Here is a 115,343-nt window from a genome sequence, read left to right as displayed (position 1 = left end):
GGGATTACAGTGGCGACTTTATATCAACATAAAATTCAAGAGCAATTGTATATGATAGGAAAAACAGCTAGTCAACCGTTTTTTAGTTGGAGCCAAGAAATAGACGACGTAGATCCTTTTCATTTTTTTGCCTTAGGGGAAACGTGTTCTTTTCGTCAACGGTTTTATTGGTCCGATCGATCCAATGAAACGGTTTATGTTGGACTTGGCTGTACATACTCGATCGAGACAACAGGAAATGAGCATCGCTTTCATATGGTTGAATCGGAATGGAAGCGTTTTACGGAGAAGGTAATGACTCACCATAATGGAACGGAAGCCGCTCCTTTACTATTTGGTGGGTTTTCGTTTGACCCATTAAAGCGAAAAACAGAGCGGTGGGCTCACTTTCCTGATGCGAAGTTAATCGTTCCGGCGGTATTGCTATCGGTAAAAAAAGGACGTATGACATTAACAATTACAGTACCTTCTCAAAATCATGAACAAATTATTGAAAAGATCGGTCAACTACTTACTTTGTTATATAATGGACAAGATTCGTTAATGGCTCTTTCAGCTTCATGTCAAACATACGAAGAAATGGCGAAACATGAATGGATTTCTGCCGTGCAAAAAGCCATTCATGATATTCGTGAAGGCGAGTTGGATAAAGTTGTGTTGGCAAGGGAAGCTCGTTTATGGTTTGACGATAGAATCGAGCCGAGCGTTGTCTTGCAACGACTGCGGGAGCAACAGCCATTAAGTTATCTTTTTGCCTTTGAGGATAAAGGAAACTGTTTTGTAGGAGCGTCACCTGAGCAGCTTGTAAAAAGAGAAGGAATGACATGTTATTCAACATGTTTAGCTGGTTCGATTCGCAGAGGAAAAACGGTAAAGGAAGATGAGCAACTCGGACGGTGGCTATTACAAGATGAGAAAAATCTTCGTGAGCATCGTTTCGTGGTTGATATGATTAAAGAAGCAATGATGGAAGTGTGCGAGAATGTGCGGATTCCGTCCGAACCGCAATTGTTAAAAATGCGAGATATTCAACATTTATATACCCCTGTTATCGGTGAAAGTCGTCATGCTGTTTCGCTGTTTTCGCTTGTGGAACGGCTGCATCCAACCCCCGCCTTAGGAGGGACACCACGTGAGAAAGCGCTCAAAGAAATTCGCGAAATCGAGCCGCTAGATCGAGGATGGTATGCGGCTCCGATCGGCTGGATCGACACAGCAGGAAACGGTGAGTTTGCTGTCGCCATTCGTTCCGGTCTGTTGCAGGGAAAAGAAGTTTCGATTTTTGCTGGATGCGGGATTGTTGGCGATTCTGAACCGCTCAGCGAATATGAAGAAACGAGAGTAAAATTCAAACCAATGTTGTCCGCGTTAGGAGTGGAACAAGATGAATGAAGATTTAACACTATATGTAGCAGCATTCGTTGATGAAATGGTGAAAGTGGGAGTGAAAGACGTTGTTGTGAGTCCGGGGTCACGCTCGACCCCTTTTGCCATTGTCATGGCCGAACACCCGAAAATGCGTGTACATATGAACATTGATGAAAGATCAGCAGCTTTTTTTGCGCTTGGAATGGCAAAAACAAAACGGAAACCTGTAGCGCTTCTTTGTACGTCAGGAACAGCTGTGGCGAACTATTTACCAGCTGTTGTCGAGGCGTACTATTCACGGGTACCGCTCATTGTATTAACGGCGGATCGTCCACATGAACTTCGCGACGTTGGTGCTCCGCAGGCGATTGACCAGATTCATATTTATGGAAAGCATGCGAAATGGTTTGTTGAAATGGCACTTCCAGAAAAATCAGTGGAGATGTTGCGCTATGCGCGTACTATGGCGGCGAGAGCAGCGGCGGTAGCGATGAGCGCGCCTTCGGGTCCCGTTCATCTTAATTTTCCTTTTCGAGAACCGCTTGTGCCGACGATTACCGAACAGACGTGGGAACAAATCGAGGCGAAAGAGTCTTCTTATATCGATGTTTCTATTGGAAAAAGAACGCTTGAGAATGAACAGTTTCAACAGCTGTATGAGCAACTGGCTCGCGTTGAAAAAGGAATAATTATTTGTGGAGAGATGGACAAGCCTGGATTTGCCGAGGCAGTTACAATGCTTGCAAAAACACTGGATTATCCGATTTTAGCTGATCCGCTTTCCCAGCTTCGCAACGGAATGCATTCGAAAGAGTATATTATTGACAGCTATGATGCCATTTTAAAGGATGAGAAAATCGCTTCATCGCTGTTGCCGGATGTGGTAATCCGTTTTGGTGCTATGCCGGTTTCAAAGTCGCTGTTTCTCCTGTTAAAATATCATCCAGCGATTACGCAAATTGTCGTTGATGGAGAAGGCGGCTGGCGTGACCCGACGCTGATGGCTTCTCAAATGGTATATTGTGATGAGATCGAATTTTGCAACCGATTAGTAGAATTAGGTGCTCAAAAGAGAAGAGGAAGCGAATGGGCGACGACATGGCAAACTGTAAACAAAATCGCGAAGGAAACACTTCTTGAAGCTGGAAAAGAAGAACAGCTATTTGAAGGAAAAGTATTTATTGAGCTTTCTGAATTACTTCCGGAGCATTCGGTTTTATTTGTCGGCAACAGTATGCCAATACGTGATGCCGATACGTTTTTTATGACGAGTGATAAGCAAATTCGTGTGATAGCGAATCGAGGTGTGAATGGAATTGATGGTGTTGTATCCAGCGCGTTAGGTGCAAGCACTGTGACCGAGCCTCTTGTACTCGTTATTGGTGATCTTTCGTTTTATCACGATTTAAATGGATTATTAGCGGCCAAGTTGCATCGTTTGAATGCTACTATTATTGTCGTTAACAATAATGGGGGAGGCATTTTCTCATTTTTACCGCAAGCAACACAAGAAAAACATTTTGAAACATTGTTCGGTACGCCAACCGATTTACAGTTTGAACATGTTGTACGGATGTACGAGGGAGATTATCGAAAAGTTGAAACATGGGATGAATTTCGTCATCATGTAAAACATTCTATCGAAACGAACGGATTGCACGTTATCGAGTTATGCACATCTCGACAAGACAATGTCATGAAACATCGTCTTTTGTGGGAAAGTGTTTCCCGGGAAATAGGAGAATTTCTCGAAAAAAGGGGAAAATCATGAATATTTTAGTAAACGGTGTTTCTTATCATGTTGAAGTGTACGGAGAAGGAGAACCACTTTTATTGTTGCATGGATTTACGGGAAGTACAGAAACGTGGAAACCTTTCCTTTCGCAATGGAAACAGTGGCAGCTAATTTTAGTTGATATTGTTGGTCACGGTTTGACCGATTCTCCGAATGAAGTGGAACGTTACGAAATCGATCGGGTGGCTGCCGATCTTGATGTAATATTGCAGCATTTATATGTTCAAGCAACCAATGTATTAGGCTATTCAATGGGCGGGCGGCTTGCTCTTACGTTTGCGGTTCTTTATCCTCATCGCGTGAAGAAATTAATTTTAGAAAGTAGCTCACCCGGACTGAGAACCTTGGAAGAAAGACTTGTGCGTGTAAAAAGTGATGAAGCGTTAGCGAGAGACATTGAGCAGTATGGTATTGAACAATTTGTTGAAAAATGGGAAAGCATCCCGCTTTTTGCCTCACAAAAACGGTTGTCACCTGAAGTGCAGCAACAACTTCGCGCTGAACGGTTAAAAAATAATGCTAAAGGCTTGGCAAATAGTTTACGTGGTATGGGAACAGGGAAGCAGCCTTCATGGTGGGAACATCTGTCAGAAGTAAAGGTACCAACATTGCTTATTTGCGGCGAATTAGATAGAAAGTTTTGTGAAATTGCTATGGAAATGGCTCAACTTCTCCCCCATTCCTATATTGCGAAAATTTCCGGAGCAGGCCATGCAATTCATGTGGAACAACGGCAGATTTTTGCTAAAATAGTAAATGAGTTTATCGAAAAAGGAGGAAGAGCTTGATGGCGATTGAGTGGGTAGCGGAACGTCAGTACGAAGACATTTTGTACGAGACATACAACGGCATTGCGAAAATTACAATTAACCGCCCGGAAGTACATAATGCGTTCCGTCCGAAAACAGTAGCAGAATTAATTGACGCGTTTTCATACGCGCGCGATGATTCTAAAATTGGGGTTATCATTTTAACGGGAGCAGGTGGAAAAGCATTCTGCTCTGGCGGTGACCAAAAAGTACGCGGTCATGGTGGATATGTTGGAGAAGATCAAATTCCGCGTTTAAATGTGTTAGACTTGCAACGTTTAATCCGCGTTATTCCAAAGCCTGTTATTGCGATGGTAGCAGGTTATGCCATTGGCGGTGGTCACGTTTTACACGTTGTGTGTGATTTAACGATTGCTGCTGACAACGCCATTTTTGGACAAACTGGCCCAAAAGTGGGCAGCTTCGACGGCGGATATGGTGCAGGGTATTTAGCTCGCATTGTTGGTCATAAAAAAGCGCGCGAAATTTGGTATTTATGCCGTCAATACAACGCACAAGAAGCGTTGGAAATGGGACTTGTCAACAAAGTCGTGCCGTTAGAGCAATTAGAAGAAGAAACGGTAAAATGGGCGGAAGAAATTTTAGAGAAAAGCCCAACGGCAATTCGATTCTTAAAAGCGGCATTTAATGCGGATTCCGACGGTTTAGCAGGTATCCAGCAACTCGCTGGCGATGCGACATTGCTTTTCTATACAACAGACGAAGCGAAAGAAGGAAGAGACGCGTTCAAAGAAAAGCGCAAGCCAGACTTCAAACAATTCCCGCGTTTCCCATAAGAAAAACGGGAGCAGACGCGTTTCATTGTCTCTTAGTTGTATTTGGAGTTCGTTTATGCTGATAAGACAGCTTGATGATTTTCATCAAGCTGTTTCTTTGTATCGAAAAAGGAGAGGTTTTTTATGCAGACATCGATTCCGAACTGGTTAATGCAACGGGCGTTTTTAACTCCTGAGCGCATCGCCGTCCAAGATGAACGAGGACAAAAGACGTTTGCAGAGCTTCATGAAGCTGTGGTAACAAGGGCTCGCCAATTGGCAAGTCTAGGAGTTCGTAAAGGTGATATCGTTGCATTATTAATGAAAAATAGCATTGCCATGATTGAAACGATTCATGCTCTTCACTATATTGGAGCGACTGTGTTACTACAAAATACAAGGTTAACTTCTCATGAACTACTGTGGCAATTGGAAGATAGCGGGGCGAAATTTTGGTTTTTTGATGATGAATTCGAGAAGTGTGCGAATGAAATATCGACGATTCAAATGATGAAAACGAGCGAGCTGTCTATGTTGCCGGAGCAGGAATGCGAATTTCAACACGAATATCATTTCGATGATGTGGCAACGATTATGTATACCTCAGGAACGACAGGAACACCAAAAGGAGTGCTGCAAACATACGGAAACCATTGGTGGAGTGCCATTGGCTCAGTTCTGAATTTAGGGCTTTACGAAAACGATTGCTGGCTGGCTGCTGTTCCATTTTTCCATATTAGTGGACTGTCAATTATTATGCGAAGTGTCATTTACGGGATGAGCATGTATGTAATGAATCGATTTGATGCAGGCAAAGCAAATGACATCATTATGAATGGAAATATCACAGTTATGTCCGTCGTTAGCTCCATGTTACAACAAATGATTGCTGAGCTTGGCGATCGGACATACCCGAACACGTTTCGCTGCATGTTGCTCGGAGGAGGACCTGCTCCTCAACCGCTGTTAGAGGCATGTCGTGATAAAGGCATTCCTGTTTATCAAACATATGGAATGACCGAAACGGCATCGCAAATTGTTACACTTGCCCCAGAATATAGCATTACAAAGCTTGGATCTGCTGGAAAACCGCTGTTTCCAGCACAAATTCGTATCGAAAACGAGGGACAAATCGTCCGTCCGTATGAGCCAGGAGAAATTGTTGTGAAAGGACCAAATGTTACAAAAGGATATTTACATCGTCCAGAAGCAACAAAAAGAGCAATTCGTGACGGATGGTTTTATACAGGTGATATCGGTTACGTCGATGACGAAGGGTTTCTTTATGTATTAGACCGCCGTTCAGATTTAATTATTTCTGGCGGGGAGAACGTGTATCCGGCAGAAATCGAGGCGGTGCTGCTTTCTCATGAAGCTGTTGAAGAAGCGGGAGTAACGGGAATTTCAGACGAAAAATGGGGACAAGTGCCATGTGCGTTTATTAAGTTAAAAGAGGGATATTCAGTCAACGTCTCACAAGTAAAAGCGTTTTGCCAAGAGCGGTTAGCGAAATATAAAGTGCCAAAACACATTTACTTTGTTGATGAATTGCCACGAAATGCTGCAAAGAAACTATTGCGGCGCCAGCTATTACAACTTATTCCAAAGAGTGAGGAGACATGATGAACATTAAAAGAGTAACATTGTACCATGTGTCGATGAATTTATTGTCTCCTTTTGTGACGAGTCTAGAGACGGTGCAACAACGAGAAACGATCATTGTCGAAGTCGAAGATAATGATGGAGCAACTGGTTGGGGTGAGGTGGTTGCCTTTTCTTCCCCTTGGTATACAGAAGAAACAGTCAAAACAAGCTGGCATATGCTCGAGGATTTTTTGATTCCGAAAGTACTCGCCAAAGAAATTCATCATCCAAGCGATGTGACCACCTTATGCTCAAGTATTAAACGCAACTATATGGCGAAAGCCGGACTGGAAACAGCGATATGGGATCTTTTTGCCAAAAAACAGGGCGTTTCACTTTCTCAACTCATTGGCGGTACCCGTTCAACGATTGAGGTAGGGGTTGCTGTCGGAGCAAGAAGCATAGACGACTGTTTACGGCAGATCGAGCGTTATGTACAAGAGGGGTATCGACGAATCAAAATAAAAATCAAACCGGAAAACGACTACGAATGGTTAAAAGAAATCCGGCGCCATTTTCCAACTATTTCACTAATGGTTGATGCCAATTCTGCTTATACATTGAACGATTTGCAACAATTACAAGCACTTGATGAATTTCAATTGCTTATGATTGAACAGCCGCTTGCTGCCGATGATATCGTTGATCATGCCGTGCTGCAAAAACAAATGACCACGCCGATTTGTTTAGATGAAAGCATTGTAACGTGTGAAGATGCGCGCAAAGCGATCGAACTTGGGAGCTGCAAGGTCATTAATATTAAAATTGGACGTGTCGGCGGTATGAATGAAGCGAAAAAGATTCATGATTTATGTCAAGCGAAAGGAATCGCAGTTTGGTGCGGAGGAATGCTTGAGATGGGAATTTCACGTGCGCATAATATCGCTCTTGCCTCCTTGCCTCATTTTACGATTCCGGGAGATATTTCTGCTTCGTCACGTTACTGGGAGGAAGATATTATTATTCCAGAAGTCGTTGTAAAAAACGGAATGGTCGAAGTTCCAAAGCAAGCAGGAATTGGTGTTTCCATTCATCGAAAACGCTTAGAGGAAATCACACTCTATAAACGAACGTATACGGCATCATGAGGCTGCTTCCAATAAAAGGAACAGCCTCGTGGTTTTTGGAAAGGGACTTTTTATTCCATCAATCCTAATTCAATTGCCCGGTGAGCAATGAGCTTTTCTACTTCTTTTGGTAAGTCGTCCAATGTTCCAAATTCATATTGCCACAGGTTTGTAAATGAGTCGACGCAGATAGGAAATGTCATCTGATTGGTACGTTTTACTTCCTCTTTAAACGCATTAATTAAGCTTTCTTTTTTCATCATTGTACGTCGCCTCTCTTTTGCAACTTTATGTAAAAAGGCGCCTTTAACCATGAAATGGTTAAAGGCCATTGTTCATGACTACGCTTCATTAGCAGGAATGAAGGTTTTACAGTCTGTTTCGGTAGAGTCGGAAGCCATTGTTCCAACGTGGCTAACGACATAAATCGATTCAGCACTGCACTTATTTCCTTGTGCCCAATATTGACAATTTTTTACTTCACAGAGAACATCTTTTGCCATGCTTTATTCCCTCCATTGATAAGTAAAATCATGATTAGTTTGCATGTTTTAAAAAAAGTTATAACGGAAACAATAAGTAATTTTATTGAGAATGTTTATCATTATGATTGACATAGATAATCATTCTCAATTAGAATAAAAGTAACGATGAAATAGATGGAGGGACATAGCGATGTCATCTTTACTAGTGGTAGGAGCAGATCACTTAGGAACGATTACAGATAAATTAATGAGTTCAGGATTTAACGAGATCATTCATCTTGATGGACGAAAGGTAAATATGGTGAAAAGAGGCATCCCAGAACATATTGATCTGATTTTAGTAATGACAGACTATGTGAATCATAATTTAGCGAAAGTGATTAAGCAAAAAGCGAAAAACCAAGAAAAGCCGATTTATTTTGTCAAACGTTCATGGAGCTCAATTCATCCTGTGATTCAAAAAATGAAAGTAAGGAAGGCAAATTAAATAAATGCGCGTGGAGGTACATAAAATGAGGGCGGTAAGCTATCACCTTCATAAGGAATGGCAACAAGTTGTCGAAAGAGCCGTTCAAAACATCATTATTCAATATTATCAAGCAGCTCCTTCATTACGTTCTGTGTCATTCATTTTAACGCTTGTAGAAAAACAGTGGAAGCATATTAAGCAAAATGTATTTGATTCTCCCCTTCATTACTATACAGTGCTCGCTAAAACAACGGATCATCTTTTGCAATTTTTACACCCGCTTTTTGAGAAGCAATGTTCTCCATTGCTTTTATTTGAAAGAATCAAATGTAAGTCCAAATGGAGGAAAACGTATGTAGATATTGATATGGCGTACATTGATAACGGAGAATGGATCATTCGCAAATTCCTGTTAGAAGAGGATGAAACATTTTGCCGTCACTATAAACAAATGATATTAACAGCATGTCCACAAAAATTTGGCTTCCTTCCTAGAAAAATTGAATTTTGTTCGCTTCTTAACGGTACAAGACATATTGAATGCTTATCGTCTTTGAGTGCTTTTCATCGTGTGTCAAAAATAAAGTTATTTACGTGTGGCAGGGATTTTGATTAAAATAAATAAATGAGAATGAAAATCGTTTTTTATCATATAGGGGGAGTCATTATGAAACAGAAACCGTGGAAGGTAATGACAGCAACGGCGCTCATGTCTTCCTTATTGCTTACCTCTGCTTGTACGTCCGACCACGAATCAACAGGAAGCAATAAAAAAGAAAAGGGAACGACGGCGAATATCGAAGTGCCAGTGACAGATTATACGTTTGATACGGCCGGTAATATGTTTGCTTATTCGGAATTTGAGCTATCGGGAGAACCACTAGCGGAAGGGTTAGGACTTGATTTAGATGTATTGGATGCTCGAAAATTAGACAAACCTACAAAGTTTGACTATACGGCTGGCATTGAATCGTACGAATATTCGGAGGAAGCGATGTATGAGGTCACGGAAAAGTCAGGGTTAGGGCTTCATTTAATTCATGGTCCGGTAACCGAACAGTGGGCGAAAAAAGTACATAAATGGAATGACGAAGCATTAGCTGATCGGTTTTACGAGTTAGCCGATAGCGTCGGTTATCCGCGCGAGGAGATTTTTCGAAATATGTTTCCGACGATGATTGAGTATGCGAGCGGCGACCCTCACTACGCTCAGAAAGTGGATACAGAGGTATACTCGGAAAACGATGATAAAACGTACGTACCAGTTTACCAAGTAGATTTTCAATCGTTGCGCTGGAATCGCGATAAAATGGACAAAATATTAACTCCATCTGCCTACGGGGCCGTATTTTTAAAACAAGCGCTCTGGGCAGGAGATTTTTTAGGCGGATTTCATACGGTTGACAAAGATGAAGAGCTGGAAGCAAAGACACCGAACGATGACAAAGATAAGAATATTGCGCTAGGGGTCAGTTCCGCCGATGGTATGCAAGGAATGATTTTGACCGAAGAGATTTGGAACAAATTAAACTTTGTGCGTGATCATTTATTTTACAATGCGAAACAACAAACACTAACGAAAGCAACTGGAAGCCACTACGATCCTGCAAAAGGATTCGTCTATTTGCCGCATAGAATTCAAGTTGTTGAGGACGGAAACGAGTTAGCGCCAAATGTCAAACAATTGGTCGTGGAAGATCAGCGAAGCTTGCTTCAAGACCAATGGCTCATGCTTTGGCCGGCCTCTGAATTTTACGGCATAACAGATCAACGACCAGAAAATAAAAACCAAAATCCAGCCTTTTTAGCGGTATTTGATGGAGCGCCATATCCAAGCGCAGCGAAAGAAAATCTTGATAACAATCCATCCAATGATGTTGTGTCTACCGACCCTTATTCTGTGAATCGCGATGTATTATTACAAGTGTTTAAAAATATTGATATGATGCATTTTAATCCAGAAGTAGGAGCGTTTGTCGAAGAGAATAACGGAAATGAACAAGGGAAGCGAATCGACACATTCCAAGCGGGCTATACGATGGAAGCATTGCGCATTTTTGAACGTGCGATCGACGGTCTTCCGGTTGGATATGCAAGCGGAGAAGATGCAAAAGGACTCGGTACAGCGGAAGGGAAACGCGCATTAGAATTGATAAAAAAACAAGCTGACTTTATTGTGACGAAACTGATGAGAAAAGATGGACTAGTTGCTAACGGTTTTGTTATTGGCGAAGGCGTGGAGCAGTCAGAACCTACCTTGCTTGCGCAACTTGGGGCAATACGCGGATTGACAGCGGCCTTTTTAGCGACAAAAGACGAACAATATCGCGATGCGGCACGCACGATTTATGAAGCGATGGATAACCATTTCTGGGACAAACAGCTACATGTTTATAAAACAGGAAAAGACGAAATGAAATATAATCCGTTTGTCGCTGGAGCGCTATCAGGGGTACTCCGCGTGGCGTTAAACAACTTAAATAACACAGAAGCCGATAAACCAATTAAGTCATTAGAAAGGGAAACGATCATTTCACGGTATGTTGATTTTTATGATCGAATTATCGACGGTCCGAGCGTGAAAGAAGGAATGCAAGCAAGCGAATTTTGGGATACTGGCGATGTATATATCAAAGGGGATAAATCCGGGAATACAGATGGTGACCACGTGCCACAAGTACAGGCTGGGCATGGAAAATACGGAATCGCCCCGATTTTACTAAACGTGGAAGTCAAGGAAAAACATTAAAAATAAATGAAAGTTGAGCGGCAATCATTGAGATTTGCCGCTTTTCTTTATATAATGATAATGATTTTCATTTTTTGTTAATTAAAAACGGGGGAGCATGAATTAGGATGAAACGATATTTATTCATTGGGATATTGCTGCTTCTATGGTTAACAGGTTGTCAGGCAAGCCCGGTGTTTGAATCAGAAAAAAAAGTCGTTCGCCATTATCCGGTTCATAGCGATAATATTGCTATGAACCAAAAAGGAGATACGTTATATATAGCTAACATTGATGTCAATTCAGTGACGATTCTTAATACGAAGACGAAAAAGAAGGAAGCTGAAATTCCAGTTGGGAAGGAGCCAAGACAACTTGCATTAAGTCCTGATGAACAATGGCTATACGTCTCATGTATGCATGATGACCGAGTTGATGTCATTTCCCTTAAGGAAAAAAAAGTCGTCGATCACTTAAAAACCGGGATCGAGCCGTTCGGGCTTGTTACAAGCCAAGATGGAAAAACGCTCTATGTCGCCAATTATCGTTCCGGTACGCTATCCGTATTTGATTTAGCAGCAGGAAAAGAGAAAAAAGAAATCAGCATCGGCGATCGTCCGCGCGCGCTAGCGCTGACGGCAGACGGGAAAAAGTTATATGTTACCGAGTATTTAGACGCGAAAATTAGTGTGATTGATACGAAAACAAACCGTGTGATAAAAGAAATTGCGCTTGCTCCATCACCAGATCAAGCTGATCGTAAAAAAAGCCAAGGCATTCCAAATACGCTCGAGCAAATTGTTATTGCTCCGGACGGAAAAAAAGCATATGTGCCTCATTTATTAACGAACATTGACACACCCATTAATTTTGAAGAAACCGTTTTTCCAGCTATCTCTGTCATCGATCTTGAAAAAGACGAAGAGCTAACGGACGAACGTAAGGAATTATTTGCAGAAATCAATGTATCAGATGTAAAAAATGAAACGATCATTGTCTCTAATCCATACGATATCGCTTTTCAACCAGATGGAAGTAAGGCGTATGCGATTATGTCAGGGAGTGAAGATTTAGTTGTATTTGATTTACAACGAGGTGGGAACGCGACACAAATTTTGCGCCGCATTGAAGGGAACAACCCGCGCGGGATTGTCATTTCGCCAGATGGAAAGACGTTGTTTGTGCATAATGCGATGAGCCATGACCTTGCAATAATTCAGACGGGAGGAAAAAGCCCGTATGCAAAAGTGAAAGCGATAAAAGGCACGATCCGTTTAATTGCGAAAGATTCGCTTTCGCCGCTTGTACGTGAAGGAAAAACGATATTTTACAGCGCCAATAGCGATGAATTTGCGACTAATATCACAGGAAATAACTGGATGAGTTGCGCTTCTTGCCACAGCGATGGGGACATTAATAAGTTAACGCTGTTAACACCGAAAGGACCACGAAATGTGCCAAGCAACATTTTAGCGACAAAAACAGGATTGTTTATGTGGGATGGCTCCCGTGATGATTTCACCGACTACATTCATACGGTGCAAAACGAAATGGGAGGAATGATGAATCTCGATCCAGGAAAACCGCTGCCTCCGAAGGTACAACATATGTATGACGCGATACTGGCCTACTTAAATGATCCGAATTCATTTCCTGTTCCGAAAAGTCCGTATCGGAATCGAGATGGCAGTTTGACTGCCAAAGCAAAAGAAGGGGAGAAATTGTTTAACGGAAAAGGGAATTGCCTAAGCTGCCATGGCGGCGAATATTTTACAGACAGTACGAAAGCTGTCGATGCAAAGGGAAATTTAACGACAGCGAATACTGACTATTTACATGATATCGGTACTGCTAATCCACAAGACAAGTCTTCTAAGGGGGATGCACGGGCTCATTTTACGAATCCGCGCACACCAAAACAATGGGATACACCGACATTGCGCGGCGTCTGGGCAACGGCTCCTTACTTGCATGACGGCAGTGCGAAAACGATTGAAGAAGCCATTGAGCGCCATCAAACAAAAGAGGTTGAGACATTGACTCCGGGAGAAATTGCGGCGATTGCCGAATATGTGCGTTCGATTGAGTAGCCACTCTGTCAACCATGCCTAATCGAATTAAGAGAGCGGTTTCCGAAGAAAACGGAGCCGCTTTTTCTATCCTTCGTTTTTTTGTCGGACATAACGTTGGTCTTTCATAAATAAGCGCCAGAAATACACAAAACCTGGAAACAGTATAAGGAATCCAACGATATAAGAAGCAAAAAGAGCGCGAAATGTATTTGGATGAGTAAACCCAGATTGAATCGTGACATCGGGGTAGATCATATATGGTAAATGCGCTTTTCCGTATGCATAGCTCGCTAGAAAGTATTGAATGACAATCGCTACAACGGCAAGGCGTGGACGACCACGCATCTCTTTATGCTTTGTTGATGGTAAAAATAGGGCAATCCCAGCGACAAAAAACATAAGTACCGAGCCGATCAGCCAAGGTAAGTAATTCATCATTTTCTCATACAACCATGTCGTTTCTCTTTGCATCGTAAGCATAATAAACAGTGCCATTAACAATGATATTGGTCCAAGGATAAGAGCATCGCGACGATAAATACGATAGGCATCGTTCTCATCAGCGACGTTCGAATAATCCGCTAGCAATAACGAAGAAAGAAAAAGCGTACTCGAAATCGCGAATCCGATAAACGCGTACTCGTGCGGACTCGTTAATAATCGACTTATATTTAATGCCGGGGTTCCGTTTTTCATTTCGATAAATTCCCCATGTGTAATCGGCAATACGCTAATGAGTAGTGCCGGAATAATAATGCCTGTAATTCCAGAAATGTAGGTAAGTGCTTTTTCATACTCTTTTGTAATATGAGCAAACACGAGAAAAGCACTGCGAATCGCAAGAAGAAGCAAAATAATGCTGCCAGGGACCAGCAATACTGTTCCTAATAAAAATGTGGCCCCCGGAAAAAAGCTGACAAGGGCGACGACAATCGCAACGATAAAGACATTTGTGACTTCCCATGTCGGAGATAAATAACGGTTTGCGATGTTGGTAGCTTTTGTTTTTTCTTGATTGATATACACCATCGACCAAAACCCAGCGCCAAAGTCCATTGTCGCCATTACCGCATAGATGAAAATAAATCCCCATATTAAAGTAATCGCAATAAGCTCGTTTGTCATTGATCTTTCTCTCCTTCCTACATTTGAAGGGAGCCTTCATTCGGCTTTTCTTCTAAATCATTTGCCACAGGATGTCGGCGGAAGTAATAGCGTAACACGAGAACGACAGCAATGCTTAAGATGATATAAACGGCAACGAAAAGGACAAATAATGTGGCTAAGTTTCCGGTTTGCGTCACGGCATTTTCTGTTTTCATCATCCGATAAATAACCCACGGTTGTCTTCCTGTACAAGCGAAAATCCATCCAAACTCAATGCCGAGTACAGAAAGCGGGCCGGCTGCAATAAAACACCACATTAGCCAGTGCGGAAATGTAGGCCGTTTCATGATTTTATTCCATCCAAAACCAATAATAGAAAGAAGGATGAGCAGAAATCCAATCCCGACCATTGCATTAAATAATGTATGAACGAATAGAGGAGGCCACCATTCCTTTGGAAAGTCGTTCAACCCCCTGACAACCGTATCAAAGCTGTTGCCAGCTAAAAAACTTAATGCCCATGGAATTTCAATCGCCCATTTGACCGACTCTGTCTCTCGATCTGTATAGCCGCCGATGGCAAGAGGAGCATGGGACTGTGTCTCAAATAGTCCTTCTGCAGCCGCTAGTTTCTCTGGTTGATATTTGTGGAGTAGCTGCGCAGACTCGTGACCGTTTAACGCGGTCAACAAAGAGAAAATACCACCAACAGTTAAGGATAGCATTAACGCTTTACGATGAAATCGATATACTCTTTCATGATGTTTCGTTCGTAACATGTGATAGGCGGCGATCGAGGCAAGAACGAATGCCCCCGTCATAAAAGCGGAAAGCACAACATGCCCCGCGGTGACAAAAAAGCTTGGATTAAAAAAAGCAACCCAAGGATCGACGTCGACGATTTCCCCATTTTCAATCCGGAATCCTGCGGGTGTTCCTTCGAACGCGTGCACGTTTGTAATTAAAATCGCAGAGGCGCTGGCGCCAATCGCAATAAGTGTAACACTCAAAATCCTCATAGCTGGTGAAATGCGATCAGCTGCATATACGTAAATTGACATAAATAGCGCTTCGATGAAAAAGGCATAAATTTCAATTTGAAACGGAAGAGACATCACTTTCCCGATAACTTCCATAAATCCGGGCCATAACAGCGATAATTGGACACCGGCAATAGTTCCAGACGGGATGGCTACTCCCAGCAACACAGCCAGTCCCTTCGTCCACCGTTTTGCCATTACTGCATAGTCGCGGTCCTTCGTTTTTTGATAAAGAAGTTCGGCAAATAAAATCATAAGTGGAATCCCCACACCGAGCGTAGCAAAAATAATATGAAACGCCATTGTTGTTCCGAACAAGCTTCGTGCGATGACTAAATCATCCATTGAGAAGACATTCCTTTCCTTAATTTGATGATTAATCCCTATTGTCCACATTTTTCTAAAAAATATTCTCAATGCAGTCTAAATTACAGGATGTATATTGCTTGCTAAAATACTTTTCCAAAAGCGTACCCATTATGATTTGAGTTTTTAAGGAGGATCAAGTGTGCAACAGGGGGATGAGCAGCATTTTCAAGAGGATTATGTCAAAATTTATGAATACTGGAATGATGAACACGCTGTAGAAGAGCTAGAGAAAATTGATTATTGGTTTTGCACCCGACAAAAAATTATTGGACTTATGTTACGGCGAAGGAAGACATAGCAGATGGTTTGCCAAAAAAGGACTACACGTTGTCGGTGTTGATTTGTCGCAAACATTGCTTCGTATTGCCAAAAGCAAGCCGATGGATCATATTCGATGTCGGGAAGATTTTGTTATGTTGTTACTCTTTTTTTGCAAGTTTTAGTTATTTTGATAAAGATGAGGAAAATGAACTTGTGATTCGCAATATAAGCAATGCATGAAAAAGAGGAGGCATTTTTCATTCGATCATTTGAATCCCGGCTATCTCAAGAAGAATTTAATTCTATTTTCCTGTGAACAAAGAGAAGGATTAGATATTACGCAGTATCGAAAAATCAACAAAAACGTCGTCATAAAAACATTATTGTGAAGGACATCAAAGGCGAAAGGACATATCAAGAAAAGGTAAAAATGTATAAAATGGCTGAGATGTTTGCTAAGTATGTTTTTCATATTTTACATGTTTTTGGCGACTATGGCGGTCAAACATAAAAGAAATCTGAGTCACCACGGATGATTTTTGTGTGTCAGAAGCGTTGACAGGTGATTTGAATTTCATGTAGAATAAATTTGTTCGGTAAATCGTAATCATTACGATTAATTATAGAGATTGAGGAGGAGCACGAGAAAATGAAACCGGGCATTCACCCTAATTATCAAAAAGTTGTATTTATGGATGTAAACAGCGGTTATAAATTTTTAAGCGGTTCGACAAAAACGTCGAATGAAACCATCGAATGGGAAGACGGGAATACATATCCGCTTATCAAAGTAGAAATAAGCTCTGATACGCATCCGTTCTACACAGGTAAGCAAAAATTTGCTGAGCGCGGCGGCCGTGCAGAACGTTTTATGCAAAAATACAATATGAAACAAAAATGACGAAAAAGCTGTTGACGTTGTTTCAACAGCTTTTTTTATCTTAAAGTATATAGAGGGAGAGAGAAGGATGGCTACATGGGATTTTTCGAAAATGAAGCATCATATTTTCATTTGCAATGGCTCGAGCTGCATGAGAAGCGGCGGAGAAGAAGTGACGCAAGCTATACGCAATGAAATTTCCATGCAAGGTGCTGATGATTTGATTCACACAACGCGAACAGGATGTAACGGGAGATGCCAAGATGCTTGTGTCGTTATTGTCTATCCAGATGGAACATAGTACAAGAATATGGATGAACAAACAGCAAAAGAACTCGTTCGAGGCTTAGCAGATGGCCGTGTCTACAATAAGCATGTTTCTCATTATTACAAGAACGGAGTATTCCAGAGAACAGAAGGTACTGTGAGCGGAAAAAGAAAACATGTACAATAAAAACAGACTAAATGGATTATTAAGACCTAAAAATCTTAAAGGTAAGCAAGTCATATTTAATATGTTTGCTTACCTTTTATTTTTGTCAAACGCTATGAAGAAACTTTATTTCTTATACATTAGGCTCTGTTAAAGAACATGGTCGATTCTTATTGAACGATCCTGAAAATTAGTATTTTCATTCTTCTGATGGTGCCGCATCAATGCGGCATGGTTGTCTTCCATGGAAGAACGAATTACCTTTCCTCATCTGTGGTGCCGCGAAGTGATGCATGAGTGGCTAACGAAGCAGTTTAGTTGAACAAGATAGAAGGTAATATCGGACTTATGCAGAAAAGGGATTATATAAATTATCTATTAAGTGGTGATCTCGATGAAAAGTAATATAAATAAAATACATATTATTGGCTCGGTGGGAAGCGGGAAAACAACATTAGCAAGAACTCTATCGTCTAAGCTAAATATTCCGTTCTACGAATTAGATAACGTTGTTTGGAAAAGGTGTAAATCTGGGGATATAAGAAGAAGTGAAGAAGAAAGAGACGAATGTTTGAATCATATAATTCATTCTGCTGCTTGGATTGTAGAAGGTGTTCATCATAAATGGGTACTTCCAAGTTTTCAGAATGCAGAATTGATTATATTTTTAGATACAGACTACTCTAAAAGGACATTTAGAATTATAAAGAGATTTATTTTACAAAAAATTGGGCTTGAAAAAGCAAACTATAAACCCACTTTTAAAATATTTATGAAGATGTTTGAGTGGAATTATTATTTTGAGAACGAAAGCAAACCAGAAATATTAAACATGTTAAGCCAATACAATGACAAGTTGATCATTCTAAAGGATAACACCGAGATTAAAAAATATTTTGCCTCCTTTGGAAGAATGAATTAACTTCCATCATCTGTGATGAAGCTCGCTTCAAGGATGGCTGACGGAACCTTTACTTCAAGAAGAAGTAAGGCCATTTTATTGTACTAACCGAGGTGAGTTAGTTTAAGAAAGAATAAGTAAGTATAAGAGTAAAGCTTTATGGGAGGTTACAATGAAAGAACCTTTCTTATTTGTAATTCTTTTGGTTTCAATTTTGGTCGGATGTAGTGATAAACACATTTTTCTTTCCGGGGAAAGTGAGAACTGGAAAGGAGAATACTCTGCAAACATTAGTGGTAATAGGGAAGATGGAAATTACCTTTTTGGTTATAAAAATGGAGAAAAGGATACTAAATTTAAGAACCTAGAGATTGTCATTAATGACGGTAACGGCGAAACTGTTCGAAAGGAAGATATACATAAAGGAGCAACCATTCGAATATCCTCTTCTTGTTCTGGGTGTGCAGTAACTAGGGAAGATGAACCTATAAAAGTTACTATAAAGTGGGATGACAAAAATGAAGAAACTTTTTATGTAAAATGAGTTAAGTCCTATTATTCAACTAAAGGTGCGATAGTTAACGAAGAGACGATTTTATTGTTCTCTGGGACATTGGGGTATTGAATTCAAAAATTAAACAACTCATGTTTTTAACGCCGTTCGAAAATTGAACGGTGTTTTGCATTTTGGGGTAAATGACTTTTTTGCTCATGAACATTTAACAGAGCTATATTAACAAAGTAAAAGTTTTGCTTTGATCTCGAATTTTTTAATCCTTAATCTAGATATATTCACTAACATGGCATCTTTTGCTGTTATTCTCGAAAAGAACCTCTTGCACCCTCATAGGTCTTCACCATCTAAAGTCTTTTTAGAGACCTCGCTACGCTACCAGCTATGGGCTATGTTTTTCCCCTTTTAAGAGTTATTTAATATCTACATTCTCAATCTAATATGTATGAAAAAAGAGGATATATGCTCTTATATTGAACATATTATCCTCTAATCATTATAGTATAGTTAATCGTGATAGGCTGGTTTAGTGTAATGCTTTTTTCAACACTTCCAAGTTTTCTTTCATAATCGTGATATAGTCCTTATTTTTCTTAATATCTTCATTTGTTAATGCTTCTAAGTTATGGAGGTGGAGAGCTTCTGCGCCAATTTCGTTTTTAACGACTTCCGCTACTTTCGGAGTTACGTTTTGCTCAAAGAGAATATATTTAATGTCATGTTGTTTGGCTGTTTTAATAATGTTCGCCAGTTCTTTTTGCGAAGGTTCGTTTGTCGGTGAAAGACCAGCAACGCTTAATTGTTCAATGCCATATCTTTTTTCCCAATAACCGTAGGCTGCATGGGAAACGAGAATTTCTTTTTTCGGTGACTCTTTTACTACCGCTTGGAATTGTTGGTCAAGATCTTCTAATTGTTGTTTTAAGGACGCGAAGTTTTTCTCAAATGTGTCCTTTGCTTCCGGTTTTAATTCTACTAGCGCATTTTTAATATTTTCTGCAATCGTAATGCAAAGCACAGGGTCTAGCCAAACATGCGGATCTTTATCACCGTGATGATGTTCATCGTTGTGTTCGTCTTCAGCTTCGACGTCATGTTCGTGAGTGGAATCGAGAAACTTGATTCCTTTCGCGGCCTCAACTAATTTTACATCTTCATTTTTTAATGTTTTCGTCGTTTGATCGACAAATCCTTCCATTCCTTGGCCGATATAAATGAATGCATCGGCATCAGCAAGGTCTTTCATCGTTTTTGTTGTTGGCTCAAACGTATGCGCTTCGACTCCCGGAGGGTATACGCTTTGTGCTTTTACATATTTGCCTCCGATTTTCTCTGCAAAGTCCTTCAATGGATAAACGGTTGTATAAATCGTTAAAACATCTTTTGCTTTTTCCGTTGTCTGTTCTTGATTGTTTTCAGCATTGCAACCATACAAAAAAGCGGAGACAACAAGTAAAAGGGATAAAATAAATGCTTTTGTTTTCATGTTAAGCCCCTTTCTCTATAATTGGTTTGACAAGCAAATTCCTTTGCTATTATATCGTAACAATTACGATTTGAGAACTAGAATCATTTATTGGGAAACAGTAAATTCAGGAAGCGGATCCAGAAATGTTGCCCAATTTTGATTCATTTCCTCCTCTGTCAGCAAACACTCATCTAAAGACGTTTCAATTTCTTGGAGATTCATGTCGATACCGATAAAGACGAGTTCCGTCATGCGATCCCCATATGTTTCATCCCACTTAGCGAGCAACTCAGGGTCCTCTTTAAGAATTTGTTGGCGTTCCGTTTCTGGATAAACCGCGACCCATTCACCAGCTCCCTGAATCATGATGGATGTTCCCGCTTGTGATAAAAGACAGCACATGTTATTTCTTGAAGCAAGCCAGAAAAAGCCTTTTGCGCGGACAACTTCAACTGGCCAATTTTCGAGCCAATTCATGAAACGTTCTGGATGGAACGGACGTCTTCTGCGATAAACAAATGAAGAGATGCCATACTCTTCTGTTTCTGGAGTATGTTCTTCATTCAATTCTTTCATCCAGCCTGCAGCTTGACTAGCTTTTTCAAAATCGAATAAATGGGTATTTAAAATTTCGTCCAGTGGTACTTGACCGAATGTCGTTTGTATAATTTTCGCTTCCGGGTTGAGCTTTTTTAACACGCATTCAAGTTCTTTCGCCTCTTCAGGACGAATAAGGTCGACTTTATTTAGTAAAATCACATTGGCAAATTCGATTTGATCAATCAGCAAGTCCGCTACTTCACGTGTATCCGTTTCATCAACAGCTTGTTTTCGATCAAGCAAGCTTTCGCCTGATGCAAAATCAGCCCAAAAGCGGTTGGCGTCGACTACGGTTACCATCGTATCCAAGCGACATTTTTTTGTTAAGTCAATTCCTAGATTTTCGTCAATGTATGTAAATGTTTGTGCTACTGGAATTGGCTCACTAATTCCTGAAGATTCGATGACAATGTAATCAATCCCGCCGGCATCAACTAATCTTTCAACTTCTTTCATTAAATCATCGCGCAATGTACAACAAATACAGCCGTTTTGTATTTGCACGAGTTTTTCTTCCGTGCGGGAAAAACCGCCTTGTTTAACGAGCTCCGCATCAATGTTTACCTCGCTCATATCGTTAACAATGACAGCGATTTTCTTTCCTTCACGATTGTGTAATATGTGATTTAATAATGTTGTTTTTCCAGAGCCTAAATAACCGCTTAATACAGTAATAGGAATTTTGTTCATTTTAGTTTCCTCCTCTCTTTATAAATCGTAATTATTACGATTTAATAGTATCAATCATACAAGAAAATTAGGAAAATGACAACAGCTATGCTATATTATTTTTAAAGCAAGTTCTAGGAGGAGAGGAACAATGAATCTGCTAACAGAAATTCTTGAATACAATAAAAAGTTTGTTGAGAATAGAGAATATAAGAAATATGAAACAACAAAATATCCTGATAAACGGCTTGTTATTTTAACATGTATGGATACAAGACTTGTGGAGCTCTTGCCGCAGGCAATGAACGTGAAAAATGGGGATGTAAAGATTGTAAAGACAGCGGGGGCCATTCTTTCTCATCCGTTTGGCAGTATTATGCGCAGCTTGCTTGTTGCTATTTATGAATTAAAGGCTGATGAAGTCTGTGTAATTGGCCATTATGATTGCGGTATGGGAGCAATTAAAGCGGAAGCGATGCTGGAGAAAATGGTCGCAAGAGGCATTCCTAAAGAGAGACTTGAGATGTTAAAATACTCAGGTGTTGATCTTGAAAATTGGTTGAAAGGCTTTGACTCTGTAGAAGAGAGCGTAAAACATAGCGTGAATATGTTAAAAAATCACCCGCTTTTACCGCCAAATGTCCCTGTGCACGGATTAATTATTGACCCGCATACAGGGAGATTAGATTTAGTTGTTAATGGATACGAACAATAATTTATTTCCGTTTTTCCACCTTTTCAGGAACGGGATCAAACCCGCCTGGATGAAACGGATGGCATTTTAAAATGCGTTTGATTGTCAGCCATCCCCCTTTGATAGCGCCGAATCGTTTCACCGCTTCTAGTCCATAATGAGAGCAGGTTGGATAAAATCGGCATGTTGGTGGTTTTAACGGAGAAATAAAAATTTGGTAAAAGCGTATGAGAGCGATAAATAATTTTTTTAACATTCGCACCACATCCAATAAATAAAATATACTATAAACAATGTATCATAAATGAGAGACAGACATCACATTTGTTGCATTTTAACAATTCATACAAGATAGATGAAAAAAATCGGATTTCAGTGTATGATAATAACCAGAAAATGATTTTAGGAGTGATAATATGCCTTCAGTAGAAAGCTTTGAACTAGACCATTGCGCGGTAAAAGCGCCATATGTTAGACACTGCGGTGTTCATAAAGTGGGCAGCGATGGCGTTGTGAATAAATTTGATATTCGTTTTTGCCAGCCAAATAAACAAGCGATGAAGCCGGATGCGATTCATACGCTCGAGCATTTGCTCGCGTTCAATATTCGCAAGCATGCGGAAAAATATGATCACTTTGATATTATTGATATTTCTCCAATGGGATGCCAAACAGGTTATTACTTAGTCGTAAGCGGTTCTCCTACAGTGGATGAAATTATCGATTTGCTTGAAGATACGATGAAAGACGCATTAAATGCAACAGAAGTTCCGGCGGCAACGGAAAGACAATGCGGTCAAGCAAAACTTCATGACTTAGAAGGCGCTAAACGTCTTATGCGTTTCTGGTTAGAGCAAGATAAAGAGGAATTAAAGAAAGTATTTGGTTAAGAAAAACAGAGGCTACCCACAGGGTAGCCTCTGTTTGTTTGAGAAGAAAATTTACTTTTTGTTGCATCTATATATATGTATATGAGAAGCAACGTTTTGTTAGACATGTGACAAAACGTTGCTCCTTTCATTTTTGATCTATTCTATTGAGTACGCCTTTACTTATTTTTAGTCATATTTTCTCGGACAACCTATATATATGGGAATAGGAAACATTACGATTTATATCTAAAAATTTATGAAATGAATGGGAAAAACACTAATGGAGGAGAGAGTGTGTGAAAAGAGCGATTTCTAATGCGGCAAATGATTTTTTTGCGTTTGTTCTTCTATTGCTATTTTTGTATTTATTCTTTTTTTACGGAATGAGCAACATAAAATTTACGCTGCCAAAAGAGTGGGCGATTGTTAATACGATGTTTTTAAGCATTATTTTAGAAGCGATTCCGTTTATCTTAGTTGGCGTTTTTGTTTCTGCCATCATTCAAACGTTTATTTCAGAAGATACGCTGCGGCGCTGGCTTCCGAAAAATCCATATGTGGCGATTGTCTCCGCTGCTTTTTTCGGCATCATTTTCCCAGTCTGTGAATGCGCGATTATTCCAATTGTGAGAAGGTTGATTAAAAAAGGAATGCCACCGGCAGCTGGCATGACCTTTTTAATCAGTGCACCGATTATAAACCCTGTTGTCTTTGCTTCCACTTACTATGCGTTTCAGCAAAAAAATGAAATTGCTTTTGCCCGCATCGGGCTTGCCTTTTTAGTCGCCGTTTTAGTTGGATTGATCATGTATCGTCTTTTTCAACAAAAAAATCCCCTCAAAACAAAGATTTCTTCCTCGCATGAGCATGTACATACAACGAATAAATGGAAGGAAACATTATATCATGCAAGCGACGAATTTTTTGATACGGGCAAATATTTGCTGATTGGCGCGTTTTTCACAAGTTTGCTGCAAACGTTTCTTAACAGAAATGAACTTTTGCAAATCGGGACAAATGAGCTTGTCTCTCCTCTAGTAATGATGGGCTTCGCTTATATGTTATCACTCTGTTCAGAAGCAGATGCTTTTGTTGCTGCTTCGTTTGGACATGCTTTTTCCGCAGGAGCGATTTTAGCCTTTCTTGTTTATGGTGCCATGCTTGACTTGAAAAACACGATGATGTTGTTCGCCTATTTCCGAGCGAGATTTGTTGTTGCTTTTATACTTGTTCTTACATGTGCGGTTTATTTTGTCATTTTGTTGTATCAAACCATTTTTGTGTCATTGTAAGGGGGTGACAATGAATGAGCAATAATCTTTTTTTGCGGGGAGTTCTTTTATTGGGCTTTGCCTTATTAATGTTTAAATTAATCGTAACCGGACAAATTCAGCAATTGATTGCACCAAAGATGTTTCCGTTTATTTATTTTGCGATGAGCGTATTGTTTATTCTCGGCATTATCCAAATTTGGCGAAGTGATCATAAAGAGAATGCCGTTTATTGCGAATGCGGTCATCATGAGAAGAAACATCCTTTTCAATCACTTATTGTTTCCGTCTTATTTATCGTTCCGGTCATCACAGGATTGATGTTCTCCAGTCAAGTGCTTGACAGTTCGGTCGCTGCTAAGCGAGGTGTGCAAATCGGAAGACAGCCTGAAAATAATGTATCTTCTGATGATGGAACGCAATATTTAACAGAATTGTCTCAAAATGAAACGGAAAAAAATCCGATAGAAAAAAGCATGAACAAGAAGCAACTGACAGAAGCATTGACATCTACTAAGAAGGTAGTGTTTACGAACGAAAACTACTTGGCAATTTTAGAAATTATTCATAACAATGTAAAACGGTTTACCGGTAAAGAAATTGAACTTGTAGGGTTTGTATATCGCGAGCCCGACTTTGTAAAAGAGAAAGCTGTGATTGCCAGGTTCGTCGTTACATGCTGCGTTGCCGATGCTTCTGTCTATGGGATGTTAGCGAGCGGGGAGCAACTTAAGCAGCTTAATAATGATGAATGGGTAAAAGTGACGGGGATTATCGATAAAACGAACTATAAAGGAAATATTCTTCCTTGCATAAAAATTAAAACCGTGAAAAAAGTCAAGCAGCCAAATGAACCTTACATTCACGACACTGCTCTGTAATTATGATTCATGACTAAAAGACATGTTTTCGTTTTATTGATTTGCGCCATTTTCTTGATTATCGGCTTTTTCACTTTGCACATAAGGATTGTTCTCGAGCGGATCAACAGTATGTTTGTACTGGTAGGCTTTTGAAGTTGTCGCCACGCTTAATGCTAAAACAAGAGCGACGATAATAAGCGAAATAATCAAAACGGTATACACAGTGCTTTATGTCCCCCTTCGTTGTATATGTTTTTATATTACCATAATAGGACGGAAAACGTAGAGCAATCAATGAGCTATGTTACAAGATGATGAATAAAACGAAAACGGCGTGGAAAAGCAAATACAATATGTAGCCAAGTTTTCGTTAAGGGTTGTACATGCGAAGCGGACTTTACCGAACTCACGCAAATAGTTTATAATGCATAAAAAGGGATGTTTTAGGGAACAAAAAGAGGGATAAACATATAAAGTAGGAGGGGATTGTATGAAAACAGAAGCAAAACAATTAACGGAAATCGTGAATAAACAAATTGCCAATTGGAGCGTTTTGTACATTAAGCTGCATAATTATCATTGGTTTGTCAAAGGTTCGCAGTTTTTCACATTGCACGAAAAATTCGAACAACTGTACAACGAGGCGGCACTACATATTGATGAGTTAGCTGAGCGTCTTCTTGCGTTGGGAGGAGCTCCTGTCGCTACGATGAAAGAATGCTTGGAAAAGGCTTCTGTGAAAGAAGCGACCGGACAGGAAACGGCAGAAGAAATGGTTGGTACGCTCGTAAATGACTTTGAGATAATGATTCAAGAACTCAAAGAGGGTATGCAAGTAGCGGATGAAGTTGGCGATGAAACGACAGGAGATATGTTGTTAGGAATTCATCAAAGTTTAGAAAAACATGTATGGATGTTGAAATCGTTTCTTGGAAAATAATGAATAAAAAACAATCACTCTCCTTTCATAGCGAGGGTGATTGTTTTTTTATTGCGTGGAAAAATGTCTATACTCCCCAGTTTCTTTTTACATAAAATATATCATCAACCTCAGAAGGAAGGGGAGAAGTGTGCATAAATACCCTACTGTGCTCGGAGTATCCTTGCTTGGCTCAATGGTGGTATCGATGTTCGGAAGCTTGGATTTATTAGTAATTATCCTCATTTGCTTCGTAGTCATTGATTATATAACAGGGGTTATCGCCAGTGCGATAGAAGGAAAATTATCGAGCGCAGTTGGATTCCGAGGCATTGCACGCAAATTGATTATTTTTATATTAGTGGGTGTGTCTCATTTACTTGATATGGCGATCGGCTGGAATAACCATTTTATTCGTGATGCAACGATTTTTTTCTATATACTCAATGAATTCATTTCCATCATTGAAAACGCAGGGCGCGCAGGGGTTCCGATTCCTGAATTTCTTGCAAAAGTTATTGAATTGTTGCGGGAACGCCCTTAGTAAATTTGTAAGCATAATTTCTGTATGTTCACCCACACTAATCAATAAACAAGGCGATGAGAAGGAGATGACAAGTGTGGTGGAACAAAAGAGAAAAACGTATTATGTGTCAATGGCAACAGGTGAGATTTCTCAATTGAGAACAGCTTCTCCGTGGGATTTTCAAATTGAAGCGACCGATGAGGAAATCATTCAGTTGCGTGAATATTTTGATCAAAACTATTCAACCGATTGGCAAGCGTTCTGGCGTTCACACGTTCCGTATGTCCAATATCATTATGACCGTGAAAATGACGCCTACGATGAGACATTGAAAAAAATTTATCAGCTGATTTATAAGCTTGGCAATGAGGAAGCGAAACAGCATGTTCGTTCTCTCGGGTTTATTCAGGAGGAAAAGATGGAACAATAAGTCACCGGTTTCGGTGGCTTTTTTGTATAATAAAGAAATAAATAATAGCACAATCAAGATGAGGTTGGAGAAATATGTTCATCTTTTCAGATTATTACGGAAATTGCGTTTCATTGTCATTTGCTGACCATCCGTTTTCGAAAAAGCCTGGTCATGTCTGGATAGTGTGCCGCTACAAACAGAAATGGCTTTTGACAGATCATCCTAAGCGTGGTCTTGAGTTTCCCGGGGGAAAAGTAGAACCACAAGAGACAGCGGAACAAGCAGCGATTCGTGAAGTAAAAGAGGAAACGGGAGGAATCGTCGAGCGTTTAACGTATATTGGGCAGTATAAGGTGGGAGGCTTCATCGTTAAAAATATTTATTTCGCGGAAATTAAAGAATTGTGTCAACAGTCTACGTATTTGGAGACGAACGGTCCCGTGTTGCTTGATGAATTACCAGATTATCTTCTGGCTGATGAGCGATTTAGTTTTATTATGAAAGATCAAGTATGGGCTTGTACACTCGAAGAAATAAAGAGACGTTCGCTACTATGAGAACGTCTCTAGCGGTTTTTGATTAATTTTCGTTCTATCCATCCAACGATTTGATACATAATGGTCGCTAAAAAAGCAATGACAAGTAAACTTAATAGCACAAGTGTAAAGTTAAACACTTGAAAACCATAAATAATCATATATCCGAGCCCTTGTTTCGAGACAAGAAATTCACCGACAACGACTCCGACCCATGATAAGCCTACATTTACTTTCAAGGTGGAGATAATTGTTGGGAAAGATGACGGTAAAACGGCTTCTTTAAAGCATTGAAAGCGGCTCGCACCAAATGTTTTTAATACTTTAATATAGTTTGGATCAACTTCTTTGAATGATGTGTACACAACAATTGTAGTGATTATAAGGGAGATAATCGTCCCCATCGCAATAATCGAAGTGAATCCCGGACCCAGTGCGACAATGAAAATCGGACCAAGTGCTACCTTTGGCATCGCGTTCAAGATGACTAAATAAGGATCGACGATTTTCGATAGACGTGGAAACCACCAAAGTAATGCTGCAAAAAATGTTCCCGCGAATGTTGCTAACATAAAGCCGATGATGGTTTCTCCTAGAGTTATACCTGTATGTGAAACAAGGGAGCCATCAGCGATTTTTTGTACGAATAGCTTCCAAATAGTTGATGGAGAGCTGAATAAAAGAGGGTCAATCCAATGGTTTCGGCTAGCGATTTCCCACAGTGAGAAAAACGCAACGAAAATAAGGAGCTGAAAAAAGCGAACCCATCGTTTTTCTTGTTTTAGACGTATTACGTATTGTTCATGAAGGACTTGAATCTGGTTATTCGTTTGCTTCAAGGGAATCAAGCTCCTTCCAAATAAATTGAAATAGCTCTGAAAATGTGGTATGGTTGCGAGAATGAAATGGAGACAAGTTGCGTAATTCTTTTGGAACTATAAACGTACGAACGAGCCGGCCCGGTTTTGCGGAAAATAAGAAAATGCGATCGCTCATGGCGATGGCTTCACCAATATCGTGGGTAACGAGTAAGGCGGTTTTTTTGTATTCTTTTAATGTTTTCCATACTAGCTCTTCTAGCTTTAGTTTTGTTTGATAATCTAAAGCGGAAAATGGCTCGTCAAGCAAAAGAATTTTTGGATCCGTCGCGAGTGTTCTCACGAGGGCAGCGCGCTGTCGCATGCCACCGGATAGTTGGTTTGGATAATATGTTTCTACACCTTTTAAGCCGATACGGGATAGTAAATCAAGAGCTCGTTGTTTTGCTTCATTTGAGTTCATCCCCATGATCGTTAATCCTAATAAAATGTTTTCTTCAATGGTTTTCCATGGAAACAAATAGTCTTGCTGTAGCATATAACCAACGGATGGATGGATCGAATGAACTTTTTCTCCTTCCAAAATGACGCTTCCTTTTGTTGGTTGAATTAATGCAGCAATAATCGAAAGTAATGTCGTTTTTCCACAGCCGCTAGGACCAAGAAAGGAGACAAATTCCCCTTTCTCAATCTCAAGAGACACATTTTCTAACGCAGTGACTGCTGCTTTTTCCGTAAAATACGTATGGGAGACATGGTCAACGACTAAAAAGTTCATGTTTTTCACCTGCCAAGATTATTTGTCGATTACGTTTTCTGCAAAGGAATTATCAACAAGCGTCTGATGGTCGATGTGTTTTGGCAATTCGCCTGCTTCATTCATAATGTTTTGTAAGTTGTTCCATTCTTCTTCATCAAGAATCGGACTCGTTGCGTAGGAACCTTGGCTTTTGTAGCGGTCGACGACTTTTTCAATCAATTGAATGTCCGTATCCTTGAAGTAGGGCTGAATCGCTTTTGCAATATCGGCTGTACTATGGGTTTCGACCCATTGCTGTGCCTTGTAGAGAGCCCGCGTGAATTTTTTGATCGTGTCTTTGTTATTTTTGATAAAACTTTGTTTCGCCATGAAGGTTGTATACGGAACATGACCAGATTCCGTTCCAAATGAAGCGACGATGTAGCCTTTCCCTTGTTGTTCAAAAATGCTCGCTGTTGGTTCAAATAATTGAACGTAGTCACCTGTGCCGCTCGCGAACGCGTTCGCGATATTAGCAAAATCAACATTTTGAATTAAATGTAAATCTTTATGCGGATCAATGCTGTGTTGTTTCAGTACGAATTCACCGACCATTTGCGGCATACCGCCTTTGCGCTGACCGAGGAACGTACTTCCTTTGAGTTGATCCCATGAAAAGTTGTCGATTTTTTTACGGGAGACAAGGAACGTTCCATCTGTTTGAGTTAATTGGGCGAAATTAATAACGGGGTCATTTGTCCCTTGACTGTAGACATAAATCGATGTTTCCGAGCCGACTAAAGCGATGTCTGCTCCGTCGGAAAGAAGGGTCGTCATTGTTTTATCTCCGCCCCATGTCGTTGTTAATTCGATGTTTAACCCTTCCTTTTTAAAAAATCCTTTTGATAGTGCAACATATTGTGGAGCATAAAAAATGGAGCGAGTCACTTCAGCAACACGTACAGTTTTCACCGTTTTCTTTTCTTGCTGGGTACAAGCGGTTATTGGAATGATAAGAAAAACGATAAGAAGAGACATCATAGCGATTCGAAACCATTTTTTCACCGGTACGGACCTCCTTATGGTGGAATGAAAATCTATCTTATCGTATGCATGTGACAAAAATGTGTGAATGCCTAGAAAGGAAGAGAGATATGGATGGACAAATAATCGAAAAGCATCGCTTCCCATCGCCGAACCCGCATATTGACGTGTCTCTTGTCACGTATATGTGCCAAGGATTAAAAATAAAGGGGTTTTTAGCCGAGCCAAAAGCGGCTGGTGTGTATGATGGCTTTCTTTATTTACGCGGCGGTATTAAAAATGTCGGTAAGGTGCGCCTGTCACGAATTACTCAGTTTGCTGCGGAAGGATTTGTCGTAATGGCTCCGTTTTACCGAGGTAATCAAGGGGGCGAAGGGAATGAAGACTTCGCTGGTGAAGACCGTTATGATGCGTTAGCAGCCTTCCGCATTTTAGAAGCCCATCCAAAGGTCCATCATGAACGGATTCATGTATTTGGCTTTTCACGCGGTGGAGCAATGGCACTTCATACGGCGATTCTTGAGCCGCGTGTTTGCTCTGTTGTTGTTTGGGGTGGGGTTTCCGATGTAGAATTAACGTATTGGGAGCGACCGGATTTGCGCAGAATGATGAAACGGGTCATAGGGGGGACGCCTTCTAAATATCCGGAACGATATAAATGGCGTACTCCACTTTATGAAGTCGAGCGGATTCACGCCCCAGTTTTAATCATTCACGGGGAAAAAGATGAAAATGTATCGATTGAACATGCATATCGGCTAGAGCGGCGATTAAAAGAGATGAACAAGCAAGTGACGACGTGGTATTTTCCGAAGTTTACACATTATTTTCCGCCGCAACATAACCGTGAAACGGTTCGACGATTAACGGAATGGATGAAACAACAGTCGCGTTCGTGATACTATGGAAAGAGAAGAAGGGAAGAAAAGGGGTGCATTTTCATGGGCATGCCGTTAGAGTTTCAAACGCTCATTGTGACAAAAGGAAACGAAAAGCGAATCGAAGACAATTTGTTTATTCTTGAAAAAGAAGGATACCGCATTTATCCATTGGACATTCCGATTGAGGTAAAGCGGACACTTCAAAGTGAAGCAAGCGGACAAGCGGTGGTGAAAAAAATCGAGCTAGCCGATCATCGTACCGTGATTACGTATGAATTGATTTCATTACATTCGATTAACTAGCATATAAATAACAAGGGATATCTTCTTTCAAAAGAAGATATCCCTTGTGTCTTTAAATGATTGGGCCACCGAGTTTTTCAATTTCCGGATCGATGTGTTTGAACTTTTTAAAGTTTTCCCGGAACTTTTCGGCAAGTTCCTTTGCTTTTTGTTCATATGCTTGCTTATCAGCCCATGTGTTTTGTGGATGCAATACTTCATCTGGTACGCCTGGAACGTGCGCTGGGATTTCTAAGCCGAAAATTGGGTCTTTCATTGTTTCTACGTTTGCTAATTCTCCTTCGACAGCAGCTTGCACCATCGCGCGCGTATATTGAAGTTTCATGCGGCTACCAACCCCATATTCTCCTCCTGTCCATCCGGTGTTCACTAGAAATACTTGCACGTTATGTTCAGCAATTTTTTTACCGAGCATCTCTGCATAGCGAGTGGCCGGGAGCGGCAAAAATGGTGCGCCAAAGCAAGTGGAGAATGTCGCTTGCGGAGATGTAATTCCGCGTTCTGTGCCTGCTAATTTGCTTGTATAGCCGCTTAGGAAATGATACATTGCTTGCTCTCGCGTTAATTTGCTAATCGGCGGCAAGACACCAAAGGCGTCAGCGGTTAAGAAAATAATTGTTGTTGGGTGACCGGCGATGCTCGGGTCAACGATGTTATCAATCGCTTGAATTGGGTAAGCTGCACGTGTGTTTTCCGTCAATGTAGCATCCTCATAGTTAGGAATGCGAGTCTGTTCGTCAACAATGACGTTTTCTAATACTGAGCCAAATCGGATGGCATCAAAAATTTGTGGCTCTTTTTCCCGCGATAAGTTAATGCATTTCGCATAGCAGCCGCCTTCGATATTAAAGATGCCGCGATTTGACCAACCATGTTCATCGTCTCCGATGAGACGGCGTTTTGGATCAGCGGAAAGTGTTGTTTTCCCGGTGCCGGAAAGACCAAAAAATAAAGCGACATCGCCTTCTTGTCCGACATTAGCTGAGCAATGCATCGGTAAAATTCCTTGTTCTGGGAGAAGATAATTCATAACCGAGAAAATCGATTTTTTCATTTCTCCAGCATATTCAGTCCCGCCGATTAATACTGTCCGGCGCTCAAATGAAATGATAATAAAAGTTTCCGATTTCGTTCCATCCACAGCAGGATCCGCTTTAAAATTCGGCGCGGAAATGACAGTGAATTCAGCTTCATGTGTTTGTAGTTCTTCCTGTGTCGGGCGAATGAATAATTGATGAGCAAACAAATTATGCCAAGCAAATTCGTTAACCACTTGAATCGGTAGGCGGTATTTCGGATCGGCTCCAGCAAACCCTTTGAATACAAATACTTCATCTTTTTCCATTAGATAGTCGATAACTTTGTTATATAATTTTTCAAACGTTTCCTCAGAAATCGGCTGATTGACAGTTCCCCAATCAATTTTTGCCTTTGTTGATGCTTCTTCGACGATATATTTATCTTTTGGCGAACGTCCTGTATATTTTCCTGTTGTTGTCGCAACAGCACCCGTTAGTGTTAACATTCCTTCTTTTCGCTTGAGAACCTTTTCAACTAATTGCGGTACGGATAGATTTTTAAGTACGTTTGGTTGTTGTAACAATACAGCCAATTTATTTGTCACGTCAACAGTGTTCATGTACAAAACCTGCCTTTTTGTGAATTTAATATTCTTGGAAATAGTATAACACATTTATATTATTAGTCCATACTATTTATCATAATTTCTTTTTATTTATTTTCCCCATTTTTTTGATAAAAACTTTATATAAAAATTTATTGACTTTCTTTATCTAGTTACGATATGATAAGTCATTGAACGGATACTCTTATCCCGAGTTGGTGGAGGGACAGGCCCGATGAAACCCAGCAACCGTCACAACAATGGAACATGTGAAATGGTGCTAACCTGTGGCAAGGGAAAGCCCTTGAACGATAAGAGTGAAAGGCGCGATATAAGAGCAATCACCTTTCCTCGAAGTTGAAGGAAAGGTTTTTTATATGCCCCTTGTTTGGCTATAAATCACAAAATTGAATTATACTAAGTAGGGAATGAGTACCGTATCATCTACGTAATGCGTAGAATGCAACTGTGTGTTCTAAAAGCTCACAACAGAAAAGAGGAGGAAATTGACGAAATGTCAACAAAACGCCGTTTGTTTACTTCTGAATCTGTAACAGAAGGGCATCCTGATAAAATTTGTGACCAAATTTCTGATGCGATTTTAGATGCGATTTTAGCAAAAGACCCAAATGCTCGCGTTGCTTGCGAAACGAGTGTAACGACGGGATTAGTGTTAGTCAGCGGTGAGATTACAACATCTACGTATGTGGATATTCCAAAAATCGTTCGTGACACGATTCGGGAAATCGGTTACACTCGCGCTAAATTCGGATTTGACGCTGATACGTGCGCTGTATTAACGTCGATTGACGAGCAGTCTCCTGATATCGCAATGGGCGTAGATAAAGCGTTAGAAGCACGCGAAGGTCAGATGACTGACGAGGAAATTGAAGCAATCGGTGCTGGGGACCAAGGATTAATGTTCGGATTTGCGTGCAATGAAACGAAAGAGTTAATGCCGCTTCCGATTTCATTAGCTCATAGATTGGCACGCCGTTTAGCAGAAGTTCGTAAGGAAGACATTTTACCTTACTTACGTCCAGATGGAAAAACACAAGTAACAGTAGAATACGATGAAAATGGAAAACCTGTTCGTGTGGATACAATTGTCGTATCTACGCAGCATCATCCAGAAATTACTCAAGAGCAAATTGAGCGCAACATTAAAGAACATGTGATTAAACCAGTTGTACCAGCTGAACTAATCGACGAAAACACAAAATACTTCATTAACCCAACTGGTCGCTTTGTCATTGGCGGACCTCAAGGTGACGCTGGATTAACGGGACGGAAAATCATCGTTGACACGTACGGTGGTTACGCTCGTCACGGCGGCGGTGCCTTCTCTGGTAAAGACCCTACAAAAGTAGACCGTTCTGCTGCGTATGCGGCGCGCTATGTGGCAAAAAACATTGTCGCAGCTGGGCTTGCTGATAAATGCGAAGTGCAATTAGCGTATGCGATTGGGGTAGCAAAACCTGTTTCCATCTCTATCGATACATTCGGTACGGGCAAAGTATCGGAAGACATCTTAATTGAAGTAGTACGCAACAATTTTGATCTTCGCCCTGCCGGCATTATTAAAATGTTAGATTTGCGCCGCCCGATTTATAAACAAACAGCGGCTTACGGTCATTTCGGTCGCACGGATATTGATCTTCCATGGGAGCGTACCGACAAAGCTGAAGCATTGAAAGAACAAGCCCTTGCATTAGCAGCTAAGCAATGAATGAAAAAAAGAGAGTTACATTATCATATGTAGCTCTCTTTTTTTGCGAAACAAATATGTGTGCAACAAAAAGAGCCTTTTTTGCGACTTATTAGAAAAAAACTTTGTTACGAATCTGTTTCCATCGGGTAAACTAAATGTAATAGTTCAACTGTCCAAATATGTGGTATAATCTACGAGTTGAATATGAAGAAGTAGGTGAATAACAACATGTGCGGGTTTATTGGTTGCATTCATGACCATCCAAAAACAATGGACGAACAATGGAAAAAAACATTTGAAGAAATGAACGATATGATTACACACCGCGGTCCAGACGATGATGGGTATTTTTTCGATGATTATGTCAATTTTGGGTTTCGTCGGTTAAGCATTATCGATTTGGAAGCGGGGCATCAACCGTTATCGTACGAAAATGAACGATATTGGATTATTTTTAATGGAGAGATTTATAACTACATTGAACTGCGCGAAGAGTTGCTTGCAAAGGGATACGAATTTGCCACACATTCCGATACAGAAGTAATTGTTGCGCTATATAGTCATGAAAAAGAAAAAGCGGTCGAGAAACTTCGCGGCATGTTTGCTTTTATCATTTGGGATAAAGAGGAGAAAACGATCTTTGCTGCGCGTGACCCGTTTGGCATTAAACCGTTTTTCTATATGGAACAAGATGGGCGGACGTTTTTTGCTTCTGAGAAGAAAAGCATTTTACATGCGCTCGAAAATGATTTATTAGATTATGAGGCGCTACAACATTACTTAACGTTTCAATATGTGCCTGAGCCAATGACGATGTCTGTCGGCATTAAAAAGCTGGAGCCAGGCCATTACATTAAAAAGAAAGTTGGCGAGAAATTAACAATTCATCGTTATTGGAAAGCACGGTTCCAGCCGGTTTTTCAATCTGAAGAGGAGCTTGTCAAACAAATTCGCGAGGTGCTGTTTGATTCTGTCAAAGTGCATATGCGCAGCGATGTGCCGGTCGGCTCATTTTTATCAGGAGGAATTGACTCCTCGCTCATTGCTTCCATTGCGAAACAATTCCATCCGAACATTAAGACATTCTCTGTCGGTTTTGAACGGGAAGGTTTCAGCGAAATTGACGTCGCAAAAGAAACAGCGGAAAAACTCGGTGTCGAGAATATTAGCTATGTCATCTCGCCGCAAGAGTATATGGATGAATTTCCAAAAATTATGTGGCATATGGATGATCCGCTTGCCGATCCAGCAGCAGTACCGCTTTATTTCGTTGCCCGTGAGGCACGAAAGCATGTGACCGTTGTCCTTTCAGGTGAAGGGGCGGACGAGCTGTTCGGTGGTTATAACATTTATCGCGAGCCGCAATCGTTAGAAGTATTCGAACGGATGCCGAACGCGGTGAAATCGGCATTAAGTGTGATTGCTCGCATGCTTCCAGAAGGAGTGAAAGGAAAAAGCTTTATCGAACGCGGAATCACGCCAATGGAAGAACGCTACATCGGCAACGCCAAAATGTATAGCGAAGAAGAAAAACAAGAGCTGTTAAAAGGATATAAAAGCGGTTTAGAGTATACAAATATTACTGCGCCGCTTTATAACGAAACGACGCACTATCCTCCAGTAAACCGCATGCAATATATTGATATTCATACATGGTTGCGCGGTGATATTTTATTAAAAGCAGATAAAATGACAATGGCTCATTCTTTAGAATTGCGCGTGCCGTTTTTAGATAAAGCGGTATTTGAAGTGGCGGCAAAGATTGCGCCGGAAATGAAAACCGCGAATAACACAACGAAATACATTTTGCGCAAAGCGGCAGAAGGCATTGTTCCTGATCATGTGCTACACCGCAAAAAACTTGGATTTCCAGTCCCGATTCGCCATTGGTTAAAAAATGAAATGTATGACTGGGCGAAGAATATTATCAAAGAGAGCGCAACTGATCATTTATTGAACAAAGACGTATTATATCGTTTGCTTGATGAGCATTGCAGCAATAAAGCAGATCATAGCCGCAAAATTTGGACGGTGCTTGCATTCATGGTTTGGCATCAAGTATATGTCGAAAAAAAATACGATTTTTCCCATTTATATAAAAAAGACAAACAACCACTATCAATCTAATTCGATTGATACGTGATTGCTTGTCTTCCCATTTGCACCCAAGCTTCTAAAAATTCCGCTTTGGGTGCTTTTTTATTTTTTTCGCCAGAGAGGGGATCATTAAAATAAATATAGTCTTGATCATATCCTGTGATGACGACAGAATGCTCGTAATACGTAATTTGAATCGGTCCGCTTGGGGTGTCCCACTCGCGAAATGCTGATGCCGGGAGTTTTTTAAAGGTGCTATTTGTAATAATCCAAATCGGCGAACCTTTCGAGAGATATTTTTGCAATTCACTGAAGTCGCTTCCCGTTAAATCAATGATTTGGTTCGGCAAATAGGTTTCCGCCAGCTGTTGAATCGGTTTATGGTAAACGCCTAATCCCGGTTTTGTGAGCGAGTACATATCCCCAACAAAGCCGTCATTGGGATTTCCAAAATACACTTTTCCATTGCGGCGTTGAAACGGTGTCGGGTCCTTTTTAATTTGTTTGGCGAGCGTCATTTTATCCACTTGAACCCCTGCATCTTGAAGAAGCATTGCCAAACTCGTCACCTCACAGCCGCGCGGTAATTCAGGGAGCTGACGAACAAGAGGGACATCCAGCAGTACAAGCGGCTTGATTTCTTCATGGACAAACGAAGAAATCACTTTTCGCACGGCTGCTTCTTCTTTTGCTAGATTAGATTGTTTGAATTTCTCAATGACCGTTTGCATTTCCTGGTGACGGAATAACGGAATGGCAAGGAAAAATAGACAAAAGAATACGAGCGCTGTTTTCCATAATGATTTAAGTAAGTAGATAGCCATGCAAAGAGCGATTAAAATAAAAAGAAAAAAGGCAATAGACGACATGCTTTTACTCCTTATTTTCTAAATTCCAATGACTATCATAACATAACATATTGTTCAATTCTATCGTCCAATAATTTGCATGTGATCGATTACCGCTGTTGTAATGATTTATAATATTGACCCTTTTCGACATATTCGCGGCGAATTCGTTCCATTTCGCGTATATCTTCTTCTGTTAATTCACGAATGATTTTAGCGGGGCGGCCGAATGCAAGGGTGTGAGGAGGAATCTTTTTTCCCTGTGGGACAAGGCTTCCTGCGCCGATAAATGCCCCTTCTCCAATTTCAGCGCCATCTAAAATAATTGATCCCATTCCGATTAATGCGTTTTTTCGAATAATGGAACTATGTAAAATCACTTGGTGACCGATGGTGACATCATCTTCAATAATAAGCGGATTGTTTGGACTTTGATGTAAAATAGAGTTATCTTGAATATTGACGCGGTTGCCAATAATGGTTGGGGCGACATCACCGCGAATGACGGTGTTAAACCAAATGCTTGTTTCTTCGCCGATGACGACATCGCCGGTAATCGTCACATAATCAGCGATAAACGCGGATTCAGCAATTTTCGGAAATTTCCCTTTGTAAGGATAAATCATTCGCTTTCGTTCCTTTCGTTATAAATTTGCTTGTATGCTCATTGTACAAATGTTTTAACGATTCGTAAATGGAGGGATGTTTATGTGGAAATGGGAAGCGGATCAAGCCAAAGGAACGATTGTCCTCGTTCATGGGGCAGCAGAACATCACGGCCGTTATCAATGGCTAATTAAAAAATGGTGTGAAAACGGCTATCACGTCGTAGCAGGAGATTTGCCGGGACAGGGGACGACGACAAGAAGAAAGCGCGGACATATTCAATCTTTTGATGAATATATTAATGAAGTAGCTGATTGGGTGGAAGCGGCGAAGGAATTTCATTTGCCGATTTTTCTGCTTGGGCATAGTATGGGGGGACTTGTCGTCATTCGTACATTACAGGAAAAGCGTCTTCCGATTAAAGGGGTTATTCTTTCTTCACCATGCTTAGGACTTGTCACGTACCCATCTAAAGGGCTTGATTTGTTGTCAAGAGTGCTCAATTATGTCATGCCTTCCATGCTGTTTGACTCGGGACTGTCTGTTGAAATGGCAACAAGAAATACAGAAGTGCATGAAACGGATAAAAACGATACCCTTTACTTTACAAAAGTATCTGTTCGTTGGTATCGGGAACTGATTAAAGCAATGCAATTGGCTTATCGCAATATTGACAAATTCCCGGATATTCCACTATTGCTCATGCAAGGCGGAGACGATAAAATTGTTGATAAAGTGGCTGTAAAAGAATGGTTTGCCAAATTGCTAATATCAGAAAAAGTATATAAAGAATGGAATAAATTATATCATGAAATCTTTAACGAACCAGAACGTGACGATGTCTTTTTATATGCCAAGACATTTTTAGATACGCAATGTCAACTGCATCGATGAACAATGTAAAGCTTGTTGTAACAAATGTAGCTGAGGTGAGCTTGTTGAAAATTCCTACACATCCTGTTAGTTTAATGAAAAAAGTATATCGCGATGTGTTTCCTTCTGTACATCGTGAATTAGCTTATTGGAAGCAAAAAGCCGATTCCATTCCGGATCCAGAATTACGAAAACAGGCATTAGCCAGCATTCAAACAAAAACATTTCACTGTGAAGGCGGAGCGATTTTGGCACTGCTGGCGGAAGCGAATATGGAAGCATGCATTCGCTTTATCGTGGCTTATCAGACGATTAGCGACTACCTTGATAATTTATGCGACCGAAGCACATCGCTTGACCCTCTTGATTTTCGTGCCTTGCATGAGTCGATGCCTGATGCATTGTCTATCGATGCTGATGTTTCTAATTATTATCGCCATCGTAATGAACAAGACGATGGCGGCTATCTTCACGAGCTTGTTCGAACATGCCAAGGTGTGCTTAAACAGGTGAAGCATTATGAAAAAATTGTTCCATTTTTACAGGAGTTAGCAGGGTATTACTGCGATTTGCAAGTCCATAAGCATGTGCGAATCGATGAGCGCGTACCCCGTCTTGAGCAATGGTTTAAGCAATATAAAAATGAACTTCCACCAATGGAATGGTACGAGTTTTCCGCATGTTCCGGTTCAACGTTAGGCATTTTTTGTTTAGTGGCCTATGCCTTTACCGAAACGTTTAATGAAGAAATGGCAAGACAAGTGCGCAACGGATATTTTCCATACATTCAAGGGTTACATATTTTGCTTGATTATTTCATTGATCAAGAAGAGGATCGCTTAGGTGGGGACTTAAACTTTTGTTTTTACTATCCAAATCAATCGATGTTAATCGAACGGTTATGTCATTTTATTGAAGAAGCGGATCGCCATGTGGGCAAATTGCCGCACGGGTCGTTCCATCGTCTCATTCATCGCGGATTATTAGGGTTATATTTATCTGACGAAAAAGTAAAAAAGCAGAAAGAGATTGAACGACTTGCTAAACAGCTCGTTCAATATGGAGGAATGGTTTCGCGGTTCTTTTATTGGAACGGAAAAGCGTATCGAATGTGGCAAAAAATGTCCCCTCTTATTGCAAAATAAATGAGGCTGTCTCCATGTAAGAGACGGCCTCATTTATCTTTTTTCAATGGCAATAATAAATGGTGGATGATTGATTTGATTGATAAACTCGTAACGTAAGACATGCGCTCGCTGTTGCTCGAGAGTTTGTACATACTTAAGCAACGCATCGCGTTCTATGGCTCCCTCTGGATGTCCATGATAAATAACAAGAACAATGATCCCTTCAGGAGCCATGATGTCTAACAGCTGTTCAATGGCCCGGATTGTCGAATCGGGCTTTGTGACGACGTGTTTATCACCACCCGGCAAATAGCCGAGATTAAATATCGCCCCGGTAATACGGCCATGGTAGGCAGCTGGGATTTGATGGATGAGTTCGTCATGACTAGCCTGAAACAGCGTGACTTGGTCGAGAACACCATGTTCTTTTAACCGGGCTGTCGTATTTTCAATCGCTTGTGCTTGAATGTCAAACCCAAACACGCGCCCTGTTGTTCCAACTCGTCTTGCTAAATAAAGCGTATCATGACCGTTTCCGACCGTTGCATCAACGGCAATATCACCTTCTTGTACTGCGATATCCATCAGCGCGTGAGCAAACGGAAGAATGCGGATTAATTTCATTGTTTGACCACTTCTTTTTTGTAATATTTTCCTTGATAGCTGTTGCGACGCTCTAGTTCGGCATCAATAGCATTTAACACTTCCCATTTATTAACGCTCCACATTGGTCCGATCATTAAATCGATTGGACCATCTCCTGTAATGCGGTGGACGATCATTTCCGGCGGAAGAATTTCTAGTTGATCGCATACGAGGTTGACATATTCGTCGAACGATAAAAATTTAAGCATTCCTTTTTCATATTGCTTTACCATTGGCGTTCCTTTTAGCAAATGCAGTAAATGAATTTTAATCCCTTGTACGTCAAGATTGGCGACTGTCCTTGCCGTTTCCATCATCATATCATAGTCCTCAAGAGGCAGGCCGTTGATGATGTGCGAACAAACGCGAATCCCATGTTTGCGAAGTTTATTCACTCCTTCGACATAACATTCAAAATCATGGGCGCGGTTAATTAATAACGCTGTTCGCTCGTGTACAGTTTGTAGTCCGAGTTCGACCCATAAATACGTCCGTTCATTCAATTCTGCTAAATATTCAACGACATCATCTGGAAGGCAGTCAGGTCGGGTAGCGATCGACAAGCCGACAACGCCTTCAAGGTTTAAGACTGTTTCATATTTCTCGCGCAACACCTCAACCGGAGCGTGCGTGTTCGTGAACGCTTGGAAATATGCTAAATATTTTCCGTCTTTCCATTTAGCGTGCATTTTTTCTTTAATTGCATTGAACTGTGTCACTAAATCATCAGCGCGATTGCCGGCAAAATCGCCGGAACCGGCAGCGCTGCAAAACGTGCAACCGCCGTAAGCAACCGTACCGTCGCGGTTCGGACAATCAAATCCACCATCTAGCGCCACTTTAAATACTTTATGACCAAATGTTTGCCGTAAATGATAATTCCATGTGTGATAACGTTTATTGTCATTCGCATATGGAAATGGATTGGACTGTTTCACCACAGGCCCCTCCCTTAGCTTGCAAATCGTATCATTTTAGCATTGTAACATGATTCATAAGAAAAATCGATATTTGCCAATCATTAACGTCATAACCGCAAAAAGAAATGTGCACATTAATCGTGAGAAAGACCATTTTTTTCGTTGGAGGGAAAGAATATGGCGACGCGGCAGTCAGTCGATGAGTTTTTACAACGTTGTGAAGACGTCATTCGCTATGTAAAGGACCAATATACCGAAGCAAAAAAACAAGAGCACTATAATGACACAGAATATACAAAGGCGCAACAAATGTTGGAAGATACGGTGAACGACTTAGCTCATTTGGCGTTAAGCTGCAACGCTCAGCAGCGCGAACAATTGCATCGCATGCGCTTGCAATTAGAGCAACTGCAAAATGAAATGATTTTGTTAGATCATTAGGGAGGACAGTCATGAAAAAGCGTTCCAAGCAAAACAATCCAGAGCAAAAAAAAAGAAATAGCATAAATAATAACGATATCGAGTTAGGCAATGATTTTGCCCCTGTTAAACAAGCCAAAAAGGCGTACCAGCAAACAGGCGGACAGCCACAAAAATCAAAGCAGCATGTGGAAGAGTAACCATATTAATTTTTAGGGGCTGACCTAGTAAAGGGGACAGCCCTATTTTTACAATAAAGTATAGGAGAAATGGTATGGAAATCGTCTCCTTTTTTCATTGCGTTCACTGGCAAAAATGAATACAATGATTTTGAAACTCGAAATATTTCTAGGAGGAATTTTGTATGCCCCGTGCTCTTTATATATTGATTATTGGAATGGCCATGAATGTAACAGGGGCCTCTTTTTTATGGCCAATGAATGCCATCTACGTTCATGAGCATCTTGGAAAATCGCTGTCTATTGCCGGGATTGTGTTAATGATAAATTCAGGGGCAAGCGTGGTTGGCAATTTAGTCGGTGGAATGTGGTTCGATAAAATCGGCGGCTTCAAGTCGATTATGCTCGGAATTGTAATCACATTAACAGCATTAATCGGGCTTGTCTTTTTTCATGGGTGGCCTCACTATGCTATCTTTTTAGCGATTATTGGCTTTGGAACTGGTATTGTATTCCCTGTTGCCTATGCTTATGCAGGTGCGATTTGGCCGGAGGGGGGAAGGCGCGCGTTTAATGCTTTATATGTCGCGCAAAACATCGGCGTCGCCATCGGTTCCGCGCTTGGAGGGCTTGTTGCGTCTTATTCGTTTGCGTTCATTTTTATAGCGAATGCACTGTTATATGTTGGTTTTTTCTTAATGATATCGATCGGTTTAAAAAACGTCCGCGTTGCCAAGAGAATTGAAAAGCAAAACGAAAGGCCAGGAACAGCTTCTATTGGAAGTCGCGCAAGCTGGAATGCGCTGGTGACGCTATGCGTCGGGTATTTTTTATGTTGGGTAAGCTATGTGCAATGGTCGACAACGATTGCGACGTATACGCAGGAGTTGACCATGACGCTCAAGCAGTACAGCCTCCTTTGGACGATTAACGGAGCGCTTATTGTTCTTGCCCAGCCGCTGTTATCGGCGATTGTTCAGCGCTGGATGCAGAAAGTAAAGAGGCAAATGCTTATTGGCTTTGCCATTTTCATCGTTTCCTTTTCCATTTTGCTGAAAGCAACGTCATTTTTCGACTTCGTTTTGGCCATGATTGTATTGACGATTGCCGAAATGCTTGTATGGCCGGCGATTCCGACAGTAGCAAACCGCTTAGCACCGGAAGGGAAAGAGGGCTTTTACCAAGGGTTTGTCAACAGCACAGCGACCGCCGGAAGAATGGTCGGCCCTGTTCTCGGTGGCTTTATCGTTGACACCGCTGGCATAAAGCCATTGTTTGTTGCACTCATCATCTTTTCTTCTCTTTCATTTATAACCACTCTTTTATATGATCGAAAATTGAACAAATGTGTAAACAAAGAAAAACAAACAGTTACGATGGGCTAAACACACTCGGGTCAACCGGGTGTGTTTTTTATTGACAAATGAACCGAAATTAGATAAATATCTAATTAGATGATTATCTAATATCGAGGTGGGGTTATGCAGCTCAATCGGTTAGTGATCTTTTATAAAACGATCGGAGATCCAACGCGTCTTCGCATTATGAAAATGCTTTCTGAAGGTCCGCTGCACGGTCAGGCGATTGCAGGAAAACTTGGTCTTACTCCAGCGACAATTACACATCATCTTAAAAGATTGCGTGAAGTCAATGCTGTTTACGAACGGCGCGACGGGAATACGATTTATTTTTATCTCAATGGATCCGTGATCAAGCATTATGCGAAATCATTAATAAATTTGGCTGAACAAGATGAGGTGAAAAAAGACATGACAGATGTGATGGCAGAACGGCAAAAAGTGATTGAAAACTTTTTTACAACTGACGGGCGTTTGAAAAATATCCCAGCTCAACGAAAGAAAAAGCTTATCGTGCTGGAGCATATGTTAAAAGGATTACAAAAGGGGAAAAAATACGAAGAGAAAGAATTAAATGAGTACATTAAAAAATTTCATGATGATTATGCGACCATTCGCCGCGAATTTATCATCAATAACTATATGTATCGTGAAAACGGCATTTATGAATTAAATCCAGAAGAAATGTGGACGAAAATCGAATAGCTAATTTATTTCTTACTATAAATAATAAACTAACGAGCTAGTATTGATGAATATTAATAACAGGCAAAACAAGCATATTAGTTTTGACAAAAAATGATTTTTCTCTCCCCCCACTTGCAACGAGGCGACAAATTTTTTAAAATATTAGATATAAAAATATTGGAAAATAACGGTGAAAAGGAGTAGTAGTGGACAAAACGGACTGCAGAGAGTTGACGGTCGGTGCAAGTCAACCGAAGTTTGTTCACGAACTCGCCTTGGAGTTGCGAACATAAACAGCTTCTGTAGCCTAGTAATGTTCGCCGTGAATCTGCGTTAACGATTGAAGCGAGCACGCTTATTGCGTGCTAATAAGGGTGGTACCGCGGGAAATTCAACCTCTCGTCCCTTTTTCAGGGGCGGGAGGTTTTTTCCATCGCCTTTTTGTTAACAATGGTCAAATAAGAAAGAGATAGATAGGAGGAAACAAGATGAGTTTTAACCATCGTGAAATCGAAAAGAAGTGGCAAACATATTGGGAAAAAAATAAAACGTTTAAGACAATAGACAATGACGATAAGCGAAAATTTTATGTGCTTGATATGTTCCCGTATCCATCTGGTGCCGGTCTCCACGTTGGCCACCCAGAAGGCTATACGGCGACGGATATTTTAGCGCGCATGAAGCGAATGCAAGGTTACAACGTGCTTCATCCGATGGGATGGGACGCGTTTGGTTTGCCGGCTGAGCAATATGCACTAGACACAGGTAACGATCCCGCGGAATTTACGGAGAAAAACATTAATAACTTTCGTCGGCAAATTAAAGCATTAGGATTTTCGTACGATTGGGATCGTGAAGTCAATACGACTGATCCGAATTATTACAAATGGACGCAATGGATTTTCTTAAAATTGTATGAAAAAGGTTTAGCTTACATGGATGAAGTGCCTGTCAACTGGTGCCCGGCGTTAGGAACAGTGTTGGCGAACGAGGAAGTTATTGACGGAAAAAGTGAACGCGGCGGCCATCCGGTCATTCGGAAGCCGATGAAACAGTGGATGCTTCGCATTACGGCATATGCTGACCGTTTGCTTGAAGATTTAGAGGAGCTTGACTGGCCGGAAAGTATTAAAGAAATGCAGCGCAACTGGATCGGCCGTTCAGAAGGAGCGCACATTCATTTTGAAGTCGATGGTCATAATGAAACATTTACTGTCTTTACGACTCGTCCAGATACATTGTTTGGTGCAACGTATACAGTGTTAGCTCCTGAGCATCCGCTTGTCGAAAAAATTACGACACCGGAGCAAAAGGCAGCAGTGGAGGCGTATTTAGACCAAATTAAAAGCAAAAGTGACCTTGAGCGGACAGATTTAGCGAAAGAAAAAACAGGGGTTTTCACGGGAGCGTATGCGATTAACCCTGTAAATGGGGAGAAGCTGCCAATTTGGATTGCCGATTATGTTTTAATGAGCTACGGTACAGGTGCAATTATGGCGGTACCAGCCCACGATGAGCGTGACTATGAGTTTGCGAAAAAATTCAATTTGCCAATCAAAGAAGTTGTCGCTGGAGGCGATATTTCGAAAGAAGCATACACAGGCGATGGCGAGCATATTAACTCCGACTTTTTAAACGGTCTCAATAAAGAAGAAGCGATTCAAAAAATGATTGAATGGTTGGAGGCAAATGGAAAAGGAGAAAAGAAAGTATCATATCGTCTTCGCGACTGGTTATTCAGCCGTCAACGTTACTGGGGCGAGCCAATTCCGATTATTCATTGGGAAGACGGCACGATGACACCTGTTCCTGAAGAAGAACTTCCGCTTATGCTTCCAAAAACCGATCAAATTAAACCGTCAGGCACAGGGGAGTCACCGCTTGCGAATATTGAGGATTGGGTCAATGTCGTCGATCCGAAGACGGGCAGAAAAGGCCGTCGTGAAACAAATACGATGCCGCAATGGGCAGGAAGCTGCTGGTATTATTTGCGCTACATTGATCCGCACAATCCTGACCAGCTAGCCGACCCTGAAAAATTAAAAAAATGGCTTCCGGTTGATGTGTACATCGGCGGCGCCGAACATGCCGTTCTTCACTTGTTATACGCGCGCTTCTGGCATAAATTCTTATATGACATCGGCGTTGTACCAACAAAAGAGCCATTCCAAAAACTCTTTAACCAAGGTATGATTCTTGGCGAAAACAATGAAAAAATGAGCAAATCGAAAGGCAATGTCGTCAATCCGGATGACATTATTGAAAGCCACGGTGCTGACACGTTGCGTCTTTATGAAATGTTTATGGGGCCGCTTGAAGCATCGATCGCATGGTCGACAAAAGGATTGGATGGAGCACGTCGCTTCTTAGACCGCGTCTGGCGCTTGTTTGTCGAAGAAAATGGCGAGTTAAATCCGAACATCGTCGACAATCCTGAAACAGATACGCTTGAACGTGTGTACCATCAAACAGTGAAAAAAGTAACGGAAGATTATGAAGCACTTCGCTTTAATACAGCAATTTCTCAGTTAATGGTATTCATTAACGAGGCGTACAAAGCACCGGTATTGCCAAAAGCGTATATGGAAGGATTCGTGAAATTGTTATCACCGGTTTGCCCGCATATTGCTGAAGAATTATGGGAAAAACTTGGTCATAACAGTACGATCGCATACGAATCATGGCCAGCGTACGATGAAGCAAAATTAGTAGAAGACGAAGTGGAGATTGTTGTCCAAATAAACGGCAAAGTGCGTGCGAAATTGCATGTACCGGCGGATGCTTCCAAAGAACAGCTAGAACAACTCGCAATGGAAGATACGAAAATTAAAGAACAAATCGAAGGAAAAACAGTGCGAAAAGTGATTACCGTACCTGGTAAATTAGTGAATATTGTCGCAAATTAAAATTAAGCCCCTCACTTTTTCTGTGAGGGGCCATAAATTGAAAGGGGATTTGACGATGGAAGGGATTAAAGAAATTACGGCGGAAGAATTGAAAGAAAAACTGGAGTGCGGTGAAAAACTGAACTTAGTTGATGTGCGCGAAGACGAGGAAGTTGCATTCGGGATGATTCCGGGAGCAAAGCATATTAAAATGGGCGATATTCCCCATCGTTTAGACGAGTTTAACAAAGACGAAGAATACATCTTTATCTGTCGTTCCGGCGCCCGCAGTGAAAACGTCTGCCGCTACTTACAAGACATGGGATACAAAGTCCGCAATATGGTCGGTGGTATGCTGGCGTGGGACGGAGAGACTGTTTCAAAGGCGTGACAGCTTTGGCATTAACAGAACAGGAACAGCGACTCATTACGATGGGTTTTAGTCGAGAAAGTCCCTACGCTTATTACTTGCTTGGTTCATAATCAAAAGGGAAAGTGCAATGACAAAGCGAGATGGACATTGCCTATGACAATGGAAATAGCTTGAACTACTGTTAGCATAACAATTAGCCTCATTGCTTCACCGTGATGTTGATTTCTCTGGCATCAACCGTATTGCAAGTACAAATTATTTTTTATGGAACTGTATCAACGATGTAAAGAAAGATCAATTTAAGATGAAAAGTACCCAAAGATAAACGAAGAACGCTGTGAAATCTTGACGGAGAGTGGATACGATCATAAACATGCAAATGTCATTGAGCGTTGCATTAAACGGATTAAAGAGGAATATGCTAACAATTATACGGAGCAAGATTCTATCATTATTAAATATTCAACGTGCCTGTGAGGCAATTATTGATAATTATTGATATTGCATGCATATTGCTAGGCATTCCCCAATCAAGCCGTGATGCGTTCGATTTACTTCAGAAGATGTCATTGATGAATCGTTATGTTCCATGATAACAAAAATCTCAACATCGCCATTGTGCAGGCGATTATCGAAAGCCATTTAGAAGATTCCCGTGAATTTGTGAAACAAATTTTAGCTTATCAACCGAGATAAAATAGAGTAACCTTCATCGATTCGATGAAGGTTTTTTTGCGTTGACCGATAAAAAATTTTCCCAAGTTGGGTCATTTCACATTGAATAAGTGATTGGAATTTATGCCAATTTTCCCAATAATACAACGGAAAGCAGACTATATAATAGTCATATAAGCGATACGGTCTTCAGACATTTCTATTCCTATAGCCCAAATGAGTAGTTCCTTTTGGAGGAGGAAATGTGTATAATTTTTAGTAAATTTATATTAGTAAAAAATTAAGAAGGAGTAGGTATTATTTGAAGATTGGTGATCGCTTAAAATTTTCCCGTATCAAACATAAGTTAACGCAAGAGGAAGTGGCTGACGGAATTATTTCCGTATCATATTTATCAAAAATTGAAAACAATCAAGTGGTTCCAAGTGAAGAAGTGCTTCGCCTCCTTTGTCAACGGTTGGGAATCAACAATATCCTGAAAAATAGACAAGATGAATTAACAAGTAAATTGTTATTATGGTACAAAACGATTACGGATAAAAACCGACAGGAAGCAGCCCGGATGTACGAGGAAATCAAACGAACTTTCGATGACGTTCAGGGAGCGGAATCCATCGCTTACTTTCTGTTGTTTGAAATGCGCTATCACTTGTTATTAAAAGATATTCATACTGTCGAAGCATTGTTGATCAAATTAAGGGAATTGTATGACACCTTTGATGATGTGATGAAATATTATTATTATAAATTTTTAGGTCTACTTTACTATTGCAAGGAAAAATATGAAGATGCTTTGGAATATTATAAAAAGGCGGAGCAGCGATTTCGAAGCCAATCATTTGAAAAATGGGAAGAAGCTGATTTGCATTATTTACTAGCGCTTGTTTATAGCCGGCTCTGGAGAATATTAGGCTGTATTAACTATGCGCAGCATGCTTTAGCGATTTACCAATCCGAATACGATTTAAAGCGAAGCGCTGAATGCCATATTTTACTTGGTATTTGTTACAGAAGGTACGGAGAAGTAGATCAAGCGATCGAATGCTATTCATTGGCCCATAAAATTGCCCAAATCATTAATGATACCGAATTATTAGGTACGATTGAGCATAACCTAGGCTACTTAATGTCAATGAAACATGAGCATTATGAAGCCATTCAGCATTATAAGAAGAGTTTGCTGTATAAGCGAAACTCTTCATTACAAGCTAGATTTATTACGTTGTTTTCTCTCATCAAAGAATATTATGTTTCCAAAAACTATAAAAAAGCATTAGCCAATGTAGAGGAAAGTTTGCAGCTTCTCAAGAGGGAAAAAGATGGGATGACAACGTATTATGAATATTATCTTCATTTCACAGTTTATCAATATTTACTATCAGAAGATATTTCGGAAAATGAATTTGAAACATTTATGAAAGATCGAGTGCTCCCTTATTTTCAAAGGTTTAAAAAATATGAAGATGTTGCACAATACGCTGAATACTTGGCAATCTATTACGAGAAACGTCATAAGTATAAACTAGCAAGCAAATTCTATAAAATGAGTTATCAATTTCTAAAAAATATGATAAATATTTAGGAGGGATTTTTTTGAAAAAGCTTTTATTAGGAATCATGACGTTTGGTATTATGAGTTTACTTGTTCTCATTGGTAGTGACCAAGAACCAAAATATGTGGCAAAAGACGAACATCCGCCTCCAACCATCATCATTGCAGCGAAAGATGAACATCCACCAGCAACGATTATTTGAAGAGGAATAAGCAAAAAGACAGCTAGTTTTCTAGCTGTCTTTTTTCATGCATAGGAAAATGTGAAAAAAACGTAGGGAATTATCAACTATATCAGACTCTATTTTTCCCAATACAAATACTGTAAATATTGTGTTAATATTCTAAATACAAAGAATAAAGGAGGATGAAAAATGAAAAGGAAAATGAAATTAGCATCGTTTGGTCTTGCAGCAGGACTAGCGGCCCAAGTATTTTTACCTTACAATGCGCTGGCTTCAACGGAACACGTTACATGGAACCAACAATTTCAAACCCCTCAATTCATCTCCGGTGATCTGCTGAAAGTGAATGGCACATCCCCAGAAGAACTCGTCTATCAATATGTTGAAAAAAACGAAAACAAGTTTAAATTTCATGAAAACGCTAAAGATAATCTACAATTGAAAGAAAAGAAAAATGATAACCTTGGTTTTACGTTTATGCGCTTCCAACAAACGTATAAAGGGATTCCTGTGTTTGGAGCAGTAGTAACTGCGCACGTGAAAGATGGCACGCTGACGGCGCTATCAGGGACACTGATTCCGAATTTGGACACGAAAGGATCCTTAAAAAGCGGGAAGAAATTGAGTGAGAAACAAGCGCGTGACATTGCTGAAAAAGATTTAGTGGCAAATGTAACAAAGGAAGTACCGGAATATGAACAGGGAAAAGACACCGAGTTTGTTGTTTATGTCAATGGGGACGAGGCTTCTTTAGCGTACGTTGTCAATTTAAACTTTTTAACTCCTGAACCAGGAAACTGGCTGTATATCATTGATGCCGTAGACGGAAAAATTTTAAATAAATTTAACCAACTTGACGCCGCAAAACCAGGTGATGTGAAGTCGATAACAGGAACATCAACTGTCGGAGTGGGAAGAGGAGTACTTGGTGATCAAAAAAATATTAATACAACCTACTCTACGTACTACTATTTACAAGATAATACGCGTGGAAATGGGATTTTCACATATGATGCGAAATACCGTACGACATTGCCGGGAAGCTTATGGGCAGATGCAGATAACCAATTTTTTGCGAGCTATGATGCTCCAGCGGTTGATGCTCATTATTACGCTGGTGTGACATATGACTACTATAAAAATGTTCATAACCGTCTCAGTTACGACGGAAATAATGCAGCTATTAGATCATCCGTTCATTATAGCCAAGGCTATAATAACGCATTTTGGAACGGTTCGCAAATGGTGTATGGCGATGGTGATGGTCAAACATTTATTCCACTTTCTGGTGGTATTGATGTGGTCGCACATGAGTTAACGCATGCGGTAACCGATTATACAGCCGGACTCATTTATCAAAACGAATCTGGTGCAATTAATGAGGCAATATCTGATATTTTTGGAACGTTAGTCGAATTTTACGCTAACAAAAATCCAGATTGGGAAATTGGAGAGGATGTGTATACACCTGGTATTTCAGGGGATTCGCTCCGTTCGATGTCCGATCCGGCAAAGTATGGTGATCCAGATCACTATTCAAAGCGCTATACAGGCACGCAAGATAATGGCGGGGTTCATATCAATAGCGGAATTATCAACAAAGCCGCTTATTTGCTTAGCCAAGGCGGTACGCATTACGGTGTGAGTGTTGTCGGAATCGGACGCGATAAATTGGGGAAAATTTTCTATCGTGCATTAACGCAATATTTAACACCAACGTCCAACTTTAGCCAACTTCGTGCTGCCGCTGTTCAATCAGCCACTGACTTGTACGGTTCGACAAGCCAGGAAGTCGCTTCTGTGAAGCAGGCCTTTGATGCGGTAGGGGTGAAATAAAGTGGTATCTCATCAGTGGGGGATTTTTTTCCTCCACTGATGTTTTGTTTGTGATCAATGATGTCAGGGGAGATAGTTTAAAACAGAATTGTCATAAATGGCTCATACGAAGCCATTTCCAGATTAGTAAGCAAGATGGAGAATTTGGTTCAAAAAGTTGCATGCTTGCATGACAAAAGAGGACCACTCCATATGAAATCGAAATCATTTTTGAAAGAAAGCGTTTTATCTGGTTTTACTATCCATTCTTTCTCTCTTCCTCGCAAATTCTCTTTCTTTTGCTTTGTCTATTTTGCCTCTTGTCATTGTGCTAGCTTTGCTTGTTGCGGAGGTAACGGAATTGAATGAAAATGGGATATACGCATCTCTTGAATTGTCATACTATCCCTCTTTTTTTGTTGTTTCCATCTGTGTGGATGATGTAGGGTACTGTGAAGGAAAAGTTTCAGCCCAAGTCAATCTGTTTCCATTCGTTCAAGAATGTCTAAGATTTATGCAATTGATTGATAGTCTTTGGTTCGAATTATTGTTTGCTAAATAACACGTTTCTATTACTCTGAATGGCATTAGTTATTTCTTCATACATACATGAAACCGAGCTAAGGTTCATCATATTAATGAAGAGGAAAAGGCTTAAATACGCTTGAGAACTGGGATTTCAGACTCTAAGAATTGAAAAACTTCCTAAATTGAAGTGATTGTAGATTCTCTAAACCGTCTTTTTTATATAAATTAACGGCCTGTTTATACATATGAAGGTTATATGGCAGCTTCCTGATGTACCGAATTAGTAAAAAGAAAGTGAAGTTTGGAAGAAATCGCCTCTCGATGATTGTTCTTTTGAAACAATATTGTAGTATACGTTGTCTATTTCGGCTTATTAACTTCATTGATTTTTATTTTTTATTAAATCTATAAAGGAGTTTTGGAGAGAGAGGAAAAAGATTTTTAATAGGGGGATAAAAATGGAAAAGAATGATGCTTTATTATTGTTTTTAAAAATCTCTCTTCATCGTATGTATGAACATTATTTACCCAAGCTATTGCAGGCTCTTCAAGTTTTGAGCAGAGAGGAACTTTGGATGCGTGAAGCGGAAGGGATGAATGCCATAGGGGGAATTGTTCTTCATATATGTGAACATATTCGAAGAAATACGTTACAGTCGAAAAATCTGACAATCACATTTTCAAAAGGGATCGAAGAATATTTTCCGGATTTTGATTGGACATCGGATAAATTATGTGAATATGTTCAAAAAACATTCGATGAATGGCAAGATGAAATGATCGCATGTATTGCCAATTTTCATCATAGGAAAATCGATGTACATCGCTTATATCATCTTGTCGAACACACCGCTTATCATCTTGGGCAAGTTATTGATCGTGTGAAACGAATAAAGGAGATTTCTTTTCATTTTTGTCAAAAAGGATTAAATGAACAAGTATTAAGGGAGATGATTGAAAAAAATTAAATCAAACCATATGTCTTGCTTCGGGTAGAGGAGGAGTGGGCAATGTACAAAGTGAAAGTATTCGATGAAGAGCATGAAAAAGATTTGGAACGCGCGGTGAATGCATTTTTGGCAGGGTTAAAAGAGGGACAGCTGATTGATATTAAATACGAAGTGGCGTTGATGGAATCAGAGGGGGAGCAAATTTATTGCTTTTCGGCAATGGTCATTTATCGAGCCTAACCGAAATACGGTTAGGCCCTGTTCGTTAGCGCATGTTTGGCTGCGTTCATTCCGGCAAGTCTTCCAGTGACGAGGGCGGCAGTGATGTTATACCCACCAGTGTAGCCGTGAATGTCTAAAATTTCTCCACAAAAATAAAGCCCCTCCATCAATTTGGATGACATTTCTTTCGGATGAATTTCTTTTACAGACACGCCGCCACCGGTGACGAATGCTTTTTCAATTGGCAATGTGCCATGCACGTGGAATTGAAATTGCTTGCAGTCGCGTACGAATAAGCGCACCTTTTCGTGTGACAGCGTACCTGCCAGTGTTTGCGGGTCGATTTCGTTTTTCTCTAACAAAAATAGCAAATACCGCTCTGGTAGAATCCCTTTTACAACATTTTTTACCGCTTTTTTTGGCTCGGCTTTGAGCCTGCTTACGATGGACTGAAATATTTCTTCAGCGTTTTTGTCGGGTATGGCATCAATACTCATTGTGACGTAGCCAGTTTGATATTTTTTTAACGCCTTCACGACAAATTGGCTGCAACGAAGTGCTGCAGGACCAGAAATGCCGAAATGAGTAAAAATCATATCCATCCGATGAGTAATGATTGGTTTCCCTTTCGGATCTAACACGCTTAACGCCACATCTCGGAGCGAAAGACCTTGTAATGTTCTTTGTTGAATAAACGGTTCTTTTGATGTAATAGGAACTTCAGTTGGAAATAACTCTGTTACAGTATGTCCTGCTTTTTCTGCCCAGGCGTAGCCGTCCCCGGTTGAGCCTGTCTGTGGAACGGATTTGCCGCCAACAGCCACGACGACACATTTGGCAGAAATAAATTCTCCTGTTTTTAACGTAATGCCAACGGTTTTTCCATTTTCGTATTCGACGTCTGCCACCGGTGTGTTCACTCGAATGTCTACGTTTAATTTTTTTAGTTGATTGATAAGCGCGTTTACTACCGACTGCGCGTTATCCGTTACAGGAAACATCCGACCGTGGTCCTCTTCTTTTAAACGAATGCCAAGACGTTCAAAAAAGCGAATAATGTCCTCATTGTTAAACACAGAAAACGCGCTGTATAAAAACCGGCCGTTTCCGGGAATATGTTTGATGATTTCGTCGACAGGCAAACGATTTGTCACATTGCACCGTCCACCCCCGGAAATGGCGAGTTTGCGCCCAAGCTTGTCTCCTTTATCGACGAGAAGCACCTTTGCTCCTTGCTCTGCTGCGGCAATCCCTGCCATTAATCCAGACGGGCCGCCGCCGATAACAATAACATCATATGTCACTTGCTTCACCAGCCTTTCTTTCTCTATTATAGTCAAGAGAAGAAAATTTCTCGACTAGATAACGATTATGATAAAATACAGTAGTTATCGTTTTAAAAGCTGTCATACTAGGGAAGGGATATTATGTCATCTTCAAAATTGCTGCGTGGAACGTTTATTTTGACGTTAGGTGTAATGTTGTCGCGCATTCTCGGGTTAGTGTATGTAATTCCGTTTCATCCGCTCGTTGGAGAGCGAGGTGGAGCACTTTATTCGTATGGATACGTGCCTTACCAAATTTTTATTAGCCTTGCTACGGCGGGGGTGCCGCTTGCTGTTTCGAAATTTGTGTCGAAATATAACGCATTAGGGGAGTATCGCACCGGCTATCGGTTATTCCGTTCCGGACTATTATTAATGACGATAACGGGTATCGTAGCGTGTATTGTTCTCTATATGATCGCTCCTTGGATTGCACCATTCGTGATTGAGGAGCAAGTGAAAGGGAATTCCGTTCACGATGTTGTCACTGTTATTCGCGCAGTTAGTTTCGCTCTTATCATTGTGCCTGTGATGAGTTTAATACGCGGCTTTTTCCAAGGTCATGAATCGATGGGCCCGACTGCTTTATCGCAAGTCGTTGAACAGCTTGTCCGCATTATTTTTTTGCTTGCCAGCTGTTATATTGTGCTGCGTGTGATGCACGGATCGCTAGTGACGGCAATTAGTTTAGCTACATTTGCGGCATTTGTTGGCGCTTTGGGAGGACTTGCGGTCTTAATTTGGTATTGGTGGAAACGGAAAGCACATCTAAACGAGCTGCTGGCGCAAGATCGCGGACAGCTTCATCCTCCTTTAAAAGAGATGTATAAGGAATTAATCATGTACGCAGCTCCATTTGTGTTTGTAGGGCTAGCTACTCCGCTTTATCAGCTCATTGACCAGTTTACGTTTAACCGGGCGATGGCGAGCATAGGGCTTGCGAAAATTTCCGAAGAAGCGTATTCCATTTTTAATTTATGGGCGCAAAAACTTGTCATTATTCCGGTGACGCTTGCGACATCATTTGGGCTAACACTCATTCCAACGATTACGAAAGCGTATGTTGCCGACGACCGGAAATCGTTGCGGAAATATTTGAACCAAACATTCCAAGTTGTCATGTTTTTAACAGTGCCTGCGGTGGTAGGAATGGCAATCTTGGCAGAGCCGGTGTATGCGGCGTTTTACAGCTATGATCCGCTCGGCGAGCAGGTGCTGCGCTGGTATGCGCCGACGGCAATTTTATTTGCCATGTTTTCTGTCACAGCGGCGGTATTGCAAGGAATCAACCAGCAGCGCTTTACTGTCATTAGCTTGACGCTTGGGTTATTGATAAAGCTTTTGCTAAACACGTTCCTTATTACAAAGTTTGCGACAATTGGAGCGGTTTTAGCGACGACATTGGGCTATTTTGTTTCCGTTCTGTTTAATTTATGGATTATTAAAAAATACACCAATTATCGATACGGATTTGTGTTTCGGCGAACGGTGTTAATCGGTATTTTTACAACGATTATGTCTATTTTCGTTGCACTTGCGTTACCTTTATTAGAAGCGTTGTTGCATTATAAAGGTGGAAGATTTGATTCGATGGTCATCGTAGTGGTGGGTGCGCTCATTGGAGCGGGAGTTTATTTCTTTATTAGCGAACGCTCAGGGCTGCTTACATCTTTGTTTGGAAATCGCTTCGCGTTTTTACAACGAAAAAAAGCAAAGAAGGCTGTTTCGTAACAGCCTTCTTTGCACATTAAAAGCTGCCGCCTGTGTACGGAAGACCAAGTTGACGTTCTACTCGCTGCAAGCGTTGATTTAAGCGATTTAAGCGCTCCGTATGACGCTCAAGTGTTCTTTCGATGCGGTTTAAGCGCTGTTCGAGGTTTCCTGGATAGGATGGATAACCAGGAGTACCACCAGGATAGCCGCCAGGGGTACCGCCAGGATAGCCTGGAACCCCTCCGGGATATTGGGAAGGACTTGGTTGTTGACGATAGTCTGTCATCTGCAAAGCTCCTTTCTGTTTTTTCTTAAGTAGTGTATGCCATAGGGATAAAAGCGGATTAGACGAATGCCTAACAAGGAAAAAATTTTATGAGAGGATGGAAGAATCATTGAGTCTGCGAATTGATAAGCTTTTGGCAAATATGGGATATGGGACGCGTAAAGAAGTAAAAAAATTATTGAAATCAGGAGTTGTTAAAGTTGATGACATAATCGTGAAAGATCCGAAGACACAAGTGAATCCGAAAGAGCAAGTCGTTACGGTATGGGGCGAAGAGGTGGAGTATAAAGAGTTTATTTATTTAATGATGAATAAACCGCCGGGAGTGATTTCAGCGACGGAGGATATGGTGGAAGAAACGGTAGTGGATTTGTTGGAGGAAGAGGATCGGGTGTTTGCGCCGTTTCCTGTGGGACGCTTAGATAAAGATACGGAAGGCTTATTGTTGTTAACAAATGACGGGCAACTGGCACATCAGCTGCTGTCGCCGAAAAAACATGTGCCGAAAACGTATTTTGCTGTCATTGACGGGGAAGTGACAGAGGAAGACGTAGCTGCATTTCGTCGAGGGATCGTTCTTGATGACGGGTATGAGACGAAACCAGCTGAATTAGTTATTTTAAAAGCGGGACTTCGTTCGGATGTGGAAGTCACGATTACAGAAGGAAAGTTTCATCAAGTGAAGCGAATGTTTCAAGCGGTGGGAAAACGTGTTGTATACTTAAAACGGATTCAAATGGGGCCGCTTTCCCTTGATCCGTCCCTAGAGCCCGGTGAATATCGCGAATTGACGGAAGAAGAAATTGATATGTTAAAGCAACCACAAACATATTAACAAAAAAAGGGAACCTTTCCAAAAAAGGTTCCTTTTTATATCAAATGCTTATAATCTGCTTTTTTATGGAGTATTGAGGCTAACCATGTTTGTTTCAATAACCTCTCACCTTTCTCTCTCTCATACCAGCTAAGAGGACATTCTCACCTTCTTATTGGTCGTCGTCCATTTGCCTTTGCTAGGGCTGCGAACTAGGTCGTTGTACGCTAACACGTTTAAATCACGCTGAATGGTTCTTGGAGTGATACCAAATTCATCGACGAGTTCCTGGGTTGTGACAGTCCCTCTCTCGTTAATGAACATGTAGACAGATTTAATACGCGTTAGCATGCGATGAGTTGAAGGTTTCAAGAGACCACTCCCTATCATTACTTAATTCGCATGGCACAACATTGCTGCTTCTAAGATGAGAGATTATTTCTAGATGTCTGTTTCTTCTGTCTATTGTATATTGTACACGAATATAAGAGAAAAATGCTACCTATTTGCTGATATTCACAAAATATTTAAATATCTTTTTATATTCCCTTAATGTTATTGTAATGAAAGAAAAAGCAACGAAAACTTTTTACCAAGCTTTGACTTTTTTTATTGTTTTATGATACGTTGGCGAGGAAGGGAATTGAAAAAGAGGAAGGGGTTTATGATGAAAGTCAACTGGATGGAAGAAGTGGAAAAACGAAAAGATGATTTGATTCGTGATACCCAAACATTGTTGCGCATTCCGAGCGTGCTCGATGAAGAACGTGCGACAGCAGAAGCACCGCTTGGACAAGGAGTGTATGAAGCGTTGCAATTTTTGCTGAAACGCGGGCAAGAAGAAGGATTCATTGCCAAAAATGTCGATGGCTTAGCAGGGCATCTAGAAATGGGGCAAGGAGATGAACTGATCGGCGTTTTATGCCATGTTGACGTTGTTCCCCCAGGAGATGGATGGACGAGCGATCCGTTTGCGGCTGAAATTCGGGATGGAAAAATATATGCTCGTGGTGCGATTGACGATAAAGGGCCAACGATGGCAGCATTTTACGCGATGAAAATTGTTAAAGAGCTTAACTTGCCATTGAGTAAGCGAGTGCGTATGATTATTGGCACTGATGAAGAAAGCAAGTGGCGCTGTGTTGATCATTATTTTAAGCATGAAGAAATGCCAACGATGGGATTTGCACCAGATGCTGATTTTCCGATTATTTATGCGGAAAAAGGAATTGTAGATGTTGATTTGCAGCAAAAACTGACCGCAACGAACGAAGGTGGAGAAATTCAGCTTCAATCATTAAGCGCCGGAAGACGATATAATATGGTACCTGATTTTGCAGAGGCAGTGTTGTTGGTGGAAGGGGAACGTGGCGCTGAGATTGAGCAACGTTTTCGTCAATTTCTCGATGAAACTGGTTTAAACGGAAACGTTTTATTGAATGAGCATACGGTAACGCTCCAGCTTAAGGGAGTTTCTGCCCATGCGATGGAACCGGATAACGGGAAAAATGCAGGGCTATTGCTCGTGAGCTTTTTAGCGAAAATGTCGCTCGATAAACATGCCCAATCATTTATTCGCTTTCTCAATGAATATTTTGTCGGTGATTCTCGCGGCAAAACGATTGGAATTTCATATTCAGATGACATTACAGGTGATTTAACCGTCAATGTCGGGATTCTGGCTTATAATCAAGAGTCAGGTGGAAAAATCGGCATTAACTTACGTTATCCAGTCACAAATGATATCGAAAAGACGAAGCGCACGATGGAACAGTTGGCGGCAGAACACGGATTTGCGCTTGAAAACTTTAGTGATTCAAAGCCGCATCACGTTGACCAAAATCATGTTCTTGTTCAAACACTGCAGCGGGTGTACGAGGAACAAACGGGAGAACAAGCTACACTCCTTTCGATCGGAGGGGGCACGTACGCTCGCTCGCTTCAGGCTGGAGTGGCATTTGGACCACTTTTCCCAGGAAGACAAGATGTAGCGCATCAAAAAGATGAATATATTATCATTGATGATTTGCTAAAAGCCACGGCGATTTATGCGCAGGCGATTTATGAACTAGCGAAGTGAAAAAGTTCCTAAAATATGTTATGATAAAGAAAAAAAGTGATGAGTACCGCTCCATGTAGAGCGGTGCTTTTTCTGAGAATGAAGGGATGCAGAGCAACATGGAGGTAGCATTAAAACGAGGGGAATCATCGAACAAAACAACTTTTCAATTATTTTATTTTTTAATATTTTTTGGATTTGGATCGCTGTTTCCGCTTTTGTCCGTGTATTTGCAAGAAGATGTTGGACTTTCAGGGACGGAAATCGGTGCAATCATGTCGATTAGCCCAATTGTGATGATTTTTGTACAGCCTGTTTGGGGAATGATTAGCGATTATACGCGCAAACCGGTTGCTGTGTTAGTAATTTCCTTACTCAGTACCGCTTTGATTGGTTTTCTCTATTCTTCTGTTCATCAGTATGGTTGGCTTCTTATTGTGGCGGCTTTGTTAGCGTTTACGCAAAGCGCGATCGTTCCGATTTCTGACAGTATTACATTAAATTATGTGCAAAAAATAGAAGGAAGCTACGGTTCGATTCGTTTATGGGGTTCAATTGGATTTGCGCTGGCTGTCCTTATAGGAGGTTGGTTGTCAGATCGGTTTTCACTTGTTGCGATTTTCTATATATTTGCTTTCATCTTATTATTGTCTGCTATGCTTGCTTGGAGATTACCGCGCGAGAGCCAAGCGATGAAAGTGGAAATTGGCCGCGGAATGGTACAGTTGTTTCGAATTCCGAGATTTGTTTTATTTTTAGTGACGACGTTTCTTGTATTCGGTCCGATTTATGCCAACAATTTTTATTTTGGTGTGTTTATAAAGGAAATCGGAGGAACATTGACAGGAATCGGATTCGCATTTTTACTTGCGGCGGGAAGCGAGGCGCCGTTTATGAAAATCACCGATGGCCTCATTCGCCGTTATGGAACAGTAGCGATTTTAATTTTTGCTGCCACGATTTCTGCGTTACGCTGGATGTTTTATTTTTTTGAACCATCTCTTACTCTTGTGTATATGACAACGATTGTTCAAGGATTTTCTGTTGGTTTGTTCATTCCGGCTGCGTTACAATATGTGCGTGAGCTTGCTCCCGATCACGTCAGGGTAACAGCGGTTTCACTATATTCTGCTGTTGGAAATGGATTAGGAAGCTGGTTTTGTACGTTTGCAGGCGGTTATATTCTTGACTATTATCATATTGGATACGTCTATTTATTCTTTAGCGTGTTAACGTTTATCGGCTTGGTCATATTAGGCATGATGATGATGAAAGAACGAAGAAATGTACCGGATGTCTCGTAAAGAGATGTCCTTTTTTCATAGGAGAAAATTTGATAAAATTGAGGAAATTATCTTAGAGAGAAGGAGACGTATGGGAAACACGCATTATTTTCTGGCTGTACCTTTAACGAGTGAGGTCAAGGAACAGCTAGCCAAATGGCAAAAGACGGTCGCATTACATTTTCCGTTTCGTACATGGGTACATCAGGAAGATTATCATATTACATTAGCCTTTTTAGGAGCCGTTTCGCCCAAGCAGCTAGAAGCGGTTCGTGAGGCAATATGCAAAGTAGCCAATACGCATGCCCCGTTTACGCTATCGCTTGCAACGCTCAGGACATTTGGAAATCCCATTGCGCCCCGCATTTTATGGCAAGGGGTAGAAAAAGAGGAGAAGTTAATGGTGCTGCAACGCGATGTATATACGGCATGTGTTGAAATTGGTTTTTCGCTAGACAAACGACCATTTACTCCACATATTACCGTTGCGCGCAAATGGAGAGGAGACGATGAGTTTCGTTTAGAGGAGATGAGAAAGATGGGGGAAAGCCGAGGGAGTTTTGAGGTTCGGCATGTTGTTCTTTATCAAACGCACTTAGACCGAACGCCGAAGTACGAAGCAATTGCTTTGTTTCCTCTTTTAGATGAGAAAGGAGAAAGATGATGAAACGAGCTATTGTTGTTATCTTGCAAATTGCTGGTTTATACGGGTTTTATCTTATCGGCACATGGATACAACACTTGTTTCATCTTCTGATTCCCGGCAGCATTATTGGAATGATACTATTGTTTCTTCTTCTTATCACCAACATTATAAAAGAAGAATGGCTTGGACAAGGAGGAAAGTTTTTATTAGCCCATTTGCCGTTGTTATTTGTACCGGCTACTGTCGGCGTTATTGAGTATATTTCGTTATTTCAAGGACAAGGGGTGCTGTCTATTGTTGATGTCATCGTCAGTACGATAATCGTAATGGTATTGTCAGGAGCGATTGGGCAATGGAGGGCGAGAAAAGAAACAGCTTCTCCATTAGGCAATAAAGTGTCAAGGGGGATGGAAGGATAATGGGAAATGCGCTGTTGTTTATTTTCGTAACAGTTGTCATTTATTATATGATGAAAAAAGTATATGCCCGTTTTTATACTCCCCTTCTTTCGCCGATTGTAACGACAACATTGATAATTGTAGTCATTCTTTTGACAGTTCATCTTCCGTATGAAGTATACATGGAAGGGGGAAAATGGATTGGTGGATTGCTTGGACCAGCGGTTGTGGCACTCGCGTTTCCCCTCTATCAATATCGCCAAACTTTGAAACGATTTTTTTGGCCTGTTGTTCAAGCCGTTTTGGCAGGAACAGTAGTCGGCATATTAAGCGGTGCATTGTTTGCATATGTTTTCCACCTTAATCAAAAGCTCTTTTTATCCCTTCTTCCAAAATCGGTTACTTCGCCAGTAGCGATGGATATTGCGAAAGCGATTGGCGGCATTCCAACATTAGCGGCGGTATATGTGATGATTGCGGGGATATTTGGAGCGATTTTTGGTCCTTCGTTGCTACGCATGTTCAACATTACACATCCGCTTGGTGTCGGAATCGGATTAGGGAGCGCTTCGCATGGAATCGGTACGGTGAAAGCATTGGAAATAGGAAAAGAAGAGGCAGCGATTAGCTCAATTGCGATGACATTAAGCGCGGTTTTTGCTGCTTTACTTTGCCCGTTTTTTGTTGCTGTTTTATTATAAAAAGTAGTAAAAAGTTCATCGGGGGTTGCTTGTGTGGGACAATTAATCAAGCTTCAAGATTATATTTCTAGATATGAAACGGATGTATATCGCTATGCTAGCGAGTTTATTCGGTTAAAGAAAAAACATTGGAAGAACGTAAAAGAAGCGTGGGAAAGAGGGGAGGTCAATCATTACACTCCTTCCTTACCTGATTCAACGTGGGATTGGATTGAAGAAAAACCATCATTTTTTGAGAGAATGAAAAATTGGTTCCAACGGCGTTCACCGGAAGAAAAAGAGGAGTCGATTGAGAAGGAACAGGATCAAGAGGAAGAATTATTTTTGTCATTTACAACAGAGCCGAGAACGCTCGATGAGTTAAAAATATTATTTTTAGAAAAAGTGTTTCAGCTGCAAATGAAATGGGCGAGTTCCACCTTAAAGCATGAGTCGATTGTTGACAAAAAATTTTATTACGAGGAGCCGCTCCAATATTTTCTACAACGCTTTCCAGATACGTATTTATGTTTATATAAGCCTGTATTTTTGGTGAAAAATGCTCCTGTCGAGGGAGAAATCATTTTATTAAGTCCGACGATGACGTGGTGCATGACATTTGCTGAGGGAGAAAAAGATAACATTATCATCGGTTCTCCTGAGCGCTTCTGGACAGAAGTAACGAATAGAGGAGAAAAGCGAATGCTTAATCCATTAATGGGATTACAACGAATGGAGAAAATTGTGAGAAGTATATATGAACGGCATCAGATTGAGTTGCCAATTAAAAAAGTTATCCTCAATCGTTATGGGTATATTGATTACCGTTATGCGCCAAGCGATGTTCAATTGATTGACAAGCGCCACTATGAACAATGGTTCTCCTCGCTAAGAAATTTAACCGCACCATTAAAGCATGTGCAATTAAAGGCTGCGTCATATTTGTTGCGTCATTGTTATAGTCATTATTATGAGCGTGTCGAGTGGCACGAAGAGGAGGAAAAGGTGTGAGCAATCACACCTTTTCCATCGATGAAGGACGGGAAGGCGGTTTTCCGAGGAAATAGAGTTGTGAGAAATGAATGAAGACGGGGCGGCAATTTTAATATTGCTTCTTCCTTTAAGTTAAAGAGGGATAACGTTGGAATAATTCCTGCTTTTATTCATAGCGAATCCGTGATTTCGTCTCCATCGACTTGGATATTCCCCTTTTTCGGTAATCATAATTCAGGTGTTTGTTGTCGGTTTAGCTAGAGCACGATGTGAGTCTAGGAGGTGAAAATTTTGCTTAACGTACATCGAACATTCGAAGCGTATATAGATAGGATGAACACGATTACGATTTTAGTGCCCAAATCGTATCATCAAGGAAAGTTGAAAGCGTTTACGATTGAAAACCCGAATCACGAACGGTGTGCTTTGCGCATTCATAAAGAGACAGATTTATCGACGAGGATGAAATATGAATGTCGCATTGATGTTCCGATCGAAATCGGACAACATTATCTCATTTATGATGAATACGGAGCATTTACCGACCTACAAATTGGTGCTGTCATCCGAACGAAAGAGTTTGATGAACAATTTTTTTACAATGGAAATGATCTTGGAGTCATCTATACACGACAACAAACGACCTTTAAGCTATGGGCACCGACAGCAACAGAAGTAAAGTTAAAACTGCTTGAACCAAAGACGGGAAAGGAAGAACATATTCCGCTTGAACGCACGGAAAAAGGAGTGTGGACCGTTACTGTTTTTCGCGATATAGAAGGAATGCATTACAATTATTTAGTGTGTGTAAACCTTGTTTGGCGTGAAGCAGTCGATCCGTATGCGGTCGCTGTTTCGATGAACGGGGAATACGGAGTAATTGTCGATTTAACAAAGACTCATACCCCTAAGCCTTCGTTGCCACCGTTATTGTCGCCGACTGATGCGATCATTTACGAGGCCCATATTCGCGATTTTACGATTCATCCCGATAGCGGTATTGTCCATAAAGGAATGTATTTAGGCTTGACCGAGCTCGGAACAACGGGGCCAAACAATACTGTTACAGGTCTTTCGTATATAAAAGAACTCGGGATTACTCATGTGGAACTGCTTCCGTTCAATGACTTTGCCGGAGTGGACGAAGGTCAGCCAAATCAACAATATAATTGGGGATATAATCCTCTTCATTACAACGTTCCTGAAGGAAGCTATGCAACTGACCCTGCTGATCCGTACGCTCGGATTTACGAACTAAAAAAAGCGATCCGAACGCTGCAAGAAAACGGAATTCGTGTCATTATGGACGTCGTCTATAATCATGTATATATTCGTGAACAATCGTCGTTTGAAAAAATTGTTCCCGGTTATTATTTTCGGCATGATGAACACGGTTTTCCATCAAATGGAACAGGTGTCGGAAACGATATTGCCTCAGAGCGAAAGATGGTGCGGAAATTTATTGTCGATTCCATACGGTTTTGGATGGAAGAATATCATGTTGATGGATTTCGCTTTGATTTAATGGGGATTCTAGATATCGAAACGATGAAAGAAATTTGCAGCGTCGTCCATTCGATTGACCCGTCTGCCCTTTTATTAGGAGAAGGCTGGGATTTACCAACCCCGCTTCCTTCTGAACAAAAGGCAACGTTGCAAAACGCTGACAAACTTCCAGACATTGCTTACTTTAATGATCGATTTCGCGATAGCGTAAAAGGCAGTGCGTTTTCCGTTGCGGATCAAGGTTTTGTCCTTGGCAATTGCGCGTATCGGGAGAGAATAAAAGAGATGATTGCCGGAAGTGTGCGTACTGGAACAGGTCAAGGATTGTTTTTCGCTCCAACACAAACGATTAATTATGTGGAGTCGCACGACAACCATACGTTTTGGGACAAAATGATGATAGCGAATGGTCACGAAAGCGAAGCGGTGAGAAAAAAACGACAAAAACTAGCGACTGCAATGGTCCTGTTATCGCAGGGAATTCCGTTTTTGCATAGCGGACAAGAATTTTATCGGACAAAACAGGGGATCGAAAATAGCTATAATGCCCCAGATGAGATTAATCAGCTGGATTGGAAGCGAAAAAGCGAGCATGAAGAGGATGTTCGCTACATTCAAGGATTGATCCGATTGCGGAATGAGCATCGCGCCTTCCGATTGGCAACTGCTGCTGAGATCCGTACTCACCTTCTGTTTTTAGAGCCGATGCCTCCCTCCATCATTGCTTATCAACTTCATCATGTGCAAGCATATGGACGATGGAGCGATATTATCGTAATTCATCATAATCAAGAAACGAAGGAGCGTGTGTTCCTGCCGGACGAAGATGAATGGCATGTCGTATGTGACGGAAAACGCAGCGGCATTGATCCATTGTTTTCTGTTCAAAAGGAAATGGAGATCGATGGAATTGCGACATTTGTCCTTGTTAAAACAGGATCGTAGGACTTTTACTTGACGAGAAAAGCAAATCGCATATAAAATCTAGTAAGACAGCTATTGTCTGAAAACAAGAAATCAGGTGATTGCTGTCTTTTATTTTTTATAAGTTGAAGGTGAACTTGCTTTGGAACAGTTACTAGGAAAGGAGTGGGAAATCACTCCTGCTGGCGGGGCTACTGGAGATGCATATTTTGCGCAATATGAGGGACGAAAGCTGTTTTTAAAACGCAATTCTTCGCCGTTTCTTGCCGTTTTGTCAGCAGAGGGAATCGTCCCAAAGCTTGTCTGGACGAAGCGGATGGAAAATGGCGATGTCATTACAGCTCAACAGTGGCTGAATGGAAGAGAATTAAAACCGCATGACATGGGAAGTGAACAAGTCGCAAGTTTATTGCGAAAAATTCATCGTTCCCAAGACTTAGTGGCGATGCTCAAACGGTTAGGAAAGACCCCACTACTTCCAGAGGTGATGGTCGATAAACTAAAAGAGCGAATGTCTCGTCATTCGTTCGATGAGCCCATTGTCAAACAAGCATTGGTGTGGCTCGAACAAAATTTACCTTCGATTCAAAACGAGGAGTTTGTTGTTTGTCATTGTGACATTAATCATAACAATTGGTTACTTTCCGAAGATGGAAGGTTGTATTTAATTGACTGGGATGGAGCGATGATCGCCGATCCGGCGATTGACATCGGCATGTTGTTATATTCTTACATCCCTGAAGACAAGTGGGAAGGTTGGCTTCAGCTTTACGGGCTTGAATTGACAGACGATTTACGTTTTCGAATGAAATGGTATGTAGTGGCACAAACGTTATATTCGCTTGCTTGGCAAAAAGAGAAGAATGTAAAAAAGGAAATGCAACAGTCATTGCATTTCCTCGAGGACATTTTGTCCTTTACGTAAGCTGATTGACCCATTCAGATAATTGTTGTTGGTGAGAGAGAATATGGGAATCTAAGTCAGTGCTATATTTTCCGTTTTGTCCATAGGCATAAATGTCCGGCAAAACGCTTTTTACATGTGCACCGACTTGTTCATTTCCCAACAATGATCTGACAAGGCGTTCGATTTGTTCACATTCGGAAACGGTGCCGCAACAATCGGTTTGATGATTAGATAAAATATCTTTTAATATCACCATTTGATGCTTATGATTGAGTGGCATACACAACCACCATCCTTTTTGTGAAAAGGTCTGTGTTTATTGATTAATGTGCGCTTGTGACGAAAAATTTATACCACTTTCTCGCAGTCGTGAATACGGCTGTTTTTTATTTTGCTATCTTGCGCTTTTGCCGCTATTCATGATATCGTTGACAACGACAAACAAAGAAACAGAGGTGTCTGTATGCGTTTACGTAACAAACCTTGGGCAAAAGATAAAATTGCCGCTTACCCGAATTATGTTATTCCAAATCCAGAGCAATATAAGGGAAAATGGAACGAAGTATTTGGAAATAATCATCCTATTCATATAGAAATTGGAACGGGAAAAGGCCAGTTTATTACTGGGATGGCAAAAGCAAATCCACATATCAATTATATTGGAATTGAGCTGTACGAAAGTGTCATTGTTTCGGCATTAGATAAGCTCATTGAAAACGAATTGCCGAATTTGCGTTTATTAAATGTGAACGCCAAAGATTTGCCGAATTTTTTTGCGCAAGGGGAAGTAGAGCGCATTTATTTAAATTTCTCAGATCCGTGGCCAAAGAAGCGGCATGAAAAGCGGCGTTTAACGTATCAAGCATTCCTTGAGCTATATGAGCAAGTATTAGTCGATGAAGGGGAAATTCACTTTAAAACCGATAATCAAGGGTTGTTTGAATATTCGCTCGTGAGTTTCTCACAATATGGATTAGTGTTAACATATGTTAGTTTAGACCTTCATCATAGTGATTTTGTTGGAAATATTATGACGGAGTATGAAGAAAAGTTTGCCGCCAAAGGGAATCGCATTTATCGCTGCGAAGTGAAATACCCGTCTAAAAAACGATGTGAAAACAATGAGGCTGTCTCTCCATAGATGAGACAGCCTCTATTTTTATTTTCGAAACATTCGTGGAATGGTACACTAAATAATGAGGTGATGGGAAGTGGAACAATTAAAAATTGGAGATGTGACGATTACATGGTTAAACGGAGGGGTGACGCATTTAGACGGAGGCGCAATGTTCGGTGTTGTGCCGAAGCCGCTTTGGTCGAAAAAATATCCGTGCAATGACAATAATCAAATTGAATTGCGTACTGATCCGCTTCTTGTGCAAGTGGATGGAAAAAACGTATTAATTGAATCAGGAATTGGCAATGGGAAATTGACAGATAAGCAAAAGCGCAACTTTGGGGTTACCGAGGAATCCAATATCGAGCAATCTCTCGGCCAACTCGGTTTAACAACGAACGATATTGATATCGTATTGATGACTCATATGCATTTTGATCATGCATGCGGCTTGACGAAATGGGAAGGGGAACGGCTTGTTTCCGCATTTCCGCGCGCACAAATTGTTACATCTCAACTCGAATGGAATGAAATGAGACAGCCCAATATTCGCTCGCGCAATACATATTGGAAAGAAAATTGGGAAGCGGTCGTCGATCAAGTGGTTACATTTGAAAAGGAAATAGAAGTCGCAAGCGGCATAAAAATGGTTCATACGGGCGGCCATAGCGAAGGGCACTCGCTTGTACTCATTGAATCAGGAGGAGAAACGCTCATCCACTTGGCAGATTTGCTGCCGACGCACGCCCATCAAAACATCTTATGGGTAATGGCGTATGACGATTACCCGATGACATCCATTTTTGAAAAACAAAAATGGATATCGTACGCGATTGAACAACAAGCATGGTTTACTTTTTACCATGACGCGTATTATCGGGCATTAAAATGGGGCGAAAGCGGCGAAATCATAACGAGTCTTCAACGAAACCGCTAGCAATAAAAACAGGGCGCCTTCTATAATAGGAGCGCCCATACGGATCATTTAGCTTTCAGATTGGGCGCGTTTCGATAATTGTTCCTGTATACGCGTCGATGAGAAACTCGTGTTGTTCGTCACCGCGGCAAACGCCGCCTTTATATACGGTATAAACGATATTGTTTTTTTTGTATGGTTCCGGCTTTGTTTGAATCCACGAACCGCTGATCGGGGCATATTGCTGAAACGCCGTTTTGGCTAATGATAGTGCTTTTTCCGATGAAATCATTTGCTTATTCAGTAGTGTTTTGACAACGTACGCAGCAGCGAAACCAACCGTAACACCAGCGAAAAAGTTTTTCCAACTCATTTTTAAACCTCCGCTACTATAGTCTATCGTTTAGTATATCTCATTTTTCAAAACAATGTAAGAAAAGTGGAAAACAATTCAGTCGTTCGTTAAAATAAAAATGGATACGGAAAAGGGGTTAGAGAACATGAATGAGGAAACACTTCAGTTATTTAAAACATTAACCGAGTTGCCGGGAGCGCCGGGCAATGAGCATGCGGTGCGGCGTTTTATGAGGAAAGAATTAGAACAATATGCTGATGAAGTTGTACAAGATCGGCTTGGCAGCATTTTTGGTGTGAAGCGCGGCGATGAAAACGGTCCGACTGTTATGGTGGCGGGACATATGGACGAAGTCGGCTTCATGGTGACGGCGATTACCGATAACGGCATGATTCGCTTCCAACCTCTCGGTGGATGGTGGAGTCAAGTCTTGCTCGCTCAGCGCGTACAAATTATTACAGACAATGGCCCTGTCATCGGCGTTATCGGCTCGGTTCCGCCGCATTTGCTTCAAGAAGAACAGCGGAACAAGCCGATGGAAATGAAAAATATGCTCATTGATGTCGGTGCAGATGATCGGGAAGATGCGAAAAAAATGGGCATTAAGCCGGGGCAGCAAATTGTACCGATTTGCCCGTTTACGCCGATGGCAAATCCGAAAAAAATTCTTGCTAAAGCGTGGGACAATCGTTACGGCTGCGGATTGGCGATCGAGCTATTAAAAGAATTAAAAGACGAGACATTGCCAAACGTGTTATATTCAGGAGCGACCGTTCAGGAAGAAGTAGGGTTACGAGGAGCGCAAACAGCAGCCGCTATGATTCAGCCGGATATCTTTTTTGCGTTAGATGCCAGTCCGGCGAACGATATGACAGGTGACAAAAAAGAATTTGGTCATCTTGGTAAAGGAGCGCTTGTCCGCATTTACGACCGTTCAATGGTGACACACCGCGGCATGCGCGAGTTTGTATTAGATACAGCGGAGACGAATAACATCCCATATCAATATTTTGTTTCACCGGGCGGCGGTACGGATGCCGGACGAGTACATATTGCCAACAGCGGTGTTCCTTCCGCAGTCATCGGCATTTGTTCACGTTATATTCATACACATGCTTCCATCATTCACGTCGATGATTACGCAGCGGCGAAACAATTGTTAATCGAGCTTGTGAAAAAATGTGACAAAGCAACGGTGGAAGCCATCCGTCAAAATAGTTAAGAAAACGGAGAAGTCTTGCCCACAACAAGGCTTCTCTTTTTCCGTGAAAAGGAGTGACAAGCGATGAAAAAAATCGCGATTGGTACAACGAACCCGGCAAAAGTCGCGGCAGTAAAAGCAGTATTTTCCCATGAATGCTATGTATTCATGCCGATATCTGTATCTTCTGATGTCGCGTCGCAACCGTTTTCCGATGAAGAAACGCGCCTAGGAGCAATCAACAGAGCGAAAAATGCGTTAGCGAAAGAACAGGCAGACATAGGCATTGGGCTTGAAGGCGGTGTTACTGAAACGAAGGACGGATTGTGGTTGTGCAATTGGGGAGCGCTTGTCGATCGAAACGGTGCTGTTATTTCCGCTGGCGGTGCGCGCATTCCGTTACCATCTGAAGTGGCTGCAGAAGTCATGAGCGGCAGAGAGCTTGGTGATGTGATGGACGAATATACAGGAAAAAGAAACATTCGCCAAAAAGAAGGAGCGATCGGTATTTTTACAAATGGTTACGTCGATCGCACAGACATGTTCATCCATATCACGAAGCTGTTAGCTGGTCAATACGAATTTTTTTGTCAAAACGGACAATTCACGTTATGATAAGAAAGAAAGGAGATAGGCGCATGAAAACGATCGAAACCGCTGTACAATATAAAGAAGTGAAAGATACAAAGAAAGCGATTTTCGTTTTTTCGGCTGATTGGTGCCCGGATTGCCGATTTATTCAACCATTTTTGCCGGAAATTGAACAAGCATTTTCTGATTACGAATTTTATTACGTTGACCGCGATAAGTTGCTAGAGGTTTGTCAAGAAGAAAACATTTTTGGCATTCCAAGTTTTGTTGCTTATGAAAACGGCAAAGAACTTGGCCGCTTTGTCAGCAAAGATCGGAAGACAAAAGAAGAAGTGGAGCAATTTATTCGCGGATTAGGCCGTTCATAAATGAAGAAGTGGCGTGATTTGATTCAAGACAGCACATTTGGACAGCGGTCGCGAAGGATGTCGGAGAAAGTAGGGAACAATGATGAAAATGAACAGCAAACGAATGTATGAAGAAATTAAAAAAAAACTTGCTCGCGACGACTGGGCGTTTCGTTTTGACAGTAAAAAAGACACGCTCCGCATTGAGAATAAAGAAACGAAAAAAGGTGTTACAATCTCTCTTCCTGGTATTATTGCAAAATGGGAAGAACAAAAAGACGAGGCGATTAACGAAATTGTATATTACATCGAGCAAGCGCTACATACGATGCATGAGCACCATACGTTGTCAGGCAAAGAAAAAGATATTTATCCCGTCATTCGCTCGACATCGTTTCCGACCAAAACAAGCGATGGAATTCCGCTTATTTATGATGAACATACCGCGGAGACCCGCATTTACTATGCGCTTGACTTGGGCAATACGTACCGATTGATTGACGAAAAATTAGTGGAACAGGAACATTGGGACGTGGAACGAATTAAGGAAATCGCCCGCTTTAATGTCCGTTCTTTAGAGGTCAAGGTAAAAGAAGATACGGTGGCTGGAAATACCTTTTATTTTGTCAACACGAATGATGGCTATGACGCCAGCCGCATTTTAAATGAGCCGTTTTTAGCGAAATTTGCAAAAAACATCAAAGGAACAATGGCGCTTGCTGTGCCGCATCAAGATGTCCTTATCATCGCTGATATTCAAAACGAAGTGGGCTATGATGTGCTTGCCCAGATGACAATGAGCTTTTTCGCAAGCGGTCGTGTGCCGATTACGGCACTATCGTTTTTGTACGAAAACGGTGAACTTGAACCGATTTTTATATTAGGGAAAAATTATCGCAAACAATGAGAAAAGCGAAGACGTGCTTTTTCATCTGAAATGTTAGGCAATTTTAAAGATTTGACTGCTGAATATAAAGAAATAATCACTTCGTTCAGCTTTCTACGGTCATGACAAAAATGAACAATTGAGATGGTTTCTGCACATACTTTTTTAGAAAGGAAGGGAAACGATGAACGTATTTTACAATCAAGAGGGAATTGGCGATGTACTGCTCATTTCGTTGAAACCAATTAATTCAGAAAGCCGTGCGTTTGAGAAAAAAGGAGATGTGGCTCGCATTTTCGATGAAGCGACTGGAGAAACAGTAGGATATAACATTTTTAACGCTTCAGATTACTATGCGTTCACAGGAAACGGTACTGTAGAACTCAACGAGGAACTTGTTTCTGTGATTAACGATATTTTACAGAAAAACGGTTGGAACGAAAAAATCGAAGCCGACTTTTCACCAAAGTTTGTCGTCGGCTATGTAAAGGAAAAACAAAAACATCCGAACGCCGATAAGCTCAGCGTATGCCAAGTCGATGTTGGAACGGAAGTGTTACAAATTGTGTGCGGTGCTCCAAATGTCGAAGCGGGACAAAAAGTAGTTGTTGCGAAAGTTGGAGCGGTGATGCCGAGCGGTCTTGTTATTCAAGAAGCGGAATTGCGCGGTGTTCCTTCCTACGGAATGATTTGTTCGGCGCGAGAGCTCGATTTGCCAAACGCACCGCAAGAAAAAGGGATTCTTGTGTTATCGGATGAGTATGAAGTCGGGCAACCATTTACCCGATAAAATGTTTGCGACGGTCACTAGAGCACAATCTAGTGACTTTTTTTCCGGAACTGATAAAATTAAGTGGAAAAGAGGAGAGAAAGAGTGATTTTACTATGAAATGGTTGAGGCGATTGGTTCGCTATTTATTACAGGGAGAGGAAGAGGAACAACGATTTTCTTATGAAGAAGTTAAGCAAGCTGAACCTGCTTCATCACATTTAGATGTGAAAGTCACCTATCAATACCCAAAAGGGAATTTTCGTTTTCCGCTCATTCCTGATGAGCCGGCATCGGTGCGCCGGCCAAACAGCTCGGCTTTGTCGGAAATGGAAAAGAGGGGGGAACATTCTCACCGTCTTATTCGTGAAAGGCAGCGAGCGGTTGGTGAGAGCAGAGAACGCCATAGGGAATCAACGGGGGAAACGGAAAAACGACGATTTCGCCCTTCAGAAGTTCCATCGCCGATTTATGGATATAAAAAACCAACGAAGACAAGCGAAACAATTGAGTTTGAGCTATTGCCGACAACGATTGAACATAAAGGAATAGACGATGAACGAAGCGAGCCCCAACTTCTTAAACAAGATGACAACGAATTAGAGACACTTGAAGCTGTTGACCAACTTGCAACAGGAGAAGAAACGAAATCGCAAATCGACAAAAGTATCGATGAACATGTCACACAAGAAACGAATGAGCAATTGACAGAAGAAAGCGAAAAGAGCGCGTTTTCTGAAGTCGAAGCGAGCGAGGAGCATAAAGAAGAAGAAACGGCAGAATCTGTTTCCGAAAACAAGGACGAGCCGCTTCGAACAACCGGGGAATCTGCTCCTGTCAAATCCGCTCGCTCCCGTATTCCTTATAATGTCATTATGTTAAAACAAGACCGGAAAAAGTGGGAAGAAGCAAAGAAAAAAGAAGAAACGACAAACAGTTATCACTTTCCGCCGCTTTCTTTATTGCAACCGCCATTGGAAAAAAAGGGGCATGATGAACAATGGCTTAACGAGCAGCGTGAGCGATTAGACAAGACGTTCCAAAGTTTCAATATCGGCGCGAAAGTCGTACATTTGACCCAAGGTCCGACGGTGACACGGTTTGAGGTACAGCCGGCTCCGGGTGTAAAAGTCAATAAAATTACGAGTTTAGCTGATGATATTAAGCTCAGTCTAGCGGCGAAGGATATTCGCATTGAGGCACCGATTCCCGGAAAAAGCACAATTGGGATTGAAGTACCGAATGTACAAAGCCGCCCTGTGTTCATTCGCGAAATTTTACAAAGTGAAACGTTTCGGACAAGCGCCTCTCCGTTAACGGTAGCGCTTGGGCTGGATATATCGGGAGCGCCGGTCGTGACCGATTTAAAGAAAATGCCTCACGGATTAATCGCCGGGGCGACTGGCTCAGGAAAAAGCGTCTGCATTAATGCTATGCTCGTTAGCTTGCTTTATAAAGCCGCTCCACATGAAGTAAAATTATTATTAATTGACCCGAAAATGGTCGAGCTTGCTCCTTATAACCATATTCCGCATCTTGTCAGCCCTGTCATTACCGATGTCAAGGCGGCGACAGGAGCGTTAAAATGGGCAGTCGAAGAGATGGAGCGCCGCTATGAGCTATTCGCTCATGCTGGGGTAAGAGACATTCAAAAATACAATGAACTTGTTAAAAAAGAACAAACTCCAGAGCACCATTTGCCGTATATCGTCATTATCATTGATGAGTTGGCAGATTTAATGATGGTAGCCCCGGGGGATGTAGAGGAAGCAATTTGTCGTATCGCGCAAAAGGCGAGAGCGTGCGGTATTCATTTAATCGTTGCGACACAGCGTCCATCCGTCGATGTCATTACCGGACTGATTAAAGCGAACATTCCAACAAGAATCGCATTTTCTGTTTCATCGCAAATTGATTCGCGGACGATCATCGATACAAACGGAGCGGAAAAATTATTAGGGCGTGGTGACATGCTGTTCTTGGAAAACGGAACATCGAAAACGGTGCGCGTACAAGGAAATTTTGTGTCTGATGAAGAAATTGAACGCGTTGTCGCCCATGTGAAAGCGCAAATGTCTCCTTCTTACTTATTCGAACAAGAAGATTTTTTGAAACAAAGCACGGTGTCAGCTGAAGGAGATGAACTGTTTTATGAGGCGTGCGAATTTGTCGTTCAACAAGGAGGAGCTTCGACTTCGAGTTTGCAGCGCCGCTTTCGTATCGGGTACAATCGTGCCGCTCGATTGATTGAGATGATGGAAGAGCAAGGAATTATTTCCGAAGCGCGTGGAAGCAAGCCGCGTGATGTGCTCATTACGGAAGAGGAATTGGCGAATTTGCAGGAAAATAGTATGATATGATAGAAAAGATGGTAAAGAAATCACATTCAGACCTAGGCGAGGGAGCGACAATGAAAGAAATCGAGTTAAAATTGCAAGGAAAAATTAAGCGATTAACGAATAAAACATTTAAATTCGATGAGCGGATACGTGATGGCTGGTTTTCCGCTGTTTACTTTTTAAAAACGCGTGAAATTGTACGTGAATTTTGCCCGAATAACATTGTAACGATGCAGTTTTTCCAAAAAGAACATGCCGTATTATGCGGAACAGATGAAGTTATTGCGCTCGTGAAAACATTTGCTGATGAGCCGGAAAAATTGGAAATTTACTCGTTGAAAGACGGCGATAAAATCAGCCCGTTTGAAACGGTGCTGACGATTACGGGGCCGTACCAAAACTTCGGCTACTTAGAGGGAATTATTGACGGCATTTTAGCGCGGCGAACATCGGTGGCGACAAACGTCTATAACGTTGTAAAAGCCGCGGCATTATCGGGTGTACAAAAGCCGATTATTTTCATGGGCGATCGCGATGATCATTACACTCAGCAGGCTGGAGATGGCTATGCTGCTTTTATTGGCGGCTCTACAGCGCAGGCGACTCACGCGATGAATGAATGGTGGGGCAAGCAAGGAATGGGAACGATGCCGCATGCATTAATCCAATTGTTTGATGGTGACGTTGTTGCTGCAGCAAAAGCGTACCATGCAAAATACCCAGAAGACGATTTAATTGTGCTTGTCGATTACAACAATGACTGTATTACCGATGCGCTTCGCGTGGCACGGGAATTTGGAGATAAATTAAAAGGCGTCCGTGTCGATACATCGCGAACAATGATTGACCAATATTTTATTCGTCATCCGGAAGTACTTGGTACATTTGACCCGCGCGGTGTCAATCCGCCATTAATTTTCGCGCTGCGTGAAGCCCTTGACCGCGAAGGCTTTCATCACGTAAAAATTATGGTAAGCGGCGGGTTTAACGAACAACGGATCATCGAGTTTGAAAAACAAGGAGTGCCGGTTGATATGTATGGTGTCGGCAGCAGCCTGTTGAAGATTAATATTGGGTTTACGGGTGACAATGTTTTATTGAACGGAAAACATCAAGCGAAAGCAGGACGAAGATATCGCCCGAACCCACGTTTAGAAAAAGTCGACTAACGAGCGATACCGCATCGATTTACAGGGAAAACTGATAGGGGAGAGGCTTCTATCAGTTTTCTTTTTCTCATAGTCTTTCCTTTAAAATAGTGTTATAATGATGAAATGTGAGTATACATAATGCACTCAAAGGAGCATAAATCAAGGCAAATGGCAAATCTACATGAACGTCATATACTGTCTTACAGATAGACGATTGTTGGAGGTTCTTCGATATGACAGTTTACCATTTCGTTGGCATTAAAGGAACGGGAATGAGCGCTTTAGCGCAAGTTCTTCATGATATGAATTATACGGTTCAAGGTTCGGATGTAGAAAAGCGTTTTTTTACTCAGAAGGCATTAGAGGAGCGGGGAATTCCGATTTTGCCATTTAACAAAGAAAACATTAAACCAGGCTATACGGTCATCGCCGGAAACGCCTTCCCTGACACGCATGAAGAAATTCAAGCGGCATACGAATTAGACGTTCCCGTCATTCGTTATCACCGCTTTTTAGGAGAATTTTTACAAAAGTTCACAAGTATTGCGGTCACAGGGGCGCATGGAAAAACATCGACAACAGGGTTATTAGCTCACGTCATGCAAGGAGCGTACCCAACTTCTTATTTAATTGGTGATGGATCTGGAAAAGGAATAGAAGAAAGCAAATATTTTGTGTTTGAGGCGTGTGAATATCGCCGCCATTTCTTGGCGTATTCCCCAGACTATGCAATTATGACGAATATTGATTTTGACCATCCTGATTATTTTGCTGATATTGACGACGTCTTTCAAGCGTTTCAAGAAATGGCTTTACAAGTGAAAAAAGGAATTATCGCTTGTGGAGATGACGAGCACTTGCAAAAAATTCAAGCAAAAGTGCCAGTATTGTTTTATGGATTCGGGGAAGATAACGATTTTCAGGCGCGCAATATCGTCAAAACAACGGAAGGCACATCGTTTGATGTATTTGTTCGCAATACGTTTTTTGCATCGTTCGAAATTCCGCGCCACGGTGACCATAATGTGTTAAATGCGCTTGCAGTGATTGCGCTTTGCCATTATGAGGAGATTGATGTTCACATTATTCAAGAACGATTAAAAACGTTCCAAGGAGTCAAGCGCCGCTTTAGCGAAAAGCAACTTGGTGATCAAATTTTGATTGATGATTATGCCCACCATCCGACCGAAATTGTCGCGACGATTGACGCGGCAAAACAAAAATATCCGGATCGAGAAATTGTAGCGATTTTCCAACCGCATACGTATACAAGAACCCAGGCGTTTTTACATGAATTTGCTGCAAGCTTGCAAAGGGCGGATCAAGTCTATTTATGCGACATTTTTGGCTCTGCGCGCGAACATTACGGCAAACTCTCGATTCAAGACCTGCAAGCGAAAATTCCTAACGCGCGTTTAATTCAAGAAAACGATACATCCGTATTAAAGCAACATCAACATGCTGTACTTATCTTTATGGGAGCAGGAGACATCCAAAAATTCCAAGAGGCGTACGAGCAGACGGTACATTCATAAAAATGAGGCAGGAAAGTACCTGTCTCATTTTTTCTTTATGTAGCTCCGTCATTTCTACTTGATGAAACGATAATCATGCGGAATTTTTTACGAATATTCTATTTTTTAAAAGGCGGGATATGTAAGAATATTCGTGATTAGTGCTATTAACGTATTATTCATTTCTCTGTTAGGGCATTTAGTGGTTGTCTAGTTTTCTTTATGATCTAAAGAGGAAAAAAGAAATAAGAAAAATATTGGCGTTTCGCTATATCACAAAAAGCATGTGGGAAAAAAGAGGTAATGATCGAATTTTTATGGGATCTCGAATTGAATGTTGGTCTAAGAGCGGAATAAGACATTAATACAGACAATGCGCCTGTCTTCTATCAAAAAGAGAGCAATAACAAAAATGGCAGAAATTTAGATTACCGCCGTCCGGTGAAGAATTGTGTCGAATGCTATCGTGATGAATACGCACAATTTACTAACAGGAGATATGCTATTTGTGAAATTGGTGACAGAGAATGTGAAGCCAATTTCCTTTGTTGCCGCATTTAAGGTTGATTTACCTCACCTTTTGCATTTATTGTTGATTTTGGTAAAGCTGATTCCGCAATTTTAATAAGATGATTTGGTGTAATGCTTTGGTAATACCCAAAGGATAATCTGAAATCCGAGTACATAAGCGGAATGGAAATGGATTCGATAAATGGCCACTGTCCCATCATTTAATGTAAATTTTTTGTCATCCCGCTTTATTTTCAAACCTTTTTTTCTTCGTGAACAAAAAATTTTAAATCGTTCTTTAGCGCACTATGAAGTGAAACGGCCATTCCTTTGGCGGCCTGACTTTTGTTTATATTGAGCGCTCTCAATAGTTCTTTGTTGTCCAGCTTGCATAAAAGAAGTAGTATGTAGTGGGAGCGTAGCACGTTGAAAGGTTAAGAAAAGCACAACTCTCACCATTCCAAACGGCTTCACTTTCCTGTCGTTTTGGTAGCTTTGTTTTAAGTATGTACAGTCCGCCCAAAAGAAAACGAGCCGACAAATTTCTTGCCGACTCGTTCATCTTAACGTTTATTTTAAGTTTTCCGGGTTTAACGGCTCCAGCTCTGGAATGACGAAGCGGCCGTCTTTGCGGATAAGCACGTCGTCAAAGTAAATTTCACCGCCGCCGTATTCAGGGCGCTGGATCATGACCATATCCCAATGGATGTTGGAATGGTTGCCGTTGTAGGCTTCATCGTAACATTGGCCCGGTGTAAAATGGAAGCTGCCGTCGATTTTTTCGTCGAACAAAATATCTTGCATTGGATGTTGAATGTATGGATTCACTCCGATGGCAAATTCGCCGATGTAGCGTGCTCCTTCGTCTGTGTCGAAAATTTTGTTAATGCGCTCCGTATCGTTTGCCGTCGCTTCAACAATTTTGCCGTCTTTAAACGTTAGCTTTACATTTTCAAATGTAAAGCCTTGGTATGGAGATGGTGTGTTGAACGTAATCGTTCCGTTGACGGAATCGCGAACAGGAGCGGTGTATACTTCGCCGTCTGGAATGTTCATTTGTCCTGAACATTTAATTGCCGGAATCCCTTTAATCGAGAACGTTAAATCTGTTCCCGGACCGGTAATCCGTACCTTATCGGTTTTTTCCATTAAGGCGACAAGCGCGTCCATTGCTTTGTCCATTTTGCTGTAGTCAAGGTTACATACGTTAAAATAAAAATCTTCAAATGCTTCGGTGCTCATTTTCGCGAGCTGCGCCATCGATGGATTTGGATAGCGAAGTACAACCCATTTCGTTTTCGGCACGCGAATTTCGCGGTGCACTTTTTGCATGATTGTTTTGCCGTGAATTTTCATTTTATCATCTGGGACATCGGCAAATTCGTTAATGTTATCGCCAGCGCGCAAGCCGATATACGCGTCCATATTTTTCATGACGTTCGCTTCAAATTCCGCCATCATCTCGAATTGTTCTTCCTGGGCGCCAAGAAGAAGCGCGCGATCGACTTGGTGATCTTTTAATAATACGAACGGATATCCTCCAGCTGCGTATGCCTCGCGGACGAGAGCGATGACGAGCTCACGCTGCAATCCGAAGTTTTCGATTAATACTTTTTCTCCTTTTTGTAGGCGAACGGAATAGTGAATTAACGTTTTCGCCAATTGCTCAATACGTGGATCTTTCATTCAATGACGCCTCCAATTTATCAATATGTACAATAATTATTGTAACCGATTTGGCTCGATTTGTTGAATAAATGTTCTTGCAGGAATTTGTCGATAAAAAGGCGAACTGTTTTAAAGACAAAATGTCGGGTAAAAGAGATAAGCCTGTTGCAAACAAGGAGGTAAAGCAGTGAAAATTATTTTATACTTAAGTGTAGCACTCATTGCAATATCGTTTTTTCTGTTAGTTGTCTATATTGCGAAGACGCTTACTGTGCTTCAAGAGACGATTCGACGTTTAACAGCGACCATCGATAGTCTCGAAAAGCAAGTGCAGGGCATTACATCGGAAACGACGCAATTGTTGAAAAAAACGAATATGCTGGCCGACGATGTGCAGCGAAAAGTCGAAGGGCTTAATTCGATCGTGCGTGCCGTGAGCGATGTCAGCTCTACCGTTCAATCATTTAATCAATCGTTGCAACAAATTTCGACATCGGTCACGAAACAAGTAGAAACTCATCAAGAAAAAGTTGTAAAAGTGATGCAATGGGGAAATGCTTTTCTGGAAATATGGGAAAAATGGAAAGAGAGAAAGCAAAAGAATATGAAGGAGGCACAACCACATGGCAAAAAATAATGGAGGATTTTTGTTGGGAGCGATTGTTGGTGGCGTTGTTGGTGCAGCCACGGCCGTATTTTTAACAAGCAAGAGAGGAAAAAAATTGCTTGAGGATATGAATCAAACAGAAAATCTTGAGCAAATCAAAACGACCGCAGCTGAATGGTTAGAAATCGCGAAGGAAAAAGCGAAAGAAGTCGGACAGTTTGTGCCAATCGGAAAGAAGGATGAGTCTGCGTACTCAAGCAGATCTTTCACAAATGACACTGACCTGAAATCCGAAAAGGATGATAAGTCTGCGTCCCCATCTGAATCTGCTCTTTCGGAAGTGACATCGATTCCGATTCCTATTCAATCGAAGGAGGACAGTAAAGAAAATATTGAAATACTGTTGAAAGAAGCAGAAGCTGCCTTCAACGATGCCGAGAAAAAATTACAAAAGCCTAATGAAGAGGAGTGAGCCAAGTGGGAAAGCAGAAACTGGAGACGATGGAGCAATTTCAACAAGTAATCGAGCAGGGGAAACGGTTTTTATTCGTGAAGCATAGCCTCACATGCCCAATTAGTCAAGCAGCTTTTCGCGAATATGAAAAATTTGTGGAAGACTATCCTGATATGGATACATATTATTTATTCGTGCAAGAAGCGCGCCCGCTTTCCAACTACATTGCGGAAACGTTTGGGGTCAAGCATGAGTCTCCACAAGCTCTCTTATTCGAGAATGGTTCTGTGGTGTGGCATACGTCTCATTGGAACATCACGTATGATACGCTGAAAAAACAAGTCGCGAACGAATAACAGGCGTCCGGTATGGGACGCCTGTTTGAATAGGGAACAGTATACAATCTCATATGAATACAGGTTATATGATGATTAGAAGAAAGAATGAATCATCTTCTTAAACGATTAGGCTATAAAATAAATTTTGTTTTTTCATCTTCAAGGCAAGTTTCTCCATGTTAACATGTAAGCCAATCTCTTTTTATTTCATCTCCGCACTTGTTGCCTCCCACACGATTTGTAATTCATCCCCTGGTGCAATGGGATCATAAAACGTGACAGGTTCGCCGTTTTTCAACAACGTAAATGTCTTGGAAGCGGATGAAGGAATATCGATTTGTACGTAGTTAAATACATCTTGGAAGATAAAAGGCTCACGCTTCTTTTCGATAAGTTCAAGGCTTGATCCGTTTTCGATGACATCTGTTTCATCGAGAAGCTGTCCCTCTTTGTAAACCTCAACGATTCGCTTCGACAATGTAAGCGGCTTGCCATGAAAAGTAATCGGAATGGAGTAGTGGAGCTGGATGTTCTTCGCTGTTGCCAGTTCGATGACGGTCGGGTCCGTTCCATTCTCGATTTCAATGATATCTCCATCTTCAAAATTGGAATGAAGCTTTGTTTCCATATTATTCTTGTATATTTTCCCGGAAAATTGTTTAAGCTCAACGGATGAACCGTTGATGTTGACCGTGAACGGTTTTATCTTTTGAATCCACTCAACAAGATGAAGTTCTATTAGTAACTCTTCAATCGTTTCCGGCATTTTGACAACGATGACATCGCGATCGTTGACGCTGTTGTCGAGAGAAACAGCTTGCCCGTTTCGATACACTGTTGCTTTTACTTTGTAACGTTCACCGTTAATGGTGACGTTCTTACAAGGCAGTTCATCGATTAGATCTCGTAATTGAACAGTAGCCGGAACGCCGTCTTTTCCTTTTTCGACGACGATCTTATCTCCGTCGTGAACTTGCTCGTCTAACGAGGAGATAACTCCGTTTTTTACGATGAGCGGTGGTTCTCCATATGTTCCGGGGATTGTTACTGTTTGTCCATTGACAGTGACGACAAGCGCCATACCCGGTTTTCCGTATAATTTCTGAAACGGAATGCCAGCAGCAAGAAGGCAATCACCGACGGTCAATGCTTTCATATCAAACAAACGTAGTAATTGGTCATTGACGGATACTGTCATATACTGAACAGGATTTTGTTTAGATGCAATGGCAATACCGATTGGCGTTACCAGTTCAGGTCCGCGTTCAGCGATTTTTGGAGTTAGCTCAAGCTTTTGAATGGCATCAATGCCGCGAATTGCCACGCGATTTTCTGGAAGCTGAAGCTTTTCGGCAAGCCGTTTTGGCAACTCAGGTGTTAAGCTACCGCCGCCGACTAACATGACCGCTTTTGGCGGTTTTCCGCTGTTTAGCAATAAAATTTCTTCGCTGATGGCATGCGCCAGCCGATCAATCGCATCGGAAATGGATGCGATCATTTCATCTCGGGACACTTCCGTTTCAAACCCTAAAATATCGGTGATTGTGACAGTTTCATTCGCGGAGAGCTCCCGTTTTGCTTTTTCTGCCAGTGGAAAATCAAGCAAATAATGATCAGAAATTGCTTCAGTGATTTCGTCGCCAGCAATGGGTACCATTCCGTAAGCGATGACGGTGCCAAGATCAGTAATGGCAATATCGGAAGTGCCTGCCCCAATATCGACAAGAGCCACATTTAATCGGCGCATTGTCGGTGGGATCAGCACATTAATCGCCGCAATAGGTTCGAGAGTCAATGCTTCCATTTCAAGACCAGCGCGCTGCAGTGCCGCAAGCAGCGATTCGACGACAAGCTTCGGTAAAAAGGTCGCAATGACTTCAACAGTTGCCTCTGTCCCCTGTTGATCAATTAAACTGCCGATTTCTTGGCCGTCGATTTTATAATTGACAACAGAGTAGCCGACGCAATAGTAGTGATGGCTTTGTTCTTGTTGTTGGGAAGCCAATTTGATTTGCGCTTGTTGAACAGCACTCAATTCTAAGTGCTTCACATCTTCCTTTGTCATCATCGGTTTTCCAGCGATGAGAAGTGTTGCTTCTGCCCGTTCTGTTTTTAGTGCTCTTCCTGCTGCGGCAACGGATACACGTTTTAACGGACCGTATTTTTGTTCGAGTGTTTCTTTGATGTCTTTCATGACGCTGGCGACAGCTAATACGTCGTGAATTTGTCCATCTAGCATCGCGCGTTCATGGTGTTCTTTTATGACGAGATCTAAAATTGTATAATGGTCGTTCATTTGTTGGAGCATAATGCCAACGACAGAACGAGTTCCGATATCTAAGGCGAAAATCGGTGTTTCTTTGTTCACGAGTGAATCACCTTCTTGGATAAAATCTCATAAAATACTTTATTGCTTAAAAGCGTTTAATAAATAAAGTGATTTATGGATGACAACTGCTCCCATTTCCATTATAATAATGTCTAATTACTAGAAATGTATCACATTTTTACAAATGAGGAAAGGATGAGAAGGCATGAGCAACGAAAGATTAGACGAGTTGCGTGCGAGAGTAGACGAGCTCAATCTTCAAATTTTGCAACTGATTAATGAACGGGGAAGACTCGTTCAGGAAATTGGAAAAATTAAGGAAACGCAAGGGACATATCGCTATGATCCAGTCCGCGAGCGAAAAATGCTTGATTTAATCCTTGAACATAACGATGGGCCGTTTGAAACGGCAACGTTGAAGCATATTTTTAAAGAAATTTTTAAAGCTGGTTTAGAATTGCAGCAAGAGGATCATCGAAAAGCACTGCTTGTTTCGCGTAAGAAAAAACCAGAAAATACAATTGTTGAGGTCAAAGGTGAAAAAATCGGTGACGGCAACCAATACTTTGTTATGGGACCGTGCGCGGTAGAAAGTTATGAGCAAGTCGCTGCGGTCGCGGAAGCCGTCAAAAAGCAAGGATTAAAACTGTTGCGCGGCGGCGCATACAAGCCGAGAACATCGCCATACGACTTCCAAGGACTAGGAGTCGAAGGGCTAAAAATTTTAAAACGAATCGCGGACGAGTACGATTTAGCAGTCATTAGCGAAATCGTCACTCCAGCCGATATTGAGGTTGCATTAGATTATATTGATGTCATCCAAATTGGCGCGCGGAATATGCAAAACTTTGAACTGCTGAAAGCAGCCGGCCAGGTCAATAAGCCGGTGTTATTAAAACGTGGTTTAGCAGCAACGATCGAAGAGTTCATTAATGCTGCTGAGTATATTATGTCGCAAGGAAACGGTCAAATCATTCTTTGTGAGCGGGGCATTCGCACGTACGAACGCGCAACGAGAAATACGCTTGATATTTCTGCTGTGCCGATCTTAAAGAAAGAGACACATTTACCTGTATTTGTTGACGTCACGCATTCGACAGGACGACGTGATTTATTGCTTCCTTGCGCGAAAGCTGCATTAGCGATCGGAGCTGACGGTGTCATGGCGGAAGTTCATCCAGACCCTGCGGTGGCGTTATCTGACTCTGCGCAGCAAATGGATATTGATCAGTTCAATGAATTTATGGAAGAGCTAAAATCATTCCAGCGACAAATGGTCAATGCATAAATCAAGATGGCTCGCCCTTCAAAATTGAAGAGGCGAGCTATTATTTCCAATAATCTTTCATTACGTCTACCGACTACAACGGTTGTTTTACGCCAGTCAGTGGAAGAAACTTGCGCATGACCGGTTTAATATCAGTGACGGGTGTTCCGTCGATGTCGTCCACCCCTTTGACAATCAATGTCTTACCGTTACGTTTGATGAACTCAACGCTTGTTGCCCCTAGTTTGTTCGGTCTATTTTTCCCTCGTTGCGCAAAAATCCCTACTTTCGGATATTGTTGATTATTTTGTGGATGTTTTGTTCCATATTGAATCTTTTCATCGGAAACTTTGTCGAAATAAAAAATACTTTCTAAATGGGAAAAGTCTTCAATACCATCTAGTGCTGTTGCGTTCAGCTCATCAATTAAGGTAAATTCGGATACAACACTCCCCCAATAGTCATCATCAAGCATAGAATGGGAAATTATATACATAGGTAATAGGGGAAATAGAACAGTGTTTTTCTCCCCTCCGTATCGTCGATATTGAAAACATTTGCAAAATATTTGTCAATCCGTTGCGATTGCCCCATAATGTATCGTATGATATTTCTACGTAAATAGGCAACATTAGTGGTTATGGGAGAAAGAATAGATTATTCATGAAGAAAAGGAGTGGAACGAATGAACGTTACGATTTACGATGTAGCGCGAGAGGCAAACGTATCAATGGCGACAGTATCGCGTGTTGTAAATGGAAATCCAAATGTAAAGCCATCAACGAGAAAAAAGGTGTTAGAAGCAATTGAGCGTTTGGGATATCGACCAAATGCAGTCGCAAGGGGACTTGCAAGCAAAAAAACGACAACGGTCGGTGTGATTATTCCTGACATTTCAAGTATTTTTTTCGCGGAATTGGCGCGCGGGATTGAAGATGTCGCTACCATGTATAAATACAATATTATTTTAAGCAACTCCGACCAAAATAAAGAGAAGGAACTTCATCTGCTGAACACGATGCTTGCAAAACAGGTCGACGGCATCGTATTTATGGGTGGAAACATTACCGAGGAGCATGTGAATGAGTTTCAAAAGTCTCCTGTTCCGATTGTATTAGCGGCAACGATTGAGCCGAATAATACGATTCCATCCGTTAATATCGACTATGAACAAGCTGCATTTGACGCGGTCACGTACTTGCTGGAAAAAGGAAATAAGCGAATTGCTTATGTAACCGGACCAGCAGATGATCCGATTAATCAAAAGAAATTGGCGGGTTATCGCCGCGCATTAGAGACGCGCGGATTGCCATATGATGAAGCTCTCATTATCGAAGGAGATTATTCCTATGATTCCGGCATTGAAGCATACGAAAAAATGGCGGAATTAGCGGAACGACCGACGGCGGTATTTGCCGGAACGGATGAGATGGCGCTTGGCGTAATTCATAGTGCACAAGACCATGGTATAAGCATTCCGGAACAACTTGAAGTCGTTGGCTTTGACAATACAAGGCTCGCGACGATGGTGCGTCCGCGTTTAACGACGGTCGTACAGCCAATGTATGACATCGGTGCGGTAGCGATGCGTCTTTTAACAAAATATATGAATAAAGAGAATGTCGAAAACCATATTGTTGTCTTGCCGCATCGCATTGAGTATCGAGAGTCTACAAAGTGAAGAGAAAAGGTGTACAAAGCCTATGAGTGAATTCATAGGCTTTGTTTTATGTTTGAACGATGATTACGAATCGGATATAGCGCTTTTTCTACCGTTTGTGCATTTTTTTCCGTAATTTCTGCTTTGCGCGGGATCGGAGAATATAAATGCTCTGGGTCATCCCACTCAAGTGGCAACTGAACAGGAGAGAGTGCCTGCCATTTGTCTAGCCATGCTTTCGGGAGATTACCTGAAATATTTGATTGTTCTGTCATTTCGAGCCAGATAAGTGCCCAAGCGCGCGGAACGACTCGCCAAATATCGTATCCTCCTCCGCCGACGGCAATCCAACGACCGTCACAATATTCGTGGGCAATTTGATGAGCTAATTTCGGAATTTCTCTGTATGTTTTCATCGTTACCGATAAATGAGTCAACGGATCATAATAATGAGCATCTGCACCATTTTGCGTGACAATGATGTCCGGCTTAAAAAAATCAGCAATTTCTCGAAGTGCTTGCCTATAGGCATCAAGCCAAGATTCATCTTCTGTAAACGCATCAACAGGAATGTTAAACGAATAACCGTATCCTTTTCCTTGACCGCGCTCATTGACGTTTCCTGTTCCAGGAAATAAGTAGCGACCTGTTTCATGAATCGAAAACGTACAAACATCCGGATCGTCGTAAAAGGACCATTGCACTCCGTCCCCATGATGAGCATCGGTGTCCACGTATAATACGCGAAGTTGATATTTTTCCTGTATATATTTAATTGCCACAGCGCTGTCGTTGTAGATGCAAAAGCCTGAGGCTTTGCCGCGAAAACCGTGATGAAGCCCGCCTCCTAAACTTAATGCATGTTTCGCTTTTCCAGATAACACATAATCGACCGCTGTTAATGTACTGCCGACTAACAGTGCGCTTGCTTCGTGCATGTTTGGAAAAATTGGGGTGTCTTCTGTTCCTAGTCCATAGTTTAAGGCAATGTCTGCTGATAGACGTCCTTGCCCTGCTGCTTTTACCGCTTCAATATAATCGCGATCATGGATGAGTGCAAGTTCTTCGTCGGTGGCCATTCTTGGAGCGACAATTTGTTCATCTCTTAAAGCGTTCATCGTTCGCAACAAGTCATAAGTGAGTTTGACGCGAAGCTGATTAAACGGATGCTCATCATGAAATTTATAGTTTTGAAAATCGTCTGAGTATACAAACACACAGTCTTTTTTCATGATGAAACCCCCGGTAAATTTGGCCACAATACCGTATAGCCAGCGTTTTTTAAATCGGCAATTATCCCGGTTGGATTCATCGTTTGCGCGCGGAAGACAAGAATTTTATAATGCTCATCTTTGTCCGGATAGACAAGAACACTGGAAATATTGATATTTCTTTGACTAAAAATGGCTGCTACTTTACTTAGCATGCCACTTAGGTTCGGTACTTTTACTTCGATTTGCGAACTGGGCTGATGAGCACCAGTGAGTTGCACGAACGTATGCAGTAAGTCCGTTTCCGTGATGATGCCGACGAGCTTTTCGTCTTTGACAATCGGTAAGCAGCTAATGCGATATTCATAAAACAAAGCGGCGATTTCTTCGACGAAGTCAAGCGGGTGTCCGGTGATCACATCCGTTTTCATAATCGTGCTAATCGGTTTTTGCAAGTCTTCTATATATTCGTTTGCTTGAAAAATGGATGGACTGGCATCACGAATATCGCGGTCTGTGATGATACCAATGACATGGTTTTCATCATTGACAATCGGAATATGTCGAATATGGTGCTGTTTGACTAATTGGATAGCGTCGATAATTCGGTGGTTCGGATGAAGCGTAATCACATCCGTTTTCATAATTTGTTCAACAATCATATATTCTCCTCCCCATTTGTTGTCTAGACGACTGCTTAATACATAAATCGGTTCATAAAACGAAGCTGATCAAATTTTTGAATTGATGCTTGATCGACCCGCTTACCGATACGAGCCATCAAGCAATTCGCAGGATGAGAGCAAATTTCTGGATCATCCGTCGCGTACCAAACGAGCCCGCCGGCATTCATCATCTTTTCCATTACTTTGCGATATTCCCATACATTTAATCCGGTTCGTTTTAAATCCCAATGCCAATAATATTCCGTCGTAATGATAATATAGTCTTCCATCGCATCATCCATCATGGAGACGATTAAAAGATTTTTGCCAACTCCATAGCCGCGAAACTCAGGAATCACTTCAATTGCTCCCAATTCAATTAAATTTTCCATCTTTCCTTCTGACCAACGCTCAAGCGGATCTGGATAGAGAAATGTAACGTAGCCAACAATCGTTTGATCATGACGCGCGATAATAATTCTTCCTTCAGGTAATTGGGCGATTTCAATCAAGGCTTTATGCTGCTGTTGTGGCTGACGAAAGGCGGTTAAATCATGATGGAATTCGTAACTCGCTAGATTTTTAGCAGGCAAAGGTCCTTCGATAATTAAAGTCCCTTTTGGTGTTTTTAATTCTTTTGCATTATATGTTTTTTTATGTTCCATTCAGTCACCACCTGAGTGTTTGTTTTCTTTTTATTATACATGAAAATATAGTTTATAAAGCGTTTTCAAAAAAATTCTCTATCAAGTAATGGGAATAAAAATTTTTAAAAAATTGAGAATTTAAATAAGGTATACTATAATGGGAATGTAACCACTTACATAAGGGGGAATTGGGGAATGAAAGTTGAAACACTGCCAGTCATACAAGGGGATTACAATTTAAAAAACTATGAAGAAACCTACCAAAACTTCGACTGGTCAGAAGTAGAAAAGCAGTTTTCATGGTCGGAAACCGGTCGAGTGAATATGGCGTACGAAGCGATTGACCGCCATGCGGAAACATTCCGTAAAAATAAAGTGGCTCTTTATTATCGTGATGCGTCAAGGGAAGAAAAATATACCTTTAAAGAAATGAAAGAATGGTCGAATAAAGTCGCGAACGTCTTAAAGCAAGTGGCTGATGTCGAAAAAGGAGACCGAGTGTTTATTTTTATGCCGCGCTCTCCAGAATTATATTTTGCTATGCTTGGAACGATTAAAGTTGGAGCCATTGCTGGGCCATTATTTGAAGCTTTTATGGAAGGAGCGGTGCGCGATCGGCTAGAGGATAGCGAAGCAAAAGTGATCGTGACGACTCCAGAGCTTCTCCCGCGCGTTCCGGTGAATGATCTACCTGCGTTAAAATATGTTCTGTTAGTCGGTGATGACATTGTTGAGGAAGGTCCGTATATCGACTTAAAGAAACGAATGAACGAAGCAAGCAAGCATTTTGATATTGAATGGGTCGACAGGCAAGATGGGCTCATCTTACATTATACATCAGGATCGACGGGAAAACCAAAAGGGGTTTTGCACGTTCATAACGCGATGATTCAACATTATCAAACAGCTAAATGGGTGCTTGATTTAAAAGAGGATGACGTATATTGGTGTACAGCTGATCCGGGATGGGTAACAGGAACTTCGTACGGTATTTTTGGTCCATGGCTTTGCGGGGCATCTAACGTTGTTGTCGGTGGACGCTTTAGTCCGGAAGCATGGTATAAAACGATTGAAGACTATGGTGTTACCGTTTGGTATAGCGCGCCAACTGCATTTCGTATGTTGATGGGCGCAGGCGATGAAGTGGTGAAAAAATTTGATTTAAGCTCGCTTCGTCACGTGTTAAGCGTCGGGGAGCCATTAAACCCGGAAGTCATCCGTTGGGGAATGAAAGTGTTCCAGCGTCGCATTCACGATACGTGGTGGATGACCGAAACAGGAGCGCATCTCATTTGTAACTATCCATGCATGGAAATTAAACCGGGATCAATGGGAAAACCGATTCCGGGGGTGAAGGCAGCAATTATTGACGACCAAGGAAATGAGCTGCCGCCATATCGCATGGGGAACTTGGCGATTAAAAAGGGTTGGCCATCGATGATGAAGAAGATTTGGAACAATCCACAGAAATATGAATCCTATTTCATTGGTGATTGGTATGTTTCCGGAGATTCCGCGTACATGGATGAAGATGGATATTTTTGGTTCCAAGGACGCGTTGATGATGTCATTAATACATCTGGTGAGCGTGTGGGCCCGTTTGAAGTCGAAAGTAAGCTTGTCGAACATCCAGCCGTAGCGGAAGCTGGAGTCATTGGAAAACCAGATCCGGTTCGTGGTGAAATTATTAAAGCGTTTATTTCGCTCCGTGATGGATATGAGCCTTCTGAAGAATTGATTGAAGATATTCGTGAATTTGTGAAAAAAGGGTTGGCCGCTCACGCAGCGCCGCGCGAAATTGAGTTTCGTGATAAGCTTCCAAAAACGCGCAGCGGAAAAATTATGCGCCGTGTCTTGAAAGCATGGGAATTGAATTTACCGACAGGAGATTTGTCAACAATGGAAGACTAAAATGATACCCCCTCGATAGTTGATCGAGGGGGTATCTATTATTGTGACGATTCTGTAGGAGGGGGAGCGTTGCCTGAATTTGTTTCTTCAGACGGCTTAGTTGGACTTGATGATTCCGGCTTGCTTGGATTCGAAGTTGATGACTTCGGTTCAGATAGCTGAATGATGTTGGAGCGCGATGATTCTTTTCCTGCAATATCAACAGCTGTCACATAATATACGCCGCTTGCGGAACGGATGGAAAACGATAATGGTTGCCCAGCTTTAATCGTTGCTACAATGCGAAATGGTGCCCCTTCCCGTTCCGATCGATATACGCGGTAGCCAATGACATCATTTTCGTAGTGGGAAGACCAACGGATAGCTCCATTTATTAGATGAATGGTGAGCGGGCTTGGATTCTTTCCGTTTTCAGGTAGTTGGCCAGCAAACAGCGTCGTTGCCCATTGACCTGATTTTGGAAGGAGCTTTGTTACATCGCGTACGTGACTGATTCCTAACTGGCTTAACAATCGTTCATCCAACATTACCCCTCTAGTTGTAAATTCACGTGGGGTGGTGTCGAGTGCCGCATACCGTTTTCCGTTTACTTCAACAAAAATCCCTTCTGTTAAATAGGTTTCTCCATTCTTCGGTGTGAATTTTGTATTGTACAAGTCATAGCTCACTAACCCTGCTTTGGCACATAAGCCGGACGGAACAAGTCCGGAAATTGTACAATACGCGCGTCGGACAATTCCACCCGGCATATTGAACCGTTTTTTCGGCGCGATTAAATCCGGCTTTACGTCATAAGCAGCGTTCATCAGTTGTGCCCATAACAATAAATTTCGTTTGCTATAGGATAGCCCTTTATATTTGAGCTGTAACGGTGCTGGCGTATCATATCCCATCCAAACACCGAATGTGACATTCGGATTTGTCGCGACAAACCAGGCATCTTTATTATCTTGTCCGGTTCCTGTCTTTCCAGCCCAATCAGCTTGAAACTTTAAGTAATATGGGAGGGATGCTGCTGTTCCTTGGCGAATTACATCCCGCATCATGTCGATCGTTAAGTACGATGTTTGCGGAGAAAAGACAGGGACAGGATTGCTTTTATGTTCATAGACGACTTGTCCATCTTTTGAAACAATTTTTTCAATTAAATAAGCATCGACAAACGTTCCGTAGTTTCCGAATGTTGCATATGCGTTAACGTTTTCTTCCACAGTCACTCCTTTGGTTAAAGCGCCGAGCGCCATCGATAAGTTCGTTGCATCCGTTTTTGTTAAGCTTGTAAAGCCCATTTTTTCTAAATATGTTATCGGGTGTTGATTGATGATTTTCATATATGTGCGCACGGCTGGAATATTATATGAGTATTGCAGAGCACGCCGAGCAGATACCAATCCATGTGTTTGCCGATCAGCGTTTTTTGGACTGTAGGTGCCGCTTGCCGTTTTTACATATAGCTCAACGTCAGGAATGACAGAGCCTGGTTGAATTACTCCCATCTCCATAGCTGGAGCATAGACTAAAAGCGGTTTCATTGTTGAACCGTTTGAGCGATATGCCTGTGTTGCGTGATTTAACTGTTGTCGGTGATAATCCCTTCCGCCAACAAAGCTAATGATTCGTCCAGTTTTATTTTCAATAAGCATTGCCCCGACTTCAACCGGCTCAGCTTTTGCAATGGTTTTTCCTGTTTTCTCATCTTTTACATATTTGATGATATCATTACCAAAATACGGGTATTTAGCGACAACAGCTTGCATGTGATCGTAAATATCCTTATCAATCGTTGTATAAATTTCATACCCATTCTGTCGAAGCTGTTTTTCCGCTCTCGCGAGATATTTGTGATAGAGCGAAGTGTTTTCGAGTAATTGTTTTTTCTCATAGCCGTCTTTTTTTGCTAAAACATCAGCTAAAATTTCTTTGGCGCGCTGTTCAATTTCCATTGTCAGCCATGGATATTTTTCGAACGGTGATGGCTTCGGTGGTGCAAAATGTTCAGCAACATTATACTGTAGAGCTTCTTCATATTGCTTGTCAGAAATATATCCCGCCCGTTTCATTCGGTTCAAAACGGTTTTCATCCGGTTTAACGCAGGGGAAAGATCGTCTTTGACTTTTCCATCACTTGTGAATGGTGTATATCCAAAGGGACTTTGTGGAAGACCAGCTAAAAATGCCGCTTGAGCAAGGTTTAAATCTTTGGCATCAACTCCAAAAACGCCCTGCGCGGCTGCTTGGATGCCGGCAATGTTGCGGCCGGACGAGTTTCTGCCAAAGGGAACGACGTTTAAATACGCTTCTAAAATTTCGTCTTTACGGAAAAACTTTTCGAGACGAAGGGCGATCAAGATTTCTTTCGCTTTTCTTTCAAATGATACTTCATTTGTTAAAATTTGATTTTTGACAAGCTGTTGTGTTAATGTGCTTCCACCTGTGCGTGTAGAAGAATTGGTGGCTTCCTGAAATAAAGCGCGGATTATCGCTTTTGGTACAACTCCACGATGTTCATAAAAATACTCATCTTCTGTGGCAATAATCGCTTTGATTACGTAAGGGGAGACATCCTGTAAATGCACTTCTTCCCTCTCTAAATCGGTGCGAAAACTCCCGAGATAGACGCGATTGGCAAAATAAATATGGGTCGTTTCTTCATAGTTATAAATATCTTGTTTCATTTCTTTGTACGAAGGAATTGGCATATCTTTAACTAAAGAAGCAAAATACCCAGCACCGACACCAAATGCAAAACAAATAGCGCAAATAAGTAAAATGATAAAGATAAGAAAAAGATTCCAACCGATTTCATACGTAATGCGTAAATAGCGCAGCGTTTTTTGAAGGGAGAACGTTTGTTTCTCTTGCTCCATAGGCATCCTCTCCATAAGAATAAAATAAAAATGACAGAACATTATGAAAATATATCGGTGCTTAAAAAGTAGTTTTATTATATCATATCCAATGTCTAATATTATGGTTTTTTGTCATTTTTTCTGAGTTGATTTGACAATCCCTCTTGATTATGATAAAAACATGTATATCAAAAAACATATCATCAAAGCGATGACAGGATTGAGTAGTGTTTATCTCCCTGTTTTCAGAGAGCTAGTGGTTGGTGCGAACTAGCACAAAGATAAGCATGAATTACCTCCTCGAGCATCTTTTGCGAACGGAGCGTCCAAGTAGCAAAAGACGGTGAATGCCGTTATCGGAATGAAGTGAGAAAGCGTTATGCTTTCTAAGTAGGGTGGTACCGCGATGTTAACTCGTCCCTTCGTTTTATTAGGGGCGGGTTTTTTATTTTTGCAAAAAGAGGTGAAAGAGATGGATTTATTGCAAGATTTACAGTGGCGTGGCCTTATTAACCAAGTGACTGATGAAGAAGGGCTTCGCAAATTATTATCAGAGGAAAAAGTAACGTTATATTCCGGATTTGATCCAACAGCCGATAGCCTGCATATCGGCCATTTGTTGCCGATCTTGACGTTACGAAGATTCCAATTAGCGGGTCATCAGCCTATTGCACTTGTTGGAGGAGCGACAGGGCTCATTGGTGACCCGAGCGGTAAAAAAAGCGAGCGCACGCTGAATGCGAAAGAAGTCGTCGTGCAGTGGAGTGAAAGAATTAAAGAACAATTGTCTCGCTTTTTAGATTTTGAGGCGGCGGACAATCCGGCGAAAATTGCCAACAATTATGACTGGATCGGCTCTCTTGATGTTATTTCGTTTTTGCGCGATGTCGGCAAACATTTTGGTATTAACTACATGCTGGCAAAAGAATCCGTTCAATCGCGCATTGAAACGGGGATTTCCTTCACTGAGTTCAGCTATATGATTTTGCAATCCCTTGATTTTCTAAAGCTGTATCAAAACGAAAACTGCCGGTTGCAAATCGGCGGCAGCGATCAGTGGGGGAATATTACGGCGGGATTGGAGCTTATTGGAAAAACTGAAGAAGAGGCGAAAGCGTTTGGACTCACAGTTCCGCTTGTTACAAAAGCGGATGGAACGAAATTTGGGAAAACAGAAGGCGGAGCGGTTTGGCTCGATAAAGAAAAAACATCTCCGTATGAGTTTTATCAATTTTGGATTAATACCGATGACCGTGATGTCATTAAATACTTAAAATATTTTACATTCCTATCAAAAGAAGAGATCGAACAGCTTGAAAAAGAATTGCAAGAAGCGCCGGAAAAAAGAGCGGCACAAAAAGCCTTGGCGGAAGAAATGACGAAACTCGTTCATGGCGAAGAAGCGTTGAAGCAAGCAATCAAAATTTCTGAGGCGCTCTTTAGCGGCAGCATTTCTACGTTAACTGCCGATGAGATCGAGCAAGGCTTTAAAGATGTTCCTTCTTTTGAATATGAAGGTGAAGAAGTCGCCTTAGTAGAGTTGCTTGTGGCAAGCAAGATTGTTCCGTCCAAACGCCAAGCGCGTGAGGATGTCACAAATGGGGCGATTTATGTCAACGGTGAGCGAGTGCAGGATGTAAATAAAGTGTTAACGAAGGAAGACCGTATTGAAGGACGATTTACTGTGATTCGTCGCGGAAAGAAAAAATATTATTTAATTCGCTATAAATAATGGGGCTCTTTTTTAAGGAGCCCTTTTTGATTATATCAAAATGGATATTTTGCTTCTCAGTCTCCTCGGCAGGGGAAAAGCACTTGCCCGTTGCACTTAATAGAGAGCCTGTGCTTTCCTATGAAAAAAACAATCCCTCTGGAATAATGTCCAGAGGGATGATAGGCATTAACGAGAGTAGAACTCAACGATTAATGCCTCGTTAATTTCAGCTGGTAACTCGGAACGTTCAGGTAAACGAGTATACGTGCCTTCCAATTTGTCAGCATCAAGCGTTAAATAGTCAGGTACGAAATTGTTTGCTTCAAGCGCTTCTTTAATTACTTGAAGGTTGCGAGATTTTTCGCGAACAGAAATCGTTTGACCAGGTTTTACGCGATAAGATGGAATATCTACGCGGTTTCCATCGACTAAAATGTGACCATGGTTAACAAGCTGACGAGCTTGACGGCGAGTGCGCGCAAAGCCTAAACGGTAAACAAGGTTATCTAAGCGAGATTCAAGAAGAATTAAGAAGTTTTCCCCGTGTTTACCAGGCATTTTGCCAGCTGCCTCGAACGTGTTACGGAATTGACGTTCGTTCACACCGTACATATGACGAAGTTTTTGTTTTTCTTGTAATTGTAAACCGTACTCAGAAAGTTTTTTGCGTTGACCTGGACCATGCTGACCTGGTGGGTAAGGGCGTTTTTGTAACTCTTTACCTGTGCCGCTTAAAGAGATCCCAAGGCGGCGAGAAAGTTTCCACATTGGACCTGTATAACGAGCCATTCAATGCTCCTCCTTTTGCTTTTATTTCAGGTAAAATAAAAGCAGACGTGCATCAACAATTATGGCCATTTTGTTTTCATGTATCCTCGCTCTAGCAGCTAAGAGTTACACGATACACCTCTTAAAAAGAGGAACAAAATGAGTCCATAAAGGTGATCACTAAGGCTGCTATATTTTACACAAAGGCTATTATATGATTTTTATAGACTAAAGTCAATATTTATTTACACTGCTTCAAAATAATATGATATAATAAAAGATGTAATTTTTTGAAAAATTTTTATTTATCTTTCCATATATAAGAAATATAGGTGTGGGTGAAGCGGGCCATGAAGACACAGGAGGAAAAGGTATATATATCCTTTAAGAAAAAGTTTTTCGATTGGTTCTTAGCGTATGATGATTACGATGATTTCTCAAAAGTCATGATGGGACTGCTTTTTTTGTTAAAGCAAGAACTCATGATTAAGGAAGCAACCTTTTTTCTGTTTGATCCGTTGAAGAAGCTACTTTATCCCGAAGTGACGACGAATGAAGAAGGACATTTTCATCACGTTCCACCAGATTATCTCGTATCAATGATGGACGAGACGAAACAACCACTGTACATTGATGAAGATGGACCGTACACAACCGCGCGAATGCTCCTCTATCTTCCTGAAGAGTTTATTGGAATTTTGCAATTGGTGTATGAGAAGCATCAATATTTTAGCGAATCGTTTCTTGAAAAAATAGAGAAGGATTTTTCACAGCTATTCAGCAAAATGAGAAAGATTTCACGAGGTCTTAGTGAAGAAAAACGATATGAGCGGCTCCATCATTTTACTGCAAAAATTCACTCATCAATGAAAATCGACGATGTGTTAGAAGAAATTATTTATACATTGAAGCAAGTGTATCCGTCATTTACATATTATTTATTTTTGTCACATGACAACCAATATCACGAGCATTTGCCAATCAAGCCGCTCGCTTTTGAAGAAAACGATGAGAATATGGCAGCAATGCAAGCATTTCTGACGGGAAAAATTCAGTTAAAGGACTCCATTCAACTCCGTCGTTCGATTTTGTATGCACCCATTAAAGGAGCACAAGGCGTTTATGGTGTGCTTGAAATTATTGCTCCCTATATTATGGAGTTTCCAAAAAGTGAAGTGAATTTTATTTCTTTATTGGCAAATACAGCGGGAAGCGCACTAGAAAATGCCCAACTATACGAACAATCGCGTAGGCTCGTCGCTGATTTGCAGCTCATCAACGAAACAATGCACCGTCTCAATGCGAATTTGCGCCTGCAAGATGCGTTGCAATTTATGGTACAGCAAATTAAACAATCATTTTGTGCTGAAGAAGTCGGCTTTTTCCTCTTTCAAGGTGCGAAAAAGAAACTGTTGCCCGGAAGCACACCGTTCTTTCAATCCCGCCAATCGAAAAAGTATATTGAATTCGTTGCGAAGCGAATCCAAACAGAACGGGATATGGTATTTTTGGGAGATGCCAAAATTCATACATCTCCATCCATTCCAGCATTTCGGTCGTTAATGGCTGTTCCGATGGTGCAGCACGGAGAGCTAAAAGGTTTTGCTGTCGTTTTGCATCGCCAGCCTTACCATTTTACATTTGAAATGTTTAAATTATTGCAGTCATTAATTCATCACTCTACTCTTGCGTTTACAAATGCGATGCTGCGCGAGGAATTAGAGAGACTCGTCATTACAGATTATTTGACAAAGTTATATTCGCGTCATTATTTAGACGAGCAAATAAAAAAATCGATGCACCGAGATGCGTTCGGTACGTTCATTTTAATTGACATCGACAATTTTAAAGAGATTAATGATACATATGGACATCAAACAGGTGATGCTGTAATCGTTCAAGTAGCCAACATCATTAAAGAAAATGTTCGCGACAGCGACATCGGCGCTCGTTGGGGCGGCGAAGAGCTGGCGATTTATTTGCCAAAAGTAGGGCTGACCACAGGAATTTCAATTGCGAATCGTCTCGCGGCAAAAGTGAGACAAGAAACGAGTCCTCCTGTAACGATTTCCTGTGGCGTTTCGTATTGGAAAAAAAATCGGCTAGAGGAAGCCAGTGAATTGTTTAAACGTGCGGATGAGGCGCTATATATGGCGAAAAGAACGGGAAAAAATTGTGTGTTTGTAAAAGACTATCATCATCAATATAAAGCATAAAAAGGAATCCGTTTCGCTTGGATTCCTTTCTTCACGTCTCTGTCTCATTATTATAATTATAATGAGGCGACAAGTGTTTCGACGAATTTTTCTAAATAATATTGGTCCACTTCATCAAAACGATTTTTCACAGGGCTGTCAATATCTAGTACTCCAATCACTTCGCCGTTTTTAATCATTGGTACAACAATTTCAGATTGGGATGCGGCATCGCATGCAATATGCCCAGGGAAAAGATGAACGTCAGCAACGCGCTCGGTTTTTTTGTTTTTGGCTGCGGTTCCACACACACCCTTACCGAACGGAATTCGTACACAAGCCGGCAGTCCTTGAAATGGACCTAGTACGAGCTCATCTCCTTCTGTTAAATAAAAGCCGACCCAATTAACTTTTTCTAAAAATTGATTTAATAGGGCAGAAGCGTTTGCTAAGTTGGCAATCGCATTCGGTTCTCCTTCGATTAACGATTTTAGCTGTTTAATCACTAATTCGTAATTTTCTTCCTTTGTTCCGTTATAGGCAGTAACGTGAAACAAAAGTATCGCCTCCCTGTTTACATATGCGCTTATTGTATGAGGAGTGGCAATGGATTGTCAAATAAAAAGTGCTTCTTTCACCATTGCCTCGATTCCTTGATGTAAATCGTTCGCACAATGTGCATCTGATCCGTAAACGATACGTATGTTGCGCTTCATTGCTTCATAAATGACCCAATCTGGAGGATAAGGTTGTAAGCAAAGAGGTTTGTGGACACCGGCACCGTTATAGTCTAGCTCATAACCTCGCTTTTCGATTTCATCAAGAATGTGTAAAATATGGTTGGTCATTTCCTTAGCACAAGGAAATTGCTTTTGAAACTTACGAACGAGTGTCATATGGCCGATGCGTTTCGGTTTATATCGACCGAGGTCGGCGCGAATCGACTGTAACACGGTTTCGTAATACGCTTCGTACACTTTTGTGATGGAGCCAAATGCGTCAACCATTGCTGCAAACATGTTGGGGCTATAATCTAAACAAAAAAATTGCTTACCGCATGAAAGAAAATGAACAGATAAAATGCTATCATCTAATTCAGGGCCGACTTCCTCAAGAAATCGCGCCGTCTCTTCTTCGTATCCGACAATAAAATCAACTTCTAACCCGATATGGATGGTAATATCCGCTTTATATTGCTTTTTTAGCTCACGGAGTGTCGATATATATTTATCCATATGTTCAAGCTTCATTGCGCTATCTTGGTGTGGGGTCGGATCAGAAAAAGTCAGAGGTAGCGGGGCGTGCTCGGTGAACGAAATTTCCTTATACCCTAAATGAATTGCACGTTCAATATACTGTTCGAACGAATCAGTGCTTCCATGCGGACAAAACGGCGTATGAACATGTCCGTCTCGCAAAGCAATCACTCCTTTCTTCGGCGTACGATGAAAAAAATGAGGATTTCTGTAAAAAAAATTAAAAATTTTGCTCAAAAAATGTCGTTAACATGGTATCATAAAAACATTGAAAAAACATTATCAAGATGTTTTTGCCTTCTCGATAAACTGTCATTTTATTTCTTTGACTAACTCGGGTGCAAGGGGGCTACTTATGGAAATCGCAGTAATGATTCTACTCCTTATGTGTGGAGTAATGATATATAATTACATTTATCGGAAGAGATTGTATCAAGAAATTGACCGACTTGAAGCGTGGAAAATTGCCATCATGAATCGGCCGATTACCGACGAGCTCTCCAAAGTCAAACGGCTCAATATGACAGGAGAAACCGAACAGTTATTTGAGCGCTGGCGCCACCAATGGGATGAAATTGTCGCTACACAACTTCCGATGGTGGAAGAAAAATTATTTGATACAGAAGAACTCCTTGATAAATACCGTTATCAAAAGGCAAAGGCGTTGCTAAGAGAGATCGAGCATACGCTTCGCAAAATCGAAGAAGATATTCAAACGATTCTTCACGAACTAGAGGAATTGGTTGGAAGCGAGGAGCAAAATCGTACCGAAATCGAAGAGCTCAAACAAATATATCGAAACGCGAAAAAGACATTGCTAGCCTATCGCCATACATTTGGAGATGCAGAAGTAAAATTAAACGAAAAACTTGACGAGATTCATAGCGAGTTTCAACGATTTGAAGATTTAACGAATTCCGGGAATTATTTAGCAGCGAGAGAAGTTGTTCTATCCTTAAAGCAAGAACTAAGCGTGTTCTCACAAATGCTTCATGACATTCCTGAGCTATTTAACGAATGTCAAACGACGATTCCTGCTCAACTTGCAGAGCTTTTAGATGGTTATAAGGAAATGAATGAATCAGGGTATATTCTTGATCATCTCCAGATCGAGCAAGAAGTCGCAGAAAAGCAAGAAAAACTACAACAGTACATCGAAATGATTCACGATCTCCGCGTGGAGGAAGCGAAACAAGCCATTGGAGAGATCAAAGAAGAGATTGACACATTATACGACTTATTAGAAAAGGAAGTCATCGCCCATCAATATGTCAAGGAAGAAGTTGGAAAAATTAAGGAACAGCTATATCAGTTGAGTGAAGAAGCGAAAGAAACGAGTGAAGAGACTTTATTTGTGCAACAAAGCTATCGCTTGTCTGCTCAAGACCTCGAAAAATATCGCAGCATTGAAAAACAAATTCATCAATTAGTAAAACGCTTTTCGCTCATTCAAGCTCGCATGATCGAAGAACAAACAGCCCATTCGATTTTAAAAGAAGAGCTTGAACAATTAGTGGCACAAATAAAAATGATGAAAGAAGAGCATGAGCAATTTCGCGACATGCTGCAAACGTTGCGAAAAGATGAATTAATTGCGCGCGAAAAATTAAGTGATATGAAAAAGAAGCTATCTGAAGCCATTCGTTTAGTGAAAAAAAGCCGGTTGCCGGGATTGCCGGAAGCATACAAATTACAGCTAGATGAAGCGAAAAATTTGCTGATGCGTGTCACGCTTCGCCTTGATGAAAAGCCATTAAATATGGAAGCCGTAAATCAAGCATTAGATGAGGCTGCTGTTTTTGTGCAACGGGTGTATGAGCGAACGACCGAAATGATTGAACAAGCGGAGCTAGTCGAGAAGGTCATCCAATATGGAAACCGTTATCGTCGTCGCTATTCGTCAGTCAAGGAAGGGCTTGAGGAAGCTGAGTTATCATTCCGTAACTACGATTACGAGCTAGCGCTAGAACAAGCGGTAGCGACTGTCGAAAAAGTTGAACCAGGTGCGCTGCAACGAATTCAACAATTGTTGGAAAAGGACGAGTCGAAACAGCTAAGTGAAAAAGGCAACCGATAAATATCTATCCAGATAGATATTTATCGGTTTTTTCGTGAATAATGTAAATGGTATGTTTTTGTTGCGATAAAGCGATTTTATTTTATATTATAAAAAACGGACTACCTGTTTATGTGAGCATGGACAATCGGAGGCTGTAGGTCATGATTTATTTAGATAATAGCGCAACGACAAAACCGTTTCCGGAAGTAGTTGACTCGTTTGTGACGGTTGCAACGAAATACTTTGGCAATCCGTCTTCTCTCCATGAACTAGGAATGAAAGCGGAACAGTTGTTGACGCAATCAAGGGAACAAATAGCGAAATCGTTAGGAGTAAAACCGAGTGAAATCATTTTTACTTCCGGGGGAACGGAAGCGAACAATTTTGCGATTAAAGGGGTTGCACTTACGTATCGCCATCGCGGTAATCATATTATTACAACGGCGATTGAGCATCCATCGATAGCGGAACCGTGTCGCCAATTAGAAGAGCTAGGGTTTGATGTAAGCTACTTGTCCGTCGATAAGACAGGACGGGTGAACATCGATGAATTAGTGAAAACAATTCGTGATGATACGATTCTCGTTTCGATTATGCATGTAAATAACGAAATTGGCTCGATTCAACCGATTGAGGAAATTGGTCAATTGTTAACACAATATCCGAAAATCCTTTTTCACGTCGATCATGTCCAAGGTATAGGGAAAGTTCCGCTCCAGTTTCATAAAGCGCATATTGACTTATGTACGATGTCCGCTCATAAGTTTCATGGTTTGCGTGGAGCAGGCATTTTATATGTTCGTGACGGTGTTCGGCTTTCTCCGCTTTTAGCAGGAGGAGGTCAAGAAATGCAACGACGTTCCGGCACAGAAAACGTAGCGGCGATTGTGGCAATGGCAAAAGCGTTACGGATGTCTTTAGAAAAATATAGGGAGCGTATTGCTTATTTATGGGATGTCAAGAAAACATGGATTCGGGAGCTGCAAGCAATCCCAGATATTCAGGTAAATACGCCCCTCGAGCACTCTGCACCGCATATTATTAATTTTTCATTAAATGGTTTAAAATCTGAAGTGTTTGTTCATGAACTGGCTAAACAAGACATTTTTGTTTCGACAACTTCTGCTTGTTCGTCGAAAAAGAAAGCACCAAGCAAAACGCTATTGGCGATGGGGGCGGACCAAAAACGAGCCGAAAGCGCCGTCCGCGTTAGTTTATCATTTGAAAATACATTGGAAGAAATTCCAATTGCCATTCGGGCTATGAAAGAGGCCATTCAAAAATTACAAGAGGTAACGAGGTAAGAGAGATGAAGTATGATCGCATTTTAATTCGTTATGGAGAAATGACCACAAAAGGACGAAACCGTAATCATTTCGTTGTTCATCTAAAACGAAATATTAAAAGAAAATTAAAGCGATTCCCCAATATAAAGATTGAGTCGATGCGTGACCGGATGTATATTTTACTGAATGGGGAACCGCATGAAGATATTATTGAACAGTTAAAAACGGTATTTGGAATTCATTCGTTTAGCTTGGCGATGAAATGCGAAAATGACCTTGAACAAATCAAGGCAACGGCATTGGCGGCTGTAGAGCAATTGCCGCATAAAGGAAAAACGTTTAAAGTGAGTGCCAAGCGGGCAGATAAGCAATTTCCGTTTAGCAGCAATGAACTCAATTATGAAATTGGCAGTTACATTTTACGAAATACAGACAGTTTAACGGTAAATGTGCATGAGCCAGATATTAATGTTCGGGTCGAAGTGCGAAAAGATGGAACATACGTAACGTGCCGCGATATTCCAGGAGCGGGCGGGCTTCCGGTTGGAACGAGCGGAAAGGCAATGCTCATGCTGTCCGGAGGAATCGACAGCCCTGTAGCGGGATATTTAGCGATGAAACGCGGCTTGAAAATTGAAGCAGTGCACTTTTTCAGTCCACCGTTTACGAGCGAACGCGCTAAACAAAAGGTGATTGATTTAGTGAAAAAACTAACGAAGTTCGGTGGAAAAATCAAACTCCATATTGTTCCGTTTACAGACATCCAGCAAGAGATTCATAAGCAAGTGCCGGATGGGTACTCGTTAATCTCATCTCGAAGAATGATGTTAAAAATTACGGATGCATTGCGTCAAAAATATAATGGACTTGCCATTGTGACAGGAGAAAGCCTTGGACAAGTTGCCAGTCAAACGCTGGAAAGCATGACGGTCATTAACGATGTAACAACAACACCGATTCTTCGCCCGCTTGTTTCGATGGACAAAACAGAAATTATTAAAATCGCGAAAGATATTGACACTCATGATATTTCGATTCTTCCATACGAAGATTGCTGTACCATTTTTACACCGAGTGCTCCAAAAACGAAGCCGAAGAAAGAAAAAGTGATTCATTATGAAAGTTTTATCGATTTAACTCCATTAGTAGAGGAAGCGATTGCTAATACGGAAACATTAGTGATTGATGAACAATTTGCCACGGTGGATGAATTCGAGCAACTATTCTAAATCTCAAAATTTACCAAAATGATCAATGCATGATTCCATGTGTTTTCACACACTCTATAGGTACAAGGAGGTGAAGACACATGGCACGCAATAACAACTCTAATCAATTGCTAGTTCCTGGAGCACAACAAGCTCTTGAGCAATTGAAATACGAAATCGCCCAAGAATTCGGCGTAAAATTAGGTGCTGAAACTACTTCACGCGCAAACGGTTCTGTTGGTGGAGAAATCACAAAACGTCTTGTTGCTATCGCGCAACAACAATTAGGCGGTTCTCAATTTTAATTGAATATTATGGCTACAGGGCGGGGTAATCCCGCCTTTATTATTTTAAAAAAATATACAAAATATTAAGATAATTTCGTATAATTGATTAAAGAAAACTTGATGCAAGGGGATGGGGAAATATGAAACGGGAAGATTTAATCGCTCCTGAACGCTATAATTTAACTTCTGAAATTGAAAAATACGCACAAGGTACTCCAAACAAAATTGCGCTAAAGTGGGAGAACGAACAGGGGGAAACGAGGGAAATTACATATGCCGAGCTTATGAGAAATGCGAATAAAATTGGAAACGCTTTACTTTCCTGTGGTTTGCAAAAAGGGGATAAGGTACTCATTATGGTGCCGCGCTTAATTGAAGCGTATGAAGTATATTTAGCCGCTTTAAAAGCGGGCCTCGTTGTCATTCCAAGCTCGGAGATGTTAAGAACAAAAGATTTACAGTATCGTATTTCGCATGGAGAAGTAAAAGCGATCATTGCGTATGAGCAATATGTCGAGCAGTTTAACCCGATTGAAAATATTCATCACATCGTCAAATGGCTTATTGGACAGCGAGAGGTAGATGGATGGCTTAACTTAACAAAAGCAATTGAACGTGAAAGCGCCGAACTCGTTGCTGCTGATACTTCTCGCGACGATATGGCATTTTTATCGTACACATCAGGAACGACGGGAAATCCAAAAGGAGTCGTTCATACGCATGGATGGGCGTATGCTCATTTACGTACAGCAGCAAAAAATTGGCTTTGCATTGAAGAAAATAACCTTGTATGGGCAACTGCGGGTCCGGGATGGCAAAAATGGATTTGGAGTCCATTTTTATCAACGCTCGGTTCAGGAGCAACAGGATTGGTCTACCATGGCCGTTTTGATCCGGAAAAATATTTTCAGCTTTTAAGTAAATATGAAGTGAATGTTCTTTGTTGTACGCCGACGGAATACCGCTTAATGGCGAAAGTGACAACGCTCAGAAACTATCAATTGCCGCATTTACATAGTGCCGTATCTGCGGGGGAACCATTGAACCGAGAAGTCATTGATACATTTGAAAAATATTTCAATATTCAAGTGCGAGACGGATATGGGCAAACAGAAAATACCTTGCTTGTTGGCGTTATGAAAGGGATGAAAATCAAACCGGGTTCGATGGGGAAACCGACTCCTGGCAATCATGTTGAAATCATCAACGAAAACGGTGAACCTTGCAAGGAGGGAGAAGTAGGAGATATTGCCGTCCATATCGAAACACCGGCCTTGTTTAAATATTACTATAAAGACCCTGAACGGACAGCGATGCAATTTCGTGGGAACTACTACATTACAGGAGATAAAGCGAAAAAAGATGAAGATGGATATTTTTGGTTTGAAGGGCGTGGTGATGATATCATCATCAGTTCTGGCTATACGATTGGACCGTTTGAGGTTGAAGATGCGCTCGTCAAACATCCGGCCGTCAAAGAATGTGCTGTTGTGGCAAGTCCGGATGAAGTGCGCGGTCATGTCGTAAAAGCGTTCATCGTGCTTCGCGAAGGGGTTGACACGAATGATCCAGCGCTCATCCCAGCGTTACAAGAGCATGTCAAACAACTCACTGCTCCGTATAAATATCCACGCAAAATCGAATTTGTTGATGAATTACCAAAAACGACATCTGGAAAAATTCGACGCGTCGAATTGCGCGAACGAGAAATGCGTCTTGCCCAACAGAAATAAGCATATAAAAGAGAGCTGTCCTATAAACGTTTTATCATATGCAGTCGTATAGTATTTAAAAAGGGCTTTCCCTTTGTTTTGGAGGGACAGCCCTTTTTCGTGGTCTTGTCCGGCTGGCAACGCCGTCTGGAAAATAGCCTTCCTCTGTCGTTTTGTTTCTTGTCCTCAATCCCCTTCTCCCTCGAAGCAGGAAGCATCTAGAGTCGGTTTCAGGGAGATAGGATGGTGAAATTGTGCGGCTTCCTCTTTCTTATAAAAACGTCCGCTTTACTTTTTCCCAGAACGAGTTATCTTTTAATCTTACCGTCTTAATCACGCGATCGCTTAAGACAATATCAATTTTTTCGATATGTTGAATACTGAGGGCTTCGTTGTCCATTCCGATAATCGGATAATGATTTCCTTCCGGAGAGATTTTTAAGGTCAATTTTCGTTCCCCGCTTAAAATGAACGAAGACCCTAATGTCCGATAGCGATTGTTATTCAACGAAGCCAATTCACTCACTTGAATGCAAGGAAGAAGAGGATCTACTACCGCCCCGTTAACGGATTTATTATAAGCTGTGCTTCCTGTTGGAGTCGCTACAATCATTCCGTCCCCACGAAATGTTTCGAAATGAAGATCGTCAATAAATACATCCATTACAAACGTTTTAATAATTCCAGAGCGAATCGAGCACTCATTTAAGCAAAAAAACGAAGCCGTATCATCGATGGTCGCTTGAATGATCGGATATCTTCTTACTTCAATTTGTTCGTTTTTCATCGATTGAACCATATGGTTGACATCGTCAATATGAAAGTCGCAATAAAAGCCGCGTGCGTGTGATGGAAGCGTAGAAATGCCCACGTATAGGCAATCATTTCGAAATCCCGTTTGTCTTACAGCTTGAAGAAACGAACCATCGTCGCCAATGCTGACAATGATATTGGCATTGCGGTAATCGCCAACTACGACAAACCCGGATTGTTGGGCTAATTCCATAAGCGGTTTGACTTGTTCTATGAGTTGTTCATCGTGCTTATAAAAAAAATAAAGGTGATTGCGGCGCTCTGGCATGTTGGAAACCTCCATTTATCATAGTTTTAGTGAACTCATAATTATGGTAAAATAAATGAATCATACATATATTGTACCATTATTGGAATAAATCTAAAATAAATCGTGTTGTTTTAGGAGGAAGAATGATGAATCGAAAACGCTGGATTGCGTTAGCCATTGCGGCGGCATTATTTATTATTTCAGCATTAGTTCATGTCGTCACATCAATGATTGCTGGAGATGTAGGGAAGTGGTCAGAAGAGTGGCTCTCCCTGGCCGATCAAGATTTTAGTGAGGAAGTACTTGAGGATGGGGATGAATTGAAAAAAATTGTTGTACTTGAGGTGAACGGTGTCATTCAAGAAGGCGAAGATACAGAATCTTTATTCACGGCTGCCGGCTACGACCATCGCGCATTTTTGAAAATGATCGAGCAAGCCAAAAATGATGATACGGTTAAAGCAATTGTATTGCGTGTAAACTCGCCGGGTGGCGGTGTGGTAGAAAGCGCTGAAATTCATGACCAATTTGTAAAATTAAAGAAAGAAACAAAAAAACCGATTTACGTATCCATGGGCGCAATGGCGGCCTCAGGAGGGTATTATATATCAACGATGGCCGATAAAATTTTTGCAAGTCCTGAAACCATTACAGGCTCATTGGGAGTTATTATGCAAAATATTAATTATGAAGGGCTTGCTAAAAAGTACGGAGTGGAGTTTGTAACGGTAAAAAGCGGTCCTTATAAGGACATTATGAGTCCTTCCCGGAAAATGACAGAAGAAGAACGGAACATTTTACAGTCACTCATTCGCAATTCGTATGATGGATTTGTGAAAGTAATTTCGGAAGGAAGACATATTCCAGAAAGCGAAGTTCGCAAAATTGCTGATGGACGTATTTATGACGGGCGTCAAGCAAAACAATTAAAACTGATTGATGAGTTTGGATATTTAGATGACACGATTGCTGCAATGAAAAAAGATCATCATTTGGAAGGAGCTCAAGTCGTTACGTACACGAATGAGCTTCCGTTTAGTTCTTTATTCCAGATGAGCATGCAGCGGTTATCGACAGCGAGTCAAGAAATTACTCAATTAAAAAATGTATTTTCCAAACCAACTTCGCCTCGTTTAATGTATTTATATGCAGAGTAAAGGAAGTGAACATGTGTGATGGGAGAAAATGTATATACAGCTACGACAGAAGAGGTCCTTCCTCCCACGACGGTGACCAATCGTTATGCTGGATTTTGGATGCGATTTTGGGCCTATTTACTTGATTTGCTTGTTGTGGGGAGCATCAATCGCTTAATTGTGTATCCGCTCTTTCGCTTTTTCGATCTGTCCGTTGATCAAACGAGCATGTTTGCTCCGATTACGATTACGACAACAGTGGTGTTTTATGCATATTTTGTGTTAATGACAAAATACTTTCAACAAACATTAGGAAAAATGGTATTTGGCTTAAAAGTCATTGACATCAATCACCAATCTTTAACATGGTCGACGGTGCTATTTCGTGAGGTAGTCGGAAAGTTTATTTCCAAAACCATTTTATTTATTGGCTTTTTATTTGTAGCCTTTTCCGAAAAAAAGAAAGGCCTTCACGACCAAATCGCCGATACAATTGTTGTTCACGAGTAAACCTGTCTGTATGACAGGTTTATTTTTTTGTGCATGTGGTGACAATGGTATGATGAAGGGAGTGCTAATGTTGAAAATAGCTTGCATCATCATTGTCGTTCTTTTCTTATTGCTTTTATTACTTTCTATTATGAAATTATCGGTTACGATTTTTTTTCAACATGCGCAAGATGATGATGAATGTCGGATTACGATAAAAACATTATTTGGTCTTATTCGCTATACAATTCACGTTCCGGTTATTAAGGTAGACAAGCAATCGCCTAGCATTATCATTACTCATAAAGAAACGGTAAAAAATCTTTCCGAAAGTCCATCGAAACGAAGCAAATATACTCTGAAAGATATCATTGATACTTTCGAAAAAACAAAAAACTTCGCGCGGCATGTTGTCCGTTTGAACGAAATTGTAAAAAAGTTTTTTGCACGTGTTTCAATCACGAAGTTTGAGTGGCAAAGTAAAATTGGAACAGGGGATGCTGCTTATACAGGAATGGCAGCTGGATTAGGATGGTCGCTGAAATACAGTATTGTTGCTCTTTTCAGCAAATATATGAAATTAAAAACGATGCCTGTTCTTATGATCACTCCTTGTTTTCAACAAACTGTTTCTGAAACAAAATTTGTATGTATGATTCATTTTCGAGTCGGGCATACTATATTAGCAGGAATACGGATTGTGAAGTATTGGCGTGGCAACCATTTGTCGGAGATCAAATCGTTTGCCACTCAACAAGCAAACGAAAGCTACTAGGAGGAGTGTATTATGAGCAATCATCCAATCCAAGGACTTATGACGACGGCGATGGAAAACTTGAAACAAATGATTGATGTCAATACGATTATCGGTGACCCTGTCGAAACACCAGACGGTAGCGTTATTTTAACCGTCTCCAAAGTAGGCTTTGGGTTCGCGGCAGGCGGAAGCGAATTTATGCTTGATGAGAAAACAAATGGGGTGGAAAAGCAACCCGGAACCGCTCAACCAACAAAAGAAGAACATCCATTTGGTGGTGGGAGCGGTGGCGGTGTGTCCATTACGCCGATTGCGTTTTTAGTTGTGAACTCTTCAGGAGTGAAGCTTCTTCATCTTGATGAAAGCACGCATTTATATGAAAAACTTCTTGATTTCGCTCCGCAAGTAATCGAAAAAATTCAAACTATGCTAAAGAAAAATAAAAATGAATCACAACATCCGACGACTGGAACAATACCGAAACAGGACTTGGAGATTTAGGGGTTTAATTGTCCTATAAGTCAAAATCATTGAAATTTTTTTGTATTCCCGTTATGATGACTTTGTACATAACTTTTCGGGAGGAAAATTTTCAATGGTTAATGTAACATTTAAAGGTAATCCAGTGACATTAGTTGGAAATGAAGTCAAAGTTGGCGATCAAGCGCCAGACTTCAAAGTGTTAGCGAACGATTTATCAGAAGTAACGCTTGCGGATACAAAAGGGCATGTTCGCCTTATTAGTGTCGTTCCATCACTTGATACAGGAGTATGCGATGCGCAAACGCGCCGTTTTAACGAAGAAGCAGCGAAATTGGACAACGTGAAAGTGTTAACGATTAGCGTCGACTTGCCATTTGCTCAAAAACGTTGGTGCGGAGCAAACGGCATTGAGAATGTCCAAACGCTTTCCGATCATCGCGACGTGTCGTTTGGGCAAGCGTATGGAGTGTTAATTAAAGAGTTACGCTTATTAGCGCGTGCGATTTTTGTTGTTGACAGCAATGATAAAGTAACATATGTTGAGTATGTGCCGGAAGTAACGAACCATCCAAACTACGAAGCAGCAATTGAAGCGGCAAAAGCAGCAAAATAAGTATGGAACAGAATGAAAGAGGCCTCGACTTGTTCGAGGTCTTTTTCCGTGAGGGAAGCGTTTTACGCCGTTGGCCAGTCCTTTTGCTTACGAAACAGTGCAAGAAAACACTTGCCATAACCGCGTCGTTATTCATACAATAAGACATTGGACACCCATCAGAAAGGTGGAGAAAAAATGACTACTCCAGTTGAACGATTATTCACACTGTTTGATGAGACGGCAACAATTTTGCAAGAAGAGTTACAATGTACATATTTAGAGGCAGTTGCTGAAACAGGAGAGAACGTCTTTCACGGGGACGTGCTGCAGGAAGAAGTAAGTGAACTCAATGCTAAAAGATTGAAGAAAGAGTATAAAGAAATTCAACTCGATCGCTTTACAAACGAAGAGATTCGCAAAGCATTTCAACTCACTGTGTTAAAAGGAATGAAAGAACATACGCAACCGCACCATCAAATGACTCCGGATGCGGTAGGTCTGTTCATGAGTTATATAGTCAGCAAATTCACTGGAAAATATCTTGCGTTAACGATTCTTGACCCTGCCGTTGGTACGGCCAATTTATTGACGACCGTACTCAACCATTTGCCGGGAAAACAAGTGAAAAGTTATGGAGCCGATGTCGATGATTTATTAATCAGACTCGCTTATGTGAACGCCAATTTGCAAAAACAACCGATCCAACTGTTTAATCAAGACAGTTTACAGCCGCTGTTTGTCGAGCGTGCGGATGTTGTCATTTGCGATTTACCGGTCGGCTATTACCCGAACGATGCAAACGCGTCTCGTTTTGTATTAAAAGCGGAGAATGGCCATTCCTATGCGCACCATTTATTTATCGAACAAAGCTTATATTATACAAAAGAAGGAGGCTATCTGTTTTTCCTAATTCCAAACTCTTTATTTTCAAGCGATCAATCGGCGCAGCTGCATGCCTTTTTAAAAGAGCAAGCGGTCATTCAAGGACTATTGCAGTTGCCGATGTCGATGTTTAAAAACGAACAAGCGGCGAAAAGCATTTTTATTTTACAAAAGAAAGGCGCAAACGTAAAAGCGCCGAAAAAAGCGTTGCTTGCTGAGCTGCCAAGATTCTCGAATAAACAAGCCATGCAGGTGATGATGCGAAAAATCGATGAGTGGTTTGCGACAGAAAAACATGAATGAACAGATGGTTCCCGATGGAAGCGGGAACCATTTTTTGTATTTTCGAAATATAAAAACATATAAAATGCAAACGGTTACATAGTGATAATGTTCTTGAAAACGTGGGGGAAACAGGCATAAAATGAAAAAGGTATATTGAAATTGCTTTGAATCGAGCACAATAAGAATAACAATACTTGCCATGTAGCATTAAAGGAGCTGTTTCGAAATATGTCAAAAATTATGGCCATTAACGCCGGTAGTTCATCTTTGAAATTTCAACTGTTTGAAATGCCGAGTGAAACGGTGTTAACCAAAGGGTTAGTGGAGCGGATTGGCTTTGAAGATGCGATTTTCAATATTACGGTAAACGGCGAAAAAGTTCAAGAAGTCATCTCGATTCCTGACCATGCTGTTGCTGTAAAATTGCTGCTTGATAAATTAACTACTTTTGGCATTATTCAATCATTTGAGGAAATCGACGGAATCGGCCATCGCGTTGTTCACGGTGGCGAAAGATTTAGCGACTCGGTTCTCATCACAGATGAGGTGTTAAAAGATATTGAAGAGTTATCAGAGCTCGCTCCGTTGCATAACCCAGCGAATATTGTCGGCATTAAAGCGTTTAGAGAGGTTTTACCAAATGTACCGGCTGTCGCTGTGTTTGATACTGCATTCCACCAAACGATGCCAGAGCAATCATTTTTATACAGCCTTCCGTATGAGTACTATACAAAATTCGGAATTCGTAAATACGGATTCCATGGAACGTCCCATAAATATGTGACGCAACGTGCGGCGGAATTGCTTGGGCGCCCGATTGAGCAGTTACGCTTAATTTCTTGCCATCTAGGAAACGGTGCAAGTATCGCTGCGGTAGAAGGCGGAAAATCGATTGATACGTCCATGGGCTTTACACCGCTTGCTGGAGTAGCTATGGGAACGCGTTCCGGTAACATTGACCCGGCATTAATTCCATACATTATGGAGAAAACGGGGAAAACAGCGGAAGAAGTCATTGAAGTGTTAAATAAGAAAAGCGGAATGCTCGGTATTTCTGGTTTCTCTAGTGACTTGCGCGATATTGAAAAAGCTGTCGCAGAAGGAAACGAGCGTGCCGAGTTAGCGCTAGAAGTCTTTGCTAACCGCATCCATAAATACATTGGTTCGTATGCAGCGCGCATGTGCGGTGTTGACGCGATTATTTTCACAGCTGGAATCGGTGAAAACAGCGAAGTCGTGCGGGCAAAAGTATTGCGCGGGCTTGAATTCATGGGTGTATACTGGGACCCAGCGTTGAATAAAGTAAGCGGCAAAGAAGCGTTCATTAGCTATCCGCATTCGCCAGTTAAGGTGCTTGTTATTCCGACAAATGAAGAAGTGATGATTGCTCGCGATGTGGTGAGATTGGCGAATATAGCGTAACGACAAAAGCTGGATATGGTTTCATATCCAGCTTTTTTATATACTAAAAAGAAACAATGAGAGAAAGGTGGAAGACAGATGAGCGTTGAAGAACACAAAAAGGAAGCGCCGCGCGTCATTCGATGTAAAGTGATTACGGTGAGCGATACGCGAACATTTGAAACGGATAAAAGCGGAAAATTTATGATCGAATTATTGAAAGAAGCAGGTCATGAGGTTGTAGACTATGAAATTGTCAAAGATGAAAAAAAAGAAATTCGCCAGGCGATTTGGAGCGGGTGTGAAGATGCAAACATTGACGTTGTGTTAACGAACGGAGGAACCGGAATCGCGAAACGAGATGTGACGATTGAAACCGTGAAAGAAATCATTGAAAAAGAAATCATCGGTTTTGGTGAACTGTTTCGCATGCTGAGCTATACGGAAGACATCGGATCGTCGGCAATATTGTCGCGCGCGATTGCCGGAGTAGCGAATGATACGGCGATATTTTCCACTCCAGGCTCAACAGGTGCGGTCAGACTTGCAATGACAAAATTGATTTTACCGGAGCTTGGTCATGTCATTCGTGAGATTAGAAAGGATTTATAATTTCAACAAGCGGCTTTTTTTAAAGCCACTTGTTGAAATTATTGATGAATTCGCACCGAAACGGTTTGATTCATCCGATACCAAATCCACAAATCATTAATAATGGAAGCTAACTCCGCAATCTCTGAATTTAATGCACATGAACGAGCGAAATTGTTTTCTTCGCCCAGTTCTTCCTGTTTTTGATTGATGATTAGTTCGAGTTCCACAATTCGGTCAGGGATGGTCCCTCGAATCTTTTCCCACTGAAGTAAAATCACGTGTTGTTCTGCTTCACTATAGTCTTCCCATTCTTTCTCAAGTTTTGGTAATGGGATGCCAAGTCGCTCGTCGTAAATAAAATACTGTTCCATGTCTCTCCCTCACTTTCCCCTGTCTTTATTGTACAAAAAAGGATGAAAAAGAACCAACGGATTTATGTCAGTATTTTTATACTTTTTTATGAATAACTATTGAAAAAATCAGCAAAAGCTGATAAAGTGATACTATATAAAATGAATAATTATTTATATAAAAGTATATTTATGTGTGAGGGAAGGGGAACCAATATGGCAAATCCGAAAATTGTATTAGCCTATTCTGGTGGTTTAGATACATCGGTCGCAATTAAGTGGCTTCAAGAGCGAGGCTATGACGTAGTTGCGTGCTGCCTTGATGTCGGTGAAGGAAAAGATCTTGATTTTATTAAAGAAAAAGCACTAAAAGT

At 41.2% G+C, this 115,343-nt stretch carries 115 protein-coding genes, 2 pseudogenes, 1 riboswitch and 2 other annotated features (1 of these 120 only partly in view); of the genes and pseudogenes, 84 read left to right on the top strand and 33 right to left on the bottom strand.

Annotation, left to right across the window (positions count from 1 at the left end; genetic code table 11):
- Positions 1–9 precede the first annotated feature (9 nt).
- The 6 genes from ISX45_RS12670 (at position 10) to menC (ending at position 7,480) form a co-directional block, all read left to right on the top strand.
- A complete protein-coding gene (locus ISX45_RS12670; RefSeq protein ID WP_194519126.1) occupies positions 10–1,392 on the top strand; it encodes an isochorismate synthase in 1,383 nt (460 codons plus the stop codon).
- Entirely contained in the window at positions 1,385–3,139 is a 1,755-nt protein-coding gene (gene menD, locus ISX45_RS12665) for a 2-succinyl-5-enolpyruvyl-6-hydroxy-3-cyclohexene-1-carboxylic-acid synthase (RefSeq protein WP_194519125.1), read from the top strand. The genes ISX45_RS12670 and menD overlap by 8 nt, the downstream gene beginning before the upstream one ends.
- Complete coding sequence (menH, locus tag ISX45_RS12660; protein ID WP_181554820.1) at positions 3,136–3,951, top strand: 2-succinyl-6-hydroxy-2,4-cyclohexadiene-1-carboxylate synthase; 816 nt, start codon at positions 3,136–3,138, stop codon at positions 3,949–3,951. Before menD ends, menH begins: the two co-directional genes overlap by 4 nt.
- Positions 3,951–4,769: a 1,4-dihydroxy-2-naphthoyl-CoA synthase gene (gene menB, locus ISX45_RS12655; RefSeq protein WP_181554819.1), complete on the top strand. Its 819-nt coding sequence runs from the start codon at positions 3,951–3,953 to the stop codon at positions 4,767–4,769. Before menH ends, menB begins: the two co-directional genes overlap by 1 nt.
- Positions 4,770–4,892: 123 nt before the next feature.
- Positions 4,893–6,371, top strand: coding sequence for an o-succinylbenzoate--CoA ligase (locus ISX45_RS12650; protein ID WP_194519124.1), 1,479 nt, complete (start codon positions 4,893–4,895; stop codon positions 6,369–6,371).
- Positions 6,371–7,480, top strand: coding sequence for an o-succinylbenzoate synthase (gene menC / locus ISX45_RS12645; protein ID WP_194520702.1), 1,110 nt, complete (start codon positions 6,371–6,373; stop codon positions 7,478–7,480). Before ISX45_RS12650 ends, menC begins: the two co-directional genes overlap by 1 nt.
- Positions 7,481–7,530: 50 nt before the next feature.
- Here menC and ISX45_RS12640 read toward each other — a convergent pair whose 3' ends face one another.
- Together ISX45_RS12640 and ISX45_RS12635 are read right to left on the bottom strand one after the other, a co-directional pair.
- Positions 7,531–7,722 carry a hypothetical protein gene (locus ISX45_RS12640; RefSeq protein ID WP_181554816.1) on the bottom strand — a complete coding sequence of 64 codons (192 nt, stop codon included), beginning with the start codon at positions 7,720–7,722 and terminating at the stop codon, positions 7,531–7,533.
- Between the two features lie 78 nt (positions 7,723–7,800).
- Positions 7,801–7,962, bottom strand: coding sequence for a DUF1540 domain-containing protein (locus ISX45_RS12635; protein ID WP_181554815.1), 162 nt, complete (start codon positions 7,960–7,962; stop codon positions 7,801–7,803).
- A 172-nt stretch (positions 7,963–8,134) separates the two neighbouring features.
- Here ISX45_RS12635 and ISX45_RS12630 point away from each other — a divergent pair, with 172 nt between their 5' ends.
- The 4 genes from ISX45_RS12630 to ISX45_RS12615 all read left to right on the top strand — a co-directional run bounded on the left by ISX45_RS12630 (position 8,135) and on the right by ISX45_RS12615 (position 13,231).
- Complete coding sequence (locus tag ISX45_RS12630) at positions 8,135–8,431, top strand: DUF2325 domain-containing protein (RefSeq protein WP_181554814.1); 297 nt, start codon at positions 8,135–8,137, stop codon at positions 8,429–8,431.
- Positions 8,432–8,456: 25 nt separating this feature from the next.
- Positions 8,457–9,029, top strand: coding sequence for a hypothetical protein (locus tag ISX45_RS12625; RefSeq protein WP_194519123.1), 573 nt, complete (start codon positions 8,457–8,459; stop codon positions 9,027–9,029).
- 51 nt (positions 9,030–9,080) lie between these two features.
- Entirely contained in the window at positions 9,081–11,162 is a 2,082-nt protein-coding gene (locus ISX45_RS12620) for a hypothetical protein (protein ID WP_194519122.1), read from the top strand.
- 107 nt (positions 11,163–11,269) lie between these two features.
- A complete protein-coding gene (locus tag ISX45_RS12615) occupies positions 11,270–13,231 on the top strand; it encodes a beta-propeller fold lactonase family protein (RefSeq protein WP_194519121.1) in 1,962 nt (653 codons plus the stop codon).
- 66 nt (positions 13,232–13,297) lie between these two features.
- Here ISX45_RS12615 and ISX45_RS12610 read toward each other — a convergent pair whose 3' ends face one another.
- Both ISX45_RS12610 and ISX45_RS12605 read right to left on the bottom strand, forming a co-directional pair.
- A complete protein-coding gene (locus ISX45_RS12610; protein WP_194519120.1) occupies positions 13,298–14,338 on the bottom strand; it encodes a cytochrome d ubiquinol oxidase subunit II in 1,041 nt (346 codons plus the stop codon).
- A gap of 17 nt (positions 14,339–14,355) precedes the next feature.
- Entirely contained in the window at positions 14,356–15,705 is a 1,350-nt protein-coding gene (locus ISX45_RS12605) for a cytochrome ubiquinol oxidase subunit I (RefSeq protein WP_194519119.1), read from the bottom strand.
- A 163-nt stretch (positions 15,706–15,868) separates the two neighbouring features.
- Here ISX45_RS12605 and ISX45_RS12600 point away from each other — a divergent pair, with 163 nt between their 5' ends.
- The 6 genes and pseudogenes from ISX45_RS12600 (at position 15,869) to ISX45_RS12575 (ending at position 18,748) form a co-directional block, all read left to right on the top strand.
- Complete coding sequence (locus ISX45_RS12600) at positions 15,869–16,027, top strand: hypothetical protein (protein WP_181554808.1); 159 nt, start codon at positions 15,869–15,871, stop codon at positions 16,025–16,027.
- The gene (locus ISX45_RS20295; RefSeq protein ID WP_194519118.1) at positions 15,963–16,172 is read left to right on the top strand and encodes a class I SAM-dependent methyltransferase; all 210 of its coding nucleotides are present in this window, start codon (positions 15,963–15,965) and stop codon (positions 16,170–16,172) included. The genes ISX45_RS12600 and ISX45_RS20295 overlap by 65 nt, the downstream gene beginning before the upstream one ends.
- A 467-nt stretch (positions 16,173–16,639) precedes the next feature.
- Positions 16,640–16,891: a type B 50S ribosomal protein L31 gene (locus tag ISX45_RS12590; RefSeq protein WP_181554806.1), complete on the top strand. Its 252-nt coding sequence runs from the start codon at positions 16,640–16,642 to the stop codon at positions 16,889–16,891.
- A gap of 67 nt (positions 16,892–16,958) precedes the next feature.
- Positions 16,959–17,168, top strand: a pseudogene (locus ISX45_RS12585) ((2Fe-2S) ferredoxin domain-containing protein); the annotation flags it as partial.
- Between the two features lie 529 nt (positions 17,169–17,697).
- A complete protein-coding gene (locus ISX45_RS12580; protein WP_194519116.1) occupies positions 17,698–18,225 on the top strand; it encodes an AAA family ATPase in 528 nt (175 codons plus the stop codon).
- 151 nt (positions 18,226–18,376) lie between these two features.
- The gene (locus ISX45_RS12575; RefSeq protein ID WP_194519115.1) at positions 18,377–18,748 is read left to right on the top strand and encodes a hypothetical protein; all 372 of its coding nucleotides are present in this window, start codon (positions 18,377–18,379) and stop codon (positions 18,746–18,748) included.
- Between the two features lie 496 nt (positions 18,749–19,244).
- Here the strand turns inward: ISX45_RS12575 and ISX45_RS12570 are convergent, their stop codons facing one another.
- Both ISX45_RS12570 and ISX45_RS12565 read right to left on the bottom strand, forming a co-directional pair.
- A complete protein-coding gene (locus tag ISX45_RS12570; protein WP_181554802.1) occupies positions 19,245–20,204 on the bottom strand; it encodes a metal ABC transporter substrate-binding protein in 960 nt (319 codons plus the stop codon).
- Between the two features lie 87 nt (positions 20,205–20,291).
- Complete coding sequence (locus ISX45_RS12565; protein WP_194519114.1) at positions 20,292–21,476, bottom strand: GTP-binding protein; 1,185 nt, start codon at positions 21,474–21,476, stop codon at positions 20,292–20,294.
- A gap of 130 nt (positions 21,477–21,606) precedes the next feature.
- On the opposite strand from ISX45_RS12565, the gene ISX45_RS12560 reads away from it, so the two are divergent.
- A complete protein-coding gene (locus ISX45_RS12560; RefSeq protein WP_181554800.1) occupies positions 21,607–22,170 on the top strand; it encodes a beta-class carbonic anhydrase in 564 nt (187 codons plus the stop codon).
- A 1-nt stretch (position 22,171) separates the two neighbouring features.
- On the opposite strand, the gene yidD is transcribed toward ISX45_RS12560, so the two are convergent.
- Entirely contained in the window at positions 22,172–22,405 is a 234-nt protein-coding gene (gene yidD / locus ISX45_RS12555; protein WP_181554799.1) for a membrane protein insertion efficiency factor YidD, read from the bottom strand.
- Positions 22,406–22,565: 160 nt separating this feature from the next.
- Here yidD and ISX45_RS12550 point away from each other — a divergent pair, with 160 nt between their 5' ends.
- The 3 genes from ISX45_RS12550 to ISX45_RS12540 all read left to right on the top strand — a co-directional run bounded on the left by ISX45_RS12550 (position 22,566) and on the right by ISX45_RS12540 (position 25,173).
- On the top strand, positions 22,566–23,039 hold the full coding sequence (locus ISX45_RS12550) for an S-ribosylhomocysteine lyase (protein ID WP_181537650.1): 474 nt from the start codon (positions 22,566–22,568) through the stop codon (positions 23,037–23,039).
- Between the two features lie 278 nt (positions 23,040–23,317).
- Positions 23,318–24,313 (top strand): permease, encoded by a 996-nt coding sequence (locus ISX45_RS12545; protein WP_228485545.1) that lies wholly within the window; start codon positions 23,318–23,320, stop codon positions 24,311–24,313.
- A 14-nt stretch (positions 24,314–24,327) separates the two neighbouring features.
- Complete coding sequence (locus ISX45_RS12540) at positions 24,328–25,173, top strand: TIGR03943 family putative permease subunit (protein ID WP_194519113.1); 846 nt, start codon at positions 24,328–24,330, stop codon at positions 25,171–25,173.
- Between the two features lie 33 nt (positions 25,174–25,206).
- On the opposite strand, the gene ytzI is transcribed toward ISX45_RS12540, so the two are convergent.
- Positions 25,207–25,377 carry a YtzI protein gene (ytzI, locus tag ISX45_RS12535; RefSeq protein ID WP_181554797.1) on the bottom strand — a complete coding sequence of 57 codons (171 nt, stop codon included), beginning with the start codon at positions 25,375–25,377 and terminating at the stop codon, positions 25,207–25,209.
- A 268-nt stretch (positions 25,378–25,645) separates the two neighbouring features.
- Here ytzI and ISX45_RS12530 point away from each other — a divergent pair, with 268 nt between their 5' ends.
- The 4 genes from ISX45_RS12530 (at position 25,646) to ytkD (ending at position 27,569) form a co-directional block, all read left to right on the top strand.
- On the top strand, positions 25,646–26,095 hold the full coding sequence (locus ISX45_RS12530; RefSeq protein ID WP_181554796.1) for a Dps family protein: 450 nt from the start codon (positions 25,646–25,648) through the stop codon (positions 26,093–26,095).
- A 175-nt stretch (positions 26,096–26,270) separates the two neighbouring features.
- Entirely contained in the window at positions 26,271–26,618 is a 348-nt protein-coding gene (locus tag ISX45_RS12525; RefSeq protein ID WP_220129389.1) for a phage holin family protein, read from the top strand.
- 76 nt (positions 26,619–26,694) lie between these two features.
- Complete coding sequence (locus tag ISX45_RS12520) at positions 26,695–27,030, top strand: hydrolase (RefSeq protein ID WP_181554794.1); 336 nt, start codon at positions 26,695–26,697, stop codon at positions 27,028–27,030.
- Between the two features lie 74 nt (positions 27,031–27,104).
- Positions 27,105–27,569 carry an RNA deprotection pyrophosphohydrolase gene (gene ytkD / locus ISX45_RS12515; RefSeq protein WP_181554793.1) on the top strand — a complete coding sequence of 155 codons (465 nt, stop codon included), beginning with the start codon at positions 27,105–27,107 and terminating at the stop codon, positions 27,567–27,569.
- Between the two features lie 8 nt (positions 27,570–27,577).
- Here the strand turns inward: ytkD and ISX45_RS12510 are convergent, their stop codons facing one another.
- The 3 genes from ISX45_RS12510 to ISX45_RS12500 are packed head-to-tail and all read right to left on the bottom strand — an operon-like array spanning position 27,578 to position 30,170.
- Positions 27,578–28,387 carry an ABC transporter permease gene (locus ISX45_RS12510; protein ID WP_181554792.1) on the bottom strand — a complete coding sequence of 270 codons (810 nt, stop codon included), beginning with the start codon at positions 28,385–28,387 and terminating at the stop codon, positions 27,578–27,580.
- Complete coding sequence (locus tag ISX45_RS12505) at positions 28,371–29,144, bottom strand: ABC transporter ATP-binding protein (RefSeq protein ID WP_181554791.1); 774 nt, start codon at positions 29,142–29,144, stop codon at positions 28,371–28,373. Before ISX45_RS12505 ends, ISX45_RS12510 begins: the two co-directional genes overlap by 17 nt.
- Positions 29,145–29,162: 18 nt before the next feature.
- Complete coding sequence (locus tag ISX45_RS12500) at positions 29,163–30,170, bottom strand: ABC transporter substrate-binding protein (RefSeq protein ID WP_407649640.1); 1,008 nt, start codon at positions 30,168–30,170, stop codon at positions 29,163–29,165.
- Between the two features lie 89 nt (positions 30,171–30,259).
- Between ISX45_RS12500 and ISX45_RS12495 the strand changes: the two genes are divergently transcribed.
- Both ISX45_RS12495 and ISX45_RS12490 read left to right on the top strand, forming a co-directional pair.
- Positions 30,260–31,048 carry an alpha/beta hydrolase family protein gene (locus ISX45_RS12495; protein ID WP_181554789.1) on the top strand — a complete coding sequence of 263 codons (789 nt, stop codon included), beginning with the start codon at positions 30,260–30,262 and terminating at the stop codon, positions 31,046–31,048.
- 42 nt (positions 31,049–31,090) lie between these two features.
- Complete coding sequence (locus tag ISX45_RS12490) at positions 31,091–31,333, top strand: DUF2584 domain-containing protein (RefSeq protein ID WP_194519111.1); 243 nt, start codon at positions 31,091–31,093, stop codon at positions 31,331–31,333.
- A 52-nt stretch (positions 31,334–31,385) separates the two neighbouring features.
- Here the strand turns inward: ISX45_RS12490 and pckA are convergent, their stop codons facing one another.
- Complete coding sequence (pckA, locus tag ISX45_RS12485; protein ID WP_194519110.1) at positions 31,386–32,972, bottom strand: phosphoenolpyruvate carboxykinase (ATP); 1,587 nt, start codon at positions 32,970–32,972, stop codon at positions 31,386–31,388.
- Between the two features lie 187 nt (positions 32,973–33,159).
- A riboswitch (SAM riboswitch) is annotated at positions 33,160–33,275 on the top strand.
- Positions 33,276–33,471: 196 nt separating this feature from the next.
- Here pckA and metK point away from each other — a divergent pair.
- Together metK and asnB are read left to right on the top strand one after the other, a co-directional pair.
- Complete coding sequence (metK, locus tag ISX45_RS12480; protein WP_181554786.1) at positions 33,472–34,686, top strand: methionine adenosyltransferase; 1,215 nt, start codon at positions 33,472–33,474, stop codon at positions 34,684–34,686.
- Between the two features lie 210 nt (positions 34,687–34,896).
- The gene (gene asnB / locus ISX45_RS12475; RefSeq protein WP_181554785.1) at positions 34,897–36,795 is read left to right on the top strand and encodes an asparagine synthase (glutamine-hydrolyzing); all 1,899 of its coding nucleotides are present in this window, start codon (positions 34,897–34,899) and stop codon (positions 36,793–36,795) included.
- Here the strand turns inward: asnB and ISX45_RS12470 are convergent.
- On the bottom strand, positions 36,792–37,634 hold the full coding sequence (locus ISX45_RS12470; RefSeq protein ID WP_181554784.1) for a C39 family peptidase: 843 nt from the start codon (positions 37,632–37,634) through the stop codon (positions 36,792–36,794). The two genes, asnB and ISX45_RS12470, sit on opposite strands and share 4 nt — an antisense overlap.
- 89 nt (positions 37,635–37,723) lie before the next feature.
- On the bottom strand, positions 37,724–38,239 hold the full coding sequence (locus ISX45_RS12465) for a gamma carbonic anhydrase (protein WP_194519109.1): 516 nt from the start codon (positions 38,237–38,239) through the stop codon (positions 37,724–37,726).
- A gap of 82 nt (positions 38,240–38,321) precedes the next feature.
- On the opposite strand from ISX45_RS12465, the gene ISX45_RS12460 reads away from it, so the two are divergent.
- A complete protein-coding gene (locus ISX45_RS12460; RefSeq protein ID WP_194519108.1) occupies positions 38,322–39,113 on the top strand; it encodes an alpha/beta hydrolase in 792 nt (263 codons plus the stop codon).
- 44 nt (positions 39,114–39,157) lie between these two features.
- Positions 39,158–40,237: a tetraprenyl-beta-curcumene synthase family protein gene (locus tag ISX45_RS12455; protein WP_194519107.1), complete on the top strand. Its 1,080-nt coding sequence runs from the start codon at positions 39,158–39,160 to the stop codon at positions 40,235–40,237.
- 33 nt (positions 40,238–40,270) lie between these two features.
- Here the strand turns inward: ISX45_RS12455 and ISX45_RS12450 are convergent, their stop codons facing one another.
- Together ISX45_RS12450 and ISX45_RS12445 are read right to left on the bottom strand one after the other, a co-directional pair.
- Entirely contained in the window at positions 40,271–40,843 is a 573-nt protein-coding gene (locus ISX45_RS12450) for a tRNA 5-(aminomethyl)-2-thiouridylate-methyltransferase MnmM (protein WP_181554780.1), read from the bottom strand.
- Entirely contained in the window at positions 40,840–41,802 is a 963-nt protein-coding gene (locus ISX45_RS12445; RefSeq protein WP_194519106.1) for a tRNA modification radical SAM protein MnmL/YtqA, read from the bottom strand. The genes ISX45_RS12450 and ISX45_RS12445 overlap by 4 nt, the downstream gene beginning before the upstream one ends.
- A gap of 159 nt (positions 41,803–41,961) precedes the next feature.
- Between ISX45_RS12445 and ISX45_RS12440 the strand changes: the two genes are divergently transcribed.
- From ISX45_RS12440 to ISX45_RS12385, 11 genes are all read left to right on the top strand, one after another.
- Positions 41,962–42,225, top strand: coding sequence for a YtzC family protein (locus ISX45_RS12440; RefSeq protein WP_194519105.1), 264 nt, complete (start codon positions 41,962–41,964; stop codon positions 42,223–42,225).
- An 11-nt stretch (positions 42,226–42,236) separates the two neighbouring features.
- Positions 42,237–42,404, top strand: coding sequence for a glycogen biosynthesis protein GlgD (locus ISX45_RS12435; RefSeq protein ID WP_181554777.1), 168 nt, complete (start codon positions 42,237–42,239; stop codon positions 42,402–42,404).
- A 164-nt stretch (positions 42,405–42,568) separates the two neighbouring features.
- Positions 42,569–43,768: an MDR family MFS transporter gene (locus ISX45_RS12430; protein ID WP_181554776.1), complete on the top strand. Its 1,200-nt coding sequence runs from the start codon at positions 42,569–42,571 to the stop codon at positions 43,766–43,768.
- 96 nt (positions 43,769–43,864) lie between these two features.
- Positions 43,865–44,446: a DUF2087 domain-containing protein gene (locus tag ISX45_RS12425; protein ID WP_181554775.1), complete on the top strand. Its 582-nt coding sequence runs from the start codon at positions 43,865–43,867 to the stop codon at positions 44,444–44,446.
- A 163-nt stretch (positions 44,447–44,609) separates the two neighbouring features.
- Positions 44,610–44,838, top strand: a binding site (T-box leader).
- A 78-nt stretch (positions 44,839–44,916) separates the two neighbouring features.
- Entirely contained in the window at positions 44,917–47,334 is a 2,418-nt protein-coding gene (gene leuS, locus ISX45_RS12420; RefSeq protein ID WP_194519104.1) for a leucine--tRNA ligase, read from the top strand.
- A 55-nt stretch (positions 47,335–47,389) separates the two neighbouring features.
- The gene (locus ISX45_RS12415; protein WP_194520701.1) at positions 47,390–47,704 is read left to right on the top strand and encodes a rhodanese-like domain-containing protein; all 315 of its coding nucleotides are present in this window, start codon (positions 47,390–47,392) and stop codon (positions 47,702–47,704) included.
- Positions 47,705–48,662: 958 nt separating this feature from the next.
- Positions 48,663–49,943, top strand: coding sequence for a helix-turn-helix domain-containing protein (locus ISX45_RS12405; protein WP_181554772.1), 1,281 nt, complete (start codon positions 48,663–48,665; stop codon positions 49,941–49,943).
- Between the two features lie 11 nt (positions 49,944–49,954).
- On the top strand, positions 49,955–50,116 hold the full coding sequence (locus ISX45_RS12400; protein WP_181554771.1) for a hypothetical protein: 162 nt from the start codon (positions 49,955–49,957) through the stop codon (positions 50,114–50,116).
- Positions 50,117–50,287: 171 nt separating this feature from the next.
- Positions 50,288–51,934: a M4 family metallopeptidase gene (locus ISX45_RS12395; RefSeq protein WP_194519103.1), complete on the top strand. Its 1,647-nt coding sequence runs from the start codon at positions 50,288–50,290 to the stop codon at positions 51,932–51,934.
- A 965-nt stretch (positions 51,935–52,899) separates the two neighbouring features.
- Complete coding sequence (locus ISX45_RS12390; protein WP_194519102.1) at positions 52,900–53,409, top strand: hypothetical protein; 510 nt, start codon at positions 52,900–52,902, stop codon at positions 53,407–53,409.
- Between the two features lie 42 nt (positions 53,410–53,451).
- Positions 53,452–53,631 carry a sporulation protein Cse60 gene (locus ISX45_RS12385; RefSeq protein ID WP_181554769.1) on the top strand — a complete coding sequence of 60 codons (180 nt, stop codon included), beginning with the start codon at positions 53,452–53,454 and terminating at the stop codon, positions 53,629–53,631.
- A gap of 11 nt (positions 53,632–53,642) precedes the next feature.
- Here ISX45_RS12385 and ISX45_RS12380 read toward each other — a convergent pair whose 3' ends face one another.
- Positions 53,643–54,917, bottom strand: coding sequence for a BaiN/RdsA family NAD(P)/FAD-dependent oxidoreductase (locus ISX45_RS12380; protein WP_194520700.1), 1,275 nt, complete (start codon positions 54,915–54,917; stop codon positions 53,643–53,645).
- A 123-nt stretch (positions 54,918–55,040) separates the two neighbouring features.
- Here ISX45_RS12380 and ISX45_RS12375 point away from each other — a divergent pair, with 123 nt between their 5' ends.
- Positions 55,041–56,669, top strand: a complete 1,629-nt coding sequence (locus ISX45_RS12375) for a putative polysaccharide biosynthesis protein (protein ID WP_194519101.1) — start codon at positions 55,041–55,043, stop codon at positions 56,667–56,669.
- Between the two features lie 16 nt (positions 56,670–56,685).
- On the opposite strand, the gene ISX45_RS12370 is transcribed toward ISX45_RS12375, so the two are convergent.
- Complete coding sequence (locus tag ISX45_RS12370; RefSeq protein ID WP_181554767.1) at positions 56,686–56,937, bottom strand: hypothetical protein; 252 nt, start codon at positions 56,935–56,937, stop codon at positions 56,686–56,688.
- A gap of 109 nt (positions 56,938–57,046) precedes the next feature.
- Here ISX45_RS12370 and ISX45_RS12365 point away from each other — a divergent pair, with 109 nt between their 5' ends.
- Positions 57,047–57,772, top strand: coding sequence for a pseudouridine synthase (locus ISX45_RS12365; RefSeq protein ID WP_181554766.1), 726 nt, complete (start codon positions 57,047–57,049; stop codon positions 57,770–57,772).
- A 129-nt stretch (positions 57,773–57,901) separates the two neighbouring features.
- Here ISX45_RS12365 and ISX45_RS12360 read toward each other — a convergent pair whose 3' ends face one another.
- On the bottom strand, positions 57,902–58,123 hold the full coding sequence (locus ISX45_RS12360; protein WP_181554765.1) for a DeoR family transcriptional regulator: 222 nt from the start codon (positions 58,121–58,123) through the stop codon (positions 57,902–57,904).
- A 295-nt stretch (positions 58,124–58,418) separates the two neighbouring features.
- Between ISX45_RS12360 and pepV the strand changes: the two genes are divergently transcribed.
- The 8 genes from pepV (at position 58,419) to ISX45_RS12320 (ending at position 67,165) form a co-directional block, all read left to right on the top strand.
- Positions 58,419–59,831, top strand: a complete 1,413-nt coding sequence (gene pepV, locus ISX45_RS12355; protein WP_194520699.1) for a dipeptidase PepV — start codon at positions 58,419–58,421, stop codon at positions 59,829–59,831.
- Positions 59,832–59,929: 98 nt separating this feature from the next.
- Entirely contained in the window at positions 59,930–61,114 is a 1,185-nt protein-coding gene (locus ISX45_RS12350) for an MFS transporter (RefSeq protein WP_194519100.1), read from the top strand.
- A gap of 70 nt (positions 61,115–61,184) precedes the next feature.
- Entirely contained in the window at positions 61,185–61,757 is a 573-nt protein-coding gene (thpR, locus tag ISX45_RS12345; RefSeq protein ID WP_194519099.1) for an RNA 2',3'-cyclic phosphodiesterase, read from the top strand.
- Positions 61,754–62,158 (top strand): CidA/LrgA family protein, encoded by a 405-nt coding sequence (locus tag ISX45_RS12340; RefSeq protein WP_323744638.1) that lies wholly within the window; start codon positions 61,754–61,756, stop codon positions 62,156–62,158. The genes thpR and ISX45_RS12340 overlap by 4 nt, the downstream gene beginning before the upstream one ends.
- The gene (locus tag ISX45_RS12335; protein ID WP_181554760.1) at positions 62,158–62,838 is read left to right on the top strand and encodes an LrgB family protein; all 681 of its coding nucleotides are present in this window, start codon (positions 62,158–62,160) and stop codon (positions 62,836–62,838) included. The genes ISX45_RS12340 and ISX45_RS12335 overlap by 1 nt, the downstream gene beginning before the upstream one ends.
- Positions 62,839–62,871: 33 nt before the next feature.
- Positions 62,872–63,828 carry an NERD domain-containing protein gene (locus ISX45_RS12330; RefSeq protein WP_181554759.1) on the top strand — a complete coding sequence of 319 codons (957 nt, stop codon included), beginning with the start codon at positions 62,872–62,874 and terminating at the stop codon, positions 63,826–63,828.
- Positions 63,829–64,101: 273 nt separating this feature from the next.
- Positions 64,102–66,261, top strand: a complete 2,160-nt coding sequence (gene pulA, locus ISX45_RS12325; RefSeq protein ID WP_194519098.1) for a type I pullulanase — start codon at positions 64,102–64,104, stop codon at positions 66,259–66,261.
- Positions 66,262–66,382: 121 nt separating this feature from the next.
- Positions 66,383–67,165 (top strand): phosphotransferase family protein, encoded by a 783-nt coding sequence (locus tag ISX45_RS12320; RefSeq protein WP_181554757.1) that lies wholly within the window; start codon positions 66,383–66,385, stop codon positions 67,163–67,165.
- Here ISX45_RS12320 and ISX45_RS12315 read toward each other — a convergent pair.
- Positions 67,158–67,427: a YtzH-like family protein gene (locus ISX45_RS12315; RefSeq protein ID WP_181554756.1), complete on the bottom strand. Its 270-nt coding sequence runs from the start codon at positions 67,425–67,427 to the stop codon at positions 67,158–67,160. The genes ISX45_RS12320 and ISX45_RS12315 overlap by 8 nt on opposite strands.
- Before the next feature lie 183 nt (positions 67,428–67,610).
- On the opposite strand from ISX45_RS12315, the gene trmB reads away from it, so the two are divergent.
- Both trmB and ISX45_RS12305 read left to right on the top strand, forming a co-directional pair.
- The gene (trmB, locus tag ISX45_RS12310) at positions 67,611–68,288 is read left to right on the top strand and encodes a tRNA (guanosine(46)-N7)-methyltransferase TrmB (RefSeq protein ID WP_181554755.1); all 678 of its coding nucleotides are present in this window, start codon (positions 67,611–67,613) and stop codon (positions 68,286–68,288) included.
- A 70-nt stretch (positions 68,289–68,358) separates the two neighbouring features.
- Entirely contained in the window at positions 68,359–69,201 is an 843-nt protein-coding gene (locus ISX45_RS12305; protein WP_194519097.1) for a YtnP family quorum-quenching lactonase, read from the top strand.
- Between the two features lie 55 nt (positions 69,202–69,256).
- Here ISX45_RS12305 and ISX45_RS12300 read toward each other — a convergent pair whose 3' ends face one another.
- Entirely contained in the window at positions 69,257–69,553 is a 297-nt protein-coding gene (locus tag ISX45_RS12300; protein WP_181554753.1) for a PepSY domain-containing protein, read from the bottom strand.
- 127 nt (positions 69,554–69,680) lie between these two features.
- Between ISX45_RS12300 and ISX45_RS12295 the strand changes: the two genes are divergently transcribed.
- From ISX45_RS12295 to ISX45_RS12255, 9 genes are all read left to right on the top strand, one after another.
- Positions 69,681–70,757: a M42 family metallopeptidase gene (locus tag ISX45_RS12295; protein ID WP_194519096.1), complete on the top strand. Its 1,077-nt coding sequence runs from the start codon at positions 69,681–69,683 to the stop codon at positions 70,755–70,757.
- 63 nt (positions 70,758–70,820) lie between these two features.
- Positions 70,821–71,351 carry a DUF84 family protein gene (locus ISX45_RS12290; protein WP_181554751.1) on the top strand — a complete coding sequence of 177 codons (531 nt, stop codon included), beginning with the start codon at positions 70,821–70,823 and terminating at the stop codon, positions 71,349–71,351.
- 23 nt (positions 71,352–71,374) lie between these two features.
- Positions 71,375–71,695 (top strand): thioredoxin family protein, encoded by a 321-nt coding sequence (locus ISX45_RS12285; protein WP_181554750.1) that lies wholly within the window; start codon positions 71,375–71,377, stop codon positions 71,693–71,695.
- A gap of 88 nt (positions 71,696–71,783) precedes the next feature.
- A complete protein-coding gene (locus tag ISX45_RS12280; protein WP_181554872.1) occupies positions 71,784–72,581 on the top strand; it encodes a DUF1444 domain-containing protein in 798 nt (265 codons plus the stop codon).
- 163 nt (positions 72,582–72,744) lie between these two features.
- Positions 72,745–73,350 carry a YtpR family tRNA-binding protein gene (gene ytpR, locus ISX45_RS12275; protein WP_181554749.1) on the top strand — a complete coding sequence of 202 codons (606 nt, stop codon included), beginning with the start codon at positions 72,745–72,747 and terminating at the stop codon, positions 73,348–73,350.
- A gap of 95 nt (positions 73,351–73,445) precedes the next feature.
- A complete protein-coding gene (locus ISX45_RS12270) occupies positions 73,446–75,689 on the top strand; it encodes a DNA translocase FtsK (RefSeq protein ID WP_194519095.1) in 2,244 nt (747 codons plus the stop codon).
- A gap of 50 nt (positions 75,690–75,739) precedes the next feature.
- Positions 75,740–76,837 carry a nicotinate phosphoribosyltransferase gene (locus tag ISX45_RS12265; RefSeq protein ID WP_181554747.1) on the top strand — a complete coding sequence of 366 codons (1,098 nt, stop codon included), beginning with the start codon at positions 75,740–75,742 and terminating at the stop codon, positions 76,835–76,837.
- 215 nt (positions 76,838–77,052) lie between these two features.
- The gene (murC, locus tag ISX45_RS12260; protein WP_181554746.1) at positions 77,053–78,354 is read left to right on the top strand and encodes a UDP-N-acetylmuramate--L-alanine ligase; all 1,302 of its coding nucleotides are present in this window, start codon (positions 77,053–77,055) and stop codon (positions 78,352–78,354) included.
- A gap of 430 nt (positions 78,355–78,784) precedes the next feature.
- Positions 78,785–78,958: a hypothetical protein gene (locus tag ISX45_RS12255; protein ID WP_194519094.1), complete on the top strand. Its 174-nt coding sequence runs from the start codon at positions 78,785–78,787 to the stop codon at positions 78,956–78,958.
- A gap of 455 nt (positions 78,959–79,413) precedes the next feature.
- Here the strand turns inward: ISX45_RS12255 and ISX45_RS12250 are convergent, their stop codons facing one another.
- On the bottom strand, positions 79,414–80,529 hold the full coding sequence (locus ISX45_RS12250; RefSeq protein WP_181554744.1) for an aminopeptidase: 1,116 nt from the start codon (positions 80,527–80,529) through the stop codon (positions 79,414–79,416).
- A 169-nt stretch (positions 80,530–80,698) separates the two neighbouring features.
- Between ISX45_RS12250 and ISX45_RS12245 the strand changes: the two genes are divergently transcribed.
- From ISX45_RS12245 to ytxJ, 3 genes are read left to right on the top strand one after another with little or no spacing between them, the layout of a single operon-like run.
- Entirely contained in the window at positions 80,699–81,148 is a 450-nt protein-coding gene (locus ISX45_RS12245; protein ID WP_194519093.1) for a DUF948 domain-containing protein, read from the top strand.
- Positions 81,135–81,590, top strand: coding sequence for a YtxH domain-containing protein (locus ISX45_RS12240; RefSeq protein ID WP_194519092.1), 456 nt, complete (start codon positions 81,135–81,137; stop codon positions 81,588–81,590). Before ISX45_RS12245 ends, ISX45_RS12240 begins: the two co-directional genes overlap by 14 nt.
- A 5-nt stretch (positions 81,591–81,595) precedes the next feature.
- The gene (gene ytxJ / locus ISX45_RS12235) at positions 81,596–81,928 is read left to right on the top strand and encodes a bacillithiol system redox-active protein YtxJ (protein WP_181554741.1); all 333 of its coding nucleotides are present in this window, start codon (positions 81,596–81,598) and stop codon (positions 81,926–81,928) included.
- 184 nt (positions 81,929–82,112) lie between these two features.
- Here the strand turns inward: ytxJ and ISX45_RS12230 are convergent, their stop codons facing one another.
- Entirely contained in the window at positions 82,113–84,218 is a 2,106-nt protein-coding gene (locus ISX45_RS12230; protein WP_194520698.1) for a cell division protein FtsA, read from the bottom strand.
- Positions 84,219–84,444: 226 nt separating this feature from the next.
- On the opposite strand from ISX45_RS12230, the gene ISX45_RS12225 reads away from it, so the two are divergent.
- Entirely contained in the window at positions 84,445–85,527 is a 1,083-nt protein-coding gene (locus tag ISX45_RS12225; protein WP_181554740.1) for a bifunctional 3-deoxy-7-phosphoheptulonate synthase/chorismate mutase, read from the top strand.
- Between the two features lie 73 nt (positions 85,528–85,600).
- Here the strand turns inward: ISX45_RS12225 and ISX45_RS12220 are convergent.
- Positions 85,601–86,063 (bottom strand): annotated as a pseudogene (locus ISX45_RS12220) (TrmO family methyltransferase domain-containing protein).
- Between the two features lie 128 nt (positions 86,064–86,191).
- On the opposite strand from ISX45_RS12220, the gene ccpA reads away from it, so the two are divergent.
- The gene (gene ccpA / locus ISX45_RS12215) at positions 86,192–87,187 is read left to right on the top strand and encodes a catabolite control protein A (protein WP_181554738.1); all 996 of its coding nucleotides are present in this window, start codon (positions 86,192–86,194) and stop codon (positions 87,185–87,187) included.
- Positions 87,188–87,219: 32 nt separating this feature from the next.
- Here ccpA and ISX45_RS12210 read toward each other — a convergent pair whose 3' ends face one another.
- From ISX45_RS12210 to ISX45_RS12200, 3 genes are read right to left on the bottom strand one after another with little or no spacing between them, the layout of a single operon-like run.
- Positions 87,220–88,398 carry an acetoin utilization protein AcuC gene (locus tag ISX45_RS12210; RefSeq protein WP_194519090.1) on the bottom strand — a complete coding sequence of 393 codons (1,179 nt, stop codon included), beginning with the start codon at positions 88,396–88,398 and terminating at the stop codon, positions 87,220–87,222.
- Positions 88,395–89,039, bottom strand: coding sequence for an acetoin utilization AcuB family protein (locus ISX45_RS12205; RefSeq protein WP_181554736.1), 645 nt, complete (start codon positions 89,037–89,039; stop codon positions 88,395–88,397). Before ISX45_RS12205 ends, ISX45_RS12210 begins: the two co-directional genes overlap by 4 nt.
- A 35-nt stretch (positions 89,040–89,074) precedes the next feature.
- Entirely contained in the window at positions 89,075–89,707 is a 633-nt protein-coding gene (locus tag ISX45_RS12200; RefSeq protein ID WP_181554735.1) for a GNAT family N-acetyltransferase, read from the bottom strand.
- A gap of 177 nt (positions 89,708–89,884) precedes the next feature.
- Here ISX45_RS12200 and acsA point away from each other — a divergent pair, with 177 nt between their 5' ends.
- The gene (gene acsA, locus ISX45_RS12195; RefSeq protein ID WP_194519089.1) at positions 89,885–91,600 is read left to right on the top strand and encodes an acetate--CoA ligase; all 1,716 of its coding nucleotides are present in this window, start codon (positions 89,885–89,887) and stop codon (positions 91,598–91,600) included.
- A 38-nt stretch (positions 91,601–91,638) separates the two neighbouring features.
- On the opposite strand, the gene ISX45_RS12190 is transcribed toward acsA, so the two are convergent.
- Positions 91,639–94,467 (bottom strand): transglycosylase domain-containing protein, encoded by a 2,829-nt coding sequence (locus tag ISX45_RS12190; RefSeq protein WP_194519088.1) that lies wholly within the window; start codon positions 94,465–94,467, stop codon positions 91,639–91,641.
- Positions 94,468–94,651: 184 nt separating this feature from the next.
- Positions 94,652–94,874 (top strand) — a binding site (T-box leader).
- A 47-nt stretch (positions 94,875–94,921) separates the two neighbouring features.
- Here ISX45_RS12190 and tyrS point away from each other — a divergent pair.
- On the top strand, positions 94,922–96,181 hold the full coding sequence (gene tyrS, locus ISX45_RS12185) for a tyrosine--tRNA ligase (RefSeq protein ID WP_194520697.1): 1,260 nt from the start codon (positions 94,922–94,924) through the stop codon (positions 96,179–96,181).
- A 168-nt stretch (positions 96,182–96,349) separates the two neighbouring features.
- Here the strand turns inward: tyrS and rpsD are convergent, their stop codons facing one another.
- On the bottom strand, positions 96,350–96,952 hold the full coding sequence (rpsD, locus tag ISX45_RS12180; protein ID WP_181554732.1) for a 30S ribosomal protein S4: 603 nt from the start codon (positions 96,950–96,952) through the stop codon (positions 96,350–96,352).
- Positions 96,953–97,281: 329 nt separating this feature from the next.
- Between rpsD and ISX45_RS12175 the strand changes: the two genes are divergently transcribed.
- The gene (locus tag ISX45_RS12175) at positions 97,282–99,147 is read left to right on the top strand and encodes a diguanylate cyclase domain-containing protein (protein WP_181554731.1); all 1,866 of its coding nucleotides are present in this window, start codon (positions 97,282–97,284) and stop codon (positions 99,145–99,147) included.
- 56 nt (positions 99,148–99,203) lie between these two features.
- Here the strand turns inward: ISX45_RS12175 and ISX45_RS12170 are convergent, their stop codons facing one another.
- Together ISX45_RS12170 and hisJ are read right to left on the bottom strand one after the other, a co-directional pair.
- Positions 99,204–99,683 carry a GAF domain-containing protein gene (locus tag ISX45_RS12170; RefSeq protein WP_194519087.1) on the bottom strand — a complete coding sequence of 160 codons (480 nt, stop codon included), beginning with the start codon at positions 99,681–99,683 and terminating at the stop codon, positions 99,204–99,206.
- Positions 99,684–99,740: 57 nt separating this feature from the next.
- Entirely contained in the window at positions 99,741–100,544 is an 804-nt protein-coding gene (hisJ, locus tag ISX45_RS12165; protein ID WP_194519086.1) for a histidinol-phosphatase HisJ, read from the bottom strand.
- 193 nt (positions 100,545–100,737) lie between these two features.
- On the opposite strand from hisJ, the gene ezrA reads away from it, so the two are divergent.
- From ezrA to mbcS, 5 genes are all read left to right on the top strand, one after another.
- Positions 100,738–102,459, top strand: a complete 1,722-nt coding sequence (gene ezrA / locus ISX45_RS12160; RefSeq protein ID WP_194519085.1) for a septation ring formation regulator EzrA — start codon at positions 100,738–100,740, stop codon at positions 102,457–102,459.
- Between the two features lie 143 nt (positions 102,460–102,602).
- Positions 102,603–103,745 carry a cysteine desulfurase family protein gene (locus ISX45_RS12155; RefSeq protein ID WP_194519084.1) on the top strand — a complete coding sequence of 381 codons (1,143 nt, stop codon included), beginning with the start codon at positions 102,603–102,605 and terminating at the stop codon, positions 103,743–103,745.
- 5 nt (positions 103,746–103,750) lie between these two features.
- Positions 103,751–104,956, top strand: a complete 1,206-nt coding sequence (thiI, locus tag ISX45_RS12150; protein ID WP_181554726.1) for a tRNA uracil 4-sulfurtransferase ThiI — start codon at positions 103,751–103,753, stop codon at positions 104,954–104,956.
- An 80-nt stretch (positions 104,957–105,036) separates the two neighbouring features.
- Entirely contained in the window at positions 105,037–105,240 is a 204-nt protein-coding gene (locus ISX45_RS12145; RefSeq protein ID WP_181554725.1) for an alpha/beta-type small acid-soluble spore protein, read from the top strand.
- Between the two features lie 122 nt (positions 105,241–105,362).
- Positions 105,363–106,955 (top strand): acyl-CoA synthetase MbcS, encoded by a 1,593-nt coding sequence (mbcS, locus tag ISX45_RS12140; protein WP_194519083.1) that lies wholly within the window; start codon positions 105,363–105,365, stop codon positions 106,953–106,955.
- Between the two features lie 250 nt (positions 106,956–107,205).
- On the opposite strand, the gene ISX45_RS12135 is transcribed toward mbcS, so the two are convergent.
- Positions 107,206–108,015: an NAD kinase gene (locus ISX45_RS12135; protein WP_194519082.1), complete on the bottom strand. Its 810-nt coding sequence runs from the start codon at positions 108,013–108,015 to the stop codon at positions 107,206–107,208.
- Positions 108,016–108,143: 128 nt separating this feature from the next.
- On the opposite strand from ISX45_RS12135, the gene sppA reads away from it, so the two are divergent.
- The 8 genes from sppA to ISX45_RS12095 all read left to right on the top strand — a co-directional run bounded on the left by sppA (position 108,144) and on the right by ISX45_RS12095 (position 114,637).
- Positions 108,144–109,154, top strand: coding sequence for a signal peptide peptidase SppA (gene sppA / locus ISX45_RS12130; protein WP_194520696.1), 1,011 nt, complete (start codon positions 108,144–108,146; stop codon positions 109,152–109,154).
- Positions 109,155–109,172: 18 nt separating this feature from the next.
- A complete protein-coding gene (locus tag ISX45_RS12125) occupies positions 109,173–109,643 on the top strand; it encodes an RDD family protein (RefSeq protein WP_194520695.1) in 471 nt (156 codons plus the stop codon).
- 67 nt (positions 109,644–109,710) lie between these two features.
- Positions 109,711–110,397 (top strand): DUF2953 domain-containing protein, encoded by a 687-nt coding sequence (locus tag ISX45_RS12120; RefSeq protein WP_194519081.1) that lies wholly within the window; start codon positions 109,711–109,713, stop codon positions 110,395–110,397.
- Positions 110,398–110,409: 12 nt separating this feature from the next.
- A complete protein-coding gene (gene ytfJ / locus ISX45_RS12115) occupies positions 110,410–110,880 on the top strand; it encodes a GerW family sporulation protein (RefSeq protein WP_194519080.1) in 471 nt (156 codons plus the stop codon).
- A 94-nt stretch (positions 110,881–110,974) separates the two neighbouring features.
- A complete protein-coding gene (gene tpx / locus ISX45_RS12110; protein ID WP_181554719.1) occupies positions 110,975–111,475 on the top strand; it encodes a thiol peroxidase in 501 nt (166 codons plus the stop codon).
- A 177-nt stretch (positions 111,476–111,652) separates the two neighbouring features.
- Entirely contained in the window at positions 111,653–112,642 is a 990-nt protein-coding gene (locus tag ISX45_RS12105) for a class I SAM-dependent methyltransferase (RefSeq protein WP_194519079.1), read from the top strand.
- Between the two features lie 210 nt (positions 112,643–112,852).
- Entirely contained in the window at positions 112,853–114,046 is a 1,194-nt protein-coding gene (locus tag ISX45_RS12100; RefSeq protein WP_194519078.1) for an acetate kinase, read from the top strand.
- A gap of 78 nt (positions 114,047–114,124) precedes the next feature.
- The gene (locus ISX45_RS12095) at positions 114,125–114,637 is read left to right on the top strand and encodes a MogA/MoaB family molybdenum cofactor biosynthesis protein (RefSeq protein WP_194519077.1); all 513 of its coding nucleotides are present in this window, start codon (positions 114,125–114,127) and stop codon (positions 114,635–114,637) included.
- A 38-nt stretch (positions 114,638–114,675) separates the two neighbouring features.
- Here ISX45_RS12095 and ISX45_RS12090 read toward each other — a convergent pair whose 3' ends face one another.
- Positions 114,676–114,990: a hypothetical protein gene (locus ISX45_RS12090; RefSeq protein ID WP_194519076.1), complete on the bottom strand. Its 315-nt coding sequence runs from the start codon at positions 114,988–114,990 to the stop codon at positions 114,676–114,678.
- Between the two features lie 195 nt (positions 114,991–115,185).
- Between ISX45_RS12090 and ISX45_RS12085 the strand changes: the two genes are divergently transcribed.
- Positions 115,186–115,343, top strand: the beginning of a protein-coding gene (locus ISX45_RS12085) for an argininosuccinate synthase (protein ID WP_181554714.1). The gene runs 1,051 nt beyond the window's last position; only the first 158 of its 1,209 coding nucleotides appear in the window; the start codon lies at positions 115,186–115,188; its stop codon lies off the right edge, out of view.

This window comes from Thermaerobacillus caldiproteolyticus (genome assembly GCF_015326725.1).
Lineage (GTDB): Bacteria > Bacillota > Bacilli > Bacillales > Anoxybacillaceae > Thermaerobacillus > Thermaerobacillus caldiproteolyticus.
The sequence above is the reverse complement of the archived record's forward strand: the minus strand, read 5'-3'. Positions and strand labels throughout refer to the sequence as shown.

What these genes read in the sequence shown, in the direction of transcription:
- acsA (WP_194519089.1), top strand. Translation starts at nt 89,885, where the DNA reads ATGAAAGTTGAAACACTGCCAGTCATACAAGGGGATTACAATTTAAAA.
- ISX45_RS12530 (WP_181554796.1), top strand. Translation starts at nt 25,646, where the DNA reads ATGAAAACAGAAGCAAAACAATTAACGGAAATCGTGAATAAACAAATT.
- ISX45_RS12210 (WP_194519090.1), bottom strand. Translation starts at nt 88,398, where the DNA reads ATGAAAAAAGACTGTGTGTTTGTATACTCAGACGATTTTCAAAACTAT.
- thpR (WP_194519099.1), top strand. Translation starts at nt 61,185, where the DNA reads ATGGGAAACACGCATTATTTTCTGGCTGTACCTTTAACGAGTGAGGTC.
- tpx (WP_181554719.1), top strand. Translation starts at nt 110,975, where the DNA reads ATGGTTAATGTAACATTTAAAGGTAATCCAGTGACATTAGTTGGAAAT.
- rpsD (WP_181554732.1), bottom strand. Translation starts at nt 96,952, where the DNA reads ATGGCTCGTTATACAGGTCCAATGTGGAAACTTTCTCGCCGCCTTGGG.
- ISX45_RS12200 (WP_181554735.1), bottom strand. Translation starts at nt 89,707, where the DNA reads ATGGAACATAAAAAAACATATAATGCAAAAGAATTAAAAACACCAAAA.
- menB (WP_181554819.1), top strand. Translation starts at nt 3,951, where the DNA reads ATGGCGATTGAGTGGGTAGCGGAACGTCAGTACGAAGACATTTTGTAC.
- ISX45_RS12580 (WP_194519116.1), top strand. Translation starts at nt 17,698, where the DNA reads ATGAAAAGTAATATAAATAAAATACATATTATTGGCTCGGTGGGAAGC.
- ISX45_RS12225 (WP_181554740.1), top strand. Translation starts at nt 84,445, where the DNA reads ATGAGCAACGAAAGATTAGACGAGTTGCGTGCGAGAGTAGACGAGCTC.
- ISX45_RS12565 (WP_194519114.1), bottom strand. Translation starts at nt 21,476, where the DNA reads ATGAACAAAATTCCTATTACTGTATTAAGCGGTTATTTAGGCTCTGGA.
- menC (WP_194520702.1), top strand. Translation starts at nt 6,371, where the DNA reads ATGAACATTAAAAGAGTAACATTGTACCATGTGTCGATGAATTTATTG.
- ISX45_RS12435 (WP_181554777.1), top strand. Translation starts at nt 42,237, where the DNA reads ATGAAAAAGCGTTCCAAGCAAAACAATCCAGAGCAAAAAAAAAGAAAT.
- ISX45_RS12550 (WP_181537650.1), top strand. Translation starts at nt 22,566, where the DNA reads ATGCCTTCAGTAGAAAGCTTTGAACTAGACCATTGCGCGGTAAAAGCG.
- ISX45_RS12575 (WP_194519115.1), top strand. Translation starts at nt 18,377, where the DNA reads ATGAAAGAACCTTTCTTATTTGTAATTCTTTTGGTTTCAATTTTGGTC.
- ISX45_RS12120 (WP_194519081.1), top strand. Translation starts at nt 109,711, where the DNA reads ATGTTGAAAATAGCTTGCATCATCATTGTCGTTCTTTTCTTATTGCTT.
- ISX45_RS12265 (WP_181554747.1), top strand. Translation starts at nt 75,740, where the DNA reads ATGAAAGAAATCGAGTTAAAATTGCAAGGAAAAATTAAGCGATTAACG.
- ISX45_RS12375 (WP_194519101.1), top strand. Translation starts at nt 55,041, where the DNA reads ATGTCATCTTCAAAATTGCTGCGTGGAACGTTTATTTTGACGTTAGGT.
- ccpA (WP_181554738.1), top strand. Translation starts at nt 86,192, where the DNA reads ATGAACGTTACGATTTACGATGTAGCGCGAGAGGCAAACGTATCAATG.
- ISX45_RS12650 (WP_194519124.1), top strand. Translation starts at nt 4,893, where the DNA reads ATGCAGACATCGATTCCGAACTGGTTAATGCAACGGGCGTTTTTAACT.
- ISX45_RS12610 (WP_194519120.1), bottom strand. Translation starts at nt 14,338, where the DNA reads ATGACAAACGAGCTTATTGCGATTACTTTAATATGGGGATTTATTTTC.
- menH (WP_181554820.1), top strand. Translation starts at nt 3,136, where the DNA reads ATGAATATTTTAGTAAACGGTGTTTCTTATCATGTTGAAGTGTACGGA.
- ISX45_RS12175 (WP_181554731.1), top strand. Translation starts at nt 97,282, where the DNA reads ATGAAGACACAGGAGGAAAAGGTATATATATCCTTTAAGAAAAAGTTT.
- murC (WP_181554746.1), top strand. Translation starts at nt 77,053, where the DNA reads ATGACAGTTTACCATTTCGTTGGCATTAAAGGAACGGGAATGAGCGCT.
- ezrA (WP_194519085.1), top strand. Translation starts at nt 100,738, where the DNA reads ATGGAAATCGCAGTAATGATTCTACTCCTTATGTGTGGAGTAATGATA.
- ISX45_RS12295 (WP_194519096.1), top strand. Translation starts at nt 69,681, where the DNA reads ATGAATGAGGAAACACTTCAGTTATTTAAAACATTAACCGAGTTGCCG.
- ISX45_RS12135 (WP_194519082.1), bottom strand. Translation starts at nt 108,015, where the DNA reads ATGCCAGAGCGCCGCAATCACCTTTATTTTTTTTATAAGCACGATGAA.
- leuS (WP_194519104.1), top strand. Translation starts at nt 44,917, where the DNA reads ATGAGTTTTAACCATCGTGAAATCGAAAAGAAGTGGCAAACATATTGG.
- metK (WP_181554786.1), top strand. Translation starts at nt 33,472, where the DNA reads ATGTCAACAAAACGCCGTTTGTTTACTTCTGAATCTGTAACAGAAGGG.
- ISX45_RS12430 (WP_181554776.1), top strand. Translation starts at nt 42,569, where the DNA reads ATGCCCCGTGCTCTTTATATATTGATTATTGGAATGGCCATGAATGTA.
- ISX45_RS12125 (WP_194520695.1), top strand. Translation starts at nt 109,173, where the DNA reads ATGGGAGAAAATGTATATACAGCTACGACAGAAGAGGTCCTTCCTCCC.
- ISX45_RS12230 (WP_194520698.1), bottom strand. Translation starts at nt 84,218, where the DNA reads ATGCTCCAACAAATGAACGACCATTATACAATTTTAGATCTCGTCATA.
- ISX45_RS12145 (WP_181554725.1), top strand. Translation starts at nt 105,037, where the DNA reads ATGGCACGCAATAACAACTCTAATCAATTGCTAGTTCCTGGAGCACAA.
- ISX45_RS12570 (WP_181554802.1), bottom strand. Translation starts at nt 20,204, where the DNA reads ATGAAAACAAAAGCATTTATTTTATCCCTTTTACTTGTTGTCTCCGCT.
- ISX45_RS12270 (WP_194519095.1), top strand. Translation starts at nt 73,446, where the DNA reads ATGAAATGGTTGAGGCGATTGGTTCGCTATTTATTACAGGGAGAGGAA.
- ISX45_RS12415 (WP_194520701.1), top strand. Translation starts at nt 47,390, where the DNA reads ATGGAAGGGATTAAAGAAATTACGGCGGAAGAATTGAAAGAAAAACTG.
- ISX45_RS12100 (WP_194519078.1), top strand. Translation starts at nt 112,853, where the DNA reads ATGTCAAAAATTATGGCCATTAACGCCGGTAGTTCATCTTTGAAATTT.
- ISX45_RS12280 (WP_181554872.1), top strand. Translation starts at nt 71,784, where the DNA reads ATGAACAGCAAACGAATGTATGAAGAAATTAAAAAAAAACTTGCTCGC.
- ISX45_RS12625 (WP_194519123.1), top strand. Translation starts at nt 8,457, where the DNA reads ATGAGGGCGGTAAGCTATCACCTTCATAAGGAATGGCAACAAGTTGTC.
- ISX45_RS12635 (WP_181554815.1), bottom strand. Translation starts at nt 7,962, where the DNA reads ATGGCAAAAGATGTTCTCTGTGAAGTAAAAAATTGTCAATATTGGGCA.
- ISX45_RS12590 (WP_181554806.1), top strand. Translation starts at nt 16,640, where the DNA reads ATGAAACCGGGCATTCACCCTAATTATCAAAAAGTTGTATTTATGGAT.
- pepV (WP_194520699.1), top strand. Translation starts at nt 58,419, where the DNA reads ATGAAAGTCAACTGGATGGAAGAAGTGGAAAAACGAAAAGATGATTTG.
- ISX45_RS12390 (WP_194519102.1), top strand. Translation starts at nt 52,900, where the DNA reads ATGGAAAAGAATGATGCTTTATTATTGTTTTTAAAAATCTCTCTTCAT.
- ISX45_RS12460 (WP_194519108.1), top strand. Translation starts at nt 38,322, where the DNA reads ATGTGGAAATGGGAAGCGGATCAAGCCAAAGGAACGATTGTCCTCGTT.
- ISX45_RS12105 (WP_194519079.1), top strand. Translation starts at nt 111,653, where the DNA reads ATGACTACTCCAGTTGAACGATTATTCACACTGTTTGATGAGACGGCA.
- pckA (WP_194519110.1), bottom strand. Translation starts at nt 32,972, where the DNA reads ATGAACACTGTTGACGTGACAAATAAATTGGCTGTATTGTTACAACAA.
- ISX45_RS12540 (WP_194519113.1), top strand. Translation starts at nt 24,328, where the DNA reads ATGAGCAATAATCTTTTTTTGCGGGGAGTTCTTTTATTGGGCTTTGCC.
- menD (WP_194519125.1), top strand. Translation starts at nt 1,385, where the DNA reads ATGAATGAAGATTTAACACTATATGTAGCAGCATTCGTTGATGAAATG.
- sppA (WP_194520696.1), top strand. Translation starts at nt 108,144, where the DNA reads ATGAATCGAAAACGCTGGATTGCGTTAGCCATTGCGGCGGCATTATTT.
- ISX45_RS12560 (WP_181554800.1), top strand. Translation starts at nt 21,607, where the DNA reads ATGAATCTGCTAACAGAAATTCTTGAATACAATAAAAAGTTTGTTGAG.
- ISX45_RS12300 (WP_181554753.1), bottom strand. Translation starts at nt 69,553, where the DNA reads ATGAGTTGGAAAAACTTTTTCGCTGGTGTTACGGTTGGTTTCGCTGCT.
- ytfJ (WP_194519080.1), top strand. Translation starts at nt 110,410, where the DNA reads ATGAGCAATCATCCAATCCAAGGACTTATGACGACGGCGATGGAAAAC.
- ISX45_RS12490 (WP_194519111.1), top strand. Translation starts at nt 31,091, where the DNA reads ATGGGCATGCCGTTAGAGTTTCAAACGCTCATTGTGACAAAAGGAAAC.
- ISX45_RS12640 (WP_181554816.1), bottom strand. Translation starts at nt 7,722, where the DNA reads ATGATGAAAAAAGAAAGCTTAATTAATGCGTTTAAAGAGGAAGTAAAA.
- mbcS (WP_194519083.1), top strand. Translation starts at nt 105,363, where the DNA reads ATGAAACGGGAAGATTTAATCGCTCCTGAACGCTATAATTTAACTTCT.
- trmB (WP_181554755.1), top strand. Translation starts at nt 67,611, where the DNA reads ATGCGTTTACGTAACAAACCTTGGGCAAAAGATAAAATTGCCGCTTAC.
- ISX45_RS12470 (WP_181554784.1), bottom strand. Translation starts at nt 37,634, where the DNA reads ATGTCGTCTATTGCCTTTTTTCTTTTTATTTTAATCGCTCTTTGCATG.
- ISX45_RS12190 (WP_194519088.1), bottom strand. Translation starts at nt 94,467, where the DNA reads ATGGAGCAAGAGAAACAAACGTTCTCCCTTCAAAAAACGCTGCGCTAT.
- ISX45_RS12250 (WP_181554744.1), bottom strand. Translation starts at nt 80,529, where the DNA reads ATGAAAGATCCACGTATTGAGCAATTGGCGAAAACGTTAATTCACTAT.
- ISX45_RS12335 (WP_181554760.1), top strand. Translation starts at nt 62,158, where the DNA reads ATGGGAAATGCGCTGTTGTTTATTTTCGTAACAGTTGTCATTTATTAT.
- ISX45_RS12290 (WP_181554751.1), top strand. Translation starts at nt 70,821, where the DNA reads ATGAAAAAAATCGCGATTGGTACAACGAACCCGGCAAAAGTCGCGGCA.
- thiI (WP_181554726.1), top strand. Translation starts at nt 103,751, where the DNA reads ATGAAGTATGATCGCATTTTAATTCGTTATGGAGAAATGACCACAAAA.
- ISX45_RS12525 (WP_220129389.1), top strand. Translation starts at nt 26,271, where the DNA reads ATGGTGGTATCGATGTTCGGAAGCTTGGATTTATTAGTAATTATCCTC.
- ytpR (WP_181554749.1), top strand. Translation starts at nt 72,745, where the DNA reads ATGAACGTATTTTACAATCAAGAGGGAATTGGCGATGTACTGCTCATT.
- ISX45_RS12340 (WP_323744638.1), top strand. Translation starts at nt 61,754, where the DNA reads ATGATGAAACGAGCTATTGTTGTTATCTTGCAAATTGCTGGTTTATAC.
- ISX45_RS12615 (WP_194519121.1), top strand. Translation starts at nt 11,270, where the DNA reads ATGAAACGATATTTATTCATTGGGATATTGCTGCTTCTATGGTTAACA.
- ISX45_RS12495 (WP_181554789.1), top strand. Translation starts at nt 30,260, where the DNA reads ATGGATGGACAAATAATCGAAAAGCATCGCTTCCCATCGCCGAACCCG.
- ISX45_RS12425 (WP_181554775.1), top strand. Translation starts at nt 43,865, where the DNA reads ATGCAGCTCAATCGGTTAGTGATCTTTTATAAAACGATCGGAGATCCA.
- ISX45_RS12450 (WP_181554780.1), bottom strand. Translation starts at nt 40,843, where the DNA reads ATGAAATTAATCCGCATTCTTCCGTTTGCTCACGCGCTGATGGATATC.
- ISX45_RS12385 (WP_181554769.1), top strand. Translation starts at nt 53,452, where the DNA reads ATGTACAAAGTGAAAGTATTCGATGAAGAGCATGAAAAAGATTTGGAA.
- ISX45_RS12630 (WP_181554814.1), top strand. Translation starts at nt 8,135, where the DNA reads ATGTCATCTTTACTAGTGGTAGGAGCAGATCACTTAGGAACGATTACA.
- ISX45_RS12285 (WP_181554750.1), top strand. Translation starts at nt 71,375, where the DNA reads ATGAAAACGATCGAAACCGCTGTACAATATAAAGAAGTGAAAGATACA.
- ISX45_RS12620 (WP_194519122.1), top strand. Translation starts at nt 9,081, where the DNA reads ATGAAACAGAAACCGTGGAAGGTAATGACAGCAACGGCGCTCATGTCT.
- ISX45_RS12505 (WP_181554791.1), bottom strand. Translation starts at nt 29,144, where the DNA reads ATGAACTTTTTAGTCGTTGACCATGTCTCCCATACGTATTTTACGGAA.
- ISX45_RS12350 (WP_194519100.1), top strand. Translation starts at nt 59,930, where the DNA reads ATGGAGGTAGCATTAAAACGAGGGGAATCATCGAACAAAACAACTTTT.
- asnB (WP_181554785.1), top strand. Translation starts at nt 34,897, where the DNA reads ATGTGCGGGTTTATTGGTTGCATTCATGACCATCCAAAAACAATGGAC.
- ISX45_RS12095 (WP_194519077.1), top strand. Translation starts at nt 114,125, where the DNA reads ATGAGCGTTGAAGAACACAAAAAGGAAGCGCCGCGCGTCATTCGATGT.
- ytkD (WP_181554793.1), top strand. Translation starts at nt 27,105, where the DNA reads ATGTTCATCTTTTCAGATTATTACGGAAATTGCGTTTCATTGTCATTT.
- ISX45_RS12240 (WP_194519092.1), top strand. Translation starts at nt 81,135, where the DNA reads ATGGCAAAAAATAATGGAGGATTTTTGTTGGGAGCGATTGTTGGTGGC.
- ISX45_RS12395 (WP_194519103.1), top strand. Translation starts at nt 50,288, where the DNA reads ATGAAAAGGAAAATGAAATTAGCATCGTTTGGTCTTGCAGCAGGACTA.
- ISX45_RS12370 (WP_181554767.1), bottom strand. Translation starts at nt 56,937, where the DNA reads ATGACAGACTATCGTCAACAACCAAGTCCTTCCCAATATCCCGGAGGG.
- yidD (WP_181554799.1), bottom strand. Translation starts at nt 22,405, where the DNA reads ATGTTAAAAAAATTATTTATCGCTCTCATACGCTTTTACCAAATTTTT.
- ISX45_RS12315 (WP_181554756.1), bottom strand. Translation starts at nt 67,427, where the DNA reads ATGCCACTCAATCATAAGCATCAAATGGTGATATTAAAAGATATTTTA.
- ISX45_RS12465 (WP_194519109.1), bottom strand. Translation starts at nt 38,239, where the DNA reads ATGATTTATCCTTACAAAGGGAAATTTCCGAAAATTGCTGAATCCGCG.
- ISX45_RS12155 (WP_194519084.1), top strand. Translation starts at nt 102,603, where the DNA reads ATGATTTATTTAGATAATAGCGCAACGACAAAACCGTTTCCGGAAGTA.
- ISX45_RS12440 (WP_194519105.1), top strand. Translation starts at nt 41,962, where the DNA reads ATGGCGACGCGGCAGTCAGTCGATGAGTTTTTACAACGTTGTGAAGAC.
- ISX45_RS12605 (WP_194519119.1), bottom strand. Translation starts at nt 15,705, where the DNA reads ATGGATGATTTAGTCATCGCACGAAGCTTGTTCGGAACAACAATGGCG.
- ISX45_RS12090 (WP_194519076.1), bottom strand. Translation starts at nt 114,990, where the DNA reads ATGGAACAGTATTTTATTTACGACGAGCGACTTGGCATCCCATTACCA.
- ISX45_RS12205 (WP_181554736.1), bottom strand. Translation starts at nt 89,039, where the DNA reads ATGATTGTTGAACAAATTATGAAAACGGATGTGATTACGCTTCATCCG.
- tyrS (WP_194520697.1), top strand. Translation starts at nt 94,922, where the DNA reads ATGGATTTATTGCAAGATTTACAGTGGCGTGGCCTTATTAACCAAGTG.